Source organism: Cryobacterium sp. Sr8 (assembly GCF_004403225.1).
In the GTDB taxonomy this organism is placed as follows: domain Bacteria; phylum Actinomycetota; class Actinomycetes; order Actinomycetales; family Microbacteriaceae; genus Cryobacterium; species Cryobacterium psychrotolerans.
Genome location: NZ_SOHO01000029.1, coordinates 1 through 90,707 on the forward strand (window position 1 = coordinate 1; position 90,707 = coordinate 90,707).

General features: G+C 67.2%; 84 protein-coding genes, 2 tRNA genes, 1 other RNA gene and 2 pseudogenes. 50 read left to right on the forward strand and 39 right to left on the reverse strand.

The window, feature by feature from the left end:
* Positions 1–289 precede the first annotated feature (289 nt).
* Positions 290–757: a carboxypeptidase regulatory-like domain-containing protein gene (locus E3T54_RS04585; protein WP_134474756.1), complete on the forward strand. Its 468-nt coding sequence runs from the start codon at positions 290–292 to the stop codon at positions 755–757.
* Between the two features lie 43 nt (positions 758–800).
* Here the strand turns inward: E3T54_RS04585 and def are convergent, their stop codons facing one another.
* Complete coding sequence (def, locus tag E3T54_RS04590) at positions 801–1,367, reverse strand: peptide deformylase (RefSeq protein WP_092321747.1); 567 nt, start codon at positions 1,365–1,367, stop codon at positions 801–803.
* 40 nt (positions 1,368–1,407) lie between these two features.
* Between def and E3T54_RS04595 the strand changes: the two genes are divergently transcribed.
* From E3T54_RS04595 to E3T54_RS04610, 4 genes are all read left to right on the forward strand, one after another.
* On the forward strand, positions 1,408–2,322 hold the full coding sequence (locus E3T54_RS04595) for a DMT family transporter (RefSeq protein WP_134474757.1): 915 nt from the start codon (positions 1,408–1,410) through the stop codon (positions 2,320–2,322).
* Positions 2,323–2,551: 229 nt separating this feature from the next.
* Positions 2,552–3,760, forward strand: coding sequence for a glycosyltransferase (locus E3T54_RS04600; RefSeq protein ID WP_174844388.1), 1,209 nt, complete (start codon positions 2,552–2,554; stop codon positions 3,758–3,760).
* Between the two features lie 9 nt (positions 3,761–3,769).
* Positions 3,770–3,843 (forward strand) — tRNA-Ile (locus E3T54_RS04605).
* A gap of 161 nt (positions 3,844–4,004) precedes the next feature.
* On the forward strand, positions 4,005–5,438 hold the full coding sequence (locus tag E3T54_RS04610) for a PucR family transcriptional regulator (protein WP_092321750.1): 1,434 nt from the start codon (positions 4,005–4,007) through the stop codon (positions 5,436–5,438).
* 61 nt (positions 5,439–5,499) lie between these two features.
* Here E3T54_RS04610 and E3T54_RS04615 read toward each other — a convergent pair whose 3' ends face one another.
* Both E3T54_RS04615 and E3T54_RS04620 read right to left on the reverse strand, forming a co-directional pair.
* Entirely contained in the window at positions 5,500–7,038 is a 1,539-nt protein-coding gene (locus E3T54_RS04615; RefSeq protein WP_166804823.1) for an aldehyde dehydrogenase, read from the reverse strand.
* Positions 7,039–7,057: 19 nt separating this feature from the next.
* Positions 7,058–8,512 carry a cytosine permease gene (locus tag E3T54_RS04620; RefSeq protein ID WP_134474760.1) on the reverse strand — a complete coding sequence of 485 codons (1,455 nt, stop codon included), beginning with the start codon at positions 8,510–8,512 and terminating at the stop codon, positions 7,058–7,060.
* Positions 8,513–8,716: 204 nt separating this feature from the next.
* Here E3T54_RS04620 and E3T54_RS04625 point away from each other — a divergent pair, with 204 nt between their 5' ends.
* The 5 genes and pseudogenes from E3T54_RS04625 to E3T54_RS04640 all read left to right on the forward strand — a co-directional run bounded on the left by E3T54_RS04625 (position 8,717) and on the right by E3T54_RS04640 (position 15,406).
* The gene (locus tag E3T54_RS04625) at positions 8,717–10,102 is read left to right on the forward strand and encodes an FAD-binding oxidoreductase (RefSeq protein ID WP_134474761.1); all 1,386 of its coding nucleotides are present in this window, start codon (positions 8,717–8,719) and stop codon (positions 10,100–10,102) included.
* A gap of 657 nt (positions 10,103–10,759) precedes the next feature.
* Entirely contained in the window at positions 10,760–11,320 is a 561-nt protein-coding gene (locus E3T54_RS17655) for a hypothetical protein (protein WP_370254910.1), read from the forward strand.
* Positions 11,321–11,379: 59 nt separating this feature from the next.
* Positions 11,380–11,520 (forward strand): annotated as a pseudogene (locus E3T54_RS17225) (IS3 family transposase); the annotation flags it as partial.
* Positions 11,521–11,615: 95 nt separating this feature from the next.
* Positions 11,616–12,932 carry an FAD-dependent oxidoreductase gene (locus E3T54_RS04635; protein ID WP_134474762.1) on the forward strand — a complete coding sequence of 439 codons (1,317 nt, stop codon included), beginning with the start codon at positions 11,616–11,618 and terminating at the stop codon, positions 12,930–12,932.
* A 488-nt stretch (positions 12,933–13,420) separates the two neighbouring features.
* Positions 13,421–15,406, forward strand: coding sequence for an APC family permease (locus E3T54_RS04640; protein ID WP_198414429.1), 1,986 nt, complete (start codon positions 13,421–13,423; stop codon positions 15,404–15,406).
* Positions 15,407–15,508: 102 nt separating this feature from the next.
* On the opposite strand, the gene E3T54_RS17660 is transcribed toward E3T54_RS04640, so the two are convergent.
* Together E3T54_RS17660 and E3T54_RS16655 are read right to left on the reverse strand one after the other, a co-directional pair.
* Positions 15,509–15,679 (reverse strand): hypothetical protein, encoded by a 171-nt coding sequence (locus E3T54_RS17660; protein WP_166784412.1) that lies wholly within the window; start codon positions 15,677–15,679, stop codon positions 15,509–15,511.
* Between the two features lie 191 nt (positions 15,680–15,870).
* Positions 15,871–16,179: pseudogene (locus E3T54_RS16655) on the reverse strand (integrase core domain-containing protein); the annotation flags it as partial.
* 788 nt (positions 16,180–16,967) lie between these two features.
* Between E3T54_RS16655 and E3T54_RS04650 the strand changes: the two are divergent.
* On the forward strand, positions 16,968–17,429 hold the full coding sequence (locus E3T54_RS04650; RefSeq protein ID WP_255452822.1) for a D-alanyl-D-alanine carboxypeptidase family protein: 462 nt from the start codon (positions 16,968–16,970) through the stop codon (positions 17,427–17,429).
* A gap of 81 nt (positions 17,430–17,510) precedes the next feature.
* Positions 17,511–17,987, forward strand: a complete 477-nt coding sequence (locus E3T54_RS04655; protein WP_134474765.1) for a hypothetical protein — start codon at positions 17,511–17,513, stop codon at positions 17,985–17,987.
* A 7-nt stretch (positions 17,988–17,994) separates the two neighbouring features.
* On the opposite strand, the gene E3T54_RS04660 is transcribed toward E3T54_RS04655, so the two are convergent.
* The 3 genes from E3T54_RS04660 to E3T54_RS04670 all read right to left on the reverse strand — a co-directional run bounded on the left by E3T54_RS04660 (position 17,995) and on the right by E3T54_RS04670 (position 19,549).
* Positions 17,995–18,636, reverse strand: coding sequence for a thermonuclease family protein (locus tag E3T54_RS04660; RefSeq protein ID WP_134474766.1), 642 nt, complete (start codon positions 18,634–18,636; stop codon positions 17,995–17,997).
* 121 nt (positions 18,637–18,757) lie between these two features.
* The gene (locus E3T54_RS04665) at positions 18,758–18,931 is read right to left on the reverse strand and encodes a CsbD family protein (protein WP_092321765.1); all 174 of its coding nucleotides are present in this window, start codon (positions 18,929–18,931) and stop codon (positions 18,758–18,760) included.
* 126 nt (positions 18,932–19,057) lie between these two features.
* Positions 19,058–19,549, reverse strand: a complete 492-nt coding sequence (locus tag E3T54_RS04670) for a hypothetical protein (protein WP_134474767.1) — start codon at positions 19,547–19,549, stop codon at positions 19,058–19,060.
* A 162-nt stretch (positions 19,550–19,711) separates the two neighbouring features.
* On the opposite strand from E3T54_RS04670, the gene E3T54_RS04675 reads away from it, so the two are divergent.
* On the forward strand, positions 19,712–20,425 hold the full coding sequence (locus tag E3T54_RS04675; protein ID WP_134474768.1) for a M50 family metallopeptidase: 714 nt from the start codon (positions 19,712–19,714) through the stop codon (positions 20,423–20,425).
* Between the two features lie 26 nt (positions 20,426–20,451).
* Here the strand turns inward: E3T54_RS04675 and E3T54_RS04680 are convergent, their stop codons facing one another.
* Positions 20,452–21,009, reverse strand: a complete 558-nt coding sequence (locus tag E3T54_RS04680; protein ID WP_134474769.1) for a hypothetical protein — start codon at positions 21,007–21,009, stop codon at positions 20,452–20,454.
* Positions 21,010–21,203: 194 nt separating this feature from the next.
* Between E3T54_RS04680 and E3T54_RS04685 the strand changes: the two genes are divergently transcribed.
* From E3T54_RS04685 to E3T54_RS04715, 7 genes are all read left to right on the forward strand, one after another.
* On the forward strand, positions 21,204–22,202 hold the full coding sequence (locus E3T54_RS04685; protein WP_134474770.1) for a zinc-dependent alcohol dehydrogenase family protein: 999 nt from the start codon (positions 21,204–21,206) through the stop codon (positions 22,200–22,202).
* Between the two features lie 70 nt (positions 22,203–22,272).
* Positions 22,273–23,160 carry an amino acid-binding protein gene (locus tag E3T54_RS04690; RefSeq protein ID WP_134474771.1) on the forward strand — a complete coding sequence of 296 codons (888 nt, stop codon included), beginning with the start codon at positions 22,273–22,275 and terminating at the stop codon, positions 23,158–23,160.
* Between the two features lie 90 nt (positions 23,161–23,250).
* Positions 23,251–24,030 (forward strand): phosphatase PAP2 family protein, encoded by a 780-nt coding sequence (locus tag E3T54_RS04695; protein ID WP_134474772.1) that lies wholly within the window; start codon positions 23,251–23,253, stop codon positions 24,028–24,030.
* 37 nt (positions 24,031–24,067) lie between these two features.
* Entirely contained in the window at positions 24,068–25,123 is a 1,056-nt protein-coding gene (locus tag E3T54_RS04700) for a metallophosphoesterase (protein WP_134474773.1), read from the forward strand.
* Between the two features lie 15 nt (positions 25,124–25,138).
* Positions 25,139–25,795, forward strand: coding sequence for a phosphoribosyltransferase (locus tag E3T54_RS04705; protein WP_134474774.1), 657 nt, complete (start codon positions 25,139–25,141; stop codon positions 25,793–25,795).
* A gap of 50 nt (positions 25,796–25,845) precedes the next feature.
* Complete coding sequence (locus E3T54_RS04710; RefSeq protein WP_134474775.1) at positions 25,846–27,543, forward strand: bifunctional 3'-5' exonuclease/DNA polymerase; 1,698 nt, start codon at positions 25,846–25,848, stop codon at positions 27,541–27,543.
* Between the two features lies 1 nt (position 27,544).
* The gene (locus tag E3T54_RS04715) at positions 27,545–28,381 is read left to right on the forward strand and encodes a DUF1684 domain-containing protein (protein ID WP_134474776.1); all 837 of its coding nucleotides are present in this window, start codon (positions 27,545–27,547) and stop codon (positions 28,379–28,381) included.
* Here the strand turns inward: E3T54_RS04715 and E3T54_RS04720 are convergent.
* Positions 28,316–28,963, reverse strand: a complete 648-nt coding sequence (locus E3T54_RS04720) for a PadR family transcriptional regulator (protein WP_166804825.1) — start codon at positions 28,961–28,963, stop codon at positions 28,316–28,318. The two genes, E3T54_RS04715 and E3T54_RS04720, sit on opposite strands and share 66 nt — an antisense overlap.
* Before the next feature lie 226 nt (positions 28,964–29,189).
* Here E3T54_RS04720 and E3T54_RS04725 point away from each other — a divergent pair, with 226 nt between their 5' ends.
* Complete coding sequence (locus E3T54_RS04725) at positions 29,190–29,711, forward strand: DUF3145 domain-containing protein (RefSeq protein WP_134474778.1); 522 nt, start codon at positions 29,190–29,192, stop codon at positions 29,709–29,711.
* Positions 29,712–29,882: 171 nt separating this feature from the next.
* Here the strand turns inward: E3T54_RS04725 and E3T54_RS04730 are convergent, their stop codons facing one another.
* The 6 genes from E3T54_RS04730 to aceE form a co-directional block, all read right to left on the reverse strand.
* Complete coding sequence (locus E3T54_RS04730; RefSeq protein WP_134474779.1) at positions 29,883–31,118, reverse strand: beta-ketoacyl synthase; 1,236 nt, start codon at positions 31,116–31,118, stop codon at positions 29,883–29,885.
* 96 nt (positions 31,119–31,214) lie between these two features.
* A complete protein-coding gene (locus E3T54_RS04735) occupies positions 31,215–31,463 on the reverse strand; it encodes an acyl carrier protein (RefSeq protein WP_092321784.1) in 249 nt (82 codons plus the stop codon).
* Between the two features lie 61 nt (positions 31,464–31,524).
* The gene (locus E3T54_RS04740; RefSeq protein ID WP_092321785.1) at positions 31,525–32,529 is read right to left on the reverse strand and encodes a beta-ketoacyl-ACP synthase III; all 1,005 of its coding nucleotides are present in this window, start codon (positions 32,527–32,529) and stop codon (positions 31,525–31,527) included.
* A gap of 34 nt (positions 32,530–32,563) precedes the next feature.
* Positions 32,564–33,484 (reverse strand): ACP S-malonyltransferase, encoded by a 921-nt coding sequence (locus E3T54_RS04745; protein ID WP_134474780.1) that lies wholly within the window; start codon positions 33,482–33,484, stop codon positions 32,564–32,566.
* Between the two features lie 99 nt (positions 33,485–33,583).
* Positions 33,584–34,747, reverse strand: a complete 1,164-nt coding sequence (locus tag E3T54_RS04750) for a CdaR family transcriptional regulator (RefSeq protein ID WP_241977065.1) — start codon at positions 34,745–34,747, stop codon at positions 33,584–33,586.
* Positions 34,748–34,796: 49 nt separating this feature from the next.
* Positions 34,797–37,523, reverse strand: coding sequence for a pyruvate dehydrogenase (acetyl-transferring), homodimeric type (gene aceE, locus E3T54_RS04755; protein ID WP_134474782.1), 2,727 nt, complete (start codon positions 37,521–37,523; stop codon positions 34,797–34,799).
* Positions 37,524–37,738: 215 nt separating this feature from the next.
* Here aceE and E3T54_RS04760 point away from each other — a divergent pair, with 215 nt between their 5' ends.
* Positions 37,739–38,206 carry a peroxiredoxin gene (locus tag E3T54_RS04760; RefSeq protein ID WP_092321791.1) on the forward strand — a complete coding sequence of 156 codons (468 nt, stop codon included), beginning with the start codon at positions 37,739–37,741 and terminating at the stop codon, positions 38,204–38,206.
* Positions 38,207–38,225: 19 nt separating this feature from the next.
* Here the strand turns inward: E3T54_RS04760 and E3T54_RS04765 are convergent, their stop codons facing one another.
* Positions 38,226–38,675 (reverse strand): DUF1003 domain-containing protein, encoded by a 450-nt coding sequence (locus tag E3T54_RS04765; protein ID WP_134474783.1) that lies wholly within the window; start codon positions 38,673–38,675, stop codon positions 38,226–38,228.
* 66 nt (positions 38,676–38,741) lie between these two features.
* Here E3T54_RS04765 and E3T54_RS04770 point away from each other — a divergent pair.
* From E3T54_RS04770 to E3T54_RS04785, 4 genes are all read left to right on the forward strand, one after another.
* Positions 38,742–38,817 (forward strand) — tRNA-Val (locus tag E3T54_RS04770).
* Between the two features lie 241 nt (positions 38,818–39,058).
* Positions 39,059–39,763: a GAF and ANTAR domain-containing protein gene (locus tag E3T54_RS04775; RefSeq protein WP_092321794.1), complete on the forward strand. Its 705-nt coding sequence runs from the start codon at positions 39,059–39,061 to the stop codon at positions 39,761–39,763.
* Between the two features lie 9 nt (positions 39,764–39,772).
* Entirely contained in the window at positions 39,773–40,486 is a 714-nt protein-coding gene (locus E3T54_RS04780; protein ID WP_174775342.1) for a GAF and ANTAR domain-containing protein, read from the forward strand.
* A 122-nt stretch (positions 40,487–40,608) separates the two neighbouring features.
* Complete coding sequence (locus tag E3T54_RS04785; RefSeq protein ID WP_134474784.1) at positions 40,609–40,944, forward strand: hypothetical protein; 336 nt, start codon at positions 40,609–40,611, stop codon at positions 40,942–40,944.
* Between the two features lie 10 nt (positions 40,945–40,954).
* Here the strand turns inward: E3T54_RS04785 and E3T54_RS04790 are convergent, their stop codons facing one another.
* Positions 40,955–41,833 carry a universal stress protein gene (locus E3T54_RS04790; protein WP_134474785.1) on the reverse strand — a complete coding sequence of 293 codons (879 nt, stop codon included), beginning with the start codon at positions 41,831–41,833 and terminating at the stop codon, positions 40,955–40,957.
* 99 nt (positions 41,834–41,932) lie between these two features.
* Here E3T54_RS04790 and E3T54_RS04795 point away from each other — a divergent pair, with 99 nt between their 5' ends.
* The 6 genes from E3T54_RS04795 to rnpB all read left to right on the forward strand — a co-directional run bounded on the left by E3T54_RS04795 (position 41,933) and on the right by rnpB (position 46,106).
* Positions 41,933–42,439: a DUF427 domain-containing protein gene (locus tag E3T54_RS04795; protein WP_134474786.1), complete on the forward strand. Its 507-nt coding sequence runs from the start codon at positions 41,933–41,935 to the stop codon at positions 42,437–42,439.
* Positions 42,436–43,413 (forward strand): DMT family transporter, encoded by a 978-nt coding sequence (locus E3T54_RS04800; RefSeq protein ID WP_241977062.1) that lies wholly within the window; start codon positions 42,436–42,438, stop codon positions 43,411–43,413. The genes E3T54_RS04795 and E3T54_RS04800 overlap by 4 nt, the downstream gene beginning before the upstream one ends.
* 266 nt (positions 43,414–43,679) lie before the next feature.
* Positions 43,680–44,501 carry a Nif3-like dinuclear metal center hexameric protein gene (locus E3T54_RS04805; RefSeq protein ID WP_092321803.1) on the forward strand — a complete coding sequence of 274 codons (822 nt, stop codon included), beginning with the start codon at positions 43,680–43,682 and terminating at the stop codon, positions 44,499–44,501.
* Between the two features lie 54 nt (positions 44,502–44,555).
* Entirely contained in the window at positions 44,556–45,293 is a 738-nt protein-coding gene (locus E3T54_RS04810; protein WP_134474788.1) for a zinc ribbon domain-containing protein, read from the forward strand.
* A complete protein-coding gene (locus E3T54_RS04815; protein ID WP_134474789.1) occupies positions 45,293–45,715 on the forward strand; it encodes a reverse transcriptase-like protein in 423 nt (140 codons plus the stop codon). Before E3T54_RS04810 ends, E3T54_RS04815 begins: the two co-directional genes overlap by 1 nt.
* Before the next feature lie 13 nt (positions 45,716–45,728).
* Positions 45,729–46,106: RNase P RNA component class A (gene rnpB / locus E3T54_RS04820), an RNA gene on the forward strand.
* 39 nt (positions 46,107–46,145) lie between these two features.
* Here the strand turns inward: rnpB and E3T54_RS04825 are convergent.
* The 3 genes from E3T54_RS04825 to map are packed head-to-tail and all read right to left on the reverse strand — an operon-like array spanning position 46,146 to position 48,451.
* Positions 46,146–46,739, reverse strand: coding sequence for a YdeI family protein (locus E3T54_RS04825; protein WP_134474790.1), 594 nt, complete (start codon positions 46,737–46,739; stop codon positions 46,146–46,148).
* A gap of 58 nt (positions 46,740–46,797) precedes the next feature.
* On the reverse strand, positions 46,798–47,568 hold the full coding sequence (gene ppgK / locus E3T54_RS04830) for a polyphosphate--glucose phosphotransferase (protein ID WP_134474791.1): 771 nt from the start codon (positions 47,566–47,568) through the stop codon (positions 46,798–46,800).
* A gap of 16 nt (positions 47,569–47,584) precedes the next feature.
* Positions 47,585–48,451 (reverse strand): type I methionyl aminopeptidase, encoded by an 867-nt coding sequence (map, locus tag E3T54_RS04835; RefSeq protein ID WP_134474792.1) that lies wholly within the window; start codon positions 48,449–48,451, stop codon positions 47,585–47,587.
* Positions 48,452–48,461: 10 nt separating this feature from the next.
* On the opposite strand from map, the gene E3T54_RS04840 reads away from it, so the two are divergent.
* Complete coding sequence (locus E3T54_RS04840; protein ID WP_134474793.1) at positions 48,462–48,650, forward strand: SPOR domain-containing protein; 189 nt, start codon at positions 48,462–48,464, stop codon at positions 48,648–48,650.
* A 13-nt stretch (positions 48,651–48,663) separates the two neighbouring features.
* Here E3T54_RS04840 and panB read toward each other — a convergent pair whose 3' ends face one another.
* Positions 48,664–49,536, reverse strand: coding sequence for a 3-methyl-2-oxobutanoate hydroxymethyltransferase (gene panB / locus E3T54_RS04845; protein ID WP_134474794.1), 873 nt, complete (start codon positions 49,534–49,536; stop codon positions 48,664–48,666).
* A 102-nt stretch (positions 49,537–49,638) separates the two neighbouring features.
* On the opposite strand from panB, the gene E3T54_RS04850 reads away from it, so the two are divergent.
* A complete protein-coding gene (locus E3T54_RS04850) occupies positions 49,639–50,976 on the forward strand; it encodes a glutamine synthetase family protein (RefSeq protein ID WP_134474795.1) in 1,338 nt (445 codons plus the stop codon).
* A gap of 24 nt (positions 50,977–51,000) precedes the next feature.
* The gene (locus tag E3T54_RS04855; protein ID WP_134474796.1) at positions 51,001–54,036 is read left to right on the forward strand and encodes a bifunctional [glutamine synthetase] adenylyltransferase/[glutamine synthetase]-adenylyl-L-tyrosine phosphorylase; all 3,036 of its coding nucleotides are present in this window, start codon (positions 51,001–51,003) and stop codon (positions 54,034–54,036) included.
* 80 nt (positions 54,037–54,116) lie between these two features.
* On the opposite strand, the gene glnA is transcribed toward E3T54_RS04855, so the two are convergent.
* Complete coding sequence (gene glnA / locus E3T54_RS04860) at positions 54,117–55,541, reverse strand: type I glutamate--ammonia ligase (RefSeq protein WP_092321819.1); 1,425 nt, start codon at positions 55,539–55,541, stop codon at positions 54,117–54,119.
* A 141-nt stretch (positions 55,542–55,682) separates the two neighbouring features.
* Here glnA and E3T54_RS04865 point away from each other — a divergent pair, with 141 nt between their 5' ends.
* Entirely contained in the window at positions 55,683–56,123 is a 441-nt protein-coding gene (locus tag E3T54_RS04865; protein ID WP_092321821.1) for an RDD family protein, read from the forward strand.
* A 105-nt stretch (positions 56,124–56,228) separates the two neighbouring features.
* On the opposite strand, the gene E3T54_RS04870 is transcribed toward E3T54_RS04865, so the two are convergent.
* Genes E3T54_RS04870 through lipB form a run of 3 tightly spaced genes read right to left on the reverse strand, consistent with a single transcriptional unit; the run spans position 56,229 to position 58,639 of the window.
* Positions 56,229–56,933, reverse strand: coding sequence for a DUF4191 domain-containing protein (locus E3T54_RS04870; protein ID WP_092321822.1), 705 nt, complete (start codon positions 56,931–56,933; stop codon positions 56,229–56,231).
* Between the two features lie 48 nt (positions 56,934–56,981).
* Positions 56,982–57,971: a lipoyl synthase gene (lipA, locus tag E3T54_RS04875; RefSeq protein ID WP_174775341.1), complete on the reverse strand. Its 990-nt coding sequence runs from the start codon at positions 57,969–57,971 to the stop codon at positions 56,982–56,984.
* On the reverse strand, positions 57,968–58,639 hold the full coding sequence (lipB, locus tag E3T54_RS04880) for a lipoyl(octanoyl) transferase LipB (protein ID WP_134474797.1): 672 nt from the start codon (positions 58,637–58,639) through the stop codon (positions 57,968–57,970). Before lipB ends, lipA begins: the two co-directional genes overlap by 4 nt.
* 111 nt (positions 58,640–58,750) lie before the next feature.
* Between lipB and E3T54_RS04885 the strand changes: the two genes are divergently transcribed.
* Positions 58,751–60,490, forward strand: a complete 1,740-nt coding sequence (locus tag E3T54_RS04885; protein WP_134474798.1) for a hypothetical protein — start codon at positions 58,751–58,753, stop codon at positions 60,488–60,490.
* Between the two features lie 141 nt (positions 60,491–60,631).
* On the opposite strand, the gene E3T54_RS04890 is transcribed toward E3T54_RS04885, so the two are convergent.
* From E3T54_RS04890 to E3T54_RS04900, 3 genes are all read right to left on the reverse strand, one after another.
* Positions 60,632–62,128 carry a 2-oxo acid dehydrogenase subunit E2 gene (locus E3T54_RS04890; RefSeq protein ID WP_134474799.1) on the reverse strand — a complete coding sequence of 499 codons (1,497 nt, stop codon included), beginning with the start codon at positions 62,126–62,128 and terminating at the stop codon, positions 60,632–60,634.
* A 61-nt stretch (positions 62,129–62,189) separates the two neighbouring features.
* Entirely contained in the window at positions 62,190–63,560 is a 1,371-nt protein-coding gene (lpdA, locus tag E3T54_RS04895; protein WP_134474800.1) for a dihydrolipoyl dehydrogenase, read from the reverse strand.
* 108 nt (positions 63,561–63,668) lie between these two features.
* Positions 63,669–65,153 carry a leucyl aminopeptidase gene (locus tag E3T54_RS04900; protein WP_134474801.1) on the reverse strand — a complete coding sequence of 495 codons (1,485 nt, stop codon included), beginning with the start codon at positions 65,151–65,153 and terminating at the stop codon, positions 63,669–63,671.
* A 98-nt stretch (positions 65,154–65,251) separates the two neighbouring features.
* Here E3T54_RS04900 and E3T54_RS04905 point away from each other — a divergent pair, with 98 nt between their 5' ends.
* The 5 genes from E3T54_RS04905 to E3T54_RS04925 all read left to right on the forward strand — a co-directional run bounded on the left by E3T54_RS04905 (position 65,252) and on the right by E3T54_RS04925 (position 71,145).
* Entirely contained in the window at positions 65,252–66,175 is a 924-nt protein-coding gene (locus E3T54_RS04905; RefSeq protein ID WP_134474802.1) for a proteasome assembly chaperone family protein, read from the forward strand.
* Between the two features lie 20 nt (positions 66,176–66,195).
* Positions 66,196–67,530 (forward strand): nitrate/nitrite transporter, encoded by a 1,335-nt coding sequence (locus E3T54_RS04910; protein WP_134474803.1) that lies wholly within the window; start codon positions 66,196–66,198, stop codon positions 67,528–67,530.
* A gap of 243 nt (positions 67,531–67,773) precedes the next feature.
* On the forward strand, positions 67,774–69,132 hold the full coding sequence (locus E3T54_RS04915) for an RNA polymerase sigma factor (protein ID WP_134474804.1): 1,359 nt from the start codon (positions 67,774–67,776) through the stop codon (positions 69,130–69,132).
* A gap of 4 nt (positions 69,133–69,136) precedes the next feature.
* Positions 69,137–70,405, forward strand: a complete 1,269-nt coding sequence (locus E3T54_RS04920) for a Mur ligase family protein (protein WP_134474805.1) — start codon at positions 69,137–69,139, stop codon at positions 70,403–70,405.
* Positions 70,402–71,145, forward strand: coding sequence for a type 1 glutamine amidotransferase (locus tag E3T54_RS04925; RefSeq protein WP_134474806.1), 744 nt, complete (start codon positions 70,402–70,404; stop codon positions 71,143–71,145). Before E3T54_RS04920 ends, E3T54_RS04925 begins: the two co-directional genes overlap by 4 nt.
* A 29-nt stretch (positions 71,146–71,174) precedes the next feature.
* On the opposite strand, the gene E3T54_RS04930 is transcribed toward E3T54_RS04925, so the two are convergent.
* Positions 71,175–71,411 carry a hypothetical protein gene (locus E3T54_RS04930; RefSeq protein WP_092321837.1) on the reverse strand — a complete coding sequence of 79 codons (237 nt, stop codon included), beginning with the start codon at positions 71,409–71,411 and terminating at the stop codon, positions 71,175–71,177.
* Positions 71,412–71,572: 161 nt separating this feature from the next.
* Here E3T54_RS04930 and E3T54_RS04935 point away from each other — a divergent pair, with 161 nt between their 5' ends.
* Positions 71,573–73,651 carry a type IIA DNA topoisomerase subunit B gene (locus E3T54_RS04935; protein ID WP_134474807.1) on the forward strand — a complete coding sequence of 693 codons (2,079 nt, stop codon included), beginning with the start codon at positions 71,573–71,575 and terminating at the stop codon, positions 73,649–73,651.
* 69 nt (positions 73,652–73,720) lie between these two features.
* On the opposite strand, the gene E3T54_RS04940 is transcribed toward E3T54_RS04935, so the two are convergent.
* Together E3T54_RS04940 and E3T54_RS04945 are read right to left on the reverse strand one after the other, a co-directional pair.
* Entirely contained in the window at positions 73,721–74,419 is a 699-nt protein-coding gene (locus E3T54_RS04940; RefSeq protein WP_134474808.1) for an SDR family oxidoreductase, read from the reverse strand.
* 61 nt (positions 74,420–74,480) lie between these two features.
* Positions 74,481–76,964, reverse strand: coding sequence for a DNA topoisomerase (ATP-hydrolyzing) subunit A (locus tag E3T54_RS04945; RefSeq protein ID WP_134474809.1), 2,484 nt, complete (start codon positions 76,962–76,964; stop codon positions 74,481–74,483).
* 91 nt (positions 76,965–77,055) lie between these two features.
* Between E3T54_RS04945 and E3T54_RS04950 the strand changes: the two genes are divergently transcribed.
* On the forward strand, positions 77,056–78,201 hold the full coding sequence (locus E3T54_RS04950) for an alkaline phosphatase family protein (RefSeq protein ID WP_174844390.1): 1,146 nt from the start codon (positions 77,056–77,058) through the stop codon (positions 78,199–78,201).
* Here E3T54_RS04950 and E3T54_RS04955 read toward each other — a convergent pair.
* Positions 78,198–78,797, reverse strand: a complete 600-nt coding sequence (locus tag E3T54_RS04955; RefSeq protein ID WP_241977063.1) for a DUF3043 domain-containing protein — start codon at positions 78,795–78,797, stop codon at positions 78,198–78,200. The genes E3T54_RS04950 and E3T54_RS04955 overlap by 4 nt on opposite strands.
* A 37-nt stretch (positions 78,798–78,834) precedes the next feature.
* Here E3T54_RS04955 and E3T54_RS04960 point away from each other — a divergent pair, with 37 nt between their 5' ends.
* The 5 genes from E3T54_RS04960 to E3T54_RS04980 all read left to right on the forward strand — a co-directional run bounded on the left by E3T54_RS04960 (position 78,835) and on the right by E3T54_RS04980 (position 83,986).
* Positions 78,835–80,250 (forward strand): dipeptidase, encoded by a 1,416-nt coding sequence (locus tag E3T54_RS04960; protein WP_134474810.1) that lies wholly within the window; start codon positions 78,835–78,837, stop codon positions 80,248–80,250.
* A gap of 103 nt (positions 80,251–80,353) precedes the next feature.
* Entirely contained in the window at positions 80,354–80,710 is a 357-nt protein-coding gene (erpA, locus tag E3T54_RS04965) for an iron-sulfur cluster insertion protein ErpA (protein WP_092321846.1), read from the forward strand.
* 237 nt (positions 80,711–80,947) lie between these two features.
* Complete coding sequence (gene coxB, locus E3T54_RS04970) at positions 80,948–81,832, forward strand: cytochrome c oxidase subunit II (RefSeq protein WP_092321848.1); 885 nt, start codon at positions 80,948–80,950, stop codon at positions 81,830–81,832.
* 3 nt (positions 81,833–81,835) lie between these two features.
* Entirely contained in the window at positions 81,836–83,563 is a 1,728-nt protein-coding gene (gene ctaD, locus E3T54_RS04975; protein WP_134474811.1) for a cytochrome c oxidase subunit I, read from the forward strand.
* The gene (locus E3T54_RS04980) at positions 83,564–83,986 is read left to right on the forward strand and encodes a cytochrome c oxidase subunit 4 (protein WP_134474812.1); all 423 of its coding nucleotides are present in this window, start codon (positions 83,564–83,566) and stop codon (positions 83,984–83,986) included. It begins immediately after the preceding gene.
* A gap of 103 nt (positions 83,987–84,089) precedes the next feature.
* On the opposite strand, the gene E3T54_RS04985 is transcribed toward E3T54_RS04980, so the two are convergent.
* The 5 genes from E3T54_RS04985 to E3T54_RS05005 are packed head-to-tail and all read right to left on the reverse strand — an operon-like array spanning position 84,090 to position 89,185.
* Entirely contained in the window at positions 84,090–84,965 is an 876-nt protein-coding gene (locus tag E3T54_RS04985; RefSeq protein ID WP_134474813.1) for a methyltransferase domain-containing protein, read from the reverse strand.
* A gap of 25 nt (positions 84,966–84,990) precedes the next feature.
* Complete coding sequence (locus tag E3T54_RS04990) at positions 84,991–86,625, reverse strand: cytochrome bc complex cytochrome b subunit (protein WP_134474814.1); 1,635 nt, start codon at positions 86,623–86,625, stop codon at positions 84,991–84,993.
* Positions 86,619–87,686 (reverse strand): ubiquinol-cytochrome c reductase iron-sulfur subunit, encoded by a 1,068-nt coding sequence (locus E3T54_RS04995; RefSeq protein ID WP_134474815.1) that lies wholly within the window; start codon positions 87,684–87,686, stop codon positions 86,619–86,621. Before E3T54_RS04995 ends, E3T54_RS04990 begins: the two co-directional genes overlap by 7 nt.
* 38 nt (positions 87,687–87,724) lie before the next feature.
* Positions 87,725–88,537, reverse strand: a complete 813-nt coding sequence (locus tag E3T54_RS05000) for a c-type cytochrome (RefSeq protein ID WP_134474816.1) — start codon at positions 88,535–88,537, stop codon at positions 87,725–87,727.
* A gap of 18 nt (positions 88,538–88,555) precedes the next feature.
* Positions 88,556–89,185, reverse strand: a complete 630-nt coding sequence (locus E3T54_RS05005) for a heme-copper oxidase subunit III (protein WP_370254907.1) — start codon at positions 89,183–89,185, stop codon at positions 88,556–88,558.
* A 142-nt stretch (positions 89,186–89,327) separates the two neighbouring features.
* Between E3T54_RS05005 and trpD the strand changes: the two genes are divergently transcribed.
* A complete protein-coding gene (gene trpD / locus E3T54_RS05010; RefSeq protein ID WP_134474817.1) occupies positions 89,328–90,380 on the forward strand; it encodes an anthranilate phosphoribosyltransferase in 1,053 nt (350 codons plus the stop codon).
* Positions 90,381–90,392: 12 nt separating this feature from the next.
* Here the strand turns inward: trpD and E3T54_RS05015 are convergent.
* Positions 90,393–90,707 (reverse strand): aquaporin (locus tag E3T54_RS05015; protein ID WP_174844391.1); only part of this gene is annotated, 315 nt, incomplete at its 5' end.

A 90,707-nucleotide genomic window follows, 5' to 3' on the forward strand; every position in this document is an offset into this window, starting at 1 on the left:
CGAGGGAGCCGGTGAGGGAGCTGAATACAGCTTCGATGCTTGACATACTGAGATTCTCTCAGCACCCACCGGCATCCGCAGTTATGTTCGACCGTGTCGCGACAACCTCGCCCGGACCCGCCCTGTGGAGGACAAGAGCGAGGACGAGAGCGAGGACGAGAGTGTGGACAAGGCGTTCCGCCCGCAGACATCATCGGCTGCGGCCCGCGGCCCGGCATTGACAACGGCCCGGTTCCCTTCCACGCTGACGTGGAGAGGGGGCGACCGTGGACATCATGACGTGGACATCATGACGCTGAGCGCAGGCGTGAGTTCTCGGCGCGCGCACACCACCCGCCGTGCCCCGCGGCCCGCGACGATTGCCGTCCTCCTGGCCGTGGCAGTCCTCGGCGCGGGCACAGCCTGCACGGCCGCGCAGCACACGATCAGCGGCACGGTTCGTGGCACCGACGACCGGCCGCGGGAGGGGTGCGCCATCGTCGTGGGCGTGATCAGCGGCGGACCGGTCCCCGAAATCGCCCTGCTGAGTGGGCAGGACGGCACCTACGCGTGGACCTTGCCCGCGGGCGAATACACCCTGACCGCCCACTGCCCGTCGGGTGCGAGCGGGGAGATCACGGTCGACGCCACGCTGGCGAATGTCGATGCGGCCGACATCGTGGTCGAAGGCGACGGACTGGCCAGGGACCAACGCGAGGAACAGCGTCAGGGACCGGCGCAGGGGATCGCGTCAGCGACCAACGCCGGGAACGCGTAAAACAGCACCGTAACCGGCTCGCCTTACCTGTCAGCGCGCGGGTTCAATCTTCGAGGTTGTCGATCCCGGGCATCCAGCTGAGCCCGGGCACGCCCCAGCCCCGCTTACGAGTGACCTTCGCCGCGATCTTGCCATAGACGTGCTCGAGTCGATCCACGTAGAGCGTGCCTTCGAGATGATCGTACTCGTGCTGGAAGATCCGCGCCAGCCAGCCGTCCGCACGGATCTCGAAGGGCTTCTGGTCAACATCCACGGCACGGAGGATGGCGGACTGGGCGCGCAGCAGCGGAAACCGCTCGCCCGGATACGACAGGCAGCCCTCGACGTCGTCATCCTCGTCGGCGTACCCGGCCGGCACGGGAGTGATCCACAACTCGGGGTTGATGGCCACGCCGCGCCACGCGCGCTCGTCGTCATCGACGTAGCTGAAAGTGAAGAGTCGGAGGGGCACGCCGACCTGAGGGCCGGCGAGGCCCACGCCGGGTGCGGCATCCATCGTTTCGAACATGTCCTGCACGAGCGAGCGCAAATCATCGTCGAAAACGACTACGGGATTCGCTGGGAAGTGCAGGACAGGGTCCCCTGAAATAACTATCGGTCGAACGGCCATTCAGCAAGGATATCGGGATGGATCTGGATAGGGTCATTGAGTGACCCTCGACCTGATCTCCTTACCGGTCGACATCGCGATTGACCCGCGCCAGGCGATCGGAATCCCGATCGCCTTGATCGGCGCCGTCTTCCTGTCGCTCGGCGCCCAATTCCAGCACCGGGGTGTCACCAAGGTCGAAGCGAACACGGTTGCCGTGACCGGCGGGCTCAACCCCCGACAGCTCATGCTCCTGCTCGCCCGGCCGTCGTGGGTGCTCGGAACCGTCATGCTGGGACTGGCCATCGTCTTCCAGCTCACGAGCCTGTTCTTCGCACCGATCATCGTGGTGCAGCCGCTCGGCGCCGTCGCCCTGGTGATCACGGCCATCCTCAATGCGCGCATCAGCAAGGTGAGCCTCAACCGTGCATCGGTGATCGCCATCTCCATGTGCGTCGGCGGGGTGGGCCTCTTCGTCACGGTCGCCGCATTCACCGCCGTCGACAAGCCGGTCACCGACGCCAACCTGCTCACGATCCTGACCGTGCTCGGCGGCGTGCTCGTCGCCTTCGGGCTCGCCTTCGCTTTCCTCCGGACACGGTTCCAGGCGATCTTCTACATCATCGGCGCCGGCGTCCTCTACGGCTTCGTGGCGACGCTGGCCAAGGTCGTCATCAACCGCACCCAGTACGGCAACGTCGAATGGCTCACGTTGATTTGCGTCGCGGGGCTGCTCCTGGCGGCCGCACTCGGCGCCTACTTCGTGCAGAACGCCTACGCATCGGGTCCTCCGGACCTGGTGATCGCCGGGCTGACCGTTGTCGATCCCCTCGTCGCCGTGGGCATCGGCATCGTCGTCCTCGGGGAAGCCTCGCAGGCTCCGCCATGGGCGGCGGCCGCCTTTCTCGTGGCGGGCGTCATCGCGATCTGGGGCGTCTTCCTGCTGTCGAAGCACCACCCGCAGACTCGCCCCTGACAGTTCCGGGAGGCGGGGGATTGGCCCTGCACTAGCGTGGCGCGCTGTAACTCAGGCTCGCCGAAGCGGCGTCGGTTTAGAATAGGGTGCAAGCAGACCTCCACGGCGCGCGTCGCCGAAACCGAAACTTCTCTGCCGGATGATTCTCCCCGGCACATCTACGTTGGGACCACGCCACTTGTCAGATTCGACGGACCTGCCGATCGACTTGTCACAAAAAGGGGCAGGGATGGCGAAGGATCGCATCCGTGTACTGATCGCGGCCGACACGTTCGCCCCTGACGTCAACGGCGCCGCCAAGTTCGCAGAGCGCCTGGCGGCAGGCCTGGTCTCCCGCGGCCACGACGTTCACGTCATGGCGCCCGCCCCCACGCGCAAGCACGGCAGCTGGATTGAAGTCCATGAGGGCCAGCCCATGATGGTGCACCGCCTGCAGAGCTGGCGCTGGAGGCCGCACGACTGGCTGCGCTTCGCCCTGCCGTGGATCGTGCGTCGTCACAGCCGACACATCCTGGACACCTTCCAGCCGGATGTCGTGCACTTCCAGTCGGCCATCAATGTCGGGCGTGGCGTGGCGATCGAGGCGGCGAAGCGCGGCATCCGTATCGTAGGCACGAACCATCTCATGCCGGAAAACCTGCTGCAGTTCTCGCTCGTCCCGAAGGGATTCCAGGACCGGGTCATCACGGCGTTGTGGCGGGCAGCACGACGCACCTTCAGCCGTGCCGAGGCCGTCACGACGCCGACCCGTCGGGCCGCCCAGTTCCTCGAGAAATACACGGGACTCGTCGGCGTGCACGCCATCTCCTGCGGAATCAACGCCGACAACTACTCGCCGAGCTTCGGCCCGCGCACGGAGAACCGCATCCTGTTCGTTGGTCGGGTGACTGGCGAGAAGCAGATTGATGTTCTCCTGCAGGCGATCGCCTTGCTCGCACCCGAGCTCAAGGTGACACTCGAAATCGTGGGCGGCGGCGACCAGAAACGCAACCTGGAGCACCTGGCCGACACCCTCGGCATCAGCGACCGCGTCATCTTCGCCGGCTACGTCACGGACGAGGAGCTGCGCGAGGCATACTCGCGCGCCACCGTCTTCGCCATGCCCTCGATCGCGGAACTGCAGAGCATTGCGACGATGGAGGCCATGGCCTCCGGCTTGCCGGTCGTCGGAGCGGATGCCATGGCACTTCCGCACCTGATCCACGACAACGAGAACGGTTACCTCTTCCGGCCGGGCAATGCTCGGGACCTCGCCGACAAGCTCACGAAGGTGCTCACCGCGCCGCCGCTGGAACTCGAAGCCCTCAAGCGCGAGTCGATCAGGCTCATCGGCGCGCACGACATCAACCGCACCTTGAACACATTTGAATGCCTGTATCGTGGGGAACCGGTGATCGATCCGGTCAACGACGAAGCCACGGCCAGCTCTCCGGAGTAGTCACGGCGCGGGGCGGTAGCTCAGCTGGTTAGAGCAGCGGACTCATAATCCGTCGGTCATGGGTTCAAGTCCCATCCGCCCTACATCAGAACACCGTTTGATCAGGGAGGGCGATCCACGTCGAAGCATAGTGCGTAAGCCCCGTTGTGGGGTGGGGATGCCAGATCGTGTGGGCCGACTCAGGATGCCATGATTGGGGGATGTCTGATTCCCCACGCCCTGCTGCCTGGTAGTCCTCCGGCGCATGAAACGCTCAGTACTTACAGTCGGCGATCTAACGACGACAGCCAGTCTGGACACCCGCGTACTCGGCGGTGCAGCCGGGCTCTCCCGCAAGGTCTTATGGGCCCACAGTTGCGAGATGGACGATCCCTGGCGTTGGCTCGGTCCTGACGAACTCCTCATGACCGTCGGCCTGTGCGTCCCCGAAGACCCTGCGCGTCAGAGGGAATTCGTCTCTGCTCTGGATGACGCCGGCCTGGCAGGAATCGCAATCGGCCTTAACGACATTGCACCCGCGATCAGCCCGGACATGATTGATGAGGCAAACAAGCGAGGGTTTCCCCTCCTTGAAACGGGGCGGGATACTCCGTTCGCTTCCATCGGGCGCACGGTTGCTGCCGCCACAACCACCGAGCAGACCTTTCAAGTCTTGAAGCTCAGCAAGTTGTACCATCTCGCCACGTTCGCTGAATCTGATCCCCGCACCCTTCTTCGTGATCTGCAAGGATTGCTCGGAGTTGCACTGAGCGTCGTGGACAACAGCACGGGGATTGTGATTGTTGATGGAGGCGAGCTACGAAATCTTGATGCCCACGAGGACTCACCGGTACGATCGTTCGCCCTGCCCACAGACCGAGGAATAGCCCTCAGGGTCACTGAATTCCCAGGCGAGGAGCTTGACAGCTTCATTCAAGTGCACCTGCTGCAGGTGGTGGACATTGCGGTCAGCAGAGTTCTTCGTTCCGTCAGACGACGCGTAGAAAGAAGCAGTCTGGCACTGCAGGAACTTCTCAATAGTCATCTCCCGCCGGGGCTGGATGACATCCTCGGGCACTCAACGTTTTCCGACGGCTTCCAACTTGTCGCCGTCTCGGGCCACGAAGAGGAACGGGTTGGACGGTCTATCGGTATGGCGGAACTTCCCGCCTTGGCTACGCTGCACCGAGGCGCCATGCTCATATTTGTACCGCTGAGCTCACTCGAGCCTGTGCAAGCGCTCTTAGCAAAGCTCTCAATACAGGCTGCTGCTTCCTCAACCTTCACCGATTATCGCGACACACAGTTTGCCGCGATCCAAGCAGCTAAAACATTGGCATCCGCCCGTGGAACGAATCAGATGTGGAATGACTTTGAGGGTGTCTCGATCTCTCTACTGACACGTTCACGAAAAGAAGCATCGGAAATCGTCGCCCAGGTGCTCGGAGACCTGGCTCGAGACGATCTGAAGTCTGCAGCCCTGAGAGAGACCCTGTTCTGCTTCATCCGCAATGACCGACGATGGATCGATACGGCTCAGGAACTTAATATCCATCGGCAAACCCTTTCGTACAGACTCATGAAGATCAAGGAGATCACGGGACGAGACGTCTCGAGTTCGGCTGATCTGTCGGCTTTCTGGATTGCCTACCAAGGCTGGCCTTCCTACAGCGGTTTAGCAGACGACGTTGACCGCTAGATGTGTTCCCACGGAGGTTGAATGCACCGTGGCTGAACTAAGACGCGAAAGCCGCATTGACTTAGAACGCTTCGGAATCGTCGTAGGGGAACCACCAGAAGTTCTGTTCGGACTGCTTCGCGTCGACAATGATGAACTTCGCGTGACGGAAAGTGTCTAACCCTTCCGCACCGAGTTGACGCCCGATTCCCGACATTTTTCGCCCGCCGAACGGTCCCGCGTCGTTATCGAGAAGCGGGGCGTTGATCCAAACCATTCCCGCGATGAGCTCCTGATTGGCTCGGTCGATCTCAACGATGTCTGCCGAGTAAAGATTGGCCCCAAGCCCGAACGGCGATCCGTTCGCCAGGTCCAGTGCGTCATCGAAACTCGAGACTCGATAGACAGCGACGACGGGGCCGAATATTTCCTGCATGTATATGTCCATGTCCCGCGTCATCCCCTCAAGAATCGTCGGTTCCAGGAAGAATCCGCTGGCCAGTGACTCATCCGCAATCGCTGGGCGCCTACCCCCGAGAGTTACCTGTGCACCCTGTTCGATGGCGCGCTCGAGAATCCTCGTCACTCGCGCGAGTTCTCGAGCGTTCTCCATCGGACCGACGTCGACTTTGTCAAGCGGGTGCCCGACGCGAAGAGCAGCGATGTGCTTTCGGAACTTACCCATGAACTCGTCATAAACGTCCGTGTGCACGATAAGCTTTTCGGTCGACGTGCAGACCTGCCCCCCATTGATAAAGGCGGCAAAAGCCGCACCGCGTGCCGCAACATCAAGGTTCGCGGACGGCATGACGATGAACGGGTCGCTTCCCGACGCCTCAATGATGAACGGCTTGAAGGTATCGGCACACGCCTTCGCCACAATCCGACCAGTCGGTACGCTTCCCGTGAACGAGACCTGATGCGTGTCGGCGTGGCTGACCAGTTGCGATGAGGTGCGGGCCGTTCCCGGAACACACTGCACGAGCCCCGCAGGCAGGACCTCGAACGCCCGCACAAATGCCAGCGTTGTCAGCGTTGCCCACTCGGACGGTTTGATGATGATCGCATTACCCGCCGCAAGCGCCGCCGCTCCCGTCCACATGGATAAGACGATGGGGTAATTTGCGGGCAGGATGATTACTGCGGTGCCCATCGGTTCCTTGATCGTGTAATGCAATTGCCCGGCTGTCGCCGGGCCCTGAACCGTGCCGATGGCGTGTCGGCCAACCTCGGCGAAGTAGTCCATGGCGGTGATGGCCCAACTCACTTCGTCGTAACTCTCCTTGAACGGCTTTCCCGTTTCCGTCGAAAGAATTTCGGCGATGAGGCGCTGGTCCTCTCGAACGCGTCGACCTGCTTCGTGAATCAACTCCGCTCTATCGAGGGCACTGAGCGCGTACCACTCACGTTGAGCCGCATTCGCGTCGCGCACGACGTCATCGACCTGCTTCTCCGTAAGGTCCGATATCGACCCGATGACCTCCGCAGTGCTCGGGTTGAGTACGTCGGCGAATTTCTCGTCACCAGCTTTGGCAAGTCCGTTCTTGCCGAAGTACGAATTGCTGAGCGCTGCCATGGTGTCGTGCGCGACCCTTGAGCCGCGGTGAAGGGTTGTGTTCATCGTGGTCTTTTCCTTTGAACTATTCGATGGGAGCGGCGAAGGAATCGAGCTCGCGGTCAGCGGATTCGATGATTTTCCGCTCAGCATCAAGATCCATACCTCGGCAGAGAATCCAGTAGATGAGACCACCAATCGGGATTCCCACGAAGAAGGCGACGTCAACGCCACCGAGTGCGAGTGCAATTGGCCCCTGGTAGAAGGACAGATACATGAACGGAATCATGATGACGAATGTCAGGACGTAGGCGGCTATTCCGCGCCAGTTCCAGTTGCTGTAAATACCGGTGCGCGAGAACATCTCGCGAATCGAGTAGTGACCACGACGCACCAGAAAAAAGTCCGTCAGGTTAATGGCGGTCCACGGCGCCATCAGGTACGACAGCACGACGAGGATGGTCGCGAAGCTCGTGTTGAGAAAGTCGGCGGGCATGTACGCGCCGGCAACGGTCGCCGTCAGTCCGACCATGAGAATGGTCACGATGCGGATTCGGCGCGTTGGTACCACCGATCGGACGCTGTCAATGGCCGTGATGATGGTGAGTGATCCGCCATACACGCACATCGCCATGAGGCCGAGAAGTCCGAGCCCACCCAGGACGAGCATTATTGGTCCGAGCCCTGCAAAGACCGAGTCGCCCGTTTGCGAGAGGCTCGTGATGAAGTACTCATCCGGGAGCAGCGCCATGCAGATTGCGCCGACCGCCTCGAACGAGAAGACCCCGAAGAACAATCCAAGTGACGTCCAGGTCATGATCTTGGCCTTGTGGGTGCTGGCAGGCATGTACCGCGAGTAGTCGGAGACGAAGAACGCCCACGACAACTGGTACGCGGCCGCGGCGGAGACTGCAGTGAAGAACGCGGCAGGCTTGAACGTTGCCGAGCTGAGATCCCATGAGCTTGCCGGGATGGCACCGTTAGCGAACAACCCGAGGATGTAAATCACCAGCGCGATGATGAGCGCAACCGAAATATACCGTTGAGCTACGTGGAGCCAGTGATATCCAAAAATCGCGAGAGCAACAGCGACGAGTCCCGTAATGATCGCCCACGTCGGGGCGCTTCCGCCGCCAAGCTCTTCGGCGGTGGCACCGAGGAGGTTGCCTCCGAATACGATGTAACCCCAGTAAACGACGATGGCCATCAGCCAAATGGCGAGGGCTCCGTAGCGGCCGAACTGCGGTCGACTTTGAATCATTTGGGGCAAGCCAAGGTGCGGGCCTTGGGTGGCGTGTGAGGCTACCGGCGCGGTGCCGACGACGGTGCCGACGACGAGCGCAATGAGCGTCCACCCCAAGTTGAGTCCCATAACAATTCCGAGCGCACCGGTTGCCATGCTCAAGAGATGTGCACTGCCGGCAAACCAAATCGTTGCCTGGTCCGTGAGTTTGCCCTTGCGTTCGTGCGCGGGCACGTAATCAATCGAGCGCACTTCAATCTGACCAATCAAGGTCGAATCGGATCGCGTTGTGGTCATGATTGCTTCTCCATTTGACTTCGTTGTCGGGGATTGGATCTCGTTTGTCGAGTCCCGAAGTTCATTCACGTATTGCGTTTGGCTTCGTGGACAAGTGTGAGCAAAGCCGTCCACAATCTGAACTGTAAAAAAGTACGAATATGTGTCAACTCTTGTATCAACGTCACGTTTACAGACAATCGCCTCACATCCACACTGAGAACCGTGATCAACTCCGCGACCCACAGCCCCTTGTCCCTCTGGCATGCAGATTCCAGCCTCGTACCGTTCGGCTCCGAGCCATTGGGAGGCGATCTGGATGTCGATGTCGCTATCATCGGTGCCGGCTATACGGGTTTGTGGACTGCCTATTTCCTCAAGCAACAGCAGCCGAATCTGTCCATTGCGATCTTTGAGGCCGAAACGGTCGGTTACGGAGCGTCAGGGCGAAACGGTGGATGGTGTTCGGCCCTGTTCCCGGCATCGATGAAGAAGATAGCGAGCCTCAGTTCGCGCGATGCGGCTATCCGACTTCAGCGGGCGATGAACGAATCGATCACAGAAATGGGCACAATTCTCGCCCAGGAAAGGATCGACTGTGACTGGAAGCAAGGCGGCTACGTCTCGCTTGCACGAAACGAGGCTCAATTGGTTCGTTCCCAGAACGAGGTCCAAGGGTGGAGGTCCTGGGGCTTCGGTGATGAGCACATGAGCCTTCTGTCCGCAAAGGAAGCGTCGGCGCGGAGCAACGCCACTGAGGTGATGGGCGGCACCTACACCCCGAATTGTGCAGCCATCCAACCTGCAAAACTGGCGTCAGGACTGGCTCGGGTCGTCGAGAAGCTCGGCGTTTCGATTTACGAGCGTTCGCGCGTGACGGCGATTGGTACTCGAAAGTTGGAAACGACGGGGGGAACCGTCACGGCCGACTACATCATTCGCGCGACCGAAGGGTTCACGGCGGAGTTTCCACAATTCCACCGGGATATCGTCCCCATGTACTCACTCATGGTCGCCACCGAACCGCTTCCCAAGGACATCTGGGAAAAAATTGGTCTGGCCGAACGCGAAACCTTCTCCGACAAGCGGCACCTGCGGATTTACGGTCAACGCACGGCCGACGGCCGTCTAGCGTTCGGCGGTCGCGGCGCGCCTTACCATTATGCGTCGCGCGTCCGTGCGTCTTTCGACAGCGAGCCGGATGTTCACGCGATGCTTCGTCACATTCTTAGGAACCTTTTCCCACCCCTCGCGGATGTTCAATTCACCCACGAGTGGGGAGGGAATCTGGGAATCCCGCGTGACTGGTATCCCTCGGTGACATTCGATCGCGCTACCGGTTTCGGACAGGCCGGAGGGTACGTCGGCGACGGCGTATCGACGGCATTCGTCGCGGGCAGGACACTTGCCGCGGAAATTCTTAACACTGAGTCGGAACTTCGTCAACTTCCCTGGGTTCAACGTCATTCGCCACGATGGGAACCGGAGCCATTGCGGTGGCTCGGGGTCAATGCCGTCACGCAGGCTTTCGCGCAGTCGGATCGCAACGAGGCGCGCTCGGGGAAACCCTCAAAGATTGCATCGAGTGTTTGGAAATACATCGGCCACTGACGGCAAGAACGAAACCCCGCGAGGGCTGGATTGGCGTTGGCCCGGAGCGTAGGCCGCTCGATCGAGTGTCCAATGCCAGCGGAGCATTCTGCGGCCCGTTGCGGTGATTCGGCACTCCACCGTGTATGCGACGCAAGCCGAACGCAGTTGTTTCCCTCCATGACCGAACGCATCGAACTTGAAATCAGGGAGACAACTGTCGTCAAGACATTCCGGTCATGGGGCGACGCGAGCACGAACGCGAGTGGAGGGGCCCGCAGGCTGCTGACCGGTATGCGCCGGGGCTGACGCCGAAACCGATCGAGCGGGGCCTCGTCGCCGGCCGCCCGCGCGAAGTGATGGCAAAGGTCAGCGGTTCGTCTCTCGGCCGGGGTAAAGCTCGTCGTGTGCATGCCTGCTACTACACACGCGAGTTCGTGTAGGCAGAGCGGTTGACCGCTCGGTCCGGCCAGGGCCGGCTTGAGTTCGAGCGCGTGCAGGAACTCGTGGCGTCGCGAATCGAACCTGGCTCACATCCTCGACATAGGCGGGCCACCGGGGTGCACGCGGCGAGGCCCACTGAACTCGGCCATGCGGTGGTCATGATCGACCCGCTGCCGGAGCAAGGCTGCCCGCGCCCGCGCCCGCGCCCGCGCGCAAGGGTCCTTCCGCGCCGAGATCGGCGACGCACGTGATTTGAAGTTCGGTGATGACTCAGTCGACGCCGCATTGATGTTCGGTCCGCTGTATGATCTCGCAGACCGAGAGAGCCGCCTGGTGGCGGTCCGCGAAGCCCAGGGGGTCGTCCGCAGCGGCGGTGGGGTCTTCGTCGCCGCCATCCCTCGATTCATTGCACACGCCTCGTTGTCCCTCGGTGAGGAGGCGGCCCATCCCTGCCCGCGGATTGGATCGCGCTTCTGGAGCACGGCACACCGCCAGCCGGAGGACGGTTCCCTGGGCCGCATTTTCGCAGGGGCGGAGCGGCAGCCACAACTTGAGGAGGCGGGACTCGCTGAGGTGACGGTGTGCGCAATCGAGGGACGCGACGGTCTGGCCCTTGAGGAACTCCCGCGAATTGACGACGCCCAGCTCCAGGCAGCAATCATGACTGCACGCGCCGTTGGCGGGATCGCCGGAAGCCGCGACATGAGCAACCCCATCATGGGCATTGCCCGGGTTCCCCGAGGTCCACGCGCTCGATTCGATGGTCCGAAGTCGCGCCGTCATTTGCGAGAATGACGAACGGCTAGCGGGATGCGCTTCCGTGGCTCGGGCATCCGGGCTGTCCGTCCTCACGCGCGACGAAAGCCCAAGCCCGCAGCGACGTCATCCTCTACGTCGATGGCTTCTACAACAGCGGGCGCCGGCACTCAGCCCCGGGCTACCGCAGGCCCAATGGAGACCACTATGGTTATCAACAGCCAGCCCTGACCGCTTGAAGAAGACACTTATTCCGCCGTCCGAAATCTCCGCAGCAGCCCAGATAGCGATTCGTGGAGTTCGTGCTGGCGTTCCCGCAGACCGAAGAGGCAGAATGAGTCCGCACGATGTGGTTGTAGTTGGAGCCGGCCTCGCTGGGCTGAGCGCTGCTCGGGACCTGATGAATGCCGGGTCGGATGTCGTTGTGTTGGAGGCTCGCGCCCGGCCCGGCGGGCGGGTCGAGCAGACCAGGACTGCCGATGGCCGCCTCGTTCAACTTGGCGGAGAGGTCGTGGGCGACTTCCACACGGCGTATCGTGGGCTCGTCGATGAGCTGGGCCTGCACCTCGGTCCGAGCTTCACCGATATCCCGGGCGAGTCGACCTGGCTGATGAACGACGGCCTGTCCGTGGGCAACGCGGTGCCATGGCTATCGGCCTCGGACCAGCGGAAGCACGACCGAATCGAGCGGCAGTTCGCAGAGTTGGCGGCGACCGTGGATCCGGACAATCCCTGGGGGCATCCCGACGCTGTGGCTCTGGACCGCCTGTCAGTCGGTGACTGGTTGCGCTCTGAAGGCGCCACCGCCAATATCGTACGCGCCATGGAAGTTCGTGCGATGGCCTTGGCGGACGACTCCGTCGAGCGGCGGTCGCTGCTCGGCGACCTCCGCAAGGAGTCGGCGGCGGGTGCCCTCGGGTTCTACAACTACGACGCGTGGGAGAGCTTGAAGGTCGTCGAGGGCTCCGCTACCGTCGCACTTCTCATGGCCGAGCAACTCGCGCACCGCATTCGCTATTCCAGCCCCGTGGCCGCCATCGACATCACCACGAACGGTGTCTCCGTGACCCTCCACACCGGTGAGCGCTTCACCGCGTCCGACGTCGTCTGCTCCTTGCCGGCAGGGCCGCTTCGGGACGTTCGCATAACCGGTCTCAGCGCCGAGCGCCTCGCATCGCTACACCGCCAACAACACGCCCCGACCGCGAAGTTCGTGACCGTCTACGATTCCTCCTTCTGGGAGGAGAACAACCAGAACGGCACCGGCTACTTTGAACACACCATCCTCGGCGGGACGTGGGTGCAGAACACGGGCATTCTCTCTGCACTCGTACCCGTTGGCAAACTGGGGCCCTACTTTTCCACGCCGCCAATGCTCCGTGAGAAGGCTTTGACGGCGGAACTGGGATCAGCCTACGGGCCGCGGGCGACGGCCCCGGAGGCCGTCTTCATGCGCAACTGGGGTGCGGATCCGTGGACGCAGGGTTACATCACAGCGTGGCGTCCTGGGGAACTCACTGCCGTCGGTCCCCTTCATGGCACGCACGAACCTCCCTTCTGGGTGGTGGGTTCCGACCAATGGGTCTGCGGTTACATGGAAGGCGCCGTGCGCACCGGACGCGCAGCCGCCCGAGAACTCATCGGAAAATGAAGTCTCGATTTCAGGCTGGAGCGTCCCGTTTCGCCCTCAGCTCCCTCTGCGCTCTCGTCGGGGCGCCAATTGGAACCCTCAGGAGGCCCCACTGCCGGGTGACGAGAGGTCCAAGACGATCACAGCTCTTCGACTCCCCACGCGACGAATCCGATCAGTGCAAAGACGGCGATCACGCCGAGCACGTACGCAATGTCCAGCACAGAAGACTCCATCCGAAGGCCGGAAACGCGTCACCCGATCGGTGCGCGAGTACCGGGGTACGGCACGAGCACACACCCAGCCGGAGCGAGTACGAAACGGGCCTTACGATTCCCTAACGGACGTTCCGGAAACCTAACGACATTCCCCCCGCGTGCCCAGCCTGAATGTGCGGCGCTTGCCTTTGCAGGGCAGACAATTGAAGCTGGAGTGTCGCATTCGCGCATTCGCGCATTCGCGCAATCGTTCGATGTTCGACCGGCGCGAGCAACAAGAGGAAGAGCGAAGTGGATTCAGCAAATGCGCCGGTAATCCCGGAGAGCGTTCCTCGGCCCATCCATGTCGGAGCGCAGCCGAACAGCCTTACGCGGTGGCTGCTGCAGCACAGGGTGCAGCCCGTCGGGCCAGAGAGCTCCGAAGACACCGCGACGACGCACTCCTGGTGGAAAGTGATGTGCCTGACCGGCGTTGACTACTTCTCGACGCTCTCATATCTGCCCGGAATCGCCTTCCTCGCCGCCGGCGCCCTGTCGCCCCTGGCGACGCTGCTGATCGTGGCCCTCACGCTGCTCGGGATGCTGCCGATGTACCATCGGGTCGCCAAGGAGAGCCCACACGGCCAGGGGTCCGTGGCCATGCTGGAACGCCTGCTGCCGTTCTGGCGGGGCAAGTTCTTTGTGCTGGTTCTGCTCGGGTTCGTCGCGACGTCATGGATCATCACGATCACGCTGTCGTCGGCGGATGCCACGGTGCACCTGCTCGAGAACCCGTACGTCCCCGCGTTCTTCGAGGGACAGGCGGTAACGATCACGATCGTGCTTCTCCTCGTGCTGGGCGGAGTCTTTCTCCTCGGCTTCACCGAAGCCGTCAGGGTCGCGATTCCGCTCGTGGCCGTCTACCTGCTCCTCAACGGGATCGTCATCGGCGTCGGTTTGTACGACGTGTTCACCGAATCTGGTGCCCTGGCGGGCTGGACGGACGCCCTCATGTCCCGCGGCGGCAGCTTCGGCGACATCATCGGCCCGGCGCTCATCGCGTTCCCGCTTCTGGTACTCGGGCTGTCGGGTTTCGAAACCGGGGTGAGCATGATGCCGCTGGTTGCCTCGAGGGGGAAGACCCGTGAGGAGCGACTGGCGTCGCGGATCCGCAATACGCGAAAGCTCCTGACCGCGGCCGCCGTCATCATGAGCGTGTACCTGCTGACCAGCAGCTTCGTCACGACGGTACTCATCCCGGCAGCGGCTTTCCAGGACGGCGGCGAAGCCAGCGGCCGCGCCCTGGCCTACCTGGCCCATGAGCGCGTCGGGAACACGTTCGGCACCGCCTACGACATCAGCAGCATCCTCATCCTGTGGTTCGCCGGCGCATCCGCGATGGCTGGCCTGATCAACATCGTTCCGCGCTACCTCCCGGCGTACGGCATGGCCCCGGACTGGAGCCGTGCTGTGCGGCCGGTCGTGCTCGTCTACACCGGAATCAGCATCCTGATCACGATCGGATTCAACGCCGACGTGAACGCCCAGGCCGGCGCCTACGCCACCGGAATCCTCGCCATGATGGTCTCCGGGGCCGTGGCCGTCACCATTTCGGCCGCCCGGCGTCGGCAACGACGAGCCGCCATAGCCTTCAGCGCCCTGACCGTCGTGCTCTTGTACGCTCTGGGAGCGAACATCCTGGAGAAGCCCGACGGCATCATGATCTCGGCGTTCTTCATCGCCGGGATCATCGTCGTCTCCCTGGTGTCCCGGGTGTCACGCACGACCGAGCTGCGGGTGGAGCACGTCGAGTTCGACGAGGCTGCCCGCCGGTTCATCAGCGATTCCCTCGTCTTCGATGGCGCGCTCAACGTCATCGCCAACCGGCCTCAGGCCGACGAGGAGGCGGGGTATGCGGCGAAGGAGGCCGAACAGCGAGGGATGAACCCGGTGCCGGGCGCCGCCGACGTCCTGTTCCTGGAGGTCGATGTCGTGGATCCGTCCGGCTTCAGCGAGACGCTGCGGGTTCGCGGCGTCGAGATCGCCGGCTATCGGGTGTTGCGGGCGGAGAGCCCTGCGGCCCCGAACGCCATCGCGGCCATCCTGCTCGCGATGCGGGACGCGTCCGGGGTGCGGCCGCACGCCTACTTCGAATGGTCGGAGGGCAATCCGCTGGGACATCTTCTTCGCTACCTGCTACTCGGGATCGGAGACACCGCACCGGTCGTGCGTGAGATCCTGCGCAAGAGCGAGTCCGACCCGAGCCGGAGGCCGGGTATCCACGTGGGCGGCGGCTGAGAGCATCGTCGGGCCCGCGCGGGTGAGCTGGCGCACCGCGCGCGCTGGGGGGATACCCGGGGTCTGTCCGCGCCGGCGCGCGCGTAGAGTGAACACGCGCAATCACGGATGACCCGCCAGGGCGGGACGAAAACGATCCGTCGACGGCGGGGTGACCTTCCTCGAGGCCATCTTCACGGCAACCTTGGCCGTCTGCGAGACCGTGCCACCGTCGTCGACACGGCAACGTACCGGAGCCCAGTCGGCCAGGTCGTCATCCTCCTGCTGATCCAAGTCGGCGGGTTCGGGATCATGACGTTCGCCTCCGTGATCGGTCTCACGATCGCCCGGAAGCTGTCGGTCCGGTCGGCCGGTCGATCTGGCTGGGAGTGTTCCACGCCGTGTCCTCGTTCAACAACGCCGGGTACGCGCTATTCAGTGACTGCGCCCGTCAAGTTCTTGAGACAGTCTGATGTGTTTTTCTTCTACGCCGCTGCCTTTTGGCGGCGGTCGTGGTGAGCGGCCAGCGCGGCGGCTGGTTGTAGTCCTCCGTTGTGCGAATGGGGGCGACGCCGGTTGTACCAGGATTCGATGTATTCCATCACCGCGGTGCGCGCAGCGAGGTGATTCTGAAAGTCGTGCTGGTAGTACATTTCGGTCTTCATATGCGAGAAGAAAGACTCGGCCACGGCGTTGTCCCAGCACACGCCAACAGCCCCCATCGACTGGGTGACGCCATTCGCGGCGCACCATTTCTGGAAGTCGCCCGAGGTGTATTGGGAGCCGCCATCCGAGCGATGAAGGCCTCGACCTCGGCTCCGCCGCGTGCCAGGGAGTAGGCGGCGGGCTCGAGCAACACCAGCGACTGAATCCTCGTGGGGTATCGGCCGGCAGCAAGGATTGCCGGGATTCCGCCGTAGGAAGACGCCACGATGTGGATCGGCTCGGCGCTCACCCGCAGGAGGCTGTCAACCCAGCATCCAATCTCGGTCGGCCTGGGGGAGTCGTTGCCATATCCCGGAAACGTGACGAACACGGCACCCGGGATGTTCCCGACCTGGTTGGGCGCAGGCCTTGCCTGAGCGGCCGGACCCGTGTGCGAAGGCGGTCTCATGGCGGGGCATGCCCACTGTCTATCACGCGCGCGTCTCTCGTTCGGTTCAGTCGAGCGCCGACACGACGGACAAGGCACTGTGACGGGCGGGCAGCGCCGGGGGAGTCGGCCGCGTGATTTCGCCCAGTGCTGCCATGCTCAGGACATGACCAACACCCCACGCCCTCGCGCACGCCGCCGGGCCGTGCTCGCCGCCCTGGGCGTTGTCACATCTCTCACTCTCGGCGCCGCCCTGACCGGCTCCCCGTCTCAGGCGCAGGCGGCCCCAGAACAGACACTCGTGAGCCGAGCGACCACCAAAGCGTTCGCGGTCACGTCCGCCGTCGTGTTCAACCGCAACGCGGCCTCGATCACCGACCCCAGGAGCCCCTGGGTCGTCGTCAACAAGAAGCGCCCGCTCAACCCCCGCAGCTACGTGCCTCCGCTCGTATACGTACCGATCAACTACGTGTGGCGCCCGTCGCTGCAGTGGGGGCCTCCAAAGCCGCCACAAAAATGCTCGCGACCTACCAGGCAGAGACCGGACGCCGAATGCAGTCGCAAAGCGCGTACCGCAGCTACGCCACTCAGGTGTCGGTGTACAACGCGAGCGTGCGGATCCGCGGCGTCGCGGCCACGGACAAGATCATTGCACGCCCCGGCACGAGTGAACACCAGACGGGTTGGGCCATCGACGTCAGCGCCCTGCCGTCGAACTGCTCGCTGAGCACCTGCTTCGCCAACACCCACCAGGGGAAATGGCTCTCGGCGAATGCCTGGCGCTTCGGGTTCCTGCTCCGCTACCCGGCTAACAAGGTGGCGGTCACCGGCTACAGCTTCGAGCCGTGGCATTACCGTTTCGTGGGCCCGTACCTGACCACCGAGATGCGCCGGACGGGCTTCACAACCCTCGAGGAGTTCTTCCGCCTGCCGGCGGCCCCCAGCTACTGATCCACTCACCCTGATTTCGCAGTCCCCGGGACGTCACCGAATCCCGGCTAGGCTGTCGAAAAATCGACACGGGGGCCGATCATGATCGTTCACGTTGAGCTGCCCCTCTCGCGCGCACGGAGGAGACGATTCGCGTCTCTCGCGGTGGCGATCCTGGGGTCGACAGCCCTGGCCGGCTGCGCCTCGCCGGCCCCGGAGCCGACCCCGACCGTCGAGGACACGCGGATGGTGTTCACGTATGACTACAACGTGTTCATGCAGGCACGGTTCGAGACGAAACTGGAGTTCATCGCGAACACCTGTGTCGGCGTGACCGGCCAGGACGGCACCATGATCCTCGCGGTGCTCCCGCACGGCAGCCAACTCACGCGGGACGGCGACTCCTGGCTGCTCGTGGTGCCCACCGTGGACCAGCCGATCGCCATCGGCGTGGACACGGTCGTCGCCGGGGGAGGCTACGTGCCGTGGGGGTCGTTTGGAACGTCGGATGAGACTGTTCCAGCCGAGTGCCGGACCGACGAGGTCGTCCAGTTCTACCCGGAGGGCTACGGAGGCTAACGGCGCATCAACAGGCGCCCCACATGCCGGCGCCGGCCGCCGCAGCGGCGTCCTCGGCCGCAAGCAGCAGAGGGTAGTAGGCGTCGTTCGGCTCGATCATGAGCGATTCGGCAGCGCCGGCGGCAACGAGCTCGTAGTTCACGAATCGCCCGTCCTCGGTCCACAGATAGAACAGGCTGCGCCCGTATTGGTCGACGGGGTCACTGTCGGCGGTGATCCAGGTCACACTGCCGTCGGGCAAGAGTGTTCGCAATTGTCGGGTGGCCTCGTCGCCGAAGCATTCGGCGCGGTCGCCCACTTCGGGCGTATCGATCCCGACGAGCCGCACCTTGACGGTGTCCGTCGTCGCCACGAAAGCGTTCGGCTGATTCGTGCGCAGGAACAGCGTGTCACCGTCGTGCACGTGTTCAACGGTCATCGACACGGCATTGCCCGGACGGGCCGGGATGCCGCCGCCTGACGAGGCGGGAGCTCCACCGGCCGCGCCCGCCCCCGGCTCTGCGGCGTCGTTCGGTTCGCCGAGCGGAGTGCTCAGGATGCCCTCGAGGGCCGGGGTCAGCGGCCCGAGTTGCTGGGCGGCGACGAAACCGAGCGCTCCGAGGGCCAGCACGCCGACCAGCAAGCCCGAACCGCCCCGTATCCCACCCATTCCCTGAGACTAGGGCGTGTGTCTCCCACAGACCAGCCGGGAGGGGGTCAGACGCGCGCGACGGGAGTCGAACGCGACTGTTGCCCTCGGGGAATCCGCTTCGAACGCTCCGATCGCCCGGCTACTTCTTGAAGGCGTCCTTGATGTTCTCGCCCGCCTGCTTCAGGTTGGCTTCGGTCTGGTCGGTCTTGCCCTCGGCCTCCAGCGATTCGTTGCCGGTCGCGTTTCCGACCGCCTCCTTAGCCTTGCCGGCTGCTTCTTTGGCCGCGTTCTCGATCTTGTCAGCGCCGCTCATAATCGGCCCCCTTCTCTAAGTTTGTTGACTAGCAGAACGGCCACGATATGCCATCCTCTCTCGTGGCGAAAGGGGGGATCGGGACAATTCCCGGGTTCGACCGCGCTTCGCGCAGCCGTCAGGGGGTCAGCCGGCGTCCTTCGACGCGGCCCCTTCGTCTCCCGCCTGTGCGTCCGACGGGACGTGCTTGCGGAACCGGGCGCTGTCGGCCGCCGGGCCGGTCGTGCCGGAGCCCGAAGTGCCGGTGCCCGAAGTGCCCGTGCCTGAAGCGCCCATGCCCGTTTCCGTGGGCTCGGCGTAGGCCAGTTGGTAGTGGTCGTAGAGTTCCTGCTCCTCAGTGGCGCTGAGGGGCTCGTCGTTGTCCACATCGACTTGCGGTGCGTCCTTGACGAGCGCCTTGTCGTAGGGGACATGCAGGTCCGTGCCGTCCCAGTCGGCGTCATCGAGTGGCACGAAGGATTCGAACAGTCCGAACAGGCCCGTGCGCACGCTGACCCAGCTCGGGCGGCCGTTGATCTGGTCCTCGAACACCTGGCCGACGGTGCCGATCTTGTCGCCATCCGGGCCCAGCACATGGGCGCCCATGAGGGCGTTGATGTTCTCCGCGGTGATCTTCATGGAGTCCTGCTTTCGCTCAAGGAGCCTCGGCTCCTGCGGAGTCCCGCTCAGGGTATGAGTGAAACAAAGTGGGAGTCTAGCCAGATGTCGACCCAGATGTCGACGCGGCCTCCATACCCGCCGGGACGGCGTGCACGCTCAGCCCGCAGCTAGGCTGTGACCATGGATGTGCTGCTCGGGTTCTGGGAGCAGATCACGACCCGCAACGCGCCGCTCCCGCTCCAGGCCGCCTGGCTGACCGTCGCTGCGGCTGCGGTCCTCGTGCTCGTTCCCGCCTTCTGGCGGCAAAGCCGGCACGTGATCACCCTGGTGCACGAGGGCGGGCACGCCGTCGCCGCGACGCTGAGCGGCCGGCGGCTGGGCGGCATCCGCCTGCACTCGGACACCTCCGGACTCACCGTCAGCCACGGCCGGCCCGGCGGGCCCGGGATGGTCTTCACCCTCCTGGCCGGGTACCTCGCCCCGTCGTTCCTCGGGCTCGGCGCCGCCCGGATGCTCAGCCTCGGTTACGACGTCGCCCTGCTCTGGCTCATGCTCGCCGCGCTGGCGCTCATGCTGGTGCAGATTCGGAACTGGTTCGGCCTGTGGTCGGTCGCCGCGAGCGGAGCCGTGGTCCTCGGCGTTTCGTGGTTCGGCTCTGCCGGCGTGCAGGGTGTTTTCGCGCTCCTGGTGACGGCGGTTCTGCTCCTCGGCGCGGTGCGTGCGGTACTGGAGCTACACCGGACCCGTTCGCATTCCCGCCAGGCGGCGCGGTCGTCGGACGCCGATCAGTTAGCGCGCCTCACCCATCTGCCGGGCATCGTCTGGGTGGTGGTGTTCCTGGTCATCGGTGTCGCGTGCGCCTGGCTCGGCGCGGGGTTCCTCGGCCTGGTCTGACCGGCGGACGCCTGCGGCGAGCCGCGTCACCAGCAGTAGGGCCGCGGAATCGCGTCCGCGTCGACGTAGTGCACGTCCGCCTCGGGGTCGAGCGGGCCATCTGATTGGGAATCCCGGCAGGACGCTTCCCAGACCTCCTGTCCCGTGAGGGCGAGAATCTCGCCGTTGACGACCAGCCAGCCGCGCACGGCCGTGTACGGGATGCCGCCCTCCGGTGATGGGCAGTTCGACCCCGTCTCGACCGTGCGAAGCACGAGGCTGAAGGTGTCTTCTGAGGTGATGCTGCTCGTGACGTACTCCAACAGCTCCGAGTGCTCCACGGCCGGCGTCGTCTCCCCGGTCGGGTCGGTGCGGAAACTGACATGCCCCACGCCCTCGGCAGCGACCGTGAGCTCATGGCTGCCGCTGCCGTGGCGATTTCCGACCAGCGCAGCGACGAGACGCTCCTGCTTGTCCTGGTGCGCCGTGGTCCGATCGCAACCCGAACACACCACGACATAGCGGGGGAGTACGACCCCGTCGAAGCGAGCCCGGTTCGGGGTGAGCGAAGCTTCCGCGTGACAGTGGGGGCACAGGATTCTCATGAATTACAGCCCCTTCATTCGGTCGCGTCCGGCAGACGTCAATGCCTGGGGATCGTCGACCGGGTGTGTCGCTGGCGTCACGCTAGCAGCCGGCGCCGGGCTACCGCAGTCGGCCGGATGGGGGACACGGCGTAGCCCGGAACCCCGGAGCTGGCGATACTGGAGTCACAAGCGGGAGGCCAACGGTGGAGAGCATGAGGGCGTGGACGACGGATCTCGAGCATCATCGCGTCGAGCCCGGCCGGAAGCCGGTGCCAACGCCGGCCGCCGACGAGGTCCTCGTGAAGGTGCTGGCCTGCGGAGTATGCCGCACGGACCTGCACGTGGTGGACGGAGAGCTCACGCCCCATCACCCCGCCGTGACGCCCGGTCACCAGGTCGTCGGCAGCGTTGTGCGCCTGGGCGGGGACGTGCGTCAGCTGCGGGTGGGCGACCTGGTCGGCATCGCCTGGCTCCGTCGCACCTGCGGGGCGTGCCAATGGTGTCAGGCCGGGCGAGAGAACCTCTGCCCCCGATCGCAGTACACGGGGTGGGATGCGGACGGCGGTTTCGCCGAGTACGCGACCGTGCCGGAAGGCTTCGCCTATCTTCTGGCCGAGGGAAGCGATCCGGTCGAAACGGCGCCCCTGCTCTGCGCGGGGATCATCGGCTACCGGGCGCTGACCCGTGCCGCCTTGCCGCCCGGCGGCCGGCTGGGCCTCTACGGATTCGGGTCGAGCGCGCACATCACCGCCCAGCTCGCCCTGGCGTCCGGAGCGGAAGTGTTCGCGATGACGCGAGGGGAGCAGAGCCAGGCGCTGGCGCGAACCCTGGGCGCGTCTTTCGTCGGCGAAGCGGATGCCGTGCCCCCGGAGCCGCTGGATTCCGCCATCATCTTCGCCCCGGCCGGAACGCTCGTGCCGCCGGCCCTGCGGGCGACGGCACGAGGCGGCACGGTCGTGCTCGCCGGCATCCACGTCTCCCGAATCCCCGCCCTGGACTACGACTCCACCCTGTTCTACGAGCGCGACCTCCGCAGCGTGACCGCGAACACGCGGACCGACGGCAGGGACTTCCTCAAAATCGCCCACCACCTGGGAATCACTCCTTCGGTGACCGCGTACCCCTTCGACCAGGTCGATAGCGCGCTCGACGACCTCAGGGCGGGATCGGCGTCCGGGTCGCTCGTCATTGACATGACCCTGCCCGGCTGACGTCCCCGAATTCGCACGTCTGTGACAGCTCCGCAACGTTCCCGTAACCGGAGCTGCCCAGAATGGACCCATGACGCGGGGGAACGCACGAAAACCGGGCACTGGAAAACCGAACCCAGCAGACTTGACCTGCGACGGCTGCGGTCAGTTGCCCGAGGCCTCCAAAGGGCGGCTGACCGTGGTCAACGTGGTGACCATCCTGCCCATCGAACTCCTCGTGCACGCACTCGTCGTGCAGACCGGGTTGTCGTACCTCGCGAAGGTCCTCGTGCTGGCCTTCACTGCGACGGCCCTCGTGATCTGGGTCGCCGAACCCTCCGCCAGGCGGTTCCTGTGGAGCTGGCTGCACGCGCCCGCCCTGCGCCGGCGGCGGAAACTCGAGACCTCACCGGCGCTCTGGCGCGTGCGCACGGTGCTTGCCGACGAGCCGGGCGCCCTGCAGCGCCTCAACCGGGCCCTGGCCGGTTTTGAGGCGAACATCCTGAGCATTCATGTGCACCCGGTCGCCGGCGGCGTGCTCGACGAGCTCGTGCTCAGCGCTCCGGGCGACCTGGCCGAGGAGGAGTTGTCGGCTGCGGTGGAATTGAGCGGCGGTCGCCAAACCCGGCTCTGGCCCACCACCCCCGTTGCGCTGACCGACGGTCAGACCCGGGCGCTGGCCCTCGCCGCTCGCGTTGCCGGCAACCCGGGCGAACTCCCGCAGGCCATTGCCGAGCTCCTCGCGGCCGAACTGGTCACCGACGTCCCCGGCAAGCCGGTGGCACGAGACCTGGGTTCGGAGTCCACCCTCCTCAAAGTCCCGACCACCTGGCACGCGCCGCTCTACTTCTCCCGCCCCGGGGAGCCGTTCACGCCGGCCGAATCGGGTCGCGCGCATCGCCTGGCCGAACTCGCCGAAGTGGTCGAGCTCACCGAGTTGGCGCGTTCGGGATCCGCCGGAGACCGCGAGGCCGGATGAGCGACGTTCTACTCGGAGAACGCCGTTCTACGCACTGCCGGCGAACGGGGACATTTCAGCGAGCGTCCCTCCATCGTCTAGCCTGAATGCATGAGCCAGAGCCCCCGCGCGCAACAGCGCCAACGGCCCCGATGGGTGCAGGACTACCTGTCCGAAGAGTTCCCGCCGGTGCAGCCCGCCCGAACCGGTTGGTTCATCGCCGCAGCCCTGCTCGTCGCCTTCGGGACCACGGCCTTCTTCCTGGTCTTGAACGGTGTCCTCGAGCAGCGAGGACTCGCCCTCCTCGATGAGCCGGTGCGGGCGTGGATGGTCGAGCACCGCACGGAGGGCTGGACCGCCGCGATGATCCTCATCGCCGAGATTTCCGGCCCGATCGGGATGCCGATTGTCGTGGCGGTATTCATCGTGCTGTGGATCTGGCGTTCCAAGCACGCATGGCGGGTGCTCGTCCTTTCGGTGGCGATGCTCACCGGCATGTCCCTCGCGCTGCTGATTGCGCGCCTAGTCGGCCGGGAGCGGCCCCCGGAAGAGTTCATGCTCATCGGCGTCGACCCCTCCTTCTCGTTCCCCTCCGGCCACGTGCTCGGGGTGGCCGATTTTCTCATCGTGGGCGGCTACCTGGTGCTCTCCCGGGGGAGAGGCTGGGTCGCTTCCCTGCTCCTGGTCCTCGCCGCAATCGTCGGTGTCGGCCTGGTCGCGCTCACCCGCGTCTACCTCGGCTACCACTGGGTGACGGATATCGCCGCCTCCCTGTCGCTCTCCCTCTGTGTCCTCGGATTGGCGATCGCCCTCGACACCTGGCGTCCGCTGCGGCATCCGCCGGAGGCATCCATCGCCGACTCATTGTCTTCCGGGGCGAACAGGGTTTAACTTCCTCACATACGGCCGACACGCGAGGAGTGGGCATATGCGAGGGACAAGGTTGAGGGTCGCGACGTCTTGTGCGGCCGGAATAGCGGTCGCGGGCATCGTGCTGGCCGGATGCGCGGCGTCGGCCCCGGCGCCGGTGCCGCAGACGTCCGTCCGGGCGGACGGAGCGACCTCCGTGCGGTTCACGGCCTCCGGCGACATCGCCGAGCGCACCCAGTCCGCGGCCGTGCTCGACCAGGTAGCGAGCATCAGACCCGACCTGCACCTGGCCCTCGGCGACCTCTCCTACGGCAAGCCAGGGAGCGAGGCGGCCTGGTGCGATTTCGTGACCTCCCGGGTCGGGGAGGGTGTGCCGTTTGAGCTCATCGCGGGCAACCATGAGAGCGACGGGAGGAACGGCAATATCGACGCCTTCTCCGACTGCCTGCCCAACCAACTCCCGGGACTGGTCGGGACCTACGGGCGCGCGTACTTCGTGGATGTGCCCCGGGTGAACCCGCTCGTGCGGTTCATCATGATCTCGCCGGGGTTGAAGTACCCGGATGGGCGGTGGTCGTATTCCGAGGGCAGCGCGCACTACCGGTGGACCGAGAGGGCCATCGATGGCGCCCGCAGCGCCGGCATCCCCTGGGTGGTGACCGGCATGCACAAGCCCTGCCTGTCGGTCGGCAGGTACCCCTGCGATCCCGGGGCCGACCTGCTCAACCTGCTCGTGGCCAAGCGCGTGGATCTCGTGCTGAGCGGTCACGAACACCTGTACGCGCGATCGAAGCAGCTCGCGCTCGGCGACTCCTGCCCGGATATCGCGACCGAAAGCTACTCCTCCGCCTGCGTCTCGGATAGCGACAGCGACCTCACCCAGGGCGCCGGGACGGTCCTGGCCATCGTCGGGACGGGCGGTGTGGCCCTGCGCGACGTCAACCCGAGCGACCCGGAGGCCGGATACTTCGCGGCGTGGTCCGGGCTGAACCTCGACCCCAGCCACGGCAATCTGGATGTGCGGGTGACGGCGGACACGCTGACGGCGGGATTCGTAGCCGTCGCCGGCGGCACCTTCACAGACTCGTTCACCATCGACGCACGCGTACCGTAGGCGAAAGGACGCATCATGTTCAGGGACCGCACCGACGCCGGCAGGCAACTGGCGGAGAAGCTGGCCGAGCAGTTGGAGACGCTCGACCTGCGCGATCCGGTCGTCTACGCCCTTCCCCGCGGGGGAGTACCGGTCGCCTTGGAGGTCGCCAGGCGGCTCCAGGCACCGCTCGACCTCATCCTCGTGCGCAAGATCGGGGCTCCGGGGTGGCCGGAGGTGGCCATGGGCGCGGTCGTGAACGGGGAGGATCCGCAGACCATCATCAACGAAGACGTGTACGCGGCCACCGGCAGCGACGCGGCGGGCCTGGCGCGTGCGCGCCAGGCCGAGCTCGAGGAGATCGATCGGCGACGCAAGCGCTACCTGGGCGATCGGCCGCAGGTGAGCCCGGCCGGCCGGGTCGCGGTCATCGTCGATGACGGGATCGCGACCGGGGCCACGGCCAAGGTGGCGCTGGCTGCCGTGAAACGCCAGGGGGCGGCGACCACCGTGCTCGCGGTACCCGTCGCACCCGCGGACGCAATGGCCGAGATGAGGGGGCTGGCGGATGTCGTCGTCGTTCTCGACGTTCCCTCCGAATTCTGGGCGATCGGCCCGTTCTACACCGACTTCCACCAGCTGACCGACGACGAGACGATCGGCCTGCTCCGGACGGCGTGGTCGGGCGGCTGAATCGGCCGGGCGTCACGCCGGGCGTCGGTGGCACACGGCAGAATGGCACTGTGTACCTTCTGGCCAGCCGAACGGGCAACGGAGAGATCCTCGTCACCGCACTCGACGCTGCCGGCGCCCCCACCGCTCCAGCCGAGCGCCTCACCCAGCTCGATTTCCCCGCCTTCGTGGCGGCCAGGGAGCCCGCCGGGCCCCGCTGGGTGTGGGATGACACCTCGCGGTGGTCGCCCGCCCTGCTTGCGGCCGGGATCCGGGTGCGCCGCTGCCACGACCTGAGGCTGTGCCACGCGATCCTGCGGGGATCCGAGCTGACCCGGGCGAGCGAACTGGCGGGGCGAGCCCCCGGCCGGTGGGATCGCGCGGCGGCCCTGGAGGCGGCGGTGCCCCAGGGCGCGACGCTCTTCGACCTGGCCTCGGGCGACGATGAACCGGCCGACGACGACACGATGGCCGAGTTCCTGCGCCAGTTCCAGGCGGTCGCCTCCTGCCCGGAGCCCGGCCGCCTCCGGCTCCTGCTCGCCGCCGAGTCGGTCGGAGCGCTCATCGCGGCGGAAATGCACTTTGCCGGGTTGCCGTGGCGAACGGACATCCACGATCGGCTGTTGACGGCGGAACTCGGCCCCCGCGTGGCGCACGGCACCCGGCCCGAACGACTCGAGCAGCTGGCCGGGCGAATCCGCGACGAACTCGACGACCAGGTGTTCAACCTGGACTCACAGCAGGAGTTGCTCAAGGCTCTGCAGCGTTCCGGGCTGATGGCCACGTCGACGCGCGCCTGGGAGTTGAAGAAGCTCGAGCATCCGGTGATCGAGCCGCTGCTCGAGTACAAGAAGCTGGCCCGCCTGCTCAGCGCGAACGGCTGGTACTGGATGGACACCTGGATCGTGGACGGCCGGTTCCATCCCGAGTATGTCCCCGGCGCCGCCACCACCGGCAGGTGGGGCGCCAGCGGCGGGGGCCCCCTGCAGCTGCCCAGGCAGGTGCGCGGCGCCGTCGTTGCCGACGAGGGGTGGAAGCTGGTGGTGGCGGATGCCGCCCAGCTGGAACCGCGCATCCTCGCCGCGCTCTCCGCCGACACGGCCATGGCCGCGGCCGGGCGCGACACCGACCTGTATGCCGGCATCGTCGCCAGCGGCGTGGTCGAAACCCGCGACCAGGCCAAGGTCGCCATGCTCGGGGCGATGTACGGCGCGACCACGGGGGAGAGCGGGCGCCTGCTGCCCAGGCTCGCCCGGGCCTACCCGCGGGCGCTCGGCTTGACCGAGGCCGCTGCTCGCGCCGGCGAACGCGGCGACATCGTCACAACCCGGCTCGGGCGGTCCTCACCCCGGCCGGGGGAGAGTTGGCAGGCCACCCAGGCGCAGGCCTATGACCCGGCGGCGACGGACGGCGACGAACGCCGTGCGCGCAGCCAGGCCCGGGACTGGGGCCGGTTCACCCGCAACTTCGTGGTGCAGGGGAGCGCGGCGGAATGGGCGCTCTGCTGGATGGCCGAGGTGCGGAGGGAGCTGTGGTCGCTCCGCGGCACCGAGGCTCCGGACCGACCGGCGGCGTTCGCCGCCACGCCGCACCTGGTCTTCTTCCTGCACGACGAGGTCATCGTGCACACCCCGGTCGCCCTGGCGGGCGAGGTGGAGCAGATCATCACGAGGGCGGCTGCGACGGCCGGCCGCCTGCTCTTCGGCGACTTCCCCGTCGATTTCCTCCTCACCGCGGCCACGGTCGACAGCTACGCGGAGGCGAAGTAATGTGAGCGCCGCCGATGACGCCGGGGCCGGCGGCCTCGAGTCCTTCCGGGCGAAGCGACGGCGGTCGGTTGTGGCGCCCCAGGGAAACCTGGCCCTCGTGAACACCCAGTGGGTCACCGGCAACGCCGGAGAATCCCGGCGCGTCCGGGGCGTTCCGGGCCTCTGGTCGCCCCTGCCGAGCGGGCTCTCCGGGTTGCGCCTGACCGCGACGGCGGCCGACGGCATCCGGGTCGACGACGAGCTCGTCGACGGCAGCGTGATCGTCGCCGGGATGGATGCGCTCGCCCCGTCACACATCCGGTTCAGCACGGGCCGCACGGGCACCATCATCGCCGACGCGGCCGGCGGGTACGCCCTGCGCGTGTGGGACGCCCAATCCGACGGTATCCGCGCGTTCGGCTCCATCGACGCCTTCCCCTGGGACCCCGAGTGGGTCATCCGCGCCTCCTTCGTGCCGCTCGACGGTGACGCAGAGGTGAGCGTCGCCCATCTCCATGACCAGGGCGCGACCCGGCAGAAGAGGCTGCCCGGAGAGATCGTGGTCGGCCGGGACGGAGTGGAGTATCGCCTGGCCGCCTTCCCGGACGGGCCCTCCCTCCTGCTGGTCTTCGGCGACACGACCAACGGCGTGTACACGTACGGCATGGGGCGCTTCCTGCGCGTGGCGCCCGGCGACGACGGGAGCGTCATCCTCGATTTCAACCGGGCGTACCTGCCCCCGTGCGCCTTCAGCTACAACTTCAACTGCCCCATCCCGCCGGCCCGGAACCGGTTACCGTTCGCCATCGAGGCGGGAGAGCGGAACGTGCTGGCCAAGGGCGGCGAGCTCCTGCACTGACGAGTGCGGCACCTGGTGTGCCGGCACAGCCGCCGCGGGGCGCCGGCCCCGCCGTGGGCGTGCGTGGCTGAGCTCCCGGCGGAACGCGCCCGCCGATACGCCGGCCAGCGCCGCCTCGGCTTCGTCCAGCCAGGCCAGGGCTGCGGCGGCGAGGGCGGATGCCGCCGAGGCGGCCAGCCTGTCCTGTCCGGTCAGCGCAGCCCCGTTACGTGTGCGCTTCCAGCGACTTCGGTAGCCGGCGATGATGGCCGGCACATCGCTGTGCGGCAGCGAGGACGCCAGGAGCACCCGGTCCACGAGGTCGTTCCATTCCTCGCCGACGGGGCTGCTCGTGTCCGAGAGCCAGGTCAACGCCTCGGCGCGCCCGGCGTCGGTCAGCCGGTACAGGGGAAGTCCGTCGGGGGTGGTCCCGGCGGACTCCACGGCGCCCTGGCTGACCAGTCGGTCCAGGGTGCCGTAGATCTGGCCGACGTTCACGGTTCGCCTGCCCGCGGTCCGGGACTGCAACTCGCCGTGCAACTGAAACCCGTAGGCCGGGCCGATCGTGAGGATGACCAGCAGATTGCTTCGAACCGACACCATGCCTCCGTGAAAATTGCCCGATATTTCTATACCGAATATACAGAATCGACCGAGGTCGGACGGACTCGCGGAATAACAGTGTTGTGATTTCGTTGCAGGGTGAGGCATAATTCAGCTAGCGACTGCGATGTCGTTCAATTTCATAGCTAGGCCGTACTCACTGCATTCGAGTTCGCCGTTCAGAGGTCGTTGGGGAAGACGCACCTCAGAGGAACGGAGAAAAACGATGGCGGCAACACAGGCACGGCAGGCAGCAACTGCACGGGGAGTGCTTTATGTGCACTCCTCTCCTCGTGCACTCTGCCCCCACGTCGAGTGGGCGGCAGGGCGCGCCCTGGGCGAGGCGGTCAATTTCGACTGGACCGACCAGCCCGTGCAGAAGGGTTCGCAGCGCGCCGAGTATTACTGGGAGGGCGACCGGGGAACCGGCGCGGCCCTCGCATCAGCCCTGCGCGGATGGGAACACCTGCGCTACGAGGTGACGGAAGATGCCGGCCTCGGCACCGACGGCGGACGCTGGCTGCACACGCCGGACCTCGGTATCTTCTATGCGCAGACCGACACCGCCGGCAACATCGTCGTGCCGGAGGACCGAGTGCGGTACGCCATTGAGGTGGCCGGCGCCAACGCGATCGAACTCCACCGGGAGCTCCGGCTCGCACTCGGCCAGGCGTGGGATGACGAGCTCGAACCGTTCCGCCACGCGAGCGATTTCAATTCCGTCGTCTGGCTGCACAAGGTCGGCTGACCCAGGAACCTGCGATTCGCAGGATCGTGGCGCCAGGCGCGCAGGTCGGAGAGCACTCCCGGCGGCACGTAAACGAAACGACGCGAATCGCACTCAAGAAGAAGACCCCGACCGGAAGCCGGTCGGGGTCTTTCTGGGGGATCGCGCGGTCGAGTTTGCCGCGATCCGCGGCTACACGCTGCGGAAAGCGACGACGGCGTTGTGGCCGCCGAATCCGAACGAGTTGCTGATCGCGAGCAGGTCGCCGGACGGGAGGGCGCGCGGCGACGTGACCACGTCGAGCGGAATGCTCGGGTCCTGGTCGGTCAGGTTGATCGTCGGGGGTGCCACGCGGTCCGAGAGCGCCAGCACGGTGAACAGCGCCTCGATGGCGCCGGCGCCGCCGAGCAGGTGACCGGTGGACGCCTTGGTTGCCGAAACGGGAATGCCGTCGAGCAGGTCCCCGAAGACGCGGCGCAGGGCGTTGTACTCGGCGATGTCGCCGACGGGCGTGCTCGTGGCGTGAGCGTTGATGTGCGAGACGTCGCCCAGCTCCGCGCCGGCGTTGCGGATCGCGGTGATCATGGCCCGGGCGGCGGCGGATCCCTCGGGGTCCGGAGCGGTGATGTGGTACGCGTCGCTGGTCACGGCGCCGCCGAGGAGCTCGGCGTAGATGCGGGCGCCGCGGGCCCTGGCGTGCTCCTCGGTCTCGACGACGAGGGCGGCAGCGCCCTCACCGAGCACGAAACCATCGCGGTTGATGTCGTAGGGGCGGGACGCCCTGGCCGGGTCGTCGTTGCGCTTGGAGAGCGCTTGCATCGACGCGAAGGCCGCGATCGGGAGCGGGTGGATCGCCGCCTCGGAGCCTCCGGCGATGATGATGTCGGCGTGCCCTGCCTGCAGGCGGTCGTAGGCGTTGACGAGGGCCTCGGTGCTGGACGCGCAGGCGGAAACGACGGTCCGGATGCCGGCGCGGGCATGCAGGTCCATGCCGATTGCCGCTCCGGGGCCGTTGGGCATCAGCATCGGCACGGTCATCGGCAGAACCCGGCGCGGACCGCGCTCGCGCAGCGTGTCCCAAGCGTCGAGCAGGGTCCAGACACCGCCGATACCGGTGGACCAGTCGACGGCCAGGCGGTCGGGGTCGACCTCGGGGGAGCCGGCATCCGCCCAGGCCTCACGGCCGGCGATCAGCGCGAACTGGCTGGACGGGTCGAGGCGCTTCGTTTCGTGCCGGGCGAGGATCTCACTCGGGGAGACTCTGGCCTGCGCGGCGAACGTCACCGGAAGCTGAGTTTCGGCGACCCAGTCGTAGTCGAGCGGGCGGGCGCCGGATTCACCGGCCAGCAGTGCCGACCAGCTTTCGGAGGCGGTCCCGCCGAGAGGCGAGGTCGCGCCGATGCCGGTGATAACGATCTTCTTGGTCATAACATAACTCCCCGTGAGGCATGGAAACGCGAGACGAAAGTCCCGCACGAACAGGCCGGTCGGCAGATGCCGGCCGGCCTGTTCATCGGCCGGGTCTTAGCCCTGGGCCTTGGTGATGAACGTGACGGCGTCGCCGACGGTCTTGAGGTTCTTGACCTCTTCGTCGGGGATCTTGACGTCGAACTTCTCTTCTGCGTTGACGACGATGGTCATCATGGAGATGGAGTCGATGTCCAGGTCGTCGGTGAACGACTTGTCCAGCTCGACCGTGTCGGCTGCGATGCCCGTCTCGTCGTTGATGAGTTCGGCCAGGCCGGCAAGAACTTCTTCGGTGGACAATGCCATGTTGTTTTCTCCTTGGGGGTGTCTCGTTAGACCGAGACTCAGTTTAGATGGACGTGGGGGACTAAGGCAGCACAACGACCTGCGCGCCGTAGACCAGTCCGGCGCCGAAGCCGATCTGGAGCGCGAGGCCGCCGCTGAGCTCGGGGTGTTCTTCGAGCAGGCGGTGGGTGGCCAGCGGGATGGACGCGGCCGACGTGTTGCCGGTCGTCGCGATGTCGCGGGCGATCACGACGGATGCCGGAAGCTTCAGCTGCTTCGCGAACTCGTCGATGATGCGCATGTTGGCCTGGTGCGGGATGAAAGCGGCGAGCTGGTCTGCCGTGATACCGGCAGCCTCGAGCGCCTTCTTGGCCACCTTGGCCATGTCCCACACCGCCCAGCGGAAGACCGTCTGGCCCTCCTGGCGCAGGGTCGGCCAGGGCGCCTCGCCCCGCCGGTATTCCTGCAGCGTGTGGTTCATGCCCACGGCGTCCGCCTTCGACCCGTCGGAACCCCACACAGTGGGGGAGATCCCGGGGAACTCGCTCGGGCCGATCACCACGGCGCCGGCGCCGTCGCCGAGAAGGAAGGAAATGCTGCGGTCGGTGGGGTCGACCACGTCGGACAGCTTCTCCGCGCCGATCACGAGTGCGTAGTGGGCGGCGCCGGCGCGGATGAGCGCGTCAGCCTGGGCGATGGCATACGAGTAGCCGGCGCAGGCCGCGTTGACGTCATAGGCGGCGGCGGGCGTCGTGCCGACGCGGTCGGCAACGACCGCGGCCATGGATGGCGTCTGCTGGGTGTTGCTGATCGTGGCGACGATGACGGCGTCGATGAGGGTGGGGTCGATCCCGCTGCGCTCGATGGCCTCGCGGGCGGCATCCGTGGCGAGGTCGACGGCGAGCAGGTCCTGGCTGGCCCGGGTGCGCGTGATGATCCCGGTGCGCTGCTGGATCCACTCGTCGGAGGAATCGATCGGCCCGACCAGGTCGTCGTTGGGAACGACGAGGTCGCCGCGGGCGGCTCCCACCGACAGGATGCGGGTGTACTGCGGGCCGTGCGACTGCTGAAGTGTTGGCTGGGTCATGCGACTTCCTCGCTTGTGTTTCTTTGGTTCCGGCTCAGGACTGCTGCTCGAGCAGCGCCCACGCGGCCGGAAGATCGCCCGGCGTTTTGATGGCGACGCTGGGAACGCCCTTGAGTGCCCGCTTAGCGAGCCCGACGAGGGCTCCGGCCGGCGCAACTTCGATGATTCCGGTCACGCCGGCATCTGCGAACGATTGCATGCACAGGTCCCACCGTACCGGCGAGGAGACCTGGCCGACGAGTAGCTCGAGGAAACGGGCGCCGTCGGAAACTCGGCTTCCGTCGTGATTGGTCCAGATCGGCAGGGCGGGGTCGTGGGGCGAAAACCCGGCCGCGACGGACGCGAGATGCTCGGCGGCGGGCCGCATATACCGGGTGTGGAATGCGCCGGCGACCTGAAGCGGAATGACCCGGGCCCGGCTGGGCGGGGTCTCGGCGAGTGCGCCCAGCGCGGGCAGCGCGCCGGCCACGACGATCTGGCCGCCGCCGTTGAAGTTGGCTGGTTCGAGGTCCAGTTCGGCGAGCCTCGCGAGGAGTTCGCCCTCGTCGGCGCCGATGACGGCGCTCATTCCGGTGGGTTCGAGCGCTGCCGCCCGTGCCATCGCGGCGCCGCGCTCGCGCACGAATCGCATCGCGTCGACGGCGTCCAGGATGCCGGCGCCCGCGGCAGCGGTGATCTCGCCGACGGAGTGGCCGGCTATGCCGGCGACGGCGGTGTGGCGTCCGTCGGCCAGAAGGGCCCGGAGGGTGAGGAGTCCGGCCGCAACGATGAGGGGCTGGGCGATCGCGGTGTCGCGGATCGTGTCGGCGTCACTGTGGGTCCCGTGCGCCGTGAGGTCGATGCCGACCTGGTCCGACATGTCCGCCAGTCCGGCGGCGAAGTCGGGGCGTTCGAGCCACGGGGTGAGGAAACCTGGGGTTTGGGAGCCCTGTCCTGGGCAAACGACGACAATCACGTGACTAGTCTCCCAACCCGGGCCGAGGTCCGTGTGTCGAGGGTGCACCAAGTATTCGGCGATCGTTTGTCGTTTTCGGCATATTCGCCGTCGGCCGGGTCAGCGGCGACGGGCAGAACCGTCGTGGTCGCTGATCGAACCGATGATGAGTGCCGCCTGCAGGATGAGGGCTTCCCGGGCTCCGGTGGCGTCGTAGCCGATGACCTCCGACACCCGCTTGAGCCGATAGCGCACCGTGTTGGGGTGCACGAACAGCTCACGCGCCGTCGCTTCGAGCGATCGGCCGTTGTCGAGGTAGCACCACAGCGTGGTGAGGAGCTCGGTGGAGTGCGCCTGCAACGGGCGGTAGATCCGGTGGATCAGCGTGGCGCGGGCGAGCGGGTCGCCGGCGAGGGCGCGCTCGGGGAGCAGGTCGTCGGCCTGGACCGGTCGTGGGGCGTTCCGCCACGAGCGGGCGACGGCGAAGCCGGCCAGAGCGGCCTTCGCACTCTTGGACGCGTCGACGAGGTTGGGCACCTCGTGGCCGAGCACCAGGTGGCCGGGGCCGAAGCTGGGCTCGAGCTGCAGGGCGATTTCCATGAAGCTGAGCGCGCCTGCGGTGCCGATCGCGTCGTCGGTGTCGACCGGGGTGGGATGGGCGCGGCCGATGACGAGCACGAGGCGGTTGCCCTGCACGCCGATCAGCACGTCAGCGGCCATGTGCCTGGCCGAGCGGCGCAGACGGTCGACGTCGAGCATCTTCGGAGTCGTTCCGACGAGCACACAGACCTCGCCGTGCCCGTGCCAGCCGAGCGCCGCGATGCGGCTGGGCAGTTCGTCGTCGTATTCGCCGCTGAGGATCGAGTCAACGACGAGGGCCTCGAGGCGGGCGTCCCAGAGCCCGCGGGCCTCGGCGGCGCGGGCGTAGACATCCGCCGCCCCGAACGCGATTTCCCGCGAGTAGAGCAGGATGGCCTCGCGCAGCAGTTCGCTGCCGTCTTTGACCCGTTCCTCGACGACTTCCACACTGACCCGGATCAGCTGCAGGGTCTGCTGCAGGCTGATCGAGCGCAGAAGCTCCCGCGGGGCGGCGCCGAAGACATCCGCCGCGATCCACGGGGTCGACGTGGGGTCGTCGAACCAGGAGATGAACGAGGTGATGCCGGCCTGCGCGACCAGCCCGACGGCGGACCGCCGCCCCGGCGGCATGTCGCCGTACCAGGGCAGCGTGTCCTCGAGCCGCTTGAGCGTGGCCGTGGACAACTCACCCGAGATTGTCCGCAGCCAGGCGAGCGTCTGTTCCTTCGTCTTGGGCGCCGGTGCCACGGGGAGCTTAGCTCTCGCCCCCGGCGGAGCCGGTGGTGCCCGCCGTGACGTCGTGCAGCTCATACTTCGCGATCGCCTGGCTGACCAGGCTCCGGTCGATCTCGCCACGCCTGGCGAGCTGCTGGAGCGTACGCACCACCATCGAGGGTCCATCGATCTTGAAGAAGCGGCGAGCGGCCGGACGCGTGTCCGAGAACCCGAAGTCGTCGGCGCCGAGCGTCGCGAAGTCACCGGGAACGAACTGGCGAATCTGGTCGGGAATCGCGTGCATGAAGTCGGTCACGGCGACGAACGGTCCGCTCGCACCCGCAAGCTTCTCGGTCACATACGCGGTGCGCGGCTCGGCATCCGGGTGGAGGAAGTTGTGGTCCTCGGCCGCCAGGCCGTCGCGGCGCAGCTCGGACCAGGAGGTGACCGACCAGACGTCGGCCGACACTCCCCAGTCGTCTGCGAGCATCTTCTGCGCCTCGAGGGCCCAGCCCACGGCGACACCGGAGGCCAGCAGCTGCGCCTTCGGCCCGGTCAGCGAGGACTCGTTGATGCGGTGGATGCCCCGAAGGATTCCGTCGACATCCACGTTATCGGGCTGCGGAGGCTGCACGTACGGCTCGTTGTAGACCGTGATGTAGTACATGACGTTCGGCGTCGCGTGCTTGCCGCCGTACATCCGCTCGAGCCCGGCGCGCATGATGTGGCCGATCTCGTAACCGTACGCGGGGTCGTAGGAGACGACGGCGGGGTTGGTCGAGGCCAGCAGCGGCGAGTGGCCGTCAGCATGCTGCAGGCCTTCACCGGTAAGCGTGGTGCGGCCGGCGGTGGCGCCGATCATGAAGCCGCGGGCCATCTGGTCGCCCGCTGCCCACATGGCGTCGCCGGTGCGCTGGAAACCGAACATGGAGTAGAACACGTAGATCGGAATCAGCGGTTCGCCCTGGGTGGCGTACGACGTGCCGACGTTGGTGAACGCAGCCATGGCGCCGGCCTCGTTGATGCCGACGTGCAGGATCTGACCCTGCGGGCTCTCCTTGTAGGCGAGCAGCTGGGCGTGGTCCACCGCGGTGTAATGCTGGCCGTTCGGGTTGTAGATCTTGGCGTTCGGGAAGAACGCGTCCATGCCGAACGTGCGGGCCTCGTCCGGGATGATCGGCACGATGCGGTGGCCGAAGTCCTTCGAGCGCAGGAGGTCCTTGAGCAGCCGCACGAACGCCATGGTGGTGGCGATCTCCTGGGTGCCGGAGCCCTTCTTCGAGATCGCGTAGGTGGCGTCTTCCGGCAGGGTGAGCTGGGTGTACTTGCTGCGACGCTCCGGCAGGTAGCCGCCGAGCGCGCGGCGGCGCTCGTGCAGGTACTGGATCGCCTCGTCCTGGTCTCCCGGGGTGTAGTACGGCGGCAGGTACGGGTTCTCCTCGAGCTGGGCATCCGTGATTGGCACGTGCATGCTGTCGCGGAAGGTCTTGAGGTTGTCGAGCGTCATCTTCTTCATCTGGTGGGTCGCATTGCGACCCTCGAAGCTCGGTCCGAGGCCGTAGCCCTTGATCGTCTTCGCCAGGATGACGGTGGGCTGTCCCTTGTGTTCGGATGCCGCCTTGAACGCCGCGTAGACCTTGCGGTAGTCGTGCCCGCCGCGCTTGAGGTTCCAGACCTCTTCGTCGCTGTAGTCCTCGATCAGCTTGAGCGCGCGCGGGTCGCGGCCGAAGAAGTTCTCCCGCACGTAGGCTCCACTTTCGGCCTTGTACGTCTGGTAGTCACCGTCGGGCGTGACGTTCATCAGGTTGAGCAGGGCGCCGTCGGTGTCGCGCCGGAGGAGCTCGTCCCATTCGCGGCCCCAGACGACCTTGATGACGTTCCAGCCGGCGCCGCGGAAGAAGCTCTCGAGCTCCTGGATGATCTTGCCGTTGCCGCGCACAGGGCCGTCGAGGCGCTGCAGGTTGCAGTTGACGACGAAGTTGAGGTTGTCGAGGCCGTCGTTGGCGGCAACCTGGAGCTGGCCGCGGCTTTCGACCTCGTCCATTTCGCCGTCGCCGAGGAATGCCCAGACCTGCTGGTCGCTCGCATCCTTGATCCCGCGGTTGGTCAGGTACCGGTTCAGCTGGGCCTGGTAGATCGCGTTGATCGGCCCGAGGCCCATCGACACGGTCGGGAACTGCCAGAACTCCGGCATCAGGCGCGGGTGCGGGTAAGACGAAATGCCGTTGGGAGCGTGCGATTTCTCCTGGCGGAACCCGTCGAGCTGGTCCGTGCTCAGACGGCCCTCGAGGAAGGCGCGCGCGTAGGTGCCTGGGGAGGCGTGGCCCTGGATGAAGATCTGGTCGCCGCCGCCCGGGTGGTCCTGGCCGCGGAAGAAGTGGTTGTAGCCGACCTCGTAGAGGGCGGCGGACGACGCGTAGGTCGCGATGTGGCCGCCGACGGCGATGCCGGGGCGCTGTGAGCGGTGCACCAGCACGGCCGCGTTCCACCGGATCCAGGCGCGGTAGCGGCGCTCGATGTCTTCGTCACCGGGGAACTCGGGTTCGTTCTCCGCCGCGATCGTGTTGATGTAGTCCGTGGTGGGCACCATCGGCACACCCAGGTGCAGTTCCTTGGAACGCTTGAGCAGGCTCAGCATGATCTCGCGGCCGCGTTCGTGGCCGTGGGCCGCTACGAGTGAGTCCAGCGATTCAGACCATTCGGCGGTCTCCTGGGGGTCTGCGTCGTGCTTAGCAACGGAGTAGGGATCCTGATCGTCGACAGTCACACTCGACCTCTCTCTATTCGGCAGGTCGTGCCATGTTTAGTGGTGCCGCAAGCGGGGGTGGGTCAATCACACCCCACGACACCACGCCAGCCTACTAATTTTAGTCGCCGTCCGCGCACGCCGGGGCTCGGTCGTCTTGGTGCGCCGATCCGGCGGGGCTATGCTTTGGGACCGTGTTCAGCCGCCTCCATCGCGGCACGGAAAGGAAACGCAGCATGGCACTGGAAAACGAGACCCTTGCACCCGATTTCGAGCTCGTCAACCAGTACGGCGAGCGCATCCAGCTCAGCCAGTACCGCGGTGACAAGTCGGTCGCGCTGGTGTTCTTCCCGCTGGCCTTCTCGGGAATCTGCAGCGGCGAGCTCTGCGAGCTGCGCGACAACCTGTCGCTCTTCGCCGACGCCGGGGTTGAGGTCATCGGCATCTCCGTCGATTCCCGGCACGCGCTGCGCGCGTGGGGGGAGCAGGAGGGCTACACCTTCAGCCTGGTCGCCGATTTCTGGCCGCACGGCGCCGTAGCCAAGGAATACGGGGTGTTCCTGGATGCCAGGGGGTTCTCGAACCGGGCGACCTTCCTGATCGACCCGCGCGGGATCATCCGAGCGAGTTTCATCACAGAGCCGGGGGAGCCCCGCTCCTTCAGCGCGTACCAGGCGGCGCTGGCCGAACTTCAGCCCGCCTGACCCCGTTGCCGCCGGCCGCTTACTGGGCCGCGGGGGCCGGGTTGCCGGACCGTTCGTCGTGCAGGGCCGTCACCAGCAGGCGCAGGTCCATGATCATCTCCAGCTGGCGGTTATTGACTTCCATGAGCAGGCCGATATCGGCCTTCGCCGCGACGTCGGTGTCATAGTCGTGCTGGGCGAGCGCGGCCGAGATGGCGTCCTGCCGCTTCGCCGCAATCAGCAGGATGGCGCCCTGCAGGCCGGCGAGCATGCTGAGGAACAGGTTGAGCAGGATGAACGGGTAGGGATCCCAGTGCAGCGCACGGTCCAGCCCGACCGTGTTCAGGACCGCCCAGACCGCCATGATGGCGAGGAACGCTCCTACGAACGGCCAGCTGCCCATCTTGTTGCGCATGACGTCGGCCGCCCGGGCGCCACGGTCGAGGGTCTTCTTGTGCTGGCCGTGCCAGGTCAGTCGCTCAGTGCTCATGCACCACTGTAGGTCCACGTTGGGTATGCTTGACCTACTCGATCTCGCGCCGGAGTGGCGCGGTCGGGGCCTTTAGCTCAGTTGGTAGAGCGCCACGTTTACACCGTGGATGTCATCGGTTCGAGCCCGGTAGGGCCCACCACGAGTGATCGCGCAATAGTGGTCGCGTCCCTCCTCCTGCACCGGTTCCGCCTTGGGGTGCGTCGCTCACTTTGTCAAGGGGGGTCGGCCAATCCGGCTCGGCTCGCCGGCGGGGGGATACGCTGCAGGTAACGCGGCCTTGTCCGTGCCACACGTCGAAACTGGTTGGTCCGCGAAGCGGGGTGATCCTGAGGTCACCATGACAACCCGCTGTACTGCACCCGCGTCCGCACCTGCCCACCATGCCTGATCGTCGAGCATTCGGCGCAGCGGTCGAGGAACTCTCCACGGCCCACGAAAACGCGACCAGCCTGTGTCGGCCGTTCCTGGGGTTGCTGCCGGTCACCGGGGTCGCGATTTCGACGCTGGGCGCCCCGTTCGGCACCGAAACGGTGTGCGCGAGCGACACGCAGGCGGCCCGGATCGACGAGCTCCAGTTCGACCTCGGCGAGGGGCCCTGCTGGGAGGCGCTGACGTCGCGCCGGCCGGTCCTCGCGCCCGACCTCCACAGCGCCGCTCCCTCGTCCTGGCCCATTTTCCTCGAGGCGATCGGTGACGCACCGGTGGGGGCGCTCTACGCATTCCCGCTCACGCTCGGGTCCCTCGATATCGGAGCCGTCGACCTGTATGCCCGGCGACCGGGAACACTGTCGCCGGCGCAGATCGCGGATGCCGTTGCCCTGGCGGGCATCGTCGCCCTCCAGGTGCTCCGGCGCAGCCTTTCCGCGCAGACCCTCAAGCAGGACGCCGAGGCCGACAGTGGCTACTCCCGACGGGTCGTTCACCAGGCCACCGGGATGATCCTGGCCCAACTCGGGTTGTCCGCCGCGGATGCGTTGCTCGTCATCAACGGCTACGCGTTTTCACACGGACGGTCGGTGCGCGAGGTTGCGGCGGACATCGTCGCTCGGCGGGTGGATTTCACCTCGCATTTGAACGACATCTAGAATGGCCTCATGGTGACCCAGACACGTGAAGGTCAGCTGGTCGAGACTTTCGTCACACTTGCCGACACCCTCGTCGTCGGCTATGACATAGTCGACCTCTTGCAGACGCTGGTGGAGAAGTGCGTGCCCCTCTTCGAGGCCTCGGCAGCGGGTATCATCCTGTCGGCCGGGGAAGGCGAACTCGAGGTCGTTGCATCGACCAATGAACGCGGCCGACTCGTTGAGATCCTCCAGCTCCGATCCGGTAGCGGCCCGTGCGTGGAGTGCCTCACGACCGGGCGTGCGGTCGCCGTCGGGGACATCGACGCCGTCGGACCCAAGTGGCCGCGGTTTCGCGCCGGGGCGCTCGAACAGGGTTTCGCTTCCATGATCGCCGTGCCGCTGAGGTTGCGCACGACGACCATCGGTTCACTGAACATCTTCTGGGACCGCCTCGGCGCCCTCGGCGAGGCGGATATCGTCACGGTGCAGGCCCTCGCCGATGTGGCCACCATCGGCATCCTCCAGGAACGGGCCATCCGGGAGAGCGACGACGCACGCCAGCAGCTCCAGCATGCGCTGAACAGCCGGGTCTTGATCGAGCAGGCCAAGGGGGTCCTCGCCTTCACCCATTCCGCCAACATGGATGAGGCGTTCGCCCTGCTGCGAGACTACGCCCGGCGTAACGGCATCCCGTTGGTCGACGTCGCCGAACGCGTCGTCACCCGCACCCTTTCCCTCTGACCCTCACCGCTGCACATTCGGTGGTGAACCGGGCGCGCTCAAGGCTCGGCTCGGCGTAGAATGGTTGTGCAGCCCCGGACCCCGGCAGCACACGTTCAGCCGTGAGCAGTCGAGGGATTCCAATGAAGCGCATCTTTCATCCGGGCGGTTCCGTCGTCACCGGAAGCGATCTAGCAGACGCCGTGCTCGTCTATGCCGAGGCGCTCAGCGGGCGACGCCAGGTCGACGTCGTGGACATCCCGATCATCAGCGATGACGGCAGGCAGGGCCGTGCTCAGTTCCTGATCGGCTCCGCGAGCCAGCTGGTCAGCGTGACGTCCGAACCGGCCGCGTTCGAACTGGTCGAACTGGGCACGACGGAACTCCTGCATCGCAAGGCCGAGGACCAGTCGCTCCAGACTCCCATCGGGCTGGCCCACGATCGCGCATTCGCCCAGTTCGACGAATTCGACTACTGATCGAATTCGGCTACTGCTTGGGCTGCATCGCGGTCGCCGCACCGGTGACCGCGCGGGGAACAACCGCAATCGGGCAGGGCATGTTGAGCAGCACATCGTGGCTCACCGAACCCAGGATGAGCCCGGCTAGCGCCCCGCGCCCGTGAGTGCCGACGACCAGGAGCTCCGCGGTTCGCGACGCGTCGACGAGTGTCTGCGCGGCCGGGCCCTGCTCGAGGGTCACGGTGACGTCCAGGCCAGGATTCGCCTCCCGGATGCGCCCCGCGGCCGTGGCCAGAATCTCGTCGTGGGCCTGCCGGAGGTCGTCGAAAGGGATCATCAGGCCGTCGTCGAAGCCCAGGGTCGCCGGGATGCTCCAGGCGTGCACGATGACCAGGCCGCGACCGAGTCGGACGGCCTCACGGGCGGCGAAGTCAAGCGCGACATCCGAGGTGTCATCGTCCTCAACGCCGACCACGACAGGCCCGTCCAGGTGCGTCCAATTGGCCGGAACGACGACAAGCGGGCAACGAGCGTGCGCGGCGAGGCGGAGCGGCAGGGTGCCGTACACCGCCCCGGCCATGAAGCCCGTTTTCTTCGTGCCGATCACCAGGAGGTCGGCCTTGGCGGAGGCGCGGATGAGTTCCTCGACCGGGGCGCCCCGACGCATGACACTGGTCTTTTTGAGGCTCGGCGCGGCCTCGTCGACCCGGCGTGCCGCCTCCGCCAGCGCCCGTTCGTACACGAGGTGGAAGTCGTCTTGCGGCCCGCCGGCCGGGGCCCAGCCCAGTTCGATCACCGTGGTCAGTTCCACGGTCAGGTTGACCGTTCGCGCTCGCTCGAGCATCCAGTCCACGGCCGCGCTGCTGGCCGGGCCGCCGTCGATGGCGACAATCACGCGTTCGGCCATGGAAACGTCTCCTTTTCCGCGAGTCGCGCCGGAGTGCGCTACTCGATCAGGCTGTCAGCGGGGAGTCTACCCGGGTCACGGTGCCGGTACGCTGGCTGGATGAAACCGCCCCCTGAAGAGGTCGCCCGGCCCGGGCCGGGCCAGGAATCCGTGTGGGACTATCCGCGCCCGCCCCGGGTTGAGTCGGTTCCATCCCGGGTCGTCGTGCGCTTCGCCGGCCGGGTCATCGCCGACACGACGGATGCCGTGCGTGTGCTGGAGACCAGCCATCCGCCGGTCTACTACCTGCCGCGAGCGGCCTTCGCGCCAGGGGTCCTGCAGCCCGCGGAGGGCCACACCGTGTGCGAATACAAGGGGGAAGCGTCGTACCTGACCGTGGTCGCCCCCACCGGGGAGCGGGCCGACTCCGCGGCCTGGTCCTATCCGTCGCCTCGTCCCGGATACCTGGACCTGGTCGGCCGCGTCGCCGTGTATCCCGACCGGATGGACGAGTGCACGGTGGACGGTGAACGGGTGCGGCCGCAGGCCGGCCGGTTCTACGGCGGCTGGATCACCTCGCGCGTCGTCGGGCCGTTCAAGGGTGAGCCCGGGACCCTGGGCTGGTGAGAGAGGCCCGCGGGGTCGCCCCGATCGTCCTGGCGGCAGTGCTCTGGGGAACGACGGGCACGGCCGCACATTTCCTGCCGGGCAGCGTCGGCCCGCTCGCAACCGGCGCAGCGACGATGGCCGTCGGTGGGGCGCTGTTGTTCGCGCTCTCCTCGCTCGGTGCGCTGCGGGTGATTCGGGATCGCTCGATCCGTCCGCACCTGGTCGTCGGCGTCGTCGGAGTCGTGCTCTACCCGCTGGCCTTCTACAGTTCCATGCACCTGGCCGGGGTGATGATGGGCACCGTGGTCTCGCTGGCCTCGGCTCCCGTCTTCGCCGGCCTGATCGAGTTCCTCCGGGACCCGGGCGGCCTGACTCGGCGGTGGGCCGCGTGCACGGCCATCGCCCTCGTCGGCACGGCCCTGCTGGTGATCGGGCGCCCGGCCGACGGCGGCGCGGACCGGTCGGCTCCGCTCGGGGTGCTGCTCGGCCTCGTGGCAGGCCTGAGCTACGCCGTCTACACCGACAGTTCCCACCGGATGATCGCCCGGGGGCACGGCTCCAGCGCCACGATGGGGGCTCTGTTCGGCGCTGGAGCGCTGTGCCTCCTGCCTGTGCTCATCGCGACGGGGGCCCCGCTCCTGGCCGAGGCTCGCACGATCGGGATCTCGACCTACCTGGCCATCGGGCCGATGTTCGCGGCCTATCTGCTTTTCGGCGCGGGGCTGCGGCACGTGCGGAGCAGCACGGCCACGACCCTCACGCTGATTGAGCCGCTGGTGGCCACCGTTCTGGCCGTGCTTGTCGTCGGCGAGCGGCTCCACCCCGTCGGCTGGACCGGCCTCATCCTCTTGATGGCAAGCGTGTTCGCGCTCGTTGCTCCGGACCGGACCAAACCGGAGCCCGTGTTGGTAGAATCCGGGCATGCTCGACCGCGAGTCGGCGGGGCAGGAAGGCTCCGGACCACCCGAAGGACCCGAAGCGCACGGCGATGACGATCTCGCCGCTGCGGTCGATGACGGTGCCCGGACCGCCTCTCATCCGGTCCCGTCTCACGCGGTGCCGGCGAGCGGGTTCGACGCGGATCTCCCGGATGATGCCGACGACGTCGTCCCCGGGGCCGCCGAACCGATCACCAGCCCGCGCGTTCGTGCGGACGAGCGCGTCGTCGAGGTCACGAGGCGATGGGGATTCTTCTCGAAAAGGCGCAGCAGAGTCCGCAGGCACCCGGACGACAGCTAGTCACCGGTAGGCTGGCTCCGTGTCATTCTCGCTCGCCGACGTAACCCGGGTCGCCCACGATCTGTGGCCGCTGTCCGGAGCCGAGCAGTGGGACGCGCCCGGCTTGCTGAGCGGGGATCCGGCCGGTCCGATCGACCACATCCACCTGGCCGTCGATGCCGTGGCCGACACCGTCGACGAGGCCATCGAGGCCAATGCCGACCTCCTGTTCGTGCACCACCCACTGCTGCTGCGCGGCGTGACCACCGTCGCCGAGGACCGCTACAAGGGGGCGCTGCTGAGCCGTCTCATCCGCGCGAACTGCGCGCTGCTGGCGGCCCACACCAACGCCGACATCGTCGTCGACGGCGTCTCGGACGTCTTCGCCTCACGGCTGGGGCTCGTTGACGCCCTGCCCATCACGGCGGGCACGGTCCCCGGGACGGGCATCGGACGCGTTGGCCGGCTCGCCGAACCGACGACCCTGGGCCAGCTGGCCCGTCGGGTGGCCCAGCTGCTGCCGCCCACTGCATCAGGGGTGCGGGCGGCGGGGGAGTACGGGCAGCCGATTGAAACCGTCGCCCTGTGCGGCGGCGCCGGGGACTCGCTCCTCGCGCACCCGTCCGTGCTCGCCGCCGACGTGTACATCACCGCCGACCTCCGGCACCACCCCGCCTCCGAGGCGCGCGAGCAGGCCCGGCTCGGCGGCGCCGGTCCCGCGCTGCTCGACGTCTCACATTGGGCCAGTGAATGGTTGTGGCTCGAGACCGCGGCCGGGCAATTGCGCGAAGCCCTTCCCGGCATGCGCGTCTCCGTCAGCGAGCTCCGCACGGATCCGTGGGACTTTGCCGTCATCCAGTAGCCGGCCGGCTCCCTCAACCCGTTCCCACTCAACACTCGTAAAGGTCAGGACATTGTGAAGGCATCCCCAGCACAGCAGAAGGAGCTTCTTCGGCTCCAGGCGCTCGACACCCGGCTCCAGCAGACGCAGCACCAGACGAAGGCGCTGCCCCAGCACGCAGAACTCGCCGCGCTCGGCACCGAGGCCGAGAAGACACGGACGACCCTGGCGGCGCGCACCGGCGAACTCGAGGATGTGCGGATCGAGCTGGGCCGGATCGAGTCCGATGTCGATGTGGTGGAGAAGCGCATCGCCCGGGACACCGAGCGCGTCGAGCACACATCCTCGGTCAAAGACGTCCAGGCGCTCGAGACCGAACTGGCCGCCCTGCGGAAGCGGCACACCGACCTCGAGGAAATCGAACTGGCTGTGATGGAACGCCTCGAAGAGCGCGAAGCGGCCGTCGCCGAGGTGGAAACGGTCCGCGACGCCCTCGCGGACCGGATCAGCGAGGCGGAGAAGGCCAGGGACATCCGGCTCGCCGAACTGAACCGCGAGCTGGGCGACCTCGCCAGGGACCGCGAGACGATCGCGGCGACCCTGACCGAAGAACTTCGCGCACTCTACGAGAAGCGGCGGGTGGTTGGCCGGGGCAACGCCGCGGCCCTGCTCCGGGCGCGCACCTGCAGCGGCTGCACGATGACGCTCACCGGCAGCGATCTGGAGAGCGTGCGCTCCGCCGCCGCCGACGAAGTCGTCTTCTGCCCCGATTGCGGGGCCATCCTGGTGCGCACGGAGGAATCCGGCATCTAGTGGGCCGGTCATTCATCGTCGAGGCGGACGGCGGGTCTCGCGGGAACCCGGGGCGCGCCGGCAGCGGATCGCTCGTCATCGACGCTGAGACCGGCGAGATTCTCGCCGAAATCGGGACCTGGGTCGGCATCGCCACGAACAACGTCGCCGAGTACCGCGGAATGGTCGAAGGCCTCCGCCGCGCACTCGAGCTCGATCCGACGGCGGGCATCCTCGTGCGCATGGACTCCCAGCTCGTCGTCGAACAGATGTCCGGCCGCTGGAAGATCAAACATCCCGACATGCGGGAGTTGGCGGCCGAGGCACGGGAACTGATCGGCCACCGGCCGGTCACCTTCGAGTGGATTCCGCGCGCCGAGAATGCCCGCGCGGATGCGCTGGCCAACCGGGCCATGGACATGGGCCACAGCTTCGGGCTGTAGGATTTGACCTGAATGGGTCGGCAAGACGGTCGCGTCATTCGGTGCTTTTCGGAGCAGCGGATGCCGAGGAACGTCCGGGCTCCACAGAGCAGGGCGGTGGGTAACACCCACCCGGGGCAACCCGCGAGACAGTGCCACAGAAAGTAAACCGCCACCGGCCTCGGCCGGGGGTAAGGGTGAAACGGTGGTGTAAGAGACCACCAGAGGCCAGGGTGACCTGGTCGGCTCGGTAAACCTCGTCCGGAGCAAGGTCGAACAGGAAACGCTAAGGCTGCTCGCCGAGTTTCCGGGTAGACCGCTAGAGGGCTGCGGCAACGCAGTCCCAAGATAGATGGCCGTCCAGGGTGCTTTGGCACCGGGACAGAACCCGGCGTACCAGCCGGCCCATTCCCTCCCCGCAGCGCCCGGTCGTCGGCCTCGGCCCCCGGGGTCAGGGCGCGGCCGGCCCGGGTCGCACCGGACGGTTCTCCGCGGCGGCCGCGACGACCTCCGCGATCCGTTTCTCGCGCGTCACCGGGCGTTTGGCGCTCGCGACCCAGTACAGGAGTTGCTTGCGCGTCGACGGCGGAAGCGCCGCAAACCCGTGCTCGGCACCGGGGTTGCCGGCGAGGACCGCGGCGAGGTCGGCCGGGGCAACGAGTGTCTCCACCTCGTCCAGGATCGTCCATGATCCGTCGGCCTTCGCGGCCGCCACGGCCGCCAATCCCCCGGGAGCCAGCAAGCCCTGCTCGGCGAGCCGAGCGACGCGTTCCTTGTTGTTCTGCGCCCACACGCTGCCGGGCCTCCGCGGGGTCATGAGCTGCTTGAAGCGGGCCTCGTCCAGGCGATTCACCACGCTGTCGATCCAGCCGAAACACACGGCCTCCTCCACCGCAGCCTGGTAGGTCAGCGTGGTGACCGTGTTCCCCTTCTTACCCACGGCCAGCCACACGCCGGGGGAGTCGGCATGGTTGGCCTCCAGCCAGGCCCGCCACTGCCGACGGTCCGCCGGTTCGATGAAAGAAAGGTCAGCGAGCGGCGTCATGCGGCGAGCCTCCTCACCCACGATAGGTCCACGGCGGGGAGCCTACCCGGGCGCGGGTTCAGACGCCGGCGAACCCGATCGCCAGTGCCGCCGCGCCCAGGATGCCGGCGTTGTTGCGGTGCACGGCGGGCACGATCGGGGTCGACAGGCTCAGCAGCGGCAGGAACTCCTGGTGGTGCTTGGACACGCCGCCGCCGACGATGAACAGGTCGGGGGTGAAGAGCTTCTCGAGCGTCGAGTAGTACTTCTGCAGGCGGCCGGCCCACTTCGCCCAGCTCAGGTTCTCCCGTTCCTTGACCGAGTAGGCCGCGCGGGTCTCGTAATCGTGCCCGTCGATCTCGAGGTGGCCGAGCTCGGTGTTCGGCACGAGCAGGCCATCGTTGAGCAGCGCGGTGCCGATGCCGGTGCCGAGCGTGGTCAGGAGCACGACGCCCGGCACATTGCGGGCGGCGCCGAACTGCGCCTCGGCATAGCCGGCGGCATCCGCGTCGTTCACGAAGTGGATCGGGCGGCCGAGGCCGTCCTCGAAGAGCTGCTCGGCCGACAGGCCGATCCATTTCTCGGACACGTTTGCGGCCGACATGGTCCGGCCGTGCTTGACCACGGCGGGGAAGCAGACGCCGATCGGAAGGTCGGCACCCCCCGCCGAGCCCGTCGACACCATGCCCAGGAGCTGGCGGGTGGTTTCGACGATGTCCCGTGGGCTCCCGCCCTTCGGCGTCGCGAGCTTGACTCGATCGGAGAGCAGTGCACCGGTCGAGAGGTCGACCACAGCCCCCTTGATGCCGGTGCCGCCGATGTCGATCCCGATGGCCGTGGTAGAACTCATAAGGAAAACCTACCCGCTACGGCAGGGTGAGGATGTCGGCTCCGCGCTCCGTGACCACGAGGGTGTGCTCGAACTGGGCCGTCATGCTCCGATCCTTCGTCGTCACGGTCCAGTCGTCCGACCACATGTCCCACTGGTGCGTGCCCAGGGTGAGCATCGGCTCGATCGTGAACACCATGCCGACCTCCATCACTGTGTCGTAGAGCGGGGCCGAGTCGTAGTGGGGGATGATCAGCCCGGAGTGGAACGCCTCGCCGACACCGTGGCCGGTGAAATCGCGCACGACTCCGTAGTTGAAGCGTTTGGCGTAGGACTCGATCGCCCGGCCGATCACGTTGACCCGGCGCCCGGGCGCCACGGCTTTGATCCCCCTCGCGAGGGCCTCCCGGGTTCGCTCGACAAGGAGGGTGACCTCCTCGGTCGCCTCACCGACGATGAACGTGACATTGCTGTCGCCGTGCACACCGTTCTTGAACGCGGTGATGTCGATGTTCACGAGGTCGCCGTTCTCCAGCACGGTGTCGTCGGGGATGCCATGGCAGATCACTTCGTTCACCGAGCTGCACAGGGACTTGGGGTAGCCCCGGTAGCCGAGCGTCGACGGGTAGGCATCGTTGGCGACCAGGAAGTCGTGGCCGACGGCGTCGAGCTCCTCCGTGGTCGCTCCGGGCCGGACGGCCCGGCCGACGGCCTGGATGGCCTGGGCGGCGATCCGGCCGGATTCGCGGATCAGTTCGATCTTCTCGGGCGAGTAGACGTCCGAGCCCTCGAAACGGGAGGGGGCTTCCTTGCCGACGTACTCGGGGCGGGCGATGCGGGAGGGGACCGGGCGGGTGGCCGAGACCGTTCCGGGGATGAGATGACCGACGGGATTCTTAGGCATAGGATCAATTATGACCGCTGATTCTGAACACCAGTTCTGGTACAACATGCGCACCGGCAAGGTCGAACAGGGCCCCCAGTCGCAGTCAATCGATCGGGTAGGTCCCTTCGCCACCGAGCTCGAGGCGAGTCACGCCCTGCAGAAGCTCCGGGCGAACAGCGCCAAATGGGCAGAGGACGACGCCCGGGACGAACGCTGACCGCGCCGCCGGCTCACTCGTAGCTGTGCTCGGGGGCCGGGTAGGCGCCTGAATCGACGTCGTCCTTGAACTGGTGCACGGCATCCGTCAGGACGGCGCGCAGGTTCGCGTACTGGCGCACGAAGCGGGGCACCCGGCCGTCGGTCATGCCGGCGAAGTCGGTCCAGACCATCAGCTGGCCGTCAACGTCGGGCCCGGCCCCGACCCCGATGGTGGGGATCTCGAGGCGCGCGGTCACCTGGGCGGCGACCGTCGCGGGCACCATTTCGAGGACAATCGCGAATGCGCCGGCGTCCTGCACGGCGAGAGCGTCCTCGATCAGCCGATCTGCTGCCTCGCCGCGGCCCTGGATGATGTGCCCGCCCAGGCCGTGCTCGCTCTGTGGGGTGAAGCCGATGTGGCCCATCACCGGGATACCGGAGGTGACGATCCGTTTGATCTGCTTGTGGCTGCGCACGCCGCCCTCGAGCTTGACCGCGTGGGCCTGGGCTTCCTTCATGAAGCGAACGGCGGTGTGCAGGGCCTCGGTCGCGCCGGTCTCGTAAGACCCGAACGGCATGTCCGCCACCACGAGTGCCCGTGTCACGGCTCGGGCCACGGCGCGGGTAAGGGGGATGAGTTCGTCGACGGTCACAGGGAGGGTCGTCTCGTAGCCGAACACGTTGTTTCCGGCCGAATCGCCCACGAGCAGGAAATCGATCCCCGCCTGGTCGAAGATCTGGGCCGTGAGCATGTCGTAGCTGGTGAGCCCGGTGATCGGGATCCCCTGCTGCTTCGCGGTGTGGAAATGGCGGGTGCGTACTCGCTTGGGACCGGGGGGAACGACCGCGAACGGGTTCTGCTCCGGGACGGCGGCGGATGCGGCGGGGGCGGGTGACTCTGGCATGGCTCAAGTGTAGTCAGACCGTCATCGGCGGCTCCCCGGCCCGGTTTTCGCGATATCGGCGGCGCCAGACACTAGCCTAGGAGGGAACAAGAAAGGGCCAGAATGGACAAGCAGCGCGACTTCGTTCTTCGTACCATCGAGGAGCGGGGAATCAAGTTCGTCCGGCTGTGGTTCACCGACGTCGTCGGTACCCTCAAATCGGTCGCCATCGCCCCGGCCGAGGTAGAAGGGGCGTTCGCCGAGGGGCTCGGATTCGACGGGTCGGCCATCGAAGGCCTGACCCGGTCGTTCGAGGCCGATGTGCTCGCGCACCCCGACCCGACCACGTTCCAGATCCTGCCCTGGCGCGGCGAAGTGGACCCGACCGCACGCATGTTCTGCGACATCACGACCCCGGATGGCCAGCCGGCCGTGGCCGACCCGAGGAACGTGCTCAAACGCACCCTCGCGAAGGCGGCCGAGCGCGGCTTCACCTTCTACACGCACCCCGAGATCGAGTTCTACCTGCTCAAGTCGTCCAAGTACGGCAAGAACGGCCCGGTTCCCGTCGACTCGGCCGGATACTTCGACAACGTCCCCGGCGGCACGGCGCACGACTTCCGCCGCCGCTCGGTGCGGATGCTCGAAGACCTGGGCATCTCGGTCGAGTTCAGCCATCACGAGGCGGGCCCGGGCCAGAACGAGATCGACCTGCGCTACGCCGACGCGTTGACGACGGCGGACAACATCATGACCTTCCGGACCGTCATCAAGGAGGTGGCGATCGAGCAGGGCGTCTACGCGACGTTCATGCCCAAGCCCATGTCCGAGCACCCGGGTTCCGGGATGCACACGCACCTGTCGCTGTTCGAAGGCGACACGAACGCGTTCTACGAGGCCGGGGCGCAGTACCAGCTCTCCAAAACCGGCCGCCAGTTCATCGCCGGCCTCCTCAAGCACGCGCCGGAGATCACCGCGGTCACGAACCAGTTCGTCAACTCCTACAAGAGGCTGTGGGGCGGCGACGAGGCCCCGAGCTTCGTCTGCTGGGGCCACAACAATCGTTCGGCGCTCATCCGCGTGCCCCTGTACAAGCCCAACAAGGGGCAGAGTGCGCGCGTCGAGTACCGGGCCATCGACTCCGCGGCAAACCCCTACCTCGCCTACTCGCTCATGCTCGCCGCCGGCCTCAAGGGCATCGAAGAGGGCTATGAGCTTCCCCCGGAGGCGGAGGACAACGTCTGGAGCCTGAGCGACACGGAGCGCCGTGCCCTCGGCTACCACCAGCTTCCCGCCAGTCTCGACCACGCCATCCAGTTCATGGAGGAGTCGGAGCTCGTCGCGGAAACGCTGGGCGAGCAGGTCTTCAACTATGTGCTGCTCAACAAGCGCCAGGAGTGGCGGGACTACCGGTCCCAGGTCACCCCGTTCGAGCTGCGCAAGAACCTCGAGATGCTGTAGGAGGAGGCGGAGGAGCGGCACGTCATGGCGCGGCCACAACTGACCCTGACCGAGCTTGCCCGGGTCGGATTCGTCGAACTCGGCGTCGTCCGGGACCGGCTCGGGGAGGTCCACTCCCTGGGCGGCCCGGATGGAGCGGAACTCCTGCCGCTGCTCGGCAGCACGGCGAGCCCGGATGCCGCCCTCGGCGCCCTGCTCGCCCTCCTGCGACAGGCGCCGGGGGAGGTGCGCGCCCTGCTCGAGCATCCGGACGCAACCCTCCGCCTGCTGCGGGTGATCGGGGCGTCGAGCGGCCTGGCCGACTTCTTCCTCCGGCACCCCGATGAACTCGGCATACTCGCGGAGGCCCGGACGTCCCTCCCGGGCCTCGACGAGTTGTCGGCCGACCTGCTCGATTCCGTCGGCGCCCGCGACGGCTTCGCCACCCTGGTCGAGGATGCGGGGTGGGTGGCCCTGCGCGTGCGCTACCGCAGGCGGCTCGCGGAGCTGGCGGCATTCGACCTGGAGCAGGAAGACCCGGTCGCGGGCGTCGACGGTGTGGCGCGCACCCTGGCCGACCTCGCGGCGGCGGCCCTGGAGGCGTCGCTGGCCGTCGCCCGCAGCATGTGCTCGGGTGTTGTTGCCGCCCACGGTATCTTCCCGGTCGAGCAGGTGCGTGCGACGCGCCTGGCGGTCATCGGTATGGGCAAGGCCGGGGCGAACGAACTGAACTACGTCAGCGACGTGGACGTGATCTTCGTCGCCGAGGGCGACGAGGCATCCGACCTCGACAGCGCGCGGGCGGTCGACATTGCCACCAGGCTGGCCATCCTGATGATGCGCGGCATTAATGAGTTCGCCGTCGAGCCGGAGCTCTGGGAGGTCGATCCGAACCTCCGGCCGGAGGGCAAGGACGGCGCCCTCGTTCGCTCGCTGGAGTCGCATCTGGCTTACTACGACCGGTGGGCGAAGAGCTGGGAGTTCCAGGCCCTGCTCAAGGCCCGGCCGCTTGCGGGCGACCACGACCTGGGCGCCCGGTACGTCGAGGCGGTCGGCCCCAAGGTGTGGACCAGTGCGAGTCGGGAGAACTTCGTCGAATCCGTCCAGCGGATGCGTGAGCGCGTGACGACGAATATTCCCGATGACGAAGTCGACGTGCAGCTCAAGCTCGGTCCCGGCGGTCTGCGCGACATCGAGTTCACCGTGCAGCTGCTCCAGCTGGTGCACGGCCAGGCCGACCCCGACGTGAGGCAGCCGGGAACCCTGCCCGCCCTGGTCGCCCTCGCGGAGGCGGGCTACGTCGGGCGCGCGGAGGCCGCCGAATTCGCGCAGGACTACCGCATGCTCAGGCTGATGGAACACCGGCTGCAGCTTGAGAAGCTGCGCCGCACCCACCTGGTGCCGCGCGATGAGGCGAGCCTGCGCATCCTGGCCCGCGCGACCGGGCTGGCCACGAGCGCCTCCCAACTGACGGCACGGTGGATGGACACCAAACAGCGCGTGCGCGGCCTGCACGAACGCCTGTTTTACCGCCCGCTGCTGTCCGCCGTCGCCGCGCTGCCGGCCGAGGGACGAGCCCTCACGAGCGCCCAGGCCGAGGCCAGGCTCGCCGCGATCGGCTTCCGCAACCCGAAGGGAGCCCTCGGCCACATCGCCGCGCTCACCGGCGGGGTGTCCCGCCGCGCGGCGATCCAGCGCCACCTGCTCCCGGTGATGCTGCAGTGGTTCTCGGAGGGCGCCGACCCCGACTACGGTCTGCTTGCCTTCCGGCGGCTGAGCGACAACCTGGGCTCGACGTACTGGTTCCTCCGCATGCTGCGGGACTCGTCCGGCGCCGCACAGCGCCTGACCCACGTGCTGTCCGCGTCCCGGTTCGTCGGCGAGCTGCTCGAGAAGATTCCCGAGGCCGTCGCGTGGCTGGAACACGAAGACGATTTGCGGCCGCGACCGCTCGCTGCGTTGCAGGAGGAGGCGCGCGCCGTGCTCGCCAGGCATGAGAGCCCGGATGCCGCCGCGTCGATCCTGCGCACGGCCCGGCGCAGGGAGATGCTCCGGCTGGCGTTCTCGTCCGTCCTCGGCAAACTCACGATCGAGCAGCTCGCTGCCGGGCTGACCAACGTCAATGCCACCGTCATCCAGAGCGTGCTTGCCGCCATCCGCGGAACGGCACTGGGCGGCGCGGACGCAGCAGCCCCGCCGGACGGGATCGAATTCGCGGTCATCGGCATGGGGCGGTTCGGCGGCGCCGAACTGGGCTTCGGCTCGGATGCCGACGTCATGTATGTGTTCCGGGCGGGTACGCTGCAGGGCGAAGCCGCCCACGACCGCGCCAGGTTCATTGTGCGCGAACTCAACCGGCTCACCGAGGACAACCGCCTCCCGCTCGACCTGGACATCGGCCTGCGGCCGGAAGGCAAGAACGGCCCCGTGGCCCGCTCACTCGACTCCTACGAGGCGTACTACCGGCGCTGGTCTCTCACCTGGGAGGCTCAGGCGCTGCTGCGGGGCAGGGGAGTGGCGGGGGACCCGGCGCTGCTTCGCGACTTCGAGGCGGTGGCGGACTCGGTGCGTTATCCGGTCGCGATCGCCGAGCAGGAGGTGCGCGAGGTCAAGCGCATCAAGGCGCGGGTCGAGAACGAACGCCTTCCCCAGGCGGCGGATCCGAACCGGCACCTCAAGCTCGGCCGGGGCTCGCTGAGCGACGTGGAGTGGTTCGTTCAGCTGCTCCAGTTGCAGCACGCAGCGGCCGTGCCCGGCCTGCGCACGACATCGACCCTGAGCGCGCTCCAGGCGGCCGTCGACGCCGACCTGGTCGCCGAGGCGGACGCGGCTACGCTCCGTGCCGCGTGGGAATTCGCCTCGCGCGCCCGCTCGGCCATCACCCTCTGGACGAACCGCACCTCGGATGTGCTCCCCACCGACCGCGTTCAACTCGAGGGCATCGCCCGGATGATGGAGTATCCGCCGGGCTCCGCAAACGCGCTCGAGGAGGAATACCTCGCCGTCACCCGCCGGGCGCGCGCCGTGTTCGAGCGGCTCTTCTACGGCCCGGTGGAGCGCGCCGGGCCCACCACCGGCTGACCCGCACGCTGGCCCGCGCAACGCGGCGGGGCCGCACCTCCGAAGAGATGCGGCCCCGGCGGGAACGCGTGGCGACGTCGTCAGACGCCGTAGTAGAGCTCGAACTCGAACGGGTGCGGACGCTGCGCGAGCGGCTTGATCTCGTTCTCGCGCTTGTAGCTGATCCAGGTCTCGATCAGTTCGGGCGTGAACACGTTTCCGGCGAGCAGGAAGTCGTGGTCGGCCTCGAGCGCGTCCAGCGCGGCCTCGAGCGACGCGGGAAGCTGGGGGATGCTCTTGGCTTCTTCGGGCGGGAGCTCGTACAGGTCCTTGTCGACGGGCTCGTGCGGCTCGATGCGGTTCTTGATCCCGTCGAGGCCGGCCATCAGCTGCGCAGCGAAGGCGAGGTACGGGTTGCTCGCGCCGTCCGGAACGCGGAACTCGATGCGTTTTGCCTTCGGGTTCGTGCCGGTGATCGGAATCCGGATGCACGCGGAGCGGTTACCGGCCGAGTAGACCAGGTTGACGGGAGCTTCGAAACCGGGGACCAGGCGACGGAACGAGTTCACGCTCGGGTTGGTGAACGCGAGGACCGCGGGGGCATGCTTGAGCAGCCCGCCGATGTACCAGCGGGCGAGGTCGGAGAGACCGCCGTAGCCGGCCTCGTCGTAGAACAGCGGCTGGCCGTCGGCCCAGAGGGACTGGTGCGTGTGCATCCCGGAGCCGTTGTCGCCGAACAGGGGCTTCGGCATGAAGGTGGCGGTCTTGCCCCAGTCGTGCGCGGTGTTCTTGACGATGTACTTGAACTTCAGGATGTCGTCGGCCGCGTGCACCATGGTGTCGAAGCGGTAGTTGATCTCGCCCTGGCCGCCCGTGCCCACCTCGTGGTGGCTGCGCTCGAGGATGAGGCCGGCGTCGATCAGTTTGAGGCAGATGTCGTCGCGCAGGTCGGCGTGCTGGTCGACCGGGCTCACCGGGAAGTAGCCGCCCTTGAACGGGGTCTTGTTGGCGAGGTTTCCGCCCTCTTCCTGCTTGCCGGAGTTCCAGGCGCCCTCGCTGGAGTCGACGGAGTAGAAGCTGGAGTGCTGGTTCACTTCGTAGCGCACGTCGTCGAAGATGTAGAACTCGGCCTCGGGAGCGAAGAACGCGGTGTCGGCGATGCCGGTGGAGGCCAGGTACTTCTCGGCCTTCTTGGCGACCTGGCGCGGGTCCTTCGAGTAGATCTCGCCGTTGCGCGGGTTATAGATGTCGAAGAGCATGATCAGGGTGCGCTCGGCGCGGAAAGCGTCGATGTAGGCGGTGGTGACGTCGGGGATGAGCTGCATGTCCGACTCGTGGATCGACGCGAAACCGCGGATCGACGAACCATCGAACATCTGGCCGACCGTGAAGAAGTCTTCATCCACCGTCGAGGCCGGGATGTTGAAGTGCTGCTGCACACCGGGCAGGTCGGTGAAGCGGATGTCAAGGAACTTGACGTCCGTTTCCTTGATGAATTTGAGCACTTCTGAGGAATCGCGGAACATGCGGATTAACTCCAATGGGCGTGGATCTGGGACAGAGGTCGGTCGGTACGACTTCCCCGAGATTAGTCTGGCGGCGTTACCCGAGGGTGACGCTTATGTTTCACACATGTTACGCCGGAGCCAGCTCGGTAGACTGATCGAGTGCCGGAACCGAGATCGAAATCCATTCCCTTTGGCCAGCTCGCACCGAGCACATGGCCGGGCGAGCGGCTTGGTCTTCCCCGATCCGGGCCCCGATCGGTGGCCCGCGCCGGGCGACGGATCGCTGCCCTCGCGATCGACTGGGCGCTGGCCTATGCGGCATCGGCCCTGTTCTTCTCCCGGGACGGTTTCGTGAACGGCATCGCGACCACGGCCATCTTCGTCGCGTTGCAGATCGTGTTCATTCCGACGATCGGCGGCAGCATCGGACACCGCCTGGTCGGGCTGTACGTCGTGCCGCTCACCGGCGGCTGGGTGGGGCCCTGGCGGCCGATCGTGCGCTCGATCCTGCTCGGCCTGGTCATTCCGGCGCTCGTCTGGGACTCAGACCAGCGCGGCTTCCACGACAAGGTAGCCGGAACCGTTCTCGTCCGAGGCTGACCTCGAGTCGTCGGAACGTCGAGCCTGGTGCCGGGCCTGCACCCGCGTGGGTCCGGGCATGAAAACGCCCGGCCCGACGGGCCGGGCGTTCCGGTTCGGCTGCGGCTACGCGCGCTTCGGGCGCGCCTTCGCCGGGTCGACGCCCTTGGGGATGGGCAGCTTCCTGGCCATGGAGTTCAAACGGTTGTTGACGGCCAGGACTTCAGCCTTCGTGAGCGTCGGTTTGATCTTCGTCAGGCGGCGCGCGAGTTTGTGCAGGGGGACCGCGTCCTCGTCCGGACCGACCGAAATGACGGTGACGGCGATGCTGCCGCCGAGCCGGGACACCATGCGGCGCTCGTCGTCCAGCATGCGCGCGGTGCGGGTGCGAGGTCCCTCGCTGATCAGCACGACACCGCCGCGGCCGACGGCGCGGTAGATGGCGTCCTGGGTCTTGCCGTTCACGGCGACCGGCATTTCGCTGCCGACCCAGCCGCGCTTGAGCGAACTGCGAAGCACCGCGCCGACGGCTCCCGGCTGGCCCTCGATCTGGGAGTACGCGGCCTTCTCGGCACGGCGACCGAGGATGATCATCATCGCGAGCACGCCGCCGAGCACGCCGGCGACGGCCCACAGGGCGATGGTCCAGCCGCCGCCCGAGGTGAGCAGGGCGAATCCGATGCTCACCACGACGGGGATCAGGAAGCCCAGGATCATGAACAGGACGATGTTCGAGTCGTAGCGCCTCGTCATCTGGAAGACCTGCCACATTTGCTTTATGCGGCCGGGTTCTTTCGGGGGACGGGGGGTCTTGTCCTTGCTGCGTGCCATGAGTCTAAGACTACCCAGTCAGCCGAATACCGCGTGACCGAAAAGGGCTCACGACACAGCCTGCGCGAAGCCGAGCGTGGCATCCGCAAGATGCCGCAGATGGTCGGGCACGTCGCGGCCGCTCTTCTGCATGGACTGGGCCCACAGGCGGCCGGCCCGGTAGGACGACCGCACGAGCGGCCCGGACAGCACGCCGAGGAATCCGATCGCCTCGGCTTCCTCCTTGAGCTCGACGAACTCCTCCGGCTTCACCCAGCGCGCCACCGGCAGGTGGCGGGCGCTGGGGCGCAGGTACTGGGTGATTGTGATGATGTCGGTGCCGGCATCGTGGAGGTCCTGGAGGGCCTGGCTGACCTCCGCCCGCTCCTCGCCCATGCCGAGGATCAGGTTCGACTTGGTGATCAGGCCGGCGTTCCGCCCCTGCGTGAGCACGTCGAGGGACCGGTCATACCGGAATGCCGGGCGGACGCGCTTGAAGATGCGCGGCACGGTCTCGACGTTATGCGCGAACACCTCGGGCCGGGCCGAGAAGACCTCGCCGAGGTGGTCCGGGTTGCCGGAGAAGTCCGGCACCAGGATTTCCACGCCCGTGCCCGGGCTCTGCCGGTGGATTTCGCGGATCGTTTCGGCGTAGATCCACGAGCCCTCGTCGGGCTGGTCGTCGCGGGCCACGCCGGTGACGGTGGCGTACCGCAGCTGCATCTTGACGACGGATTCCGCGACGCGGCGCGGTTCGTCGCGGTCGTAGTCGGCCGGTTTGCCGGTGTCGATCATGCAGAAGTCGCAGCGCCTGGTGCACTGCGAGCCGCCGATCAGGAATGTCGCCTCGCGGTCTTCCCAGCACTCGTAGATGTTCGGGCAGCCCGCCTCCTGGCAGACCGTGTGCAGGTCCTCGCTCTTCACAAGGCTCTGCATCTTCTGGTATTCGGGCCCCATTTTGGCCTTGATCTTGATCCACTCGGGCTTGCGCTCGATCGGTGTCTCGGCGTTGCGGATCTCCAGGCGGAGCATCTTCCGGCCGTCGGGTGCGGCGCTCACGCGGTCACCGCCACGTCGCTCGTCACGATGTCCATCACGTTGCTCATCGCGTCGTTTTGGAATCGGGCGCGGACGGGTTCGATGAGTTCGGACGTGTCCACCTCGCGGCCGAGCACGCGCGACATGGTCGTCACGCCGGCATCCTTGATCCCGCAGGCGACGATCCGGCTGTACGGTTCGAGCGAATTGCTGCAATTGAGGGCGAAGCCGTGCATGGTCACGCCTTCGGCAACCCGGATGCCGATGGCCGCGATCTTGTCTTCCCGGCCGGCCGGGCCGACCCAGACCCCCGAGCGGCCGGGGACGCGGACACCCTCGATGCCGAAGCCGGCGAGAACGTCGATGAGGATCCCCTCGAGGCCGCGCACGTAGCCGACGACGTCGACGGGCTCGGCGAGGTGCAGAATCGGATACCCGACCAGCTGTCCCGGCCCGTGCCAGGTGATCTTGCCGCCCCGGTCCACATCGATGACCGGCGTTCCGTCGGTGGGACGGTCCTCCGGATCGGTGCGTTTGCCGGCGGTGTACACGGCGGGGTGTTCCAGCAGGATGACGGTGTCGGGTCTCTCACCGGAGACGACTGAACGGTGGACTGCGCGTTGGAGCTCAAGGCCCTCAACATACGGCACGGAGTTGGCGCTTAGCCCCGCGACGACAAAGTCGAGCATGGGGTCCAGTCTAGGGTCTGGGCCCCTCCTCCACCGTCGATGGCCGAAGCGTCGTCCCCCGGAGTCCGTGGTGGAGACCGGCGCTCACCGCTCCGGCGCGACACTGGCCTGGTGGGAAGACGCGCACACCGGGCTGCGGCGCCGGGGGACACCCCGGGCACGCAGCCCGACGACCCGGTCGGCGGCGGTCCCGGTGACCTGCCGCACGTGTCGATGATCGCCGGCTACCGGGTGGTGCGCCGCCTCGGGTCGGGCCGACGGGCCGTCGTCTACCTCGGGCATGCCGGCCCGGACGCGGGGCGGCCCACGGGCGAGGGAGCCGGCCGTGCGGTCGTCGTGGCGCTGAAGGTCTTCGGCCCGGAGGCGGATCCTGCGTCGGTCGAACGTGAGATCCGTGCGTTGTCGCGGTGTCCCGCGGGGCTCTTGCCCGCGCTGCTGGACGTTGCGACCCTTCCCGACGGACGGGTCTGCCTGGTGCTGGAACGCCTGGCCGGGACGTCCCTCAGCCGGCACCTGGCCTGCGTCGACACGATCGGGCCGGGGGAGGCTGTCACAATCCTCGCCCCGGTCGTCACGGCACTCTCGGCGCTGCATGCGGCCGGCTACGCGCATGATGGCCTCAGCCAGGCCTCGGTGCTCTTCGACGCGAGCGGACGCCCGGTCCTCGCCGGACTCGGCGGCCTCCGCGACCTGCCGCCGGCCGGAAGACCGCGGATCCCGGCGCTCCGCGCCAATTATCTGCGGCTGGGCATGCTGGTTCGCGGGGTGTTCGACTGTCTCGACGCGGAGGATCCAGCCTCGCCTGCGGCCGGGCAGCTGGCTTCGTGGTTCGAAGACGCGGCTCGCGCGGCGCCGTTCCAGCCGTGCCTCGACGGTTTGGAGCGCCGCCTCTTCGACTGGGCCGCGGCGACGCCCGTGCGACGGCCGGGCCTGGGCGAGGCGCGGCCGGGCCGGGGGCCTGGGGTTTGGCCGGGGGTCGGACCGGGACCACGCGGTCCCGGTGTGGGGCAGCGGGCCCCTGTCCCGCCGGAGGTGAGGCCGCTGCCGGCGTGGCTTCGGCTCCTCCATCTCCCGCCGGAGCTGGTCACGGCGCTGGGCACCGCGCTGGGGGGCACCGCGCTGGGCACGCCGCCGGGCACCGCACCGGGCACGACTCCGGGCACCGGGCCAGGGGGCGCGCTGGCGGGCGCGCTGGCGGGGCATCCGGTGGGACGCGGGCTCTCTCGGCTGCGTGACCGGGTGAGGCTGCGTCGGCGCCCGCTGTCGCTGGCGGCCGTCGTGGCGGCGGGGTTGGTCCTGCTGGCGCTCGGGTTATTGCCCGCCCCGTCCGGCACGGATTCCTCCGGCACGGATTCCTCCGGCACGTCGGCGACCGGCGTGGCCGGGGTAGACGTGGATTCCACGACGGCCGACCCCGAGGGGAGAGGCCGTTTCGACGCGCCGGATGCCACCGCGCCGGATGCTGCAGCGCTGGCCGGTGACGACCCGGTGCAGGCTGTTCCGGTGCTGCTCCGGCTGCGCGCCGGCTGCCTCGCCCGGGCATCCGTCGTCTGCCTCGACGGCGTCGACCAGCCCGGGTCGGCGGTCGTGGCAGCGGACATGTACGCCGCGAGGACCGCCCAGCAAGGCGGAGGCGCGGCGGACCCACAAGCCTTCGACGGCTACACGGCGAGCCTGGTGGAGCGCATCGGCAACTCGGCGCTCGTCGCACTGGCCCCGCCAACCGAACCGGCCCCGCCCGCCGGCCCGGCCCCGCCCGCCGACCCATCGGGGCCACAAGGCCGGCCGGCCTCGGTGCTTGCGGTCAAGGGGGAGGGCGGCTGGCTCTTGCGCGAGATCTTCGACTACTAGCTGCAGCTCGAGCCGTGAGGGGTCGCATATCGACCTTCGTTTGCCTCAGGAAGGTCGATATGCGACCCCTCAGCGTCAAAAAAGGGGGCGACCCTGGCGGGTCGCCCCCTTTTCGAAGGGTGGAGCGGATGAAGCGGGGAATCAGATTCCCAGGTTGCCCTCGAACGCTCCGGCCTCCAGGCGCGCCTTCATCGTGGTGAGGAAGCGTGAGGCGTCCGCGCCGTCGATGATGCGGTGGTCGTAGGACAGGGCCAGGTAGAGGCAGGACCGGACGGCGATCGAGTCCAGGCCGTCGGTCGTCACGACGACCGGCTTCTTGTAAACGATTCCGGTGCCGAGGATGGCGCTCTGCGGCAGGAAGACGACCGGGGTGTCGAACAGCGCGCCGCGCGAACCGGTGTTGGTCAGCGTGAAGGTGCCTCCGGACAGTTCGTCCGGCTTCAGCTTGTTGTCGCGCGTCCGGGCGGCGAGGTCGGCGATCTGGGCGGCGAAACCGGCCAGGTCGAGCTCTCCGGCGTTACGCACAACCGGAGTCAACAGGCCGCGTTCGGTGTCGACGGCGATGCTGATGTTCTCCTGCGCCGGGTAGACGATCTGGTCGCCGTCGACGGTGGCGTTGATGATCGGGTAGGTCCGCAGCGCCTCGGCCGCGGCCAGGGCGAAGAACGGCAGGAACGAGAGCTTGTTGCCCGTCTTTGCGTGGAAGTCCGCCTTCACCTTGTCGCGAAGCATGGCGACCCGGGTCACGTCGACCTCGACCACGGTGGTGAGCTGCGCCGAGGAGTTCATCGAGATGACGGCACGCTCGGCGACGACCTTGCGGAGACGCGACATCGGCTGGGTGGTTCCGCGCAGCGGCGAGACCTCGATGACCGGGGCAGCAGACGCGCTGGGAGCGGCCTCGGCTGCCGCGGCGATGTCTTCCTTGCGGATGCGTCCACCGACGCCGGTCCCGGTGATCGTGGACAGGTCCACGCCGGCCTCGTTGGCGAGCTTGCGCACGATCGGCGTCACGTAGCCGGATGTTCCGGCGTGCGATCCACGGGCCGCGGCGGGTGCGGCTGCCGGTGCGGCTGGCGGTGCGGCAACTGCAACGGGTGCGGGTGCGGCCGTCGGGGCTGCGACGGGTGCGGCAACCGGCGCAGGCGCCGCTGCGGCAGGAGCTGCTGCTGCGGGAGGCGGCTCGACGGCGGCGGGCGCCGGCGGGGCGACGGCCGGGGCTGGCGCCTCGGCCGGGGCGGGCGCCTCGGTGGAGGGAACCTCTGCGATCGGGGCCGCTGCCTCGGCAGGTGCCTCGGCCGCAGGTGCCTCGGCCGGGGCGGGCGCCTCGGTGGAGGGAACCTCTGCGGCCGGAGCCGCTGCCTCGGCGGGTGCCTCGGCGGCGGGTGCCGCAGCGCCGGAGCCGTCACCGATGGTGACCAGCGGGGTGCCCACCTCGACGGTTTCGTCTTCCTGCACCAGGATGGCTTCGATCACACCGGCGATCGGCGACGGGATCTCGGTGTCCACCTTGTCGGTGGATACCTCGAGTAGGGGCTCGTCGACCTCGACGCGGTCTCCCACGTTCTTCAGCCAGCGGGTTACCGTACCCTCTGTGACACTCTCCCCGAGTGCCGGGAGGTTAACGGATTCGCTCATGCGCTTGTCTCCTTCAAAACCATTTGTCTGAAAATTTCTGAACCGAAAATCTGTGTGGCGCTTAGCCGTGCAGGGGCTTGCCGGCCAGGGCCAGGAAGGCCTCGCCCAGGGCCTCGTTCTGCGTCGGGTGAGCGTGCAGGAGCGGTGCGATGTCCTCCGGGTAGGCCTCCCAGTTCACGATCAACTGGCCCTCCCCGATCAGTTCGCCGACGCGCGCGCCGATCATGTGCACGCCGACGACGGGGCCGTCCTTGACGCGCACGACCTTGATCGAACCTGCCGTGCCGAGGATGGAACTCTTGCCGTTGCCGGCGAGGTTGTACTCGTAGCTGGAGACCTGGTCCGCACCGAACTTCTCGGCGGCCTTCGCCTCGGAGTAGCCGACCGATGCGACTTCCGGGTCACAGTAGGTGACCTTGGGGATGTTGATGTCCTCGACGATGATCGGGTTCAGGCCCGCGATTTCCTCGGCGACGAAGATGCCCTGCTGGAAGCCGCGGTGTGCGAGCTGCAGGCCGGGGACGATGTCGCCGACCGCGTAGAGGTTCGGGATGTTGGTGGCGAGGCGCTCGTTCGTGATGACGAAGCCGCGGTCCATGGTGACGCCAACCTCCTCGAAGCCGAATCCGGCCGTGAAGGCGCCGCGGCCGACGGCGACGAGAAGGATCTCGGCCTCGATCGTGTCGCCGTTCTCGAGCGTGACAACAACGCCGTTCTCGTCCTGGGTGACGCTCTGGAAGCGGATGCCGAGCTTGTAGGCGATTCCGCGCTTGCGGAAGGCGCGCTCGAGCGACTTGGAGATCGACTCTTCCTCGTTGGGCACGAGGTGCGGGAGCGCCTCGATGATGGTGACGTCGGCGCCGAAGGACTTCCAGACGCTGGCGAATTCGACGCCGATCACGCCGCCGCCGAGCACGGCGACCTTCTTGGGAACGTAGTCGAGCGCGAGCGCCTGCTCGCTGGTGATGACGCGGCCGCCGATTTCGAGGCCAGGAAGCGAGCGGGAGTAAGACCCGGTGGCGAGGATGACGTTGGTGCCGACGATCGTGTCTTCGCCGACCTGCACGGTCGTGGGAGAGACCAGGCGGCCTTCGCCCTCGATGACCGTGATGCCCTTGGCGCGGATCATTCCGTCGAGGCCCTTGTACTTCTTGGCCACGATGCCCTCACGGAAAGCGGTGACCGCCGCCATGTCGATGCCGCTGAACGTGGTCGTGACGCCGTACTTGGCCGCCTCGCGGCTGACGTCGGCAACCTCGGCGGAGTGCAGGAGCGCCTTGGTCGGGATGCAACCGGTGTGGAGACAGGTCCCCCCGAGCTTGCCCTTCTCGATCAGACCGACGGTGAGGCCCAGCTGGATTGCGCGCAAGGCCGCCGCGTATCCACCGCTTCCTCCACCGAGAACGACAAGGTCAAATTTCTGCTCCGACACCCAGTTACTCCCTCGTGCATCACAAACTCTCGTGCGTTCCGCCCGGCGGAATGGTGATGGGCCGGGGCAGCCGCAGGACGGCAAGTTTTCTCGCCGTCTACGACTGTACTACGGGCGTGAAAAGTCCTCGGCCAGCCGGAGCAGCGCCCGCACGGAAACTCCGGTCGGTCCGGCGCCAGTGAACCCCCACGCTGACGCGTTCTCGGACGGCCCGGCGATGTCGAGGTGGGCCCAGGGGATGGTCACCGCGTCCTCCCCGGCGCCGCGCTTGCCGACGAATTCGCGCAGGAACACGCCGGCGAGCATCATCCCGCCGGCCGTGTTGCCGATCTTGGCGTTGGCGATGTCGGCAACGTCGGAGTTGAGGAGGCTGCGCAGGTCGTCGGGCAGGGGCATCGGCCAGCCGGTTTCGCCGGTGGCCTTGCTCGCGTCGAGCACCTGCCGCACGAGGTCGTCGTCGCCCATGGCGGCGAAGTACCGGTGGCCGAGGGCGACGACCTGGGCCCCGGTGAGGGTGGCGACGTCGATGATCGCGTCGGGCTCTTCCTCGCCGGCGGCCACGATGCCGTCGGCAAGTACGAGGCGACCCTCCGCATCCGTGTTCAGCACCTCGACCGTGCGGCCGCCGCGCATGTGCAGAACGTCGTTCGGGCGGATCGCCGTGCCGGATGGCATGTTCTCGGCGATGCACAGCCACGCGGTGATGCGTAACGGCAGGGCGAGCCGGGCGGCGGCCAGGGTGACGGCCAGCACCGTGGCGGCACCGGTCATGTCGTATTTCATGCCCACCATGGATGCCGGCGGCTTGAGCGAGAGTCCGCCGGTGTCGAACGTGATGCCCTTGCCGACCAGGGCGAGGTGCCGGGTTGCTCCCTCAGGGGAGTAGCTGACCTTGACCAGGCGCGGCGGTCGGCTGGATCCCTGCCCGACGCCGGCGATGCCGCCGAAGCCGTCGGCGACGAGTTCCGTCTCGTCCCAGACCCTGACTGTCACGGGCAGGCCGGCGGCCGCCGCGACGGACTTGTCGGCCAGGGACTTCGGGTACAGGTGGGACGGGGGAGTGTTGACGAGGTCCTTGACGAGGCTGACCGCCTCGGCCACGATGCCAACGCGCTCGAGGGCGTCGCCGGCAGCCAGCGCCGTGTGCACGGTGATCCGGCCGGCCGGGAGCTTCGTGCTGGCGAGCGAGTTCTGGCGATACTCGGTGAAGGAGTAGGCGCCGAGGGCCGCGCCCTCGAGAACGGCGTGCACCTCGTCCTCGGTGGTCAGCGGGAACGCGAAGGCCACGGAGTCGACACCGGTGAGCTGGCGGACGGCGGACCCGGCCGCGTCGCGCAGCCCGTCGACGGTGATCTCCTTGCCGAGGCCGACGACGGCGATGCCGCGGGCGGCGCCGACCGTCGGCGCGAGGCGCACGACCTGGTCCCGGGCGCCGGTAACGCCGACGGAGGCGAGGAGCTCCGTCAGGCCGGAGAAGGCGGGGTCGGCGTAGAGCACCGGCGCGGCATCCGTTTGGCGGGCTCCGACGATGAGAACGTCCACGTTCGAATCGAGGGCAGGCTGTGCGGACAGGGACAGGGTGGGAACGGTCATTCCTTGATGCTATCGACGAGCCGCCGTGTTCGCTCTGGGCATGAAGGCGCCCGGCACATTCCAGCGGCGTGGCCGACGGGGCGGATTAGAGTGTGAATATGCGCGATCCTGGTGACCTCTACGAGCTGACCGCGGACGCCGACAGCGTCCCGGAGGGTTTGCATCTGGTCGCGGGCCTGACCGGGTTCGCGGATGCCGGTGGCGCGGTTTCGCAGTTCACCGAGTACCTCCTCGGCACGCTCGACCAGAGGGTCGTCGCGAACTTCGACGCCGACCTGCTCCTCGACTACCGGTCCCGGCGCCCGATCATCTACTTCGACCAGGACCACCTGACCGACTATCAGCCGCCCGCGCTGCGCCTCTATCTGGCCCACGACGAACTGGGCCAGCCCTTCCTGCTCCTGGCCGGGTTCGAACCCGATTTCCGCTGGGAGCAGTTCACCGCGGCGGTGCTGGCGCTCGTGCACCGGTTCAAGGTGGCGTCGACGACCTGGGTGCACGCGATCCCGATGCCTGTGCCGCACACGAGGCCGATCGGCGTGACCGTCAGCGGCAACCGGTCCGACCTCATCGAGAGCATGTCCGTCTGGCGCCCGCACACCCAGGTTCCCGCCAACGCCCTGCACCTGGTTGAGTTCCGGCTCCAGGAGAGCGGGGCGTCGACGGTGGGTTATGTCCTGCTCATTCCCCACTACCTGGCCGACACCGAGTTCCCGTCCGCGGCGCTGTCCGCGCTGGAAAGCACGAGCGCTTCGACGGGGCTGATCTTCCCCACCGATCGCCTCCGCGAACAGAACCGCGAATTCGTCGCGAAAATCGACGAGCAGGTCGGTGACAACCCCGAACTGGCCAAGCTCGTCGGCACGCTGGAGCAGCGATACGACACCTACATGGAGGGCAACACGCTGCGTTCGCCGCTGACCGACGAAGACGGCGAACTGCCGACCGCGGACGAGATAGCGGCGGAGCTGGAGAAGTTCCTCGCCATCCGCCGCAATAAGAATGACGGGCCGTCCAACTAGTTCCCGGTAAGTTGGGAGGGGTGAACTCCCGTCGATCCTGGTTGATCTTCTCCCTTGGATCGTTCGCCTACCTTTCCGCCGTCCTGCAGCGCACCTCGCTCGGAGTCGCGGGCGTAGCAGCCACGGAACGATTCGGCGGATCGGCCGCCGTGCTCTCGAGCCTGGCCGTCGTGCAGCTCCTCGTCTATGCCTCCGCGCAGATCCCGGTGGGAATCCTGATCGACCGCTACGGCCCCCGGATCCTCATGCTCAGCGGCACGGCGCTGATGGTCTGCGGCCAGCTCACCCTCGCGTTCGCCCCGACGATCTCGGTCGCCGTGCTGGGCCGAATCCTGGTGGGCGCCGGGGACGCGACGATCTTCATCTCCGTCATCCGCCTGATCAGCTCGTGGTTCACCGGCAGGATCGTCCCGCAGCTGTCCCAATACATGGGCAACATCGGCCAACTCGGCCAGGTGCTGTCCGCTGTGCCGCTGGCCTGGGTGCTGCATGTCTGGGGCTGGACGCCTGCGTTCCTGTCGGCGGCATCCGTGGCGCTTGTGTCCCTGATCGTCATTTGGCTGGCGATCAAGGACCGTCCGGATCGGCTGGGCGACCACGCGCTGGCGCACACGTGGGGGAGCGCCCTCACCCAGCTTCGGCACAGCTTCCGACGTCCCGGCACCCAACTCGGATTCTGGTCGCATTACGTGACCCAGTCCTCGGGAACCGTGTTCAGCCTGCTCTGGGGTTTCCCCTTCATGGTTTACGCCCTCGGCTACGAACCGTCCTTCGCGGCCGGGATGCTCACGATCCTCGTCGGCGCAGGCCTGGTCTTCGGCCCGATCCTCGGCCTGCTGACGGCGCGGTATCCCCTGCGCCGCAGCAACATCGTGCTCGGGATCGTCGCGGCCATGGGCGCGGCCTGGGCGGTCGTGCTGCTCTGGCCGGTGCAGCCGCCGGTGTGGCTGATCGCCGTACTGATCGTGGTGATCGGAATCGGCGGGCCCGGTTCGTTGATCGGTTTTGATTTCGCCCGCACGTTCAATCCGCAGCGGGCGCTCGGCTCGGCCAACGGCGTCGTGAATGTCGGCGGCTTCACCGCGAGCTTCGTGACCATGTTCCTGATCGGCGTGCTCCTGGACGTGCAGGACACCTGGCGGGTCGCCGGGGGAGCGGAGAGCGACCTGTACGCGCTCGACTCGTTCCGCGTCGCCTTCGCGGTGCAATTCATCGTGGTCGGCGTCGGCGTGATGTTCCTCGTGCACGCCAGGCGGCGCACCCGGCGGCAGCTCTCCCGCGACGAGGGAATAGAAGTGGCTCCCTTGTGGGTTGCACTCTCACGTACATGGCGGCGGCGACGCGGGCGAGACTAGCCCCTCGGTGGATTGATGTCCATGCAAACCGTGTCATAATTATCTCTAGGACCCGTTCTGGTCCTGGGAGTGCCGGTAGCAATGCCGCGCACACGCTGGTTCGTTGCAGCCCCGGGACTTGACATGGGTCCAAATACTGCCCAAATCCACAGCTGTCCTGGTTCAACCGGGTCAGATTCAACTCGGCCACGAGTGGTTTGGGAGCGCCGCACGCGCGCAAACCATGGCATGAGAGGTGTTCGAATGGCAACCCGCCCAAAGACCGAGGCATCCGCCACGTCCGCCGCGAACGAGGCAGAGGCGACCACGCCGGCCCCGGCCGCGAAGACGACGGCCGCCAAGAGCCCGGCCGCCAAGGCTCCCACGAAGGCCGCCCTGGCGAAGGCGGCGAAGGCCGCTGCCGCTGCTGCCGCCGAGGCTGCCGCCGAGGCCGCCGCCCCGGCGACCGAGGCGCCCGCCGCGACGAAGCCCGTACGCAAGCGCGCCGCCGCCAAACCCAAGGTGAAGGCCGGCGATGCTGCCGCCGAGGCCGCCACCGGCGCTCACGACGACGCGGATCACGACGATGACGACGAAGAGGGTGCCAAGCGTCCGGCTCCGACCGTCCCGCTCCCGAGTGGCGCGCTCGTGCTCTCCCTGGTCGACGACGAGGACGAGGTGCCCGTCTACTCGAGCGCCATCACCGGCGCGACCGCCGACCCGGTCAAGGACTACCTGAAACAGATCGGCAAGGTCGCCCTGCTGAACGCGGCCGAAGAGGTCGAACTGGCCATGCGCATTGAGGCCGGCCTGTTCGCTGAGGACCAGCTCGCCCAGATGACCGACGCGGAGAAGAAGGGCGCGCTCGGCCGCGAACTCCAGTGGGTCGCCAAGGACGGTGCCCGCGCGAAGAGCCACCTCCTCGGCGCCAACCTGCGCCTGGTCGTGTCGCTGGCCAAGCGCTACACCGGCCGCGGGATGCAGTTCCTGGACCTGATCCAGGAAGGCAACCTGGGCCTGATTCGTGCCGTCGAGAAGTTCGACTACACCAAGGGCTTCAAGTTCTCGACCTACGCCACCTGGTGGATCCGCCAGGCGATCACTCGCGCGATGGCCGACCAGGCCCGCACGATCCGCATTCCGGTGCACATGGTCGAGGTCATCAACAAGCTCGCGCGCGTACAGCGCCAGATGCTCCAGGACCTGGGCCGCGAGCCCACGCCCGAAGAGCTCAGCCGCGAACTCGACATGACGCCCGAGAAGGTCGTCGAGGTGCAGAAGTACGGCCGCGAACCCATCTCCCTGCACACCCCCCTGGGTGAAGACGGCGACAGCGAGTTCGGCGACCTGATCGAGGACACCGAGGCCGTCGTCCCCGCGGACGCGGTCGGGTTCACGATGCTGCAGAAGCAGCTGGAAAGCCTGCTGGACTCTCTCTCCGAGCGTGAAGCCGGCGTCATCCGGATGCGTTTCGGCCTTGGCGACGGCATGCCGAAGACCCTGGACCAGATCGGCGACACGTTCGGTGTGACCCGCGAGCGCATCCGCCAGATCGAATCGAAGACGATGGCGAAGCTCCGCCACCCGTCGCGGTCGCAGTCGCTGCGCGACTACCTCGAGTAAACCGGTGCGCTATGGCCCCGCGATCCTCATCGGCCGGATCGTTCGGATGCTTGCTCGATGGAGGAAGCCGGGCGGCGGTTCGGCCGTCCCCGGCCTCGTAGTCAATAAGATCGCCCCCGGCTTTCTGGCGCGCACGCTGAACGGATTCCCCGAGGGTCTCGTCATCGTCACCGGGTCGAGCGGCAAGTCGACGATCACCAAGATGCTTGTTGCCGTGCTGCGAGCCCATGGAAAGACGGTGTTCACGAACCCGTCGACGGCCAACATCAGCCAGGGCCTCACCTCGGCGCTGCTGGAGCAAGCCAGTCTGACCGGGCACGTCGATGGCGACATCGCCGTGCTCGAAATGGATGAAGGCCACGGGGCCTACATCGCCGGGTCGCTCACCCCCCGCGTGGTCACGCTCACTAACGTCATGGTCGACCAGATCGACCGGTTCCACGACTCCGAGATGGTCCAGGCCATGCTCGCGAAGATCGCGGCACGCGCGACCGAGGCCGTGGTGCTGAACGCCGACGACCAGTACCTGCAGGACCTGGCAGGCGGTGTCCCGTCGCCGGTGCGGGTGGACCGGTTCGGAGTCACGGCCGAGGTCCTCGAGGCCAACCCCCGAGGACTCGGCTATGCCCAGACGGCGGCGGACAGGCTGCCGAGGGGCGGGGGCATCCTGGTCACGCGCGTCAGCGGACGGCAAGCCGACATCTCCCTGCCGGAAGGCGACTACACGGTCGGCCTGCCGGCACGCGGCACACACTATGCGGTGGATGCCGCTACGGCGCTCAGCGCCGCGCGGGCCGCGCTCGGCGAAGCCTTCCGGCCCGACCTGGCGGTCGCCGCGGTGTCCACCATCCCCGCCGTCTTCGGGCGGGGCGAGGTCGTGAGCGTGCGAGGCCGGCAGGTTGAATTCGTGCTGGTGCAGAACCCGGCCAGCTTCCAGCTCAACGTGGACAGCATCGAGCCGGGCACCGACCAGATCCTGATTGCGATCGGTTCGGACGTGCGCGACCCGTCGTACTTCTGGCCCGTCACCACGTCCGGCCTCGGCCGGGTGCTGATCGCCTCCGGTTCCAAGGCCCACGAGATCGCGCTCCAGCTCGCCTACGACGACGTCGAGGTCGACCGCGTCGAACCCGATCTCGGCCGGGCCCTGGACGACTTCCTGGCCCTTCCCGAGCCGGCCGTCGGCCTCAAGACGATCATCTTTTCGGCCGACGGGATGCGGCGAACGCGCGCGCACCTCGGGCTGGCAACCAACAGCGAGGAGCAGGCATGACGGCGCAGGGCGACCCACGACCGCTCGCCATCGTCTGCCTGCTGCCCGAGACGCTCGGAGGTAACGGCGACGCCGCGAACGCCCGCGTCCTCGTGCAGCGGGCGCGGTGGGCTGGCATGCCGGCCGACATCATCCCGGTTCGGACCCGGGCCGACCTTCCGCCGCAGGTCGACGCCGTCATCGTCGGGTCCGGCACGGACGCCGACCTTGTTCCGGTCCGGGACACGCTGTTGACCGTGGCTGACGACCTCCGCACCTGGGCCACCGCCGGCATCCCGATCCTCGCGGTCGGCACCGGGCTGGAGCTGCTGAGCTGGGGGATCGAACTGCCGGGCGGCTCGGTCGTCGAGGGCCTGGGCCTTGTCGCCGGACGCGCGGTTCCCCGGCTCGCACGCGCGACCGGTGACCTGGTGGTCACGTCGAGGTACGGACGCCTGGTCGGTTTCGAGAATCACGCCCGTGACTTCGTCGGGGCCGAGGGTTCGCCGCTCGGCCGGGTGGCCTTCGGCGTTGGCAACGGCGCCGGCTCAGAGGGTGTCGTCATGGGCAACGTGATCGGCACCCACCTGCACGGTCCGGTCCTGGCCAAGAACCCCGGGCTCGCCGACCACCTGCTGCGAGCCATCTTCGCCGCCCGCGGGGCCGAGTACGCCCCGGCCGGACGCGCCGCGGTGGTCGATGGCATAGCGAAAGCCGCACGCAATCAGATTGCCGTGCGGCTTGGTCTCGCTCCGGAATAGCCGGTGTCCCGGCTATTCCACGCTGCGCCCTAAGAGCGCTGGTCCTCGAAGAGTCGATTCGACTCGTCGTGCCAGCTCTCGGCAATGGCGGCAAGCTTTTCCTGGTGCTTGCGGCCGTGGTGCGCGCAGAAGAGCAATTCACTGTTTTTGACGACGACACGAATGTAGGCCTGAGCACCACAAGCGTCGCAGCGGTCGGCTGCGGTGAGCTGGTGGGGGGTGCCCTCCTGGTCGACGGCACCGTTCTCGGTGGCGATCTGGGACATGTTCTCCTCCTCAGGCTGGAATCATAAAACCCTGACACTCCATGTAAACACGGCGGGGGCTGGTATTCGACCCGGCGACATGGTATTTCGCTCTACGCGTAGCCGGGGGCGCTGAGTGTCGGGCACGGCGGCCGCCCGCCGGGCCGGTATTCTTGACCGTTGTGAGTTCTGACTATTCCGCCCGCCACCTTTCGGTGCTCGAGGGCCTCGAAGCCGTCCGCAAGCGTCCGGGGATGTACATCGGTTCCACGGATTCGCGCGGGCTCATGCATTGCCTGTGGGAGATCATCGACAACTCGGTCGACGAGGCCCTCGGCGGCCACGGCAGCACCATCGACATCGTGCTGCACCCGGACGAGAGTGTCGAAGTTCGCGACACCGCCCGCGGCATCCCGGTGGACATCGAACCCAAGACCGGTCTCTCCGGTGTCGAGGTGGTCTTCACCAAGCTTCACGCCGGCGGCAAGTTCGGCAGCGGTTCCTACGCGGCATCGGGCGGGCTGCACGGCGTAGGGGCATCCGTCGTGAACGCGCTCTCCGAACGTCTCGACGTCGAGGTCGACCGGGACGGCAAGACCTGGGCGATGTCCTTCCACCGCGGCGAGCCCGGCACGTTTGCGGACGCGGGCGAGAAGAGCCCGGATGCGCCGTTCACGCCGTTCGAGAAGAAGAGCGAATTGCGCGTGGTCGGCAAGGTCGCCCGGGGCAAGACCGGCACCCGGATTCGCTACTGGGCCGACCGCCAGATCTTCACCAGGGGCGCGGCCTTCCAGACCGAGGAACTGATGGGGCGCGCGCGGCAGACCGCGTTCCTGGTGCCGGGTCTGTCGATCGAGGTCGACGACCGCCGCGGCGCGGAGCCGGTTTTTGAATCCTTCACCTTTGACGGCGGCATTTCCGAGTTCGTCGAGCACCTCGCCACCGACACGCCGATCACCGACACGTGGCGGCTGACCGGCAACGGCACCTTCACCGAGACGGTGCCGGTGCTCACCGACAAGGGCGCCATGGTGCCGACCGAGCTGGTCCGCGACTGCCAGGTCGACATTGCGCTGCGCTGGGGCACCGGCTACGACACCGTCGTGAAGAGCTTCGTCAACATCATCGCCACGCCCAAGGGCGGCACGCACCAGGCCGGCTTCGACGCGGCCCTGCTCAAGTTCCTGCGCGGCCAGGTCGAGCAGAACGCCCGTCGGCTCAAGGCAGGTTCGGACAAGCTCGAGAAGGACGACGTGATGGCCGGCCTCACCGCGGTGCTCACCGTGCGTCTGCCCGAACCGCAGTTCGAGGGCCAGACCAAGGAGGTGCTTGGAACCCCGGCCGTGCGCGCCATCGTGGCGAGTGTCGTCGCCAAGGCCATGGGCGAGCGCTTCGCGTCCCCCAAACGCGACGACAAGGCGCAGTCCGCGGTGGTGCTCGACAAGATCGTCGCCGAAATGAAGTCGCGCATCTCGGCCCGGGCGCACAAGGAGACGCAGCGTCGCAAGAATGCACTGGAAAGCTCGTCCCTGCCGGCGAAGCTCGTCGACTGCCGCAGCAACGACGTCGCCACCAGCGAGCTGTTCATCGTGGAGGGTGACTCCGCGCTGGGCACGGCGAAGCTGGCGCGGGACAGCGAACACCAGGCGCTGCTGCCCATCCGAGGCAAGATCCTCAACGTGCAGAAGGCATCCGTCTCTGACATGCTCTCGAACGCCGAATGCGCCTCGATCATCCAGGTGATCGGAGCGGGCTCCGGCCGCAGCTTCGACCTGTCGGCGGCGCGGTACGGCAAGGTCATCATCATGAGCGACGCCGACGTCGACGGCGCGCACATCCGCACGCTGTTGCTGACCCTGTTCTTCCGCTACATGCGCCCGATGATCGAGGAGGGCCGCGTCTTCGCCGCCGTCCCGCCGCTGCACAGGGTCGTCGTGATGAACCCGGGCACCAAGCCCAACGAGACCCTTTATACCTATTCGGAGGCCGAGCTGCAGGGCGTGCTCGCCGGCCTCAAACGCGTCGGCAAGCGCTACCAGGATCCGATCCAGCGCTACAAGGGCCTCGGGGAGATGGATGCCGACCAGCTCGCGACCACGACGATGGAGCGTGCTCACCGCACCCTCCGCAGGGTCCGGGTCGACGACGCCGAAGTGGCCGGCAAGGTGTTCGAGCTCCTGATGGGCAACGATGTCGCGCCGCGCAAGGAGTTCATCATCGACAGCTCCGACAAGCTCAGCCGCGATCGCATCGACGTCTAAATCCCGCGAAACCGCAGTTGTGCGCGCTAAAACGCGTTCATAACGCGCACGACTGCGGTTTCGCGGGGGTTAGGCGCTGAAGGCGGTGCTGGGCAGGTCCACTTCACCGTTGACGATGGCGTCGACGATGCGGCGGGCGACGAGATCGGGCTGGTAGCCGACGGCCAGGCGTGGCGCGGTGCCCGCAATCGGATGCGAGGAGAGGCCGGTTTCGGTATGCCCGGGCCGTGCGTCCAGAATCCGGATGCCGTCCCGCCGCAGCTCCCGTGCCGCGGCCCGCCCGAACGCCGCGATCGCCGACTTCGACGCGGAGTAGGCCGCGAGATTGGCCGTGGGGTTCTCGCTCACAACCCCGCTGATCGTGACCACGAAGGGCTCGCGTCCCGCGGCGGCCGATGCCGCGAGTGCATTGTGCGCCGAGCGAATGAGCCGGATCGGCGCGAAGGCGTTCACGGCGAAGAGCTTCTCCAGGGTGTCGTCACGCAGGGTGGCCGCCGGGCCGAACGCCACGATTCCGGCGGCGATGACGATCCCGTCGATCCGACCGTTGACCCTGGTCGCGGCGGCCACGAGCTCGTCGACCTCGGCCGGCTTCGCCAGGTCCGCCGTGATCACGGTGCCCGGGATCCGCAGCGCCTCGACTGCCGACGCGTAGCGCGCGCTCAGGATCAACCGGGCGCCTGCAGCCGCGAGGAGCCGGGCTATTTCGCTGCCGAGTCCTCCGGAGGCGCCGAGCACCAGAATTGAAGCACCAGCGAGAGTGGTCACGCGACCAGAATATCCGAGTGCCCCGCGCCGCGGAAGAGCGTCGCGGTCCTGGGTTCGGGCGTCAGCCGATGCGAGCGCCGATGGCGCCGACGACGGCGTCGAGCATCGTTCCGGACGCGTCCCGCCGCGACCCGGATTCGGGCAGTGTGCGCGGCGAGCCGTCGGCACCCACGGCGCGGGCGGGAGACGGTCCGACCCAGGCGACGGAGAGCGTGTCTTCGCCCTTGAGGAAACGCTGCGAGCGGACTCCGCCGGTCCCGCGCCCCTTGGCCGGGTACTCGGCGAACTCGGAGACTTTCGCGTTGCCGGGATCCGTGCCCGGGAGGGTCTGGCTGCTCGTGGCAACCGTGGTGACCACGGCCGTGCCAGCGATGTGGGCCGGCACGCTGGTGAAGAAGAGAACGTGGGCTCCGTCGGTGAGCTTGATCCCGGCCATGCCTCCGGCTGTGCGGCCCTGTGGGCGCACTGCGCCGGCCGGGAAGCGCAGGAGCTGGGAATCGGTGGCGACGAAGACGAGCTCGTCATCGTCGGCCCCCTGCACCGCGCCGACCACTTCGTCCTTGGGCTTGAGGGCGATGATCTCGAAATCGGGCTTGTTCGCCCAGTCGCCGGGCGTGACCCGCTTGATGATGCCCTGGCGGGTGCCGAGGGCGATGGCCCTCGGTGAGTCCAGCGACACGATCGCGAGCACCTTCTCGTCCTTGTTCGGCAGTGCCAGGTAGTCGCCGACCTTCACGCCGGCCGCGAGCTGGATCGAGGTGGGCGGCATGACCGGGAGGTCGACGGGGGAGAAGCGGATGAGCCGGCCCCGGCTCGTGACGGCGCCGATTTCGGCACGGCTCGTGGTGTCCAGGGCCGATCGAACGGCGTCGTGCTTGCTCCGGCGCTGCGCCGGGGTGACGCGCTCGGGCGTGTCGTCGCTGACCGCGAGCAGGTCGACGCGGGCGATCCTGCCGGTGGCGCTCAGGTACACGCGCGTCGGCGTGTCCGTGACCTCGAGCACGGCGGCGTTGCGCCGGGCCGCGGCGGCGCTGACGCCGGCGATGCTCGGCTTCGCCTCGGTAAGCAGGGTGCGGCGCGGCGTGCCGAATCGTTCGGCCACCTGGGCGAGTTCGTCGGAGACCAGCGTGCGGATCGCCTGCTTGCTGCCGAGCAGTTTCTCGAGTTTGGCGATCTCGGCGAGCAGCTGGTCGCGCTCGGCCTCCAGCTCGATCCGGGAAAAGCGGGTGAGTCGGCGCAGCCGCAGCTCGAGGATGTACTCGGCCTGGATCTGGCTGAGGTCGAAGACATCGATCAGCCGGGTGCGGGCCTGCTCGCTGTCGTCGCTGGCCCGGATGACCTGGATCACCTCGTCGATGTCGACGATGGCGACCAGCAGCCCCTCGACCAGGTGCAGGCGTTCCTTGCGCCGGGCCAGGCGGTAGGACGAGCGTCGGGTGACCACCTCGATCCGGTGGCCGACGTAGACGAGCAGGAGCTGGCGCAGTCCGAGCGTCTGCGGTCCGCCGTCGACGAGGGCGACGGCGTTGATGTTGAAGGAGTCCTCGAGCGGGGTCACCCGGTACAACTGCTCCAGCACGGCCTCCGGGCTGAACCCGGTCTTGATGCCGATGACCAGGCGAAGACCCTTGGTGCGGTCGGTGAGGTCGGTGACGTCCGAGATGCCGCTGAGCTTCTTGGAGTTGACGCCGTCCTTGATCTTCTCGATGACCTTCTCGGGGCCGACGAGGTAGGGGAGTTCCGTGACCACGAGCCCCGCCTTGCGGGCGGTGATCGCCTCCACCGATACGCGGGCCCGGGTCTTGAAGCTGCCGCGCCCGGTGGCATAGGCGTCCTTGATGCCCGCCAGCCCGACGATCGTTCCGCCGGTCGGCAGGTCGGGGCCCGGAATGAACTCCATCAGGTCGTCGAGGGTCGCGTCCGGGTGGGCCAGAAGGTGTCTGGCCGCTCCGACCACCTCGATCAGGTTGTGCGGGGCCATGTTCGTGGCCATGCCGACGGCGATGCCGCTGGCGCCGTTCACGAGCAGGTTCGGGTACGCGGCGGGCAGCACGTCCGGCTGGGTGAGCTGGTTGTCGTAGTTGGGAACGAAGTCGACGACGTCCTCGTCCAGGTTCTCGGTCATCGCGAGGGCCGCGGCCGCCAGCCGGGCCTCGGTGTACCGGGGGGCGGCGGGGCCGTCATCGAGCGAGCCGAAGTTACCGTGCCCGTCGATGAGGGGCACGCGCAGCGTGAACGCCTGGGCCATGCGCACGAGAGCGTCGTAGATGGCCGTGTCGCCATGCGGGTGCAGCTTGCCCATGACCTCGCCCACCACGCGGGCCGATTTCACGTGACCGCGGTCCGGACGCAGGCCCATTTCGTTCATTTGGTACAGGATGCGCCGCTGGACCGGCTTGAGCCCGTCCCTGGCGTCGGGGAGGGCCCGGGAGTAGATCACGGAGTACGCGTACTCGAGGAACGACCCCTGCATCTCGACCGACACGTCGACGTCTTCAATGCGTTCGGTTCCTGCGGCGGGCTGGGTACTGTCTGAGCGGCTCATTCGTGAATTCTGTGTGGGGTGCGTCGTGGGCGACGGACGTGTGCGTGGCTCTGGAGCGTCCGGGCCGGGTCCGTATGTCAGACTTGGCCCGATGCCCCCCATGCTACCGGCCCGCCATTTCAGCGTCCTGCGCCTTGCCGACGTTCTGGCAAGTTCCCTCGCCGCGATCCTCGGCCAATCGAACGCCCTGGCTCTTCCCCCGGCGTCCAGGTCGGTCGTCGTGCTCGCCGACGGGCTCGGGGTGAGCTCCCTCCGCGCCCGGGCCGGCCACGCGCGCTTCCTGTCCTCGCTTCTCACGAAGGCGAGCGTCATCGACGGGGTGTTCCCCGCGACGACGGCAGCGGGAATCGCGACCCTGACCACCGGTGTTGCGCCGGGGCAGCACGGCCTCGTCGGCTACCGGGTGCTTGACGCCGCACGCGACCGGGTCGTGAACCAGCTCACCGGCTGGGATGACGACATGCGGCCCGCCACCTGGCAGCGGGCGAGAACAATCTTCGAGCAGGCCGGCGACGAGGGGGTCCCCAGCTTTGCCATCGGGCCCAGGAAGTTCACCGGATCCGGGTTCACCCAGGCTGTCCTGCGCGGCGCCACCTACGTTCCCGCCGAGAAGATCGCCGACCGCTTCGCCGCGGCCCGACGCATCCTCGACGTCGAACCACGCGCCCTGGTCTACCTCTACGTCGCCGAACTCGACATGGCGGCCCACGCCCACGGATGGGAGTCCGGCCGGTGGCTCGCCGAACTGGAGATCCTCGACGGTGAACTCGCTCGTTTCGCCGCCGGCCTGCGCTCCGACGAGGGCCTGCTCGTCACCGCGGACCACGGCGTGATCGACGTGCCCCAGACGAAGCACGTCCTCTTCGACACCGTGCCGGAGCTCGTCGCCGGAGTGCGCCACATCGGCGGCGACCCGCGCTGCCTGCACCTGTACCTGGAGCCCGGCCAGTCCGATGTGACCGCGGATTCACTCGCCGAGGCCTGGCGCGGCGTCGAAGGCGAGCGGGCCTGGGTGTTCACCCGCGACGAAGCCGTGGCGGCCGGGCTGTTCGGTGCCGTCGATCCCGAGGTTCTCCCTCGGATCGGGGACGTGATGGTTGCCGCCCGCCGGCTGGTGGCCTACTACGACTCGAGAGAGCCCAACCAGGCGGCACGGTCGATGATCGGGCAGCACGGCTCGCTCACCGACGAGGAGCTGCGCGTGCCCCTGGTCAGGGCAGGCGCCTTCGGCCGTTAGGACGGGTACTGGCCGCGCTTCACCTGCGGCTTGGGCAGGCGCATGGGACGCAGCTGCAGGGCGCGCATGGCCGCGTACCAACGCACGCGCTCCACCCTGCCCGTGCCGAATTTGGCTTCCATCTTGCGGGTGAGGAGGAATCCGAGCACCACGGCGTCGACGACGGCCACGAGGAAGAACGCCCAGAGTGCGAGGATCCCGTAGGTCTGCACGGCCGGGTCGGGGAAGAAGGTCAGCAGGATCACGAGGAACATGACCGGAATCATGAACTCCCCGACGTTGAACCGGGCATCGACGTAGTCGCGCGCAAATCGCTTCTGCGGTCCGCGTTCGCGCAGGGGCAGGTACTTCTCCTCGCCCGCCGCCATGCCGAGCCGTGCACGGTCACGTGCCTGCATGGATTTCGCGCGGGCCTGCTTGGCGGCCAGCTTGCGGTCGTCGGGAACCAGCGGGCGCTTGTTGGCCGCTTCCTGCTCCCGGCGGCGCGGCGTGGCCTGGCCCTTGCCGGCGGGGGTGCCGCCAGTGAGACGGGCCGTCGTCTGCTCGAGACTTTCGGTCGACGAGTTGGAGTCCGGGTTTACAGGTTGGTTAGCCACATCAGTTCCTTGCATTGGTTGGCTTAAGATTACCTGCATGACGGATACCTCGGAAACTGACACAACGACCACCAGCGACGCGGACCTTCGGGCGGCCGTGGAACGGGGGATACCGGCGACGATCGCGGAGTTGTGCGCCCTGGTGAAGATCCCCTCTGTGGCCTGGGCCGCGTTCGATCCCAGCCACGTGCAGGCCAGCGCGGAGGCCGTCGCCGCCCTCGCCCGGGGCCTCGACGTTTTCGAGTCGGTGGAGATCAAGCAGGCGGGGATTCCCGGCAGTTCCGACCTCGGCCAGCCGGCCGTGCTGGCCACGCGACGGGCCCGCAACGGACGCCCCACCGTGTTGCTGTACGCGCACCACGACGTTCAGCCCCCCGGCAAGGACGAGGACTGGGAGTCCAGCCCCTTCGAGGCGACCGTTCGCGGCGACCGACTGTACGGACGGGGCGCGGCCGACGACAAGGCGGGCGTGATGGCGCACATCGCGTCCATTCGCGCGCTCGTCGAGGCGGAGGGCCCCGACTTCAACCTCGGGCTGGCCCTGTTCATCGAGGGGGAAGAGGAGTTCGGGAGCCGCTCCTTCGCGACCTTCCTCGAGGAGAACCGGGAGGCGCTGCGTGCCGACGCGATCGTGGTCGCCGATTCCAACAACTGGGACATCGACACTCCGGCGCTCACCATCGGCCTGCGCGGCAACGTGACCTTCCGACTGACCGTTCGCACCCTCGACCATGCTTCCCACTCCGGCATGTTCGGGGGAGCGGTGCCGGATGCCATGCTGGCCACGATCGCCCTGCTGGCCACCCTGCACGACGCCGACGGCTCGGTCGCCGTAACCGGCCTCACCAGCCACGAACAGGCGACCCCCGACTACTCCGAGCAGCAGCTGCGCCTCGAGACCGGCCTGATCGACGGGGTCGCGACGATCGGCCGCGGCACGATCCTCAGCCGGATTTGGTCGCAGCCCTCGATCACCGTCACCGGGATCGACGCGCCCTCGGTCGCGAACGCCTCCAACACGCTTTCGCCCTCGATCTCCGTGCGGGTCAGCACCCGCATCGCCCCGGGGCAGGTCGCGGCGGACGCCTACGTCGCGCTGGAGAAGCACCTGCTCGAGCATGCTCCGTTCGGCGCGAAGGTCGAAATCGACGACGTCGACATGGGGGAGCCGTTCCTCGTCGACACCAGCGGCTGGGCCGTCGCGGAGGCCAGGCAGGCCATGGCCGACGCGTGGGGGACGGAGCCGGTCGACATCGGCGTCGGGGGGTCGATCCCCTTCATCGCCGATCTCGTGCGCGTGTTCCCGGAGGCCCAAATCCTCGTCACCGGGGTGGAAGACCCGGACTCTCGTGCGCACAGCCCGAATGAATCGCTGCACCTGGGCGTTTTCAAGCGGGCGGTGCTCAGCGAAGCGCTCCTGCTGGGTCGGCTCAACCAGCGCACAGGGCACTGAGCATCCCGTCCATCTGCCCAGGCGGGAATGTCCACGGCCTCTTCCCGGTTGTCTCGGATAGAATCTGTCTCAATTCCCGCCCAGGCGAACACCGAGGAGCATCATGACCGACACCATCGCCACCAGCACCGAGGCCCATGGCGTTGGCCTCACCGACGTCGCCGCCCAGAAGGTACGCAGCCTGCTCGCCCAGGAAGGCCGGGAGGATCTGCGCCTGCGGGTCGCCGTCCAGCCCGGCGGCTGCTCTGGCCTGATCTACCAGTTGTACTTCGACGAGCGGATGCTCGACGGCGACGCCGTCCGGGACTTCGACGGCGTCGAGGTCATCGTGGACAAGATGAGCGTCCCGTACCTGGTCGGAGCGTCGATCGACTTCGAGGACACGATCCAGAAGCAGGGTTTCACCATCGACAACCCCAACGCCGGCGGCAGCTGCGCCTGTGGAGATTCCTTCAGCTAGGTCGCTCTGTGCATGCTTTGCTGGGAGATCATCCGTCTGGATGGTCTCCCCGCGGCGTTTACGGGCACCTCGGTGTGTCTTCCCGAGGCATCGATGGGCACCTTATTGTCCTCGGTATGGGCTTTTTTGGCCGACGAGGCCGCGTTCGTGCACTCTGGTCGGCGTGTCTCGGAGTAGGCTAGGAATCGGTCAAAGCACTTCCTGAGAAGTGCCCTCGAGTCTCCCGAAAGGTGCCCGGTGCGCAATAATCGCCGTCTCCGATGGGCTGCAATTCCGGTCGCAGCGACGTTATCTATGGTTCTCGCCGGGTGCACAACTGCCCAGCTCAACGGCTTCATGCCTGGTTTTGAGGAGGGGCAACCAAACGTCACGAACCAGACCGGCCGCATCGGCGGGCTCTGGACAACGTCCTGGATCGTCCTCCTCGTCGTCGGGCTGATCACCTGGGGCCTCACGCTCTGGGCTGTCGTGGTCTACCGACGGCGCAAGGGGCAGACCGGGCTTCCGGTGCAGCTTCGCTACAACATGCCGATCGAGATCTTCTACACGGTCGTGCCGTTGATCCTCGTGATCGGCTTCTTCGCCTTCACGGCTCGCGACCAGACCGCCATCGAAGCCCGCTTCGATGAGCCCGACGTGAAGATCGGGGCCATTGCCAAGCAGTGGGCCTGGGACTTCAACTACGTCAACGAGGACGTCTACACGGCGGGCGTCCAGGGCCAGCCCGACCCGGCCGGCGACCCCGGTTCCCTCGTGGAGACCGAGATCCCCACGCTGGTTCTCCCGGTCGGCAAGAAGATCGAGTTCGCACTCGACGCCCGCGATGTCATCCACTCCTTCTGGGTCATCGACTTCCTGTACAAGAAAGACATGATCCCCGGCAAGACCAACTACATGTCGGTCATTCCGGAACGGATCGGCACCTACCAGGGCAAGTGCGCGGAGCTCTGCGGCGAGTACCACTCCCTCATGCTCTTCAACGTCGAGGTCGTTTCGCAGGATGACTACGACGCGTATATTGAGTCCCTCCGGGCGGCCGGTAATGAGGGTCAGCTCGACATCGACTACAACCGCAACCAGAATCTTCCGGGCACCAACGCCCCGAAGGCGCAGGAGGATTAGGCCATGAGCACCACGACCGCACCCGCCCCGCGGCGCACGACGCCCCTGTCGCCCTCGGCCAACCGCAAGGGAAACATCCTCGTCAAGTGGATCACCTCGACTGACCACAAGGTCATCGGGTACATGTACCTGATCACCTCGTTCGTCTACTTCTGCATCGGCGGGGTGATGGCGCTCATCATGCGCGCCCAGCTCTTCGAGCCCGGACTGGAGATCGTCGCAACGAAGGAACAGTACAACCAGCTGTTCACGATGCACGGCACGATCATGCTCCTCATGTTCGCGACTCCGCTCTTCTTCGGCTTCGCAAACGCGCTGATGCCGCTGCAGATCGGCGCCCCTGACGTGGCGTTCCCGCGGCTGAACGCACTGTCGTTCTGGTTCTTCAACTTCGGCAGCCTGATCGCCGTCGCCGGGTTCCTGACACCGCAGGGCGCCGCATCCTTCGGCTGGTTCGCCTACCAGCCCCTGGCGAGCACCACCTTCTCGCCGGGCGTCGGTGGAAACCTGTGGATGGTGGGCCTGGGCCTGTCCGGCTTCGGGACGATCCTCGGTGGCGTGAACTTCATCACGACGATCATCACGATGCGCGCGCCGGGCATGACCATGTTCCGGATGCCCATCTTCACCTGGAACACCCTGGTCACCTCGATCCTGATCCTGATGGCGTTCCCCGTGCTGGCCGCGGCGATGCTCGCAGCCGCCGCCGACCGCATCTTCGGCGCCCACATCTACGACCCGGCAAACGGCGGCGCCATCCTGTGGCAGCACCTGTTCTGGTTCTTCGGGCACCCCGAGGTCTACATCATCGCCCTGCCGTTCTTCGGCATCGTGTCCGAGGTGTTCCCGGTCTTCAGCCGCAAGCCGATCTTCGGCTACAAGACACTGATCTACGCGACCGTCTCCATCGCGGCCCTCTCCGTTGCCGTCTGGGCCCACCACATGTACGTCACCGGCTCGGTGCTGCTGCCGTTCTTCTCCCTGATGACCATGCTCATCGCGGTGCCGACGGGCGTGAAGATCTTCAACTGGATCGGCACCATGTGGCGGGGGTCGCTCACCTTTGAGGCGCCCATGCTCTGGGCCCTCGGCTTCCTGATCACGTTCACGTTCGGTGGGCTGACCGGCGTCATCCTCGCATCGCCGCCGCTCGACTTCCACGTTTCCGACACCTACTTCGTGGTGGCTCACTTCCACTACGTCGTCTTCGGCACCGTCGTCTTCGCCATGTTCAGCGGCTTCTACTTCTGGTGGCCGAAGTGGACCGGCAAGATGCTCAACGAGCGTCTCGGCCGCTGGCACTTCTGGTTGCTGTTCATCGGCTTCCACACCACCTTCCTCGTGCAGCACTGGCTCGGTGTCGTCGGAATGCCCAGGCGCTACGCCACCTACTCGCCCGACGACGGCTTCACCTGGATGAACCAGCTCTCCACCGTCGGGTCGATGATCCTTGCCCTGTCCATGATCCCGTTCTTCCTCAACGTGTACCTGACCACCCGCAACGCGGCCAAGGTCACCGTCAACGACCCGTGGGGGTACGGGGCCTCGCTCGAGTGGGCGACATCCTGCCCGCCGCCCCGGCACAACTTCACCTCCATTCCGCGGATCCGGTCCGAACGTCCCGCGTTCGACCTGAACCACCCGGAGGCGGGGATTCCGGTCGGCATCGGCCCGGGCAAAGATGCTCCGGATGCCCCTACCTACGACGCATCGTCAGAAACGGTCAAGTAAATGAGAGCGAACGTCAATCTCTTCTGGATCCTGACGGCGTTCTTCGCCATCGTGACTGTCGTGTACACCGGGTGGGGTCTCCTCGACACGAGCCAGGGCCGGATCGAGTGGGCCGGCACCTTCGCGCTGGGGCTCTGCTCCCTCCTGTCCCTGCTCATCGGCTTCTACCTGAGCCGCGTGCGCGGCGCCCAGGGCGGCGACCTGCCGGAGGACCGCCTCGACGCCAACGTCGACGACGGCGACCCCGAGGCGGGCTTCTTCAGCCCGTGGAGCTGGTGGCCGATCATGCTCGCTGCCAGCACCGCGCTGCTGTTCCTGGGCCTGGCCGTGGGGTTCTGGATTTCCTTCATCGCCCTGGCAATCGGCCTCATCAGCCTGGTCGGCTGGGTCTACGAGTACTACCGAGGCCTGTTCGCGCGGTAGACCAACAATCGGAATGCCGCCTACGCGTCTTGACGCGTAGGCGGCATTCTTTTTGGGCGTAGGACCCTGGCCTGCGGATGTGTCCCGCCGGGGTCGTACGCGGTCAGTTCGTTCGGCGGCGGAATCCGAGTACCTCGAAGGCGGTCGTCACCGTCCACGGCACGTCGTCAGCGTCCTCGGCCGGCTCCGTGTCCCTCTGGTGCGCGTCCCTGTGATGCGCGTCCCTGTGATGCGCGTCCCTGTGATGCGCGGATGGCCCCATCCCGATCAGGGCATGGACGTCTGTCGTGGACAGGTTGAGCGTGCGGGAGAGGGCCTCCCTGGACTCGAGTTCGAACCAGGGCGCCAGGCTTGCCCGGAGCTGCGCCGCCTTGTCTGCCTGCACGTCGAGGGCGAGGCCGGCCTCCCGGAGTTCCCGGAGATGGTCAGCCTGGGGGATGACAACGGCCAGCAGGCCCCGCGGCCTGAGCACCCGGTGGAACTCGACGGGGTTCCGCGGCGCGAACACCGTGAGGATGACGTCCGCCGCCCCATCCCGTACCGGCAAGGGGGACCAGACATCGGCGACCAGGCCGTCGACGCGGTCGACGTCCCGTGCGGTGCGTGCCACGGCGGCGGGGGAGAGGTCCACGCCCAGGGCGCGCGCGTCGGGGCAGGAAGCCAGCACGCCACGGAGGTAATAGCCCGTTCCGCAGCCGATATCGAGCACGCGAGAGGGGGCCTCGGCGGAGACCAGGACCGCAAGGGCATTGCGGAGGGGCTCGAACCAGCCGGCGTTCAGGAAGGCGTCCCTGGCATCGAGCATGGCGGCGCTGTCGCCGATCAGCCCCCGGGAACCGCCGAGGGCGGAGAGGAAACCGCGCTTGTTGACGTCGAAGGAATGCCCGGCCGGACAGACCAGAACAAGCGGGCCGCCGGGGGACAGGGGCTGGAAACAGTTCGGGCACCGAAGCCACTCCGACAGGGTCTGGAGGGACATCGATGCCCGATCTGGTTGCGGTTCCCTAGTGGTGATCGCCGTGCGCCTGCTCGATTTCGGTGGTGCTCACCGGCGAGATGCGGTCTTCGAAGAACCAGCGGGAGAGCCCGGCGCGCATTCTCTGGCCGACCGTGATCCTGCCCCGGTCATCGGGGCGAATCATGAGCGGCTTGTAATCGGAGTAGTCCACCAGCTTCCAGCGCTCGTACTCGTCGACCGGCTGGTGCACCTCGATGTACTCACCGCCCGGAAGTCGGACGATGCGCCCGGACTCGTACCCGTGCAGCACGATCTCGCGGTCCTTCTTCTGCAGGGCCAGGCAGGTGCGCTTGGCAATGAAGTACGCCGCGAACGGGCCGAGGATCGTGAGCGCCTGCATGGTGTGGATGACACCCTCCATCGTCACCTGGAAGTGCGTCGCGATGATGTCAGATCCCGCAGCGGCCCAGAGGGCTGCATAGAACGTGACGCCGGCCGCACCGATGGCGGTGCGGGTCGGGGCGTTGCGCGGGCGGTCCAGGATGTGGTGCTCGCGCTTGTCGCCCGTGATCCAGGCCTCGATGAACGGGTAGATCATCACGAGGACGATGAACAAACCGAGTGCGACCAGCGGAATCAGGATGTTGAACGACCAGGTGCCGCCGAGCCCCACGAACTCCAGTCCCGGCGGGACCAGGCGCAGCGCGCCATCGGCGAAGCCGATGTACCAGTCGGGCTGGGTGCCGGCGGAAACCGGCGAGGGGTCGTACGGCCCGTAGTTCCAGATCGGGTTGATCGTGAAGAACGTTGCCATCAGCATGATTACGCCGAAGACCAGGAAGAAGAACCCACCGCCCTTGGCCGCGAACAGCGGCAGAATCGGGGCTCCGGCCACGTTCTGGTTCGTGCGTCCGGCGCCCGGGTACTGGGTGTGCTTGTGCACGACGACGAAGACGAGGTGCATCGCGATGAGCGCGACGATGATCGCCGGAAGCAGCAGGATGTGCAGCGAGTAGAGGCGACCCACGATATCGGTGCCGGGGAACTCGCCGCCGAAGAGCAGGAAGGTGATCCAGGTCCCGACCAGCGGGATTCCCTTGACCATTCCGTCGATGATGCGGAGTCCGTTGCCGGAGAGCAGGTCGTCGGGGAGGGAGTAGCCGGTGAATCCTTCGGCCATCGCCAGGATGAACAGGATGAAGCCGATCACCCAGTTCAGCTCGCGCGGCTTCCGGAATGCGCCGGTGAAGTACACGCGGAGCATGTGCAGTCCGATGGCGGCAACGAACAACAGGGCGGCCCAGTGGTGAACCTGGCGCATCAGCAGTCCGCCGCGGACATCGAAGGAGATGTCCAGGGTGGAGGCCATGGCGGCCGACATCTCGATGCCCTTCAACGGCACGAACGAGCCGTCGTAGTGCACCTCCGACATCGATGCCTGGAAGAAGAATGTCAGGAAGGAACCGGACAGCAGGATGACGACAAAGCTGTACAGGGCCACCTCGCCCAGCATGAACGACCAGTGGTCCGGGAAGACCTTGCGGCCGAGTGCCTTGACCGCGCCGGAGATGCTCGTGCGCTCATCGATGTAGTTCGACGCGGCGGCGGTCAGGCCGCCGGACTTCTTCGTTTCGGCCAGCGCGGTGGATGGTGCCGCGGATGATTCGGTCGTAGTCACGATCGCTCCCAGAAGCTCGGCCCGACGGGCTCAGTGAAGTCGCTCTGCGCGATGAGGTAACCCTCGGCGTCAACGGCGATGGGCAACTGCGGGAGGGGCCGTTTGGCCGGTCCGAAGATGACCTCGCAATGGTTGCTGACGTCGAACTGCGACTGGTGACACGGGCAGAGGAGGTGGTGGGTCTGCTGTTCGTACAGGGCGACGGGGCAGCCGACGTGGGTGCAGATCTTGGAGTAGGCGACGATGCCGTCGTAGGACCAGTCCTTGCGCTCCGGCAGCTCGTTGAGGTCTTCCGGCTTCAGGCGCATGAGCAGAACCGCGGCCTTCGCCTTCTCCTCGAGCTTGCCGTGTTCGAGGTCCTGGAGGCCCTCGGGGATGACGTGGAACGCCGAACCGAGGGTGACGTCGACGGCCCTGATCGGGGTGCCGCTCGGGTCCATGGCAAGCCGCGTCCCCTTCTTCCACATCGTCTGGCTGAGCAGCTCGATGGGGTCGGTATCCGGGCCGAGGCCACGGAAGAGCACGACGGCCGGGAGCGGAAAGGCGATCAGCGCAGCGAACAGGCTGTTGCGGATGAGGGTACGACGGCCGAAGCCGGACTCTTCGTTAGCGATCTCGAAGATCTCCACCGCGCGAGCCCGGGTTTCTTCCGAGCCGCGCACCGGGTGGCGCTCGTCGATGACCTCGTGGTTGGACATGAGGGCCTTGCCCCAGTGGACGATGCCGATGCCGAGGGCGAGCAGAGCGAGCGAGAGCCCCAGGCCGATGAACAGGTTGTTCTCGCGCACCGAACCGGGATCTTCGGGGTTGATCGGGAAGGCCATGTACGCGGCGATCGCGAAAACACTGCCCACGACCGACACGTAGAAGAGCGTGTAGACCGTGCGTTCGGCACGGCGCTCGGCCTTCGGGTCGACGTCGGTCACCCGCAAATCGTGGGGCGGGAATCCGGGGTTCGCAATGGCATCCCGGGTGACCACGGCTGTGCCGACGGGCACGTCCGGACCGCCGTGCGACGAGTCGGCGGCGGCCAGTTCCTTCCCGCCGTTATCGTCCTTGGCCATTGTTCTCCTTCTTAGCGTGTGTCATGTCCGGATGCCGGTCAGTTCGACTTCGCGGTGATCCATACGGTTGTCGCGACGACGGCTCCCAGCCCGAAGATCCAGAGGAAGAGTCCCTCTGAAACCGGGCCGAGCGAGCCAAGCGCGAAACCGCCGGGGGACGGGTTGTTCTCGAGGTACTTGAGGTAGGTGATGATGTCGCGCTTGCCCTCTGGCGTGATGTTCGCGTCGTTGAACACCGGCATGTTCTGTGGTCCGGTGACCATGGCCTCGAAGATGTGGGCCTCGGTGACACCGGTCAGGGCTGGTGCGAACTTGCCCTCGGTGAGGGCTCCGCCCGCGCCGGCCACGTTGTGGCACATGGCGCAGTTGACGCGGAAGAGTTCCCCGCCGGCGGCGGCGTCACCCTGGGCGTCGAGCAGCGAGGCATCCGGAAGGCCCGGTCCGGGAGCAAGGGAGGCGACATAGGCGACGAGGGCCCTGGTCTGCTCTTCGGTGAACTGCACCGGCTTCTTCTGTGCCTGCGGGCCGTTCATCTGCATCGGCATACGCCCGGTGCCGACCTGGAAGTCGACCGAGGCGGCGCCGACACCGATGAGGCTCGGGCCGGTGCCGCTGCCCTGGGCGCTCAGGCCGTGGCAGGTCGCGCAGTTCGCGGCGAAAAGCTTCTCGCCTTCGTCGATCGTCTGCTGGGAGGACAGGTCCGACTCGGCGCGTGCCGTGCTGGTACTGAACATGGCGTACGCGCCGCCGGTGAACATCAGGCCGATGGCGATGAGCGCGACGCTGGCCAGCGGATGGCGTCTGCCGGCCTTCCGGCCGGTGCGGGGCTTGCTTGTCTTGGTCTCAGGCATGCTGAAGATGTCCGCTTCCTATTTGAGAACGTAGATGACCAGGAACAGGCCGATCCAGACGACGTCGACGAAGTGCCAGTAGTAGGACACGACGATGGCGCTGGTTGCCTCTTTGTGGCCGAAGTGCTTGACCGCGAAGGCGCGACCAATGATGAGAAGGAAGGCGATCAGGCCGCCGGTGACGTGCAGGCCGTGGAATCCGGTCGTGATGTAGAACGCCGAGCCGTAGGAATTCGACGAGAGCGACACGCCTTCGGAGACGAGCGTTGCATACTCCAGGACCTGCCCGGCGACGAAGATCGCGCCTAGTGCGTAGGTGAGGAAGAACCACTCGACCATGCCCCACTGGCTGGGCTTCCAGCCAGTCGAGCGCGACTGCAGCCGCTCGGCGGCAAACACGCCGAACTGGCAGGTCACAGAGGAGAACACCAGGATCAGCGTGTTCACCAGCGCGAAGGTGAAGTTGTGCTTGTCCGTTTCGAACTGCCACAACTCCGGCGCCGTGGAGCGCAGCGTGAAGTAGATCGCAAACAGCCCGGCGAAGAACATGACTTCGCTTCCCAGCCAGACAATGGTGCCCACTGCCACGCTGTTGGGCCTGTTCACTACAGGCGTACTTGCCGTATGGGATATCGAGGTGCTCGTCACCCCTCCATTATGGCCGATATCCGCACAGGTTTTTCTCAACCTGGCGTGCCAGTTGCCCGAAAGTGCGGATTCGCGTGCCCGTGTCCGGTGTCACGTGACCAGAAAAGACGGGGCTCGGTCGCGAGCGGATTAAGCTGAATTCATGCTCGAATCGCAATCCTGGCCGAATGTCCTCAGTGCCCTCCTTGGCGGGGAGGACCTGAGCGTTGCCGACGCAGCCTGGAGCATGGAGCAGATCATGCGGGGGGAGGCGTCCTCGGCCCAGATTGCGGCGTTCCTGGTCGCGCTGCGGGCCAAGGGGGAGACCGTCGACGAGATCGTTGGATTCCGGGACGCGATCCTCGATCACGCCGTGCCGCTGGACGTCGACCCGATGGGGCTGGACATCGTCGGCACAGGGGGAGACCGGTTCGGCACCGTGAACGTGTCGACCATGGCGTCCATCGTGTGTGCTGCGGCCGGCATCCCGGTCATCAAACACGGCAACCGGGCCGCGAGTTCCGCGTCGGGGTCGTCGGATGTCCTCGCGGAGCTGGGCATCGACCTCACCCTCTCGGCCGAGAAAGTCGCTGAGATCCTCACCGCCACCGGCGTCACGTTCGCCTATGCGGCCGCTTTCCACCCCGGCTTCCGCCATGTGGCCGCCACCCGCAAGGAACTGGGCATTCCGACGGTGTTCAACTACCTCGGTCCCTTGTGCAACCCGGCACGGCCGGAGGCCTCCGCGGTGGGCGTTGCGAGCCTCGACCGGGTACCGCTGTTCGTCGGCGTGTTCCAGACCCGCGGCGCGACGGCTCTCGTCTTCCGGGGCGACGACGGGCTGGATGAGCTGAGCACGACCGGCCACAGCCACATCTGGGAGGTTTCCCGCGGACTCGTGACCGAACACGACATCGACCCGCGCGACCTCGGCATCACCCGGGCGAAGATGAGCGACCTCGTCGGGGGAGACGCCGCGCACAACGCGGCCGTGGTGCATGCCGTGCTCGCCGGAGAGAAGGGACCCGTGCGCGACATCGTGCTGCTCAACGCGGCCGCGGGACTGGTGGCGTATGACCTGGCCAACGACCCGGGACAGGTGCAAACGGCGATCCTCGACCGTTTCCGCAGCAAGTTGGCCGTGGCCGCTGAGACGATCGACTCCGGCGCGGCCACGGCCAAGCTGGCGCAGTGGGTACAGGCCAGCCGGGCCTGAACCGCGCGGTGATTAGGTCAGGATCGGCAGTAGCACGACGGATGCCCAGCCGGCGAGAAGCCCGCCGATGACCGGTCCGACGACGGGCACCCAGGAGTAGGCCCAGTCGGAGCCGCCCTTGCCCTTGATCGGCAGCAGGAAGTGCGCGATCCGCGGCCCGAGGTCTCGGGCCGGGTTGATGGCGTAGCCGGTCGGGCCGCCGAGCGAGGTGCCGATCGCGATCACGAGCAGGGCCACCGGCAGGGCGCCGAGGGCGGCGAGGCCGCCGGCTTCGCCCTGGCGTCCGCCGCCGAAGGCGATGACGACGAAGACGAGCACGAAGGTGCC

Coding starts and splice junctions, on each gene's coding strand:
- E3T54_RS04615 (WP_166804823.1), bottom strand. CDS start 7,038: ATGAACACAACCCTTCACCGCGGCTCAAGGGTCGCGCACGACACCATG.
- E3T54_RS04655 (WP_134474765.1), top strand. CDS start 17,511: ATGATCGTTCACGTTGAGCTGCCCCTCTCGCGCGCACGGAGGAGACGA.
- def (WP_092321747.1), bottom strand. CDS start 1,367: ATGGCCGTTCGACCGATAGTTATTTCAGGGGACCCTGTCCTGCACTTC.
- lipB (WP_134474797.1), bottom strand. CDS start 58,639: ATGCTCGACTTTGTCGTCGCGGGGCTAAGCGCCAACTCCGTGCCGTAT.
- E3T54_RS04730 (WP_134474779.1), bottom strand. CDS start 31,118: ATGACCAAGAAGATCGTTATCACCGGCATCGGCGCGACCTCGCCTCTC.
- E3T54_RS04705 (WP_134474774.1), top strand. CDS start 25,139: ATGTTCAGGGACCGCACCGACGCCGGCAGGCAACTGGCGGAGAAGCTG.
- E3T54_RS05000 (WP_134474816.1), bottom strand. CDS start 88,537: ATGCCTGAGACCAAGACAAGCAAGCCCCGCACCGGCCGGAAGGCCGGC.
- E3T54_RS04735 (WP_092321784.1), bottom strand. CDS start 31,463: ATGGCATTGTCCACCGAAGAAGTTCTTGCCGGCCTGGCCGAACTCATC.
- E3T54_RS04620 (WP_134474760.1), bottom strand. CDS start 8,512: ATGACCACAACGCGATCCGATTCGACCTTGATTGGTCAGATTGAAGTG.
- E3T54_RS04960 (WP_134474810.1), top strand. CDS start 78,835: ATGACGGATACCTCGGAAACTGACACAACGACCACCAGCGACGCGGAC.
- E3T54_RS04700 (WP_134474773.1), top strand. CDS start 24,068: ATGCGAGGGACAAGGTTGAGGGTCGCGACGTCTTGTGCGGCCGGAATA.
- E3T54_RS04685 (WP_134474770.1), top strand. CDS start 21,204: ATGAGGGCGTGGACGACGGATCTCGAGCATCATCGCGTCGAGCCCGGC.
- E3T54_RS04985 (WP_134474813.1), bottom strand. CDS start 84,965: ATGTCCCTCCAGACCCTGTCGGAGTGGCTTCGGTGCCCGAACTGTTTC.
- E3T54_RS04840 (WP_134474793.1), top strand. CDS start 48,462: ATGACCGCTGATTCTGAACACCAGTTCTGGTACAACATGCGCACCGGC.
- E3T54_RS04775 (WP_092321794.1), top strand. CDS start 39,059: ATGCCTGATCGTCGAGCATTCGGCGCAGCGGTCGAGGAACTCTCCACG.
- E3T54_RS04850 (WP_134474795.1), top strand. CDS start 49,639: ATGGACAAGCAGCGCGACTTCGTTCTTCGTACCATCGAGGAGCGGGGA.
- E3T54_RS04765 (WP_134474783.1), bottom strand. CDS start 38,675: ATGAGCACTGAGCGACTGACCTGGCACGGCCAGCACAAGAAGACCCTC.
- E3T54_RS04690 (WP_134474771.1), top strand. CDS start 22,273: ATGACGCGGGGGAACGCACGAAAACCGGGCACTGGAAAACCGAACCCA.
- panB (WP_134474794.1), bottom strand. CDS start 49,536: ATGCCAGAGTCACCCGCCCCCGCCGCATCCGCCGCCGTCCCGGAGCAG.
- E3T54_RS04720 (WP_166804825.1), bottom strand. CDS start 28,963: ATGGTGTCGGTTCGAAGCAATCTGCTGGTCATCCTCACGATCGGCCCG.
- E3T54_RS04925 (WP_134474806.1), top strand. CDS start 70,402: ATGACGGCGCAGGGCGACCCACGACCGCTCGCCATCGTCTGCCTGCTG.
- E3T54_RS04825 (WP_134474790.1), bottom strand. CDS start 46,739: ATGACGCCGCTCGCTGACCTTTCTTTCATCGAACCGGCGGACCGTCGG.
- E3T54_RS04680 (WP_134474769.1), bottom strand. CDS start 21,009: ATGAGAATCCTGTGCCCCCACTGTCACGCGGAAGCTTCGCTCACCCCG.
- E3T54_RS04725 (WP_134474778.1), top strand. CDS start 29,190: ATGGCGGCAACACAGGCACGGCAGGCAGCAACTGCACGGGGAGTGCTT.
- E3T54_RS04780 (WP_174775342.1), top strand. CDS start 39,773: ATGGTGACCCAGACACGTGAAGGTCAGCTGGTCGAGACTTTCGTCACA.
- E3T54_RS04585 (WP_134474756.1), top strand. CDS start 290: ATGACGCTGAGCGCAGGCGTGAGTTCTCGGCGCGCGCACACCACCCGC.
- E3T54_RS04610 (WP_092321750.1), top strand. CDS start 4,005: ATGAAACGCTCAGTACTTACAGTCGGCGATCTAACGACGACAGCCAGT.
- E3T54_RS04785 (WP_134474784.1), top strand. CDS start 40,609: ATGAAGCGCATCTTTCATCCGGGCGGTTCCGTCGTCACCGGAAGCGAT.
- E3T54_RS04995 (WP_134474815.1), bottom strand. CDS start 87,686: ATGGCCAAGGACGATAACGGCGGGAAGGAACTGGCCGCCGCCGACTCG.
- E3T54_RS04795 (WP_134474786.1), top strand. CDS start 41,933: ATGAAACCGCCCCCTGAAGAGGTCGCCCGGCCCGGGCCGGGCCAGGAA.
- E3T54_RS04930 (WP_092321837.1), bottom strand. CDS start 71,411: ATGTCCCAGATCGCCACCGAGAACGGTGCCGTCGACCAGGAGGGCACC.
- E3T54_RS04675 (WP_134474768.1), top strand. CDS start 19,712: ATGGATGTGCTGCTCGGGTTCTGGGAGCAGATCACGACCCGCAACGCG.
- E3T54_RS04670 (WP_134474767.1), bottom strand. CDS start 19,549: ATGAAGATCACCGCGGAGAACATCAACGCCCTCATGGGCGCCCATGTG.
- E3T54_RS04760 (WP_092321791.1), top strand. CDS start 37,739: ATGGCACTGGAAAACGAGACCCTTGCACCCGATTTCGAGCTCGTCAAC.
- E3T54_RS04890 (WP_134474799.1), bottom strand. CDS start 62,128: ATGAGCGAATCCGTTAACCTCCCGGCACTCGGGGAGAGTGTCACAGAG.
- E3T54_RS04980 (WP_134474812.1), top strand. CDS start 83,564: ATGAGAGCGAACGTCAATCTCTTCTGGATCCTGACGGCGTTCTTCGCC.
- ppgK (WP_134474791.1), bottom strand. CDS start 47,568: ATGAGTTCTACCACGGCCATCGGGATCGACATCGGCGGCACCGGCATC.
- E3T54_RS04665 (WP_092321765.1), bottom strand. CDS start 18,931: ATGAGCGGCGCTGACAAGATCGAGAACGCGGCCAAAGAAGCAGCCGGC.
- E3T54_RS04855 (WP_134474796.1), top strand. CDS start 51,001: ATGGCGCGGCCACAACTGACCCTGACCGAGCTTGCCCGGGTCGGATTC.
- E3T54_RS04945 (WP_134474809.1), bottom strand. CDS start 76,964: ATGAGCCGCTCAGACAGTACCCAGCCCGCCGCAGGAACCGAACGCATT.
- E3T54_RS04870 (WP_092321822.1), bottom strand. CDS start 56,933: ATGGCACGCAGCAAGGACAAGACCCCCCGTCCCCCGAAAGAACCCGGC.
- E3T54_RS04695 (WP_134474772.1), top strand. CDS start 23,251: ATGAGCCAGAGCCCCCGCGCGCAACAGCGCCAACGGCCCCGATGGGTG.
- E3T54_RS04635 (WP_134474762.1), top strand. CDS start 11,616: ATGAGTCCGCACGATGTGGTTGTAGTTGGAGCCGGCCTCGCTGGGCTG.
- trpD (WP_134474817.1), top strand. CDS start 89,328: ATGCTCGAATCGCAATCCTGGCCGAATGTCCTCAGTGCCCTCCTTGGC.
- E3T54_RS04905 (WP_134474802.1), top strand. CDS start 65,252: ATGCGCGATCCTGGTGACCTCTACGAGCTGACCGCGGACGCCGACAGC.
- E3T54_RS04900 (WP_134474801.1), bottom strand. CDS start 65,153: ATGACCGTTCCCACCCTGTCCCTGTCCGCACAGCCTGCCCTCGATTCG.
- E3T54_RS04600 (WP_174844388.1), top strand. CDS start 2,552: ATGGCGAAGGATCGCATCCGTGTACTGATCGCGGCCGACACGTTCGCC.
- erpA (WP_092321846.1), top strand. CDS start 80,354: ATGACCGACACCATCGCCACCAGCACCGAGGCCCATGGCGTTGGCCTC.
- map (WP_134474792.1), bottom strand. CDS start 48,451: ATGCCTAAGAATCCCGTCGGTCATCTCATCCCCGGAACGGTCTCGGCC.
- E3T54_RS04740 (WP_092321785.1), bottom strand. CDS start 32,529: ATGACCCAGCCAACACTTCAGCAGTCGCACGGCCCGCAGTACACCCGC.
- E3T54_RS04915 (WP_134474804.1), top strand. CDS start 67,774: ATGGCAACCCGCCCAAAGACCGAGGCATCCGCCACGTCCGCCGCGAAC.
- E3T54_RS04790 (WP_134474785.1), bottom strand. CDS start 41,833: ATGGCCGAACGCGTGATTGTCGCCATCGACGGCGGCCCGGCCAGCAGC.
- E3T54_RS04660 (WP_134474766.1), bottom strand. CDS start 18,636: ATGGGTGGGATACGGGGCGGTTCGGGCTTGCTGGTCGGCGTGCTGGCC.
- ctaD (WP_134474811.1), top strand. CDS start 81,836: ATGAGCACCACGACCGCACCCGCCCCGCGGCGCACGACGCCCCTGTCG.
- glnA (WP_092321819.1), bottom strand. CDS start 55,541: ATGTTCCGCGATTCCTCAGAAGTGCTCAAATTCATCAAGGAAACGGAC.
- E3T54_RS04950 (WP_174844390.1), top strand. CDS start 77,056: ATGCCCCCCATGCTACCGGCCCGCCATTTCAGCGTCCTGCGCCTTGCC.